The following is a 110,762-nucleotide window of genomic DNA, read 5'->3' as shown; positions in this document are numbered from 1 at the left end:
CTCGGCTGGTGGCTGCTCCACCACGTGACGCACCTCCTCAGGGACCACCACACCCGCGCCCGGCCCTACCGGGACGACGCCCTGCGCTGGGCCCGCGCCGCCGACGCCGAGGTCAACGACGACCTGCCCGACGCCCCCGACAGCGCGATCTCCCCCGAGACGCTCGGCCTCCCCGACGGCCTGCTCGCCGAGCGCTACGCCGAGCTGCTCGACCTCATCGACCCCCCGCCCCACCTGACCCCCTGCGCCGAGCCCCCGTTCACCGGCCCGGAGGCGATGACGGCGCTGGAACGCGAGCTCCTGGCCAGGGCGGTGGCCGCCGAGATCGACGCCAGGGGCACGGCCCCGGGCGGCTGGCGGCGCTGGGCCGAGGCGACGCTCCGCCCCGAGGCGGACTGGCGCGCCGTGCTCGCCCGGCTGGTCCGCAGGGGCCTGGCCCAGGCGGCGGGCCGGGTGGACTACAGCTACCGCCGCCCGTCCAGGCGTGCCGCCGCCGCGCCGTCGATCGTGCTGCCCGCCCTGGTACGCCCGCTCCCCCGCGTCGCCGTCCTGGTCGACACCTCGGGCAGCGTCACCCGTACCGCGCTCGAACAGGCCCTCGCCGAGCTGGACGGGGTGCTGCGCGCCATCGGGCACCGGTGGCTCGACGTGATCTGCTGCGACACCGAGGCGCACCCGCCCCAGCGGGTACGGGCGGCGGCCCAGGTGGAGCTGGCGGGCGGCGGCGGAACGGACCTGCGGCCGGGCTTCGAGGCGGCCTCGCCACGGGCCGACGTGCTCGTCGTGCTCACCGACGGTGACACCCCGTGGCCGGAGCGGCGCCCCCGCCCGTACGTCGTGACCTGCCTGTTCGGGGACCGCCACGCGGCCCCGGCCTGGGCGAGCACGGTCCGCGTACCGCACGGCGGGAGCCCCGGGTGACGGAGTGGGCGGGCTTCACGCAAGGCGAGGTACGCAGGTGGAGAGGGGCCGGGTTCGGCGCCGAGGAGGCGGCGGCGTGGCGGGAGGCGGGCGTGACCGTCCCCGCCGACGCCCGCCTCTGGAGCACCGCCGCCGCCACCCCGCGTACGGTCGTCACCTGGCAGCGGGCCGGCATGACGCCCCGGGACGCGGTGCGCTGGCACGAGCTGGGCGTCGCCCCGCACGACGCCGCCCGCAGGCACCTGGCGGGCGAGCGCCCGCGCCGGGTCCCCTGGCTCGCCCGGCTGGGGACGCCCCGGCCCGCCACGCCCGCCCCCGAGGTCGTGGAGACGCTGCGGCGGCTGTTGCGCGCCGGCGTGCCCGCCGACGTGGCCCGCGCGTACGCCGACGCGGGCTGGGACGGCGCCGCGGCCGAGGAGTGGGCGCGGCGGCGGGTGGACCAGGGGGACGCGCGGCTGTTCAGAGCACTCGGCTTCACGGCGGCCGAGGCGGCCGGAACGGGGCTCCCCGCGGTGGAGGTCATGGCCTCCTGGTGGGGCGCCGTACCGCTGGAGGAGGTGGCGGCCTGGTGCGCGGCCGGGCTGACGCCGGAGGAGGCGGCCCGGCAGCGCGCGTCGGGCGTCACGGCGGAGCAGGCAGCCGTCCTGCGCGCGCTCTCATCATGAGGGCGTGGGTGCGGCGTCCGGTACTCGACCTCACCATGAGCGCATGGGTGCGGCGTTCAGTACTCGACCTCGAACGTGTGCGGCCCGAGCCCGTACCCGTCGCCGGACGGCACCACGTACCCATGCTCGACCAGCTTCGCCAGGCTCTCGCGCACCTCCTCCTCCGCCAGCCCCGACGCCCGCACGATCCCGCCGAGCCGGGCACCGCCACCGGCCCACTCGACGGTCTGGGAGGCGACGGCCTCGTACACGTGGATGTCCCGGTCCGACAGGGCCTGGACATCGTGACCTTCCGTCATGACCGCTGCCTCGCTCCCTCCCTCAGCCGCAGCGGGTCGACCTCGCGGTCGGGGTTGCGGCGGAGGTACTCGGCCTCCAGCTCGTTCGTGCGGGAGGTGTGGTGGTCAAGGGCGTCGTCGGACCCGTGGAAAAAAGTATCGCTCCGGGTCAGGTGCAGCTGCCGCAGCTCGCGTACCAGATCATCATCGCTGAGCTGGGCCGGATCTATTCCCATCGTCGTCATGCGCTCCCCCTACCCCAGGAACCCTCGAACAATATCTGTCACAATTCCTGACATAGAGGCATTGTTTGTAAGAGATCGCCGCCTTACCTTCCCGTTATGGACCTCGAGCTCAGGCACCTCAGGATCGTCCGCGCGGTCGCGGACGCGGGAAGTGTGAGCAAGGCCGCGTCCCTGCTCGGGCTGGCACAACCGGCCCTGACCGCACAGCTCAAGCGCATCGAGAGGGTGCTCGGCGGCGCCCTCTTCGAGCGCGACCGCCACGGCGCCAGGCCCACCCGCCTCGGCGAACTCGTGCTCGCCAGAGCACGCGTCCTTCTCCCCGCAGCCAAAGAACTGCAGGACGAAGCCGTACGTTTCGCTCACACCCCCTCCCCCGGCTTCCGCATCGGCGCCACGAACGGGCCGATACTCGGCGGCCTGGTCGACCGGCTCGCCGCGGAGCGGAAGGTCAGCACCTACACGTCCTGGTCGACGCACGAGCTGAACAGCATGGTCGAGCTCGGCCGCCTCGACTACGTGCTGACCGGAGCCTGCGGCGACTCCGGCACCCCCACCGGCACGCTCGTATGGGAGACGATCAGCCTCGACCCCGTCTTCTGCCTGGTCGGAGAGGACCATCCCGTCGCCAAGGAGAAGGAGGTGGAGCTGGCCGACCTCGCCGGCGAGCAGTGGGCGGTGACGCCGGGCGACGGCTGCTTCGCCGACTGCTTCGCGATGGCGTGCGCGCGGGCCGGGTTCACGCCGGGCACGATCTACGAGACCGACGTGCCGACCTGCACCCACCTCGCGCAGGTCGGGCGGGCCGTCGTACTCTGCCAGGCCACCCACCAGCCCGCCCAGGGGCTGATCATGGTGCCGCTGGCCCGCGCGCCGCTGCGCTGGCGGCAGCTCCTCGGCCGCCACCCCACCGCACCCGAAGCCGCCTGGGTGGTCGGGCAGGCCAAGCAGGCCCACATGGACGCCGTACGCCGGAGCCCGGTCTACTACGACTGGCTGGTACGAAACCCGGGTTACGGCACCGCTCCATAACACGGCGATAGGGGCAAAGTAATACTCCTCCGCGCTTGGAACCGCCGTTACCGTGACGGCACCCCCAGCAGCGAGGAGACACCCATGCTCCGAACCCCGGCGCTGATCGGGATCGCGATCGGCGCGTTACTCGTGACGGCGACCCCGGCCGTCGCCACCGCGAAACCGCCTTCAGGCGTGGTCGACGCCCTGCAGCGCGACCTCGGCATCACGAAGGACCAGGCGATCAACCGCCTGCTCAACGAGGCCCGCGGCAACGCCGCCGCACCCGGCCTGAGCAAGAAGCTCGGCGACCGCTTTGCCGGAATCTGGTACGAAGGCGCGGAAAGCGCGCTCGTCGTGGCCAGCACCTCCGCCGCCGACACGGCCGGCATCACCCGTGCCGGAGCCAGAGCCCGCGTCGTCCCGCGCTCGTTCGCCCAGCTCGTCTCGGTCAAGGAGGGCCTCGACCGGACGGCGCCACCGGCCTCCGTGCACAGCTGGGCCGTCTCCCCGCAGAGCAACTCCGTCGTCGTCCTCACCAGCGACGAGCAGGCCGCCCGCGCCTGGGTCGCGACCAGCGGCATCTCCGACACCGCCGCCGTGACGTTCGAGTCCTCGGCCGAGCGCCCGCGCCTGTTCTACGACATCCGCGGCGGCGACGCGTACTACACCTCGGAGGGCTACCGCTGCTCGGTCGGCTTCGCCGCCAGGCGCGGCACCCAGCTCGGCTTCACCACCGCCGGCCACTGCGGCGGCAACGGCGTCACCACGACGGGCTACAACCGGGTGGCGCAGGGCACGTTCCAGATCTCGTCGTTCCCCGGCAACGACTACGCCTGGGTCGCCACGAACACCAACTGGACCGCGCCCGGCGTGGTCAACGGCTACAGCGCCGGCATCCTCCCCGTCCGCGGCTCGGCCGTCACCCAGCCCCAGGGCTCCATCTGCCGCTCGGGCTCCACCACCCAGTGGCACTGCGGCACCGTCCAGGCCCTGAACTCCACCGTCAACTACCCGGAGGGCACGGTGTCGGGCCTGACACGCACCAACGTGTGCGCGGAAGGCGGCGACTCGGGCGGGTCGTTCATCTCCGGCGACCAGGCCCAGGGCATGACGTCCGGCGGCTCCGGCAACTGCTCGGTGGGCGGCACCACGTACTTCCAGCCCATCGGCGAGATCCTCTCGGCAGGCGGCCTCACCCTCGTCACGGCCGGCGGCACCGACCCGCCGCCGACGGGCTGCGAGGGATACGAGGAGACGCACAGCGGCTCGCTGACCTCGAACCAGAGCGTCTACCAGCCGAACGGCTCCTACTACCAGACGACGGTCTCCGGCACCCACTCGGCCTGCCTCGACGGGCCCGACGGTGGAGACTTCGACGTTTACCTGCAGAGATGGAACGGCTCGTCCTGGGCCGTGGTGGCCCGCGGCGACAGCCCTGACTCCGACGAGACCATCTCCTACAACGGGAGCGCCGGGTATTACCGGTATCGCGTGCATGCGTACAGCGGGTCGGGCGCGTACACACTCGGCCTGAACCGTCCATAGGACGCGCTGCGCTCTCACCGTCCACAGGACACGGCGTGCTCTCACCGTCTCCAGGACGCGCTCAGCTGAACCATCCGTAGAAGACGGCCGGACAACCCAGGCAGCGGGTGCGGGCACACCCCCTCCCCAGCGCCCCACTCGCTGCCGCCCTCTTCTCCCGGACACGCGCGCCCGGAGCACGGTACGAATATGATCGGCTTGGTCTCCAACAACGCCGGCAGGCATGGAATGATGTCGGCGGAGAACTCTCCGTCCGGCCGGGCACCACGACCGGGTCCGATGCTCTAGCCTTAGCTTGCGCGGGGGCTCGGCATGATCCTCTCGTTGCCTGCCGTGCGTCGCACAACTTCATCCAGGGGCGGTAGCTCAGCCGGTCAGAGCATCGGACTCATAATCCGTGGGTCGTGGGTTCAAGTCCCACCCGCCCTACTCTCATCCTCAGGGCTCGACCTGCAGTTCCCTTGATCCCGCCGAATCCGTGGGTCGGTCCGGAGCCACAAGGGAGACCGAAGGGAGACCGCCAGTTTTGGACGCCTCCCCCACGACGACCTTCCGGGGCACCAGAGCGACCGACGCCTCCGCCGCCGCGAGCGCGACTTCCGGCAACACCGTCGTGTAGAGATCCGCCGTGATCGACTGGCTTGAATGCCGCAGCATCGCCGATGCGATCTTCATGTCGTTGCCCGCCGCCAGACTCAGCGTCGCCGCAACATGCCGGAGATCATGAAGCCGGATCGGCGGCAGGCCCGCCGCGAACGTCAGCCGCTCGAAATGCTCGCTCACCCAGTCCGGCGTCAACTCGCGGCCGTCCTCCCGCGTGAAGATCCGGCCCGACTCCACCCACCCCGGGCCCCACGCCAGCTTCTCCTCCAGCTGCCGCACCCGGTGCGCCCGCAGCACGGCCGTCGTCCCCGAGTCGAGCGCCACCGTCCCCTCCGACGAGCGCGTCTTCGGCGACGACTCCTGAACCGTCCGGCCCACGTTGTTCAACTGCTTGGCGATCGCCAGCAGCCGCTCCTCCAGCTCGCCGTCCACCCAGCGGGCGCCGCACGCCTCACCACGGCGCAGCCCCCGGAACGCCACCAGGTGGTACAGCGCGTACAGCCGGTCGGCCACCGCGAAGTCGAGGAACGCGCCGATCTGCGCCGGCGTCCACACCATCACCGGCGACGGCCGCGGCGTTGCCAGCCACACCCGGAACCGCTCCAGCGGCTTCTTCGGCTGCACCGGCGCCGACCGTTCCGCAGCCAGCCGCCGCTCGAACGCCAGCTGGAATGCCTCCACCCGCGGCTTCGTCCACACGAGCCCCTGCGCCTTCTTCCCGGCGTCGAGCTTTACCAGCGCCGCGGCGTTGAACCCGACAAGGTGCTCGCGCTCGGCGTCGGCCAGCACCGTCCGGATGGTCGCCCGCACCCGCTGCTTCGTCACCGGGCCGGTCGGCCGCTTCCCGCGCACGCTTGCCCGCACCTCAGGGTCGTCCGACTCGCGGGCGGCCAGCAGTACCGCGTTCTTCTCATCGATCCGCGTGAACACGGCCTCGACCGTCGGCACGAACATGCGGTCCATCCGCGTCTTCTCCAGCACCTCGCAGATGTGCGTCTCCCAGTGCGAGATGTAGCCGATCAGCGTGGACTCCCGGATGTCCTTCAACCGGCGGCGGCGAGCCACCCAGGACTCCCAGTACTCCCCGAACGTGATCGACTGGAGAGGCTGGCCTGCCCGGTACTTGCGGTGCAGCTCCTCGTAGTCCGGCAGCGGCGCCTGCTTCCTGTGCGCGGCCCGGATCATCTCCAGGATCTCCATCCGCGCCTCATGCCCGTCGGGCCCGGCGTCCGGGATGTCGAGCAAGCGGTGCGCCGCGGCGTAGAACAGCTCCAGGTCCGCCTCGGTGGCGAAGCCGCCCGCCCTGAGGGCGATCCGCTTCCCGTCCGGGCCCGGCGTGACTTCGGACTTGCCGTACCACGACCCATGGTTCGGGTTCCAGGAGTTGTCCTTACGCCGCAGCCGCGGGCACTTGGCGCCCAGCTCGCGTCCGTCCTCGCGGCACTTGCACCGCTTGCCCGTCATCATGGCCGCACACCTCCGGAGATCAGCCGCCGACGCACACCTTCGGCAGCAGCTTCACGTCCACGTTCACGAGTCCATCACAGCCACCGCCGATGCCGACGGGGTTCTTGAGAGTGTCCTTCACGGCATCGCCGAGTTCGGACGGCCTGAGCGGCACGTCCACGTCGACGTCTGCCACGTCCGTATCCACCTTTACGCTGACGCCCGGCTTTGGCGAGCTCGCGATCGGGCGCGGCGACGGCTCCGGCTCCGGCTCGGGCGCCGGGCTGGTCGGTTCGGACGTGGGGGCCGACGCCTGCGGGGCGTCCGGTTCGCGGGTGCTGGGACGTGACGCTGGCCGCGCGCCGCGGGTCCTACCTGACGTCGCGGCGGCACCCGTCTTCGCCGGCTCGGCGGCGGGCTGCTCGGCCACGTCGCCGGCATCGTGGCCGCGTTGAGTCGCCGACGCTCGCGGCTCGCGGCCCTCCGCCGGCGGGTCGCCCGTCGGCCGTGCCTGGCCCTCTGCAGGCGGCTCGGCGGCAGCCGCCTGCAGAAGACGTCTTGTGGACCGCGCTACGCCAGGAGACGGCGACGGGTAGACGTCCGCGACGGTCGCGGACGCAGCCGGCTCGGATCCGGGCGTCCGCATCGCCGTCGGACCCTGCGCCGCGTACCCAGGCGGACGCTGGGGGCGGTCGTCCAGCAGGCCCGGGCCCGACCCGGCGACCATCGTCATCGCGAGGGCGCTACCTGCGACCGCAGTGGCAGGCATCCGCCAGCCGTCACCGAGCTCCCGTAAGCGCTGACCCCACTCGCCGAGCGCGCCCAGATGCAGGAGCACCGCGCGCCGCCGCTCACGCAGCATCCGCTTCCCGGCATCCAGCGCCTTGGCACGCTCCACTCGGGATAACGCCGCGTTGACGATGATGACCGGGTGCCCGCTCTCCTCCCGGATCATGACCGGGATGTCGTCTGGCAGATCCTCCGAAAATTCGATCACCGGACCCACTTACTCCCCCTCCATCTGCTCCTTCAGTTCGTCCACGCGCCTGTCGGCGCGGGTGTAGGCGCGCTTGATGCGCTGCCAGTCCTCGAACTCCTTGACCGGGTTCGGGACGCGCGGCTGGCCGTCCACGACGAGCAGCCATTGCACGCCGTCCGCCTCGACGGCCACCGAGATGTAGTCGTCGGACGCGGTGTGCCAGGCCAGGACGAGCTGCGGTGGCGGCGCCTGCGCAGGGTCCAGCCCGAGCGCGCACTGGTAGGCCTGGATCAGGTGCTGTTGCGCGGCCAGCTCGGCGCGCAGCCGGTCGTTCTCCGCCGCCTGCTCCTGCTCGCGGCGGAACGCCTGCTCCTGCCATGCCTGCAGGGAGGTGAGCCGCCGGACGCGTCCCCGTACGCGCGCGAGAGCCAAGCTCGCTGGAATCTCATCAGGGTGAAGTGCGGACATTTTGAGGCAACACCGCCACGTCAGCGCAGTTTGTTAGACCGTCCCCCCACGCGACGCTCTCTTTTACAGCACGCTCACTCATGCCCCGATACCACGAGTTTGGTGCATCCGTTACCGGACTGTTAGTTCTGTCATATTCCGTGACCGTGTGTCAACCCGCGTGACGGTTTCCGCCGCTATTCGACTGGCCGTCCTGCTGTGCACCCGGGTTCGCCATCCCCCGCAGGGCCTTCAGCAGGGTGACCATGTGGACGCGCTCCCCCTCGGTGAGCTCCGCGATCGCGCGGAGCCCGTCGGCGATCGCGCGCAGGTCCGGGTCGTCGCCTACCAGGGCGGCCAGCGCGTCCGACTTCTTGGCGACCGGGCTGGCGGGCGGTTCGACGAGTTCAGGGTCCCGGTCGGCGAGGATCGCGTCGAACGCGCCGGGCCGCCACCCTAGGGCGTCCTCGACGGCCGCGATGGAGGCGTCTCCGACCTTGCGCCGGGCCCGTTCGATGTCTCCGAGGGTGCGAACACTGAGCCCGCTCGCGGCCGCGAACGCTTCGCGGGTCTTCCATCCGAGCTCCACGCGCCGGCGCACGACGTACTTCGCCAGCCGGGCCAGATCCTCGCCAACCATGACCGCCATGCTGACAGGAATACATAGGAACAATCAAGCAGGCTGACACGACGGCGTAACTCCCGTAACCCCCTCACGCACCTGGCCTAGCAGGTGGATCAGTTACAGGCCGATAACGGATTGCCTGATCTTGCCTATTCTCTCTTGACTTGTATTCCGCAGTATTCCTAGTCTCGCGACATGCGAGAAGGCGAGAACAGGCAAGCTCCGGCGAGACGCACCAAGCAGAACGGGTCCGCCATCAAGGACTTCCGGCTCAAGACCGGCATGAAGCGGCGCGACCTCGCCGAGCGGGCCCGCATCTCGCCCCCGCACATGGCAAACATCGAAAACGAGCACAAGGACGTCTCCTACGAGGTGCTCTACCGGCTGGCCGCCGCCCTGGTGGTGGACATCCGCAGCGTCCTACGCGACCCGCCCTCCTCCCCGCAGGTGCTCGACGACCTCATGTACGAGGAAGCACGGGAGCAGGCGTCATGACCGCGACCGCCGACACCAGCACCCGCAGGAACCGGCGAACCCGGCCGCTCACCACCGAGGAAGTGCTGGCCCTGCCCGTCTCTGTGGACCTGGTCACCGCCGGGCGCGCGTACGGCATCGGCCGCACCAAGAGCCACGAGCTCGCTCGCAAGGGCGAGTTCCCGTGCCGGGTGATCCGCGTCGGCAACGCCTACCGCGTCCCCAAGTCCGCGCTGCTGGAAAGCCTCGGACTCGCCACCCAGCCCTGACCGTTTCGCGGACCCACCCGACGCAACCGGGTGGGCCCGCCCGACCCGCCGTCCCTACACAGCAAGGGAAGCAGACCGTGACCACCATCCTGGCACCTACCCGGACCGACCGGCACCAGGCCGGCCTCCCGCTCACCGACTTCGACGTGCTCGACATCGCCGAGGCCATCCGCAACGCCGTTCGCCACGACTGCACCAGCCTCAACCCGCGCGACCGGCAGGCGATCGCCCTGCTCACCTACGCGCCCGGCTTGCGCGGCATCACCCGCATGCTGCTGGCCAAGCTCGCCAACGGCACCGCCATGCTGCCCATGCCGGACATGCTCGCTGTCCACCTGATGGGCATCTGGGGCGACCACGACCTGCTGCCCGTGCAGCCCGAGGACGTACAAGAGGCGTGGCTGGCCGCGCGTGACGCCGCCGCCCTGCGCCGCGTCGCCGACGGCCGCGCGTGGCCCGAGGACATGTGGATCGTCAGCAGCTTCGCCTCGACGTACAACACGCACGGCCTCTCCGAGGTCGAGCAGACGGCCTGCCAGGACGTGGCCTGGGACGGCACGCTCAACCGCTGCCAGGTCGCGGTGCTGCGGCATCTCGCCGACAGGCTGATCGCGGAGGCGCCCAAGATCACGCCGCCGTGCCAGCACACGGACGAGCGTCCCGACCTCGCGGACGTGCCCCACAGCATCACCGTCGAGCCGATCACGCCCGAGCTGAGGCGCGGCACCGAACTGCCCGACGACGCCACGCTCGTGGTCGTCGAGCGGCACCACGGCCGCCTCGCCAAGATCTGCAACACCACCGACGACCACGCCGCCGCGTACCGCGAGTGGGGCTACGACGTCACCATCGAGGACCTCGCGCGCGGCATCGCGCAGATGTACGGCGCCGTCTACGTCGAGGCTCCGGCGGTGGCCCGGTGACGACCACCACCGACACCGCCAGCGAGTTCCGCGCCACCATCGAGACGTTCGGCGACGAGGTGATCGACGCGCTCACCGCCGCCGGACACCCCATGCGCAACCAGTGGGGCGACGGCTACCGGGTCCACGCCCTCACCGAAGAGGCGGCCCCCGGCCTGCCGGTGCACGTCATCATCGAGGACGTCCGCGAGGGCGCCCTGTACGGCATGGGCGGCTGGCGGCAGATGAACGCCCAGCGGCTCGCCCCGTACGCGGACGCTCTCACCGAGGCCGGGTTCGCCACCACCGAGCTGCGCGAATCTGAGCCGCCCCACGCGCCGCTGGCGCTCGTGGTCGCCCGGGACGACGACACCGCGCAGGCCGCTCTCGCCGTCGCGGTGGAGTCGATGACGCAAGCCCAGGACGGTGGCCGATGATGCAGGACTTGCCTACCGTCCCCGTGGACGCCACCGCGATCCGGCGAGACCACCTCACCCCCCACAACGGCCAGATCGTCAAGGTCAAGGGCTCCTACAAGGCCGGCCCCGGCCGGATCGTGCTCATCTGGGCAGCCACAGACAGCTCGCTCACCATCGGCACCATCGAGGTCGCCGCCACCGACACCGTGCAGTGCGTGCGCGTCGCCGACTGGCTGGCCGCCGTGCGAGAGGCGGCCAGCGCATGAGCAGCCTGCGCCTGAACACCGACGGGCCGCGCAGCGGCGACTACACGGTCAAGGTCGCACACGGGCTCGCCGAGTGCGTGCGTGTGCTCAACCACCACACCATGGACGCCGACGCCCTTCCGCACCCGAGCACCATCCACGACGTCCTCGGTGCGGTGCGCACCGCCGCCTCCGGCCTGGACCAGCTTCTGCGCCAGCTCGACGCACGACTGGGGGCGATGGACCGGACCGGGAACCTGGTCGACGCCAGCGACGACGACCGCGACGCCGTGGCTCTCACCCGGACGTGGACGCACGAGTCGCGGGAGGTGGCGAACCACCTCGCGTACACACTCGACCGGGCGTTCAACGCCTCGTCCAGCCTCTACCTGCGGGACGGAGGCGAGGAATGATGGCTACGCGCACGCCGGACATCGACGTCCACGCCATCCGGCACGGCTACAACATCGCCGACATCGACCAGTTCGCCCGCATGGCCGTGCGCCGCGGCGCACGCTCCGGGGTTGTCCCCGCCAGCGAGCGCTACCACGCGGCATGGTCCGCAGTTGCCGAACACCTCTACACGGCCGACGAGCCGCCGCGCCCCTTCGACCTGATCAACGCCGGGATGCGCGCCATCGCTGACGCTGTCTGGGCCGGGGAACGCTGCCACGGCTGGGACCGGGACGCGCGGGACATCCGTCCCTCATTCGCCACCTTCTGGCTCGGAGTCGGGATACCCAGCCCCAGCCCTGAAGGCCGGATCGTCGATGAGACGGCGCTGTGGCAGATCTGGCCCGAACTGACCGAGGCGCAGCGTGAAGCACTCCTCGCGCTAGCCACGCTCGGCGACTACCAGGCCGGCGCCGCGTCCCTCGGGTTGTCGTACAAGGCGTTCCACTGGCGGGTGCGTGCCGCACGCGAGGCCTTCCTCAGGCTGTGGCACGAGCACGAGGCGCCGTCGCGAATCTGGTCCGCTGACCGCCGCAGGTGGCGGGATGGGCGGCGCGTACAACGACGGCGGCTGGTCGACCACGCGTCGATCAAGCAGGCGCACGCACGAGGTGCCGCGTGAACGCCACCACCGCGCCCGGCCGCAGGGTCACGCCCACCGCCCGGCTCGTACTGCCCGCCACCGCCGACCGCGACGTGTGGCTCGCCGCACGCCGCCACGGCATCGGCAGCTCCGACGTCGCCGACATCCTCGAAGTCGGGTACAAGACCCCGTCCCACGTCTACTACGACAAGATCGGACAGCTCCCGCCCGACGACGACCCCGGCGAGCCCGCGCGGTGGGGCACCCTCCACGAAGAGACGATCGCCCGCGAGTGGGCCAGGCGTAACCGGAGCGTCGTCCGGCGCGTCGGGCTGATCGCCAACGTGGACCGGCCGTGGATGATGTGCACCCTCGACCGGCAGATAGCCGAATGCCCGCTCGCCCGCCACACCAGCCAGCGGTGCGCGTTGGAGGTGAAACACCGCTCGGCATGGGTGGCCAAGAGGTGGCGGCGCGCCGTCCCCGACGACGTGTTCGCGCAGACGCTCCACCAGATCGCCGTCAGCGGCTACGACCACATCCACACCGCCGTACTCATCGGCGGCAACGACTACCGCCAGCACGTCATCAGGCGGCAAGGCAACGAGCAACTCATCGCCGACATCGTCACCGTCGCCGGCCAGATGTGGCAGCGCATCCAAGACCGCACCCCGCCGCCCGCGTCCGGCGACCCCGAACAACTCCTCGACCTGTGGGACCGGCTCCACCCGGACCGGGACGGCACCACCGACCTCGACGGCACCGACGCCCCCGAACTGCTGCTCGCCTACGAGGACGCCCGGCTGCGCGCGTCCGCCGCCGAGAAGGAGAAGAAGGCCCACAAGGCGGCGATGGTCGCGGCGCTCGGGCCGCACCGCATCGGCCGGATCGGCAACGAGTACCTGTACGGCCTCGAAGAGGTCGGCGTCGCGCCCGACGTCGATCTGGAACTGCTGGCCGAGAAGTACCCGGCCGCGTACGCCGAGTGCGTCACCGAGCGCACCACCCTCAAGCTCCACATCCCGAAGGCGAACCGACTCACGGAGCCGCTGTCATGAGCCTCGCCGACAAGGCCGCCGCCCTGGCCCGGCCTGACCAGGCCGGGCAGCCCACCGAGGAAACCGCCGAACGCCCGGCCCCGGCCGCGCCGCCGGAGGAACTGCCCGACGTCGAAGTCGAGGAGCGGGAAGGCGGACCCGAACAGGTGCCCGTCCACGTCGCCTGGACCCGCGTCATGGCCGACGTGCGGAAGATCTCGAAGCGGGACAAGTACGACGGCCGCGACACCAAGTACTGGTTCCGAGGCGTAGACCGCACCGTCAACACGTTCGGGCCCGTCGTGCGCGCCCACGGCGTACTCGTGCTGCCTGTCCACGTCGAAGCCGCACACCGCGACACCAAGACCGCGAAGGGCACCCCCATGCGGGAGTGCACCGTCACCGTCACGTGGATGGTCGTCGGCCCGATGGGCGACACCCTGCCGTCCACGCTCCAGTCGGCCGGCGAGGCGCTCGACACCTCCGACAAGGGCACCGCGAAAGCGCAGAGCGTGGCCCTGCGCGTGCTTCTGCTGACGGCGGCGATGGTGCCGACCGGCGACCCGGACCCGGACGCGGTGCACGTCGAGCGCGGCGAAGCGCCGGTGCGCAAGGCCGCCGACTACGTGGAGGAGATCCACGACCCGCGCACCAGCATCCCGCGCCTCAAGCAGATCAAGTACGAGATCACGCAGTCCCGCCAGGGCGGCGTGCTGGTCACCAACGAGGTCGGAGAAGACGAGCCGATCCTCAACATGATCAACCGCATTGGTCGCGAGCGCGAAGCCGCATCCGGTAGCGCGCCGCTCCCTTCCCAGACGACTTCTCCCCGCGGAGACAACCATGACCACTGACACGATCAACCTGACGCTCACCCCGGCTGCGGTGGCGCTGGCCGCCGCCGACCTGATCGAGGCGCAGGGCAAGGCGGACGACGACTACTACGACGAGACGTTCGGACTGCCGCCCCGCGAGGCGCCGGTGGACGTGCTCGGCGCCATCGCCATCGTGTGCGGCTTCGACCCGCACGCCTGGGAGGACGACCGCGACGCGACCGGCCACTGGCGGCTGGTGCTCGACACCGCCGACATGCTGATCGACTTCCTGGCCCTGTCGCGCGACGACGCGTACGTGGACTCGCTCGGCGCCTGGTCGGACGAGCGCGACGCGGCCACGGTGGTGCGCGAGCTGCGCAACGCCGCGCTGGAGGTGCTGGGCTGATGCGCCAGGACATCGCCGAGCGGTTCGCCCGCGAGACCCGCCTCCACAAGCTGACCGTGCTGCACGACGACGGCCTGTACCGCCACCTCCGCTGTATGGGCAGGCGCGGCCTCTACTGGTTCGACGTCGTCACATGGCCGGGCAGCCTGGCCATCCGGGGCGACCTCAACGCCGCGTACGTGTTCTCGCGTACGACCGACATGTTCGAGTTCTTCCGTGCACGAAGGTCCGACGAGATCAACCCGGACTACTGGGCGGAGAAGCTGCCCGAAGGCCGCCGCTCCGTCCAGACGTACTCCGAGGACCTGCTGCTCGCCGGCATCCGGCAGGCGCTGCGGGACGAGTACGAGGCCTTCCTGCATGACCGGCTCACCGAGCGGGCCAAGCAGCTCGGCCTGCCCGACTTCGACCTCCTGGGCCCGGAGCTGGCCAAGCCGTGCCACCGGCAGACCCGCGACTACATGCGCAGCCTGCGCAAGGCGGTTCACGAGCACTTCTTCGACACCTGGTGGGGCTGCGGCACCTACGACGAGGAGACCGCGCTGCGTGGTCTCGACGAGTTCACCTTCACCTCCGACGACGGCCACAAGTTCGCGTTCACCGACTGGCAGGAGTGGGAGCTGCGCGACTGGGACTGGTCGTTCCTGTGGGCCTGCCACGCGATCGTGTGGGGCATCGCCAAGTACGACCGGGCGAAGGTCGCCTCACGGCAGGCGGTGGCCGCCAATGCGTGAGAACGGGACCTACCTCGTCTGGTCGAACGAGCACCACGCCTACTGGGGCCCCAACAAGTCCGGCTACACCACCAACTGGCTCCAGGCCGGCCGATACAGCGCGGAGGACGCGGCCGACTGCTGCCGCACCCGCACATGGGAGCCGCGCAAGCCGCCGCCTGAGGTGATGATCCTCGCGCCGGACAGCGAGCGGGACACATTCCACATCGCCGAACTGGTCGCCATCCCCGGCCAGCTCCAGGATGCGATCCGGAAGGCGACTCGTGCCGCCATCCGCGAGCGCAGGACCCGGGAGGCGGTGGCCGCGAATGGCTGAGTTCATCCCGCCCAACCTGGAATGCATCAAGCAGCGTCTGTGGACCTTGCGCTGGCTCGCCGGCGCAGGCGCGAACCTCCCCGGCGACCAGGTGTGCGTGCGCGGACAGGACCGGCGCACCCTCGCCTGGCTGATCGGCACCGACCTGCCAGACCTGATCAGCGAGGTGGAACGGCTGCGCTACCGCACCGAAACGGCGGAGGCAAGGGTCGCCGAGGCCGAGCAGGAGCGTGACGCGCTCCGCCAGTCGATCGCCGTACGCACCCCCCAACGCAGCCACCCCGTGCCGGAAGCCGCGAGCGAGCAACCCTCCGGCAACTGCTGGATCCTCACCCGCGCCAACGGCGGCACCTACGCCAGAAACTGGCCCGCCACCACCCACTTCCGGACCGAGGACGAAGCGCTCGCACGGGTCGGCACCGACACCGGCTGGCAGCCGAGCCAGCTCGACCACCCCTGCGTGACCATCACCTGCGGCGGCTGCAACGACACCTTCGACGGCGACGGCACCGCGCACTTCGAAGACCTCGAAGAGGCCCACGTCGCGATCGGCGAGAGCGCCGACTGGAACCGGTGGACGATCCTGCCCGACGGCAACTACCTGTGCCCCACCTGCAACCCCGAAGTGCGTCCCGCGATCGTCGAGGCGGTGGCCAGCAATGTTTGACCTGTCCTCGTTCGCCGCGTTCATCGTCCTCATCGTCGGCAGCAACCTGCTCACCTGGGCGATCACGCGCGGCTACTACCAGAGCTTCTACGGCGTCTTCCAGGCCGCGCTCCGGCGGCTCGTCGAAGCCGCCGGCGACGACGACTGCCGCGACCTCGACCACGCGCTGGCGTACGCCGACGACGTGCTCGACCGGAGGCCGACATGAAGGTCACCCCCGAGTTCGTGATCGCCGTGTCATGCCTCACCGCGATCCTCGCCGTCAACGCCGCCTACGAGATCCGGCGCCGCCGGAAGGCCCGCAAGCAAGCCCGGCTCGAAGCGCTGGAAGTCGCGCTCACCAGGCAGGTGTGGGCCGCCGAGTTCGAGCACGTCCGCCTCACCGTCGAGGGCCAGTTCGCGACGCTCGGCAGCGACGCCGTATGGGCCGGGTTCCTCACCCTCCACCCCGAGCTGAAAGCGGGTGCCCGGTGACCCGCTGCGCCGCCGCCGTCGTGCCCGCACTTCCCTCGGGCACGACGGCGAGCACCACCACCATCTACCCGCGCGCGTGGGCGTGCTGGGCCGCCGGCGTCCTCGGCAGCTTCGCCGCCATCGAGCTCGCCGCCCTGCGCAACGCCCCCGGCCACGGCACCCTCACCGCGCAGCTCCGGCGCAACCGAAGGCTCAGCGCCGCCGCGATCGCCGCGTTCGCCATCTGGGCTGTGGATCACGTCGCCAGGCAAGGAGCCGAGATCAAGGAGGCCGCCTCGTGCTGACCCTCATGGACTGGTTTTGTGGCGCAGGCGGCTCCAGCCAGGGCGCGCACGCCGTGCCCGGAGTCGAAGTCACCCGCGCCGCCAACCACTGGCAGCGCGCCATCGAGAGCCACGCCGCCAACTTCCCCAACACCGACCACTGGCGCGGCGACATCCGCGAAGCCCCCGTCGAGCGGTGGCCCGTCTGCGACATCTTCTGGGCCTCCCCGGAGTGCCCGCAATGGTCGCAGGCCAACGGCAAGCGGCGCGACTTCCACGTCTCCCTGCAGGACTCCCTGTTCGGCGAACAACGAGACGAAGAAGCGGAACGGTCCCGCGCCCTCATGGAGGAAGTCCCCATGTACCTGCGCGGCGTCCAAGAGCGCGGCGGGCTCGTCCTGGCCGGTGTCGTCGAGAACGTGGTCGACGTGGACGCGTGGGACCAGATGCCCCGCTGGCGGCGCGAGATCCGCAAGCTCGGCTACCACGACCGGAAGATCGCCAAGAACAGCATGCACGCCCAGCCGAACGCCACCGGCTGGGCACCGCAGTCGCGCGACCGCTGGTACTACGCCTACTGGCACGAGAGCCTCGGCCGGCACCCCGACTGGGACAAGTGGTTGCGCCCGCTCGCGTACTGCCCCACCTGCGGCGAGTGGGTGAAGGCGATGCAGGTGTTCAAGACCCCCGGCCGGGACATGGGCCGCTACCGGCAGCAGTACGTCTACCGGTGCCCGCGCGCGTCCTGCCGCAACACGGTCGTCGAGCCGTTCGCGCTGCCCGCCATGTACGCCATCGACTGGACGCTGCCCGGCCAGCGGATCGGCGACCGGGACAAGCCGCTCGCCGACAAGACCCTCGCGCGGATCAAGGCGGGCCTGAAGAAGTACGCCCGGCCCATCACGATCGAGGCGGCAGGCAATACGTTCGAGCGCCGTCCCGGCGTGCGCACGTGGCCCGTCGATGAGCCGCTGACCACGCAGACGACCACGGCCACCAAGGCGGTCGCCGTCCCGCCGATGATCGTCCCGGCGGGCGGGACCTGGCGCGACGGCGCGACATCGGTCGACGAGCCGATGCCCACCCGGACCACCCGCGAAAACGACGGCATCGCCGTGCCCCCGTTCATCACCGTCCACCGCGGCGGTGAAGGCGACGTCCGCACCAGCGGCGTCGACGAGACGCTCACCACGGTCACCGCGTCCGGAAACCACCTCGGCGTAGCGGTGCCGCCCTTCCTGGTACCGCTCCGCTCGGGACGTAACCGCAGCCTGCGCGCCGACACCGACCCGCTCGCCACGATCGTCGCCGATGGCGGCAACCACGGCCTGGTCGTGCCGCCTCTGCTTGTGCCCGTCGAAGGCCGGGAAGGCAAGGAAGCCTCACCCGCCGACACGCCCCTGCGCACCCAGACCGCGCGCAACGAGACGGGCCTGGCGTGGCTGCCGTTCGTCGCCGAACTGCGCGGCGGCTCCTCCGACGCCCGCTCTGTCATGCAGGCGCTGGCCACCGTAACCGCGTCCGGAAACCACCACGGGCTCTGCGTCCCGCCCGGGTTCGTCATGCGCAACAACACCCCGCGCGGCGACGCCAGCCAGATGTGCACGCCCTTCAACGAGCCGTTGCGCACCCTCACCACAGCCGGCCACCAGTCGCTCGTCACCTGGGAGACGCTGCTCGTGCCGTACTTCGGCAAGGGCAACGCCCGCCCGGTCGGAGAGCCGATCGGGACGCTCACCACCCGCGACAAGTACGCCGTCGTCAACGGGCTCGACGACATCGACATCGACGACGTGCTGTTCCGGATGCTCGAACCGCACGAGATCGGCCGGGCGATGGCGTTCGCCCCCGACTACGTGGTGCTCGGCAACAAGCGGGAGCGCGTCCGCCAGTACGGCAACGCCGTCACCCCGCCCGTCGCCGAACTCATCGTGAGCGCGCTGGTCGAGGCGATCACCGGCGAGGCACTGGAGCGTGCCGCATGAGCGAGACCCGCTACAGCACCCGCGACCACGACGCCGAATGGGTCCTCCAGCAGGAGCGCTGCAAGAACGACGCCATCGTCCGCAAGCAGAAGCGCACCGGCAAGAAGCGGCGCAGCACCGCCGTCACATCCCCCCGGCGTCTCGCCGTCACCACTCCCGACCAGCGGGCCGCCGCCGCCCAGCGCATGCAGGAAGCGGCCGAACGGCTCGGCGCCCCCGCCGCCGACCTCCAGCTCGTGCTCGACATGCTCGGGCTCGCCAGCGACGACCTCACCACCACCTACACCGCGTCCGGCGAACGCAGACGGTTCGTCGCCGCATGCCCCGCATGCGGGCGGCCCACCATCCAGCTCAAGACGGACCGCACCTTCATCTCCCACCCGCGGGAGAGCAAGCAGCCGCTCAATGACACCACCCGGTGCGCCGGCAGCGGCACGCTCGCGGCCAACCCCACCCCCGCCGCGGCGCCCCCGCCCAAGCGCACCCGAGTAATCCGCTTCTCCAAGAGCGGTAGGCAGCGTGAGGACCCGCTACCGAAGCGCACGGCCTGCCAGGACGCCGACTCCGAGCTGTTCTTTCCGGAGAGCTACGGCGACAAGCACGCCCGGCAGATCGCGAAGGCGAAAGGCGTGTGCGGGCGCTGCGACCTCGCGAAGGCGTGCTTGCGGTACGCGCTCGACCTGGGCCCCGACCTCGATGGCATCTGGGGCGGCACCACACCCAAGGAACGCGACGACCTCCTCCTCATCAGGAAGGCAGCAGCATGACCACGACCACCACCGACCTGTGGGAGCACGTCACCGCCGCCGTCGACTGGCTGAACGCCGCCAACGGCCGCAGCGAGCAGCAGACTGCCCTGCAGATCCTGAAAATCACCGAGGAAGCCGGGGAGGCCGCCGCCGCCTACATCGGGCTGACCGGCCAGAACCCGCGCAAGGGCGTCACCCACACCGTGGAGGACGTCGCTGGCGAGCTGTGCGACATCGTCATCACCGCGCTGGTCGCCCTCGCCGCCGTCACCGGGGACGTGACTGCCGCGCAGGTCGCCGTCGACCGACACCTGGCCAAGCGCGGGCCCCGGCTGGCCGCCGCCATCATCGCCCAGCACGAGAGGGCGTCCGCATGACCATGACATCCAAGATTGAGCTGTCCAGCGACCCCACCTACTGGCTGCGGCCCTGGTATCCGGCCGGTGTCGTGGTGCACACCGGTCAGATCCTCGGCCACCTCGACGCCGAGTGTCCCGAACTCCTGCGCGTCGAGCCCAACCCGCGCGAGGGGGCCGGCTGGCTGGACCCGCGCACTGGCGACGTCTGCCTGCCCTGCCTTCGCGAGAAGGCTCCTGACCTGTACGACGCGCTGTTCTCCGACGAGGAAGACGAGGACGAGGAATGAAGATCACCCTGCCCGCCGACGTGTTCGCCGACGCCGTCGCGTGGACCGCCCGCACCCTGCCCCAGCGGCCCGTCGTACCCATCCTCGCCGGACTCCACCTGAAAGCGGACGCTGACCAGCTCACCGTGTCCGCGTTCGACTACGACATCTCCGCCACCAACACCGTGTCCGCCGACGTCGCCGAGCCCGGCCAGGTCGTCGTCAGCGGGCGCCTCCTGGCCGAAGTCGCCAAGAGCCTGCCCGACCGGCCCGTCGAGCTGGTCCTGTCCGGCAGCGAAGTCGAGATCCGGTGCGGGACCGCCGAGTTCGGGCTCGTCACAATGCCCGTCGAGGACTTCCCCGCGCTACCGGAGCCGCCCGCCGCGCTCGGCCAGGTCGACGCCGCGGCACTGCGCACCGCCCTCGCGCAGGTCGTACCCGCCGCCTCCCCGGATGAGACGCTCATCATGCTCACCGGCGTCCGCATCGACATCGACGACGGCGGCCTCGAACTCGCCGCCACCGACCGGTACCGGATCGCCGCCGCGAAACTGCCGTGGCAGCCCACCGTCGAAGGCGTCTCCGCCGGGATGCTCGTGCCCGCCAAGACGCTCAAGGACGCCGGTAAGGGATTCGCCGACGGGCCCGTCGAGATCGGCGCCGACGACTCCCAATTCGCCCTCACCTCCGGCGGGCGGCAGACCGTCACCCGGCTGCTCGACGCCGAGTACATCGACTACAGGGCCGCCTTCGACGGCGTGGACGTCCCGGTGACGGCCAAGGTGGACGCCGGCCCGCTCGCGGAGGCGATCAAGCGGGTGTCGCTGGTCGCCGAACGGCTGAGCGCCGTCCGGCTCGCCTTCACCCGCGATCAGGTCGAGGTGTCGGCCGGGGGCGGGGACCTCGGCCGCGGCAGCGAGGCCGTGCCGTGCACGCTCGACGGCGCCGATGAGGTGAAGGTGTCGTTCCTGCCCCAGTTCATCGTGGACGGCCTGCACGGAGTCCCGGGCGACGTGGCCACCATCTCGATGCTGGAAGCGCACAAGCCGGTCCTGATCACCGGCGACGACCCGTCCTACCGGTACCTAGCCATGTCGCTGAGGCAGGCATGAGCACGGTCAGCTACGCCGACTTCCTCGCCCGCCGCACCCAACTCGGAGGCGAGCACGGGTTCGCCCCCGAGAGCCTGCCCGACTTCCTGTTCCCGTTCCAGCACGACCTCGTCACCTGGGCACTCCGGCAGGGCCGGGCCGCGCTGTTCGCCGACTGCGGGCTCGGCAAGACGCCGATGCAGCTCGTGTGGGCCGACAGCGTCCGCCAGCACACCAGGCGGCCAGTGCTGGTCGTCACCCCGCTCGCGGTCGCCTACCAGTCCGAGGGCGAAGCGCAGAAGTTCGGCATCGACGCCGCCGTCAGCCGCGACGGCCGCGTGACCGCACCCATCACCATCACCAACTACGACCGGCTGGAGAAGTTCGACCGGGACGACTTCGACGGTGTCGTGTGCGACGAATCGTCGGCGATCAAGGCGTTCGACGGAGCCAGGCGGAAGCTCGTCACCGACTTCATGCGCAAGAAGCCGCACCGGCTGCTGGCCACCGCCACGGCCGCGCCCAACGACTACATCGAGCTCGGCACCAGCTCCGAGGCGCTCGGCCATCTCGGGCACATGGACATGCTCAACCGCTTCTTCGTCAACGACCGGAACACCAGCGCCACCAACCGCTACCGGGGCGAGGCGGCGAAGTGGCGGTTCAAGGGGCACGCCGAGACGCCGTTCTGGCGCTGGGTGTCGTCGTGGGCGCGGGCGCTACGCCGGCCGTCCGACTACGGGTTTGCCGACGACGGGTTCGCCCTGCCCGACCTGGTGCAGCGCGAGCACGTCGTCAAGGCCCGCCGCCCCGCGGAGGGCACCCTGTTCGAGGTGCCGGCCGTCGGCGTGCGGGAGGAGCGCGAGGAGGCGCGGCGCACCATCGGCGAGCGCTGCGAGGCCGCCGCTGCACTGCTGTCCGGCCCGGAGCACGGGATCGCGTGGTGCCAGCTCAACCGCGAGGGTGATCTGCTCACCCGCCTCATCGACGGGGCCGTGCAGATCAAGGGCTCCGACCCGATCGAGGCGAAGGAGGAGGCGCTGGCCGCGTTCTCCCGCGGCGACATCCGCGTCCTGGTCACCAAACCGTCCATCGCCGGATGGGGGCTGAACTGGCAGCACTGCCACCGCATGACGTTCTTCCCCAGCCACTCCTACGAGCAGTACTACCAGGCCGTGCGCCGCTGCTGGCGGTTCGGCCAGACCCAGCCGGTGACCGTGGACATCGTCACCACCGAGGGCGGCGCCCGCGCACTGGCCAACCTGCAGCGCAAGGCCCGAGCGGCCGACGCGATGTTCGACGCGCTCGTGGCGCACATGCGCGACGCCACCACGATCCGCCGCACCACCGACTACCCGCACCCCGTGGAGGTCCCCCAGTGGGCGTCATAGACCAGCAGATCACCGACCGGTACGCGCTCTACCTGGGCGACTGCATGGAGGTCATGCCCGCCTACCCGGACGCGTCCATCCACCTTTCGGCGTACTCGCCGCCGTTCGCCGGGCTGTACACCTACAGCAGCAGCGAGCGCGACCTGTCCAACTGCCTCGACTACGAGGAGTTCTTCCAGCAGTACGAGTTCATCGTCCGCGAGATCGCCCGGCTCACCATGCCCGGCCGGATCAGCGCCGTCCACTGCATGGACATCCCCAAGTCCAACCACGGCCGCGGCGACGCACTCATGGACTTCCCCGGCGACATCATCCGGCTGCACGAGCGGTGCGGCTTCTCCTACGCCGCCCGGTACAGCGTCTGGAAGGAGCCGCTGACCGTCAGGAACAGGACGCTGATGAAGGCCCTCGCCCACCGCACCATCGTGGACGACTCCTCACGCTGCAGCGTCGCCAGCGCGGACTACCTGCTCATCTTCCGCCGCCACGGCGACAACCCCGTCCCCATCGCCCACCCGGTCGGCCTCACCGAGTACGCCGGCGAGCGCCAGCCGCCCGCCGAGCTGCTGCGGTACCGCGGCTGGGAGGGCAAGCAGACCGAGAACCGGTATAGCCACTGGATCTGGCGCCAGTACGCCAGCGCGTTCTGGGACGACGTCCGGCTGGACCGGGTGCTGCCGTTCCGGGAGGCCCGCGATGAAGAGGACGAGAAGCACGTCCACCCGCTCCAGCTCGACGTCATCGACCGCTGCCTGGCCCTGTGGTCCAACCCGGGCGAACGCGTCCTCACCCCGTTCGCCGGGGTCGGGTCGGAGGTGTACTCTGCGGTCCGCGCTGGCCGGTACGGCATCGGGGTCGAGCTGAAGCCGTCCTACTACCGGCAGGCCATCAAGAACCTCGCGGCCGCCGAGCAGGAACGTGCGGACGAGATGCCGATGCTCGACCTCGGTGAGCTGCCGTCATGAGGTGTCACGAGGGAGGCAGCCGAAGTTTCCCGTCGGCGTACGCCTGCAAGAGTTCGCGGATTACGGCGACCAGTGGGCGGCCGTCGGCGTCGGCTCGCGCCTTCGCCGCCGTCCACAGGTCCTTGTGGAGCGGGATGCCCCGCGTCTGCATGCCGTCGGCGCGCTGTCCCGGCACGTCACGCCTCGATGAGATTGCCGTCGCACCAGTGGGCGCAGTCGAGGCAGCACGGGCCGACCTGGTCGCCGATCTGAGCCTGCTGGGTGTTGTCGGTGGGGTTGTCGCAGATGACGCAGGTGCCGGTCATGGCGCCCTCCTCAGTAGGTGTAGCTACACCGTAGGCGGGTGTAGCTACACCGTCAAGAGGGCGGGGCAGATCCGATGAACACGAGACGCCCGATGACCCTCAACGAGGTGCGCAAGCGCGGCCTGTCCTACCGCCGGCTCGACTTCTGGGCCACCAGGGGGTGGATTCGCCCAACGCACGCGGGTGGCTCCGGAAACACCCGCGTCTGGCCGGAGGCGGAACTGCGGATCGCCGATCTCATGCGGCGCCTCACCGCGGCCGGGCTGGCGGCCGACGTCGCCGCGCGGGCCGCCCGGGCGTGCGTGGAGGGCGACCGGCTGCTCGTCACCATCGGCCCCGGCGTGGTGCTCGCGATCGACACCGACCTCTTGGCGGAGGAGGCGCGGCAGCCGTGACGCGCACCGAAACCAAAGGGCGGAAGTGCGACGGCAAGCGCCGCCACAACAGCAAGGCGCGAGCACTCGCCGCCGTCGCCTGGCACGTCGCCCGCGGCGCCGCCCCCGGCGCCCTCACCGCGTACGCCTGCGAGTTCTGCGACGGCTGGCACGTCGGCCACCGGCCCACCAAGGGGCGGAGGCGCAGGACGTGAGCATCCACCAGAAGCCAGCCGCTGAAGATTATCGGCCACCGCCGCATTTCAAAAATATTGCGCCGCGAAATGTCGCCAACAAATGCCGGGACGTCCTTGACAGCTCCGGAGGCTGTGAGCAGGAGCAGCCCCGCCGAAGACCGGGCCCGCTCCAAGCCAGCACCACCCACTAGACCCCTGGAGCAGAGACCGTGGCATGGGCACGCATCGACGACGCATTCGACGACCACCCGAAGGTGCTCGCCCTCCTCGACATGGACGGCGCGGCGGCCGCCATCGGGCTGTGGACGCTGTGCCTCACGTACGCGCACCGCAACACGCGCAGAGCGGGCAAGGTTCCGGGACTGATCCCACCAACGCTGCCGCGCCGGTTCTTCGGCCCGGACGGCAGGGCCATGGCCGCACTGCTCGTAGAGGTCGGGCTGTGGGAAGAAGTCGACGACGGATGGATGATCCACGACTTCGCGGAGTACCTCCCCGGCAAGGAGGTGAGCGCCGCCCGGTCGGCCGCAGGAAAGAAGGGGGCTGCCAAACGGTGGGGTGACAAGAAGCCACCGCCGGATGGCAACCGCATGGCACCGCCAAAGCAAGACGATGGCAACGCCATAGCAAGCGCAAAGCAACCCGATGGCACTTTGCCATCCACTGATGGCACCGAGATAACAAATAGCCACGACCCCATGGCAAACGATGGCTCGCGCGCGGGCGCGCGCCGGGATCGGGTTGATGTACGTACTACGGTGCTCTCTCCCGTACCCAGTCCCGAACCCGTTCCGCCTTCGGCGGGCGCTACCGCGCCGGGCGGCGACACTCCGCCCCGCGACTCCCCGCCCAACGCCGGTGACGTCGTCGCCGCATGGATCGAAGGCGCCCAAGCCGCCAGTGGCGAACGCCCCGCCACCCGACTCATCAGCCAGGTCGGGCGGCAGGCCCGAGAACTCCTCGACGAAGGCAAGAACCCCGCCCGGCTGCTCGAAGCCGCCACTGCAGCGGGCCGGAAGGGGTTCGCCGACCTCGGCCGCGAACTGCTGCGCATGGGCACCACCCCCGGCCAAGACGCGGGCACCGGCGGCCGGTTCGCGGCCGGCAGCGGCTCCCGAGCACCCGTCCCCACCGCCGACGACATCAGAAACGGGCAGGTCATCCTATGAGCACCCCATACGAGCAGTGGCACACCGAGCAAACCCAGCACCGGCTGGCCCGGCTGCGTGCCGCCAGGCCCGCCGCCTACAACGCGCCCGGTCTGCTCCACCCCGACATCGCCGCTTGGGCCGACAAGACGGCCGTCGGCGAGTACGGCAACCTCGTCATCGTCGGCAACATCGGCGTCGGCAAGAGCTGGAGCGTGTGGACACTCGCCGACCGCATGGTCGCCGCCGGATATCGCGGTCGCGTCGAGATCGTTCCCGCCAGGCGGCTGCAGCGGCTCATCACCCCGCCCGTCGACTGGACCGCCCTCGACCGGCTGGCCAAGGCTGGGATGCTCGCCATCGACGACGTCGGCTCGGTGCGGATCGGCGACTGGGACTCCGACCAGATCGGCGCCCTGCTCGACCCGCGGTGGGAGGAGCACCGGCCCACCATCCTCACCAGCAACCAGCTCGACCTGCGGTCCATGGTGGGCGAGCGGGTCGCCTCCCGGATGTCCCACCGCGTCACCATCGTGCAGATGGCGGGCGCCGACCGCCGGAGGACCGCATGACCGCCGACGTGAACGAGCTCGCGGCCGACGGCTGGGCGCCGACGCCGGGCATCGTGGCCGCCGAGATGGCCGTCGTGGGGGCGGCCATCCAGACGCGGGAAACCCTGTGGCTGGGCGCCCTCGACGACATCGCCGAGATCGTCACGCCGGAGGACTTCTACAGCCCGGCCGGGCTCGTCTACGCCGCAGCGCAGGCCCTCGCCGACGACGCCAAGCCGGTGGACCCGGCCGCCGTGTTCGACGCGCTCGCGGTCCGCGGCGACCTGACCCGGCTGGAGCGGCTCGGCGGCGGCGCCTACCTGCACACGCTGATGCAGCACGCCGCGATGGGCGGGGCGTGGACGTACCACGCCCGCCGGGTGGCCGCCGACGCCCGCCGGCGGCGGATCCACCTGGCATGCATGCGCGGCCAGCAGGTGTCCGCGAACGAGGCGTGGGACGACGAAGCCGACCCCGACCTGATCCGCAAGCTGATCGACGAGGCGGCGGTGCGGCCCGGCGACCGGATCGAGTTCGACGTGTCCGGCGAGATGTCGGCGCTGCTGGACGAGCTGGAGAACCCGCCGCCCGCGCCGTCCGGTGTCGTCCCGCCGTTCATCGACCTCGCCCACCTGCTGACTGCGCTCCAGCCCGGGCAGCTCATCGTGGTGGGTGCCCGGCCGTCCGTCGGCAAGAGCACGCTGGCCGTGGATTTCGTACGCAAGGCGGCCATCCGGGACGGTCAGCTCAGCGTGCTGTTCACGCTGGAGATGCGCCGCCGCGAGGTGCTGCAGCGCATGGCATCGGCGGAGTCGGGGGTGGGGTTGCACGCGATCCGCGCCAACCAGGTCGACGACGGGCAACTGGAGCGGCTCGTGGAGGCTGGCACTCGCATCTCCGGCGCGCCGCTCATCGTTGACGACCGCTCGGGCTGCAGTCTGGAGCACGTCCGGGCGACGCTGCGCAGCCTGTCCCGCCAGGGCGGGGCGAAACTGGTGGTGATCGACTACCTGCAGCTGATGAACGCGGCGAAGGCGCAGAACCGCGAGCAGGAGATCGCCCTGCTGAGCCGTGGCTTGAAGCTGCTGGCGGGCGAGTTCGAGGTGCCGATCGTGCTGCTCAGCCAGTTGAACCGGGAAGCGGAGAAGCGCAGCGACAAGCGTCCGCAGCCGTCGGATCTGCGCGAGAGCGGCGCCGTGGAGCAGGACGCGGACGTGATCATCCTGCTGCATCGGGAGGACGCCTACGACGACGAGTCGCCCCGGGCGGGCGAAGCCGACTTGATCGTGGCGAAGAACCGGAACGGCCCCACCGCGAACGTGATCGTCGCGCACCAGCTCCACTACGCCCGGTTCGTGGACATGGCGTGGTCGCCAACGAAGGGGCTGTCATGATCCGAAGCGCTGAGAGTGATTCTGAGGCCCATTCGGAGGGTCGGGCGGTCCCGAGACACCCGGAAGGCCCCGAAAACCCGCCAGCGGCCCGCACGGGCGCGTCTGCGACCATCTCTCCTGAACTTGCCGGACCGATCGGGAGCGAAACGGCGCGCAACGGCGAGACGTCCATTGCCCAGACAAGGCGCGCGGTCGCCCGGCAGATCGCCGACGCCATCCTCGCCGACGTGGATTCCCTGTTCGCGTCGCGCACCCATGCCGACCTGTGGGAGGCCGCGTACCGGGCCGCCCGCATCGCCCTCCAGATCGGAGCCGATCATGCCTGACGCCGCACTCAAAGTGATCGACAGGTTCAGCGGTGAGTGGGAGCCGCTGTCCAACTTCGCCCGCGTCCCCGTCACCATCTACTCCAGCCTGGAAGATCGCGAGATCATGTATCCCACTGCCGAGCACGCCTTCAACGCGGCCAAGACCCTCGACCCGGCAGAGCGGGCGGCGATCCTGGCCGCGTCCACCCCAGGCGAGGCGAAACGGCTCGGCCGCAAGGCGACGCTCCGGCCTGGCTGGGCCACGCACGTCCGATACACGGCGATGCGCATGGTGATCGAGGCCAAGTTCGGGCTCGGCTCCCCGGCCGCCGCCGTGCTGCTCGCCACCGGCACCGCCACGTTGATCGAGGGCAATCGGTGGCATGACCAGCACTGGGGTGACTGCCGCTGCGGCGGCCGGGAGTGCGTAGCGCCTGGGGCGAACTGGCTCGGCCGAATGCTGATGGCGCAGCGCACCGTGCTGCGCGGGGAGGCCCTGTGACGAACGTGTCTGACCCAAACGCAGCCGAGGAACTCCGCGAAGTCATCCGCGAGGCGCACGGCCTGCTCAAGGACCTGCGAGCCGAGCGGCGAGCCATCGAGCAACTGCTCGACGGGATCCCCGCCAAGGTGGACGACCGCATCACGACCGCGCTGGAGGCGGGCCTGAAGGACCTCACCGAGGCGACCGGCAAGGCGATCGACAAGGCCACCGCAAATGTGTTCCACAGGTTCGAGACGCTGGAGGCCATCCTCACCGGCACCGACCGGGCCTCGCAGCGAGCGGGCAGGCCACCGCTGGAGGACCTGCTGCGCAACCACCCCCACGCCAAGGGGCCCGGCCGTGCCTGATCTTGAGCCGTCCGAGGAGATGACCGCCGACGAGTACGAGGCGTGGGTCATCGACCAGCAGAGCCCCGACTACCACGGATGATCCCCATGGCCAGAACCGTTCGCTGCGACCACGCCCAGGCTGTACCAGTCGAATCCGTCGTCACAGGCGAGATCCTCGCCGCGCTCTGCCCGGGCTGTGACCAGCAGCTCCCTGCCGAGTTCCTTGGCTGCCCGCACGACAACGCCATCGACATCACCAACCTCGCCGAGCTGCCCGGCCAGAGGATCTGCAACGACTGCGGCACCACCGGCTGGTACGGCCAGACCGAGAGAGCCGTCTTTCTGCCGCTCGTTGCCAACCCCGCCGCACCAACCCAGGCCGAGATCCTTCGCGGGATTCCTTTGTCCTGGCTGTAGGAGGTCCGAACATGGTCCGCCGCCGCATCGACCCCGCCATCTGCCTCGCCCAGCACAAGCACGACCCCGACCGGCCCCGGCACGCCGCCGATGGCCTCAACCTGTGCCCTGGCTGCCGTACAGGCTTGAGCCGGCATGTCGCCGACCTTCCCGAGCTTCACGCGGACGTACTCGCCCAACTCCCGGCCGGCTCCGACAGTGCGGGCCCGGCCGTCAGCGGCAGCCGCGAGACGCCGCTCCCGTTCAACCCGCGCGCCGGCGACTGGCTCTCCCAGACTCGGCACGACCTCGCCCGGATCACCTCCATCGTGGCCATCGAGCGAGGCCTCATCGGGCCGCCACCGAACGCGGCCGCGCAGTGCGCGTGGCTCGGGCCGCACCTCGACTGGCTCGCTGCCAACCGCGACGCCGGCGCATTCAAGGATGTGCTCGGCGAGCTGGTGGGCAGGGCGTACAGCGTGATCGATCCGGGCCGGTTGCCCGTGTACGTCGGCCCGTGCATTGAGATCCTGGACGACGGGCCATGCGCTGGCGTGCTGTGGGCCACGGTGCGGCTGGACGGCGACCCGCGGCCGAGCGAGATCTACTGCGACGTGTGCGCGCTGGCGTTGAACCCAGCGCAGTGGAACAGATTCGGCAGGCGGTACGCCAAAACGAGACCACGCCTGGCAGGCTGATCATTCCGAGACAACCGGACTGGCGCCTGAGCCGTCACACCCTGTGTGACACCGACCCCATCTCCATCGCCTGTACCGGGAGCCGACGATGTCAACTGGACCGATGTCGTCTCAGCCTTAAGCGATGCCGTCGTCGCCATCGGCACGCTCGGGACACTGCTTCTGATCGTGGTAACAGTGCGTCAGCAAGGTAGGGCTCTTGGCCTGCAAATCGAGCAGCTTCAACATGAGCGTGACGCGCGCGAGGCCGCGCAACGGCAAGCCGAGCAGGAGTCGCGCCAGCGCCAACTTGGCGAAGCTAGGCGAGTGCGAATTTCGACGTACGAGATCGAATACCGGGGCGGCACGATTCCTCTGGTGCACAGCCTGGACACCGCCACAGAGCTGATGCAGGACATCTGGCACAGGCAGGCGGGAAGCGGGGTGGCTGGTGCTGTTGAAGTCAAAAACGGCAGCGACATGGTGGTCAGGAACCTGAGCTTCCACGCCGATAGCCTCCAGCGTCCGCAATACATATACCGAGAGGGAGCAACCGTGCTGATGCAGGCATACGAGCTGGACCGACTGGCCCCGGAAGCAGAGGCCACCTTCATCTGGCCAGACATCAATGAGCAGGCCTTGCACGACGCTGGATTGAAGATGCATTTCTCCGACGAAGACGGGCGACGATGGGCTGTGGACCTTCACGCCCATACCATTCGAATCGATCATCTCGAATGAGTTTCCAACGCTGATGAGGATGCAGCAATCGTGAACGAACCCAGCGGCACTCGCATCACCACTTCGGACGCTGCCCGCATCTACCGCATCCCGGCCCGCACGCTGCAACGCTGGGTCAACGAAGGGCGCCTCACCAGCGAGCGCCGAGGCCGCGCCATCCTCCTGTCGTGCGACGAACTCGACCAGCTCGCCGCCCTGCGCGGCACCGCCCGCTTGCCAGCCACACCACGAATGGCGCATCATCTGGTGTAACTCACCAGACGTGTCTCCTCAGCCACGCACGGCGCTGACACGTCAGGCCACAAGCGGGAAACCAGCCCGGCCAAGCGCCGGGCTTCGTCGTATCCGGCCCACCGGAGGATCGACATGCTGGACGCCGTAATCCTCATCCTGCTCATCCTCGGGTTCGTGGCGTTCGCCCTCGCCACGTTCAACGTCAGCGCCCGGATCAATCTGATGGCGCTTGGCCTGGTGCTGTGGATCCTCACCGTGTTGATCCCCGCACTGGCCAGCCTGTGACTCTCGCGTGCCGGTCAAGCCGCGGTCCCGCTGCCCCGGATGTCAGCGGCTCCACCCTGGCACTGGCCGATGCGGCACCTGCACCACGCAGGACAAGCGGACACGTAGGCCGTACACCAACGCCGAGAAGGAACGCCGGGCCGCGGCCGTCGAGGCGTGGCAAGCCGAGCACGGCGACTGGTGTCCAGGCTGGGGCAGGCCAGGCCACCCGAGTTCGGACCTGACCGCAGACCACATCGAAGCAGTCGCGACAGGCGGGCGAGAAGATGGGCCGCTCGGCGTGCTGTGCAGACCATGCAACGCAGCCAAAGGGGCATCATCGCAGGTCAGCGCTTGATCCACCCCCCGGTACGTTTTCCCTGGTCAGAGAAGTGCTCACGACCCGCGCCCAGCAGGATTTTCGGCGTCTCAGAATCCGGATCTTTTCCCGGGAGGTGGTGGCGATGGCCGCGAACGCGGGTCGTAAGTCGGCGCCGGCCGGGCTGAAGCTGCTGCAAGGCCGCGGCGGTGGCCGGGATTCTGGCGGACGCGAGGTCAAGCCTTCTCCCGGCTTCCGGCGGCTACCTCCGACGAAGCCGGCCGAGCTGAGCCCGGACGCGGCGCTGGTGTGGGACGAGCTCGTGGCGGAGCTGCAGCGGCTGCAGTTGTTGAAGCCGATCGACGGGCTGGCGCTGCAGATGGCGTGTGAGGCGTACGTGCGCTGGCGGGATGCGTCCGAGCAGCTCGCGTCGGAGGGCATGGCCTACACCTCGGACACGGGCCTGCGGAAGCTGAACCCGCTGGTGGGCGTGGTGGAGCGGGCGGCGTCGGAGTTCCGGGCGTGGTGCGCCGAGTTCGGGATGACGCCGGCGGCGGAGAACAAGCTGGCTCCGCCTGAGGGCCACGGCGGTGAGGAGAATCCCTTCGCCGGCTCGGGGTGACCCGGTGGCCGCCCCGAGGCGGACGCGGAAGCCTCCGCAGCAGATGCCGGACGCCGCGGAGCTCGCGCGGCTGAAACTCTCCCCGGAGGTCGCCTGGTATCTGATCGACCGCGGGATCCCGCTCCCGGACTGTCCGCCGCTGTTCAAGACGCCCGAGCCGGGCGAGGTGCTGAAGTCGGCCCGGTTCGACCCGGAACGCGTGGACCGGGTGCTGGCGGCGTTCCGGCAGTTGCGGCACACGCAGGGAGAGTGGGCGGGCCGGCCGCTGAACCCGGACCCGTGGCAGGTGGCCTACATCCTGGCGCCGACGTTCGGCTGGGTGCGCAAGGTCCGCGGGCTCTACGTGCGGGTGGTGCGCACCCTGTACGTGGAGCTGCCTCGCAAGGGCGGGAAGACGACCCTGTGCGGCGGCATCGGCATCTACTTGACGGCCGCGGACGGTGAGGACGGCGCGCAGGTGCTGGCCGCGGCGACGACGAAGGACCAGGCCGGGTACGTCTTCAACCCGATCAAGCAGCTCGCGGAGCACAGCCCGGCGTTGAAGCCGTTCGTGAAGGCCCTCGCCGGGAAGATCATTCACCGGGCGACGAACTCGTACTTCGCGGTGGTCGCGTCGGTGGCGGAGGCGCTGCACGGCGCGAACGTGCACGGCGGCGTGATCGACGAACTGCACGTGCACAAGGACGGCGGCGCGCTGGTCGAGGCCATCATGACCGGGACGGGGTCGCGTCGGCAGCCGCTCATAGTGATCATTACCACGGCTGACGACGGGCGGCCGAACACGATCTACGCGCGGTGGCGGAAGCGCATCGAGGAACTGGCCCGCCGCGTCATCAAGCACGTGTCCACGTACGGCGTCATCTTCGCCGCGGCGGAGTCGGAGGAGCACCTCGCCGAGCTGGGGCTGACTCCGTTCGACGAGGAGACGTGGCGCCGGGCGAACCCGGGGTACGGCGTGTCCCCGTCGAAGGAGTACCTGGAGGACAAGGCGGAGGCGGCCCGCCTCGACCCTGCCGAACTCGCCTCGTTCCTGCGGCTGCACTGCGGGATCCGCACGAAGCAGGTCACCAAGTACATCGCCCTCGCAGACTGGGACTCCACCGCGGGCTTGGTAGACGAGGCGGCGCTGGCCGGCCGGAAGTGCTTCGCCGGGCTGGACCTCAGCAACGTCGAGGACATCACGGCGGTCGCCTACCTGTTCCCGGACGGTGCGGGCGGTTACGACGTGCTGTGGCGGTTCTGGCTGCCGGAGGACCGGCTTCCGGAGCTGAAGAAGCGCACGGCGGGCAACGCCGAAGTGTGGGTGCGGGAGGGCTGGCTGACGCTCACGCCGGGCAACGTGATCGACAACGACGCGGTGCTGCGCCAGCTCGACCTGGACGCCCACAAGTTCCGCGTCGCCACGCTCGGTTACGACCGGTGGGGCGCGACGGATGTGGTGGCCAAGGCCGCCGACCAGGGCCTGACGTGCGTGCCTATCAACCAGGGCGTCGCGTCGCTGAACCACCCGCTGAAGACGCTGCTGCGGCTGACGAAGTCGAAGGCGATCCGGCACGGCGGCAACCCGGTCATGCGCTGGATGATCGACAACCTGGCGACGACGTCGGACTCCGCCGGGAACATCAAGCCGGACAAGGCCAACAGCGGCGACAAGATCGACGGCGTGAGCGCGCTGCTGAACGCGCTGAAAGAAGCCATGGCCGTGCAGGAGGCCGAAGCGCCCCCGCCGGCGACCGCGCCCGCGCAGGCCGTGGGCGATGACCGGCAGTGGTGGCGGCCGACGAGCCGCCTGAACCTGTGAGGTGATCGTGGAACTCAGGATCAGGCTGCCCCGCTTCTCGGCGGGCGCCGTGTCGAACCTGGCCGGCGTGCTGGGCCTGGTAGCCATCGCTCTGGCGGTGGGCGGGCTGACCGGCGTGTGGTGGTGGTCGCTGCTGCTGGGCGGCGTGTTCGCGGTCGGCCTGGCGTACATGGCCGGGATGTCGGCAGAGACCTCCGAGCAGGAGGAGAAGGGGCGGCCTCTGCCGGTGAGGGCGGCTTGAGGTGGGCTCTCGCTGCGAGGAACAGGTGCGGGGGATGTCGCCGGACATTCTTCCGGCACGAGTATGACCTGCAGCGAGACTCGTGTTTCGCGTGCCTTGAGGTGATTCCTCGTCTGCGCCTGTACTTCGCGGGTCGGCTGCGCATCGGGAGATCGTGGTGAGGTCCTGGTTCGCGCCGCCGCGCCGTACGGCCCGCCGGTCGGTGGAGGCGTCCCCGCAGCAGTTGGTGGCCACGGGCGCGACGGGCGCGGGCTGGGATCCGGTCGATGGTGAGGCAGGCTGGCGCCGCGCGGATGGTACGGGCCGCGCCATGCCGGAGTGGACGCTGGAGCGCGCCAGGCAGTTCTCCATTGCCGGGTACAGAAGCAACCCGATGGCCAAAGCGATCATCGACACGTACATCAGCTTCTGCGTCGGCGACGCCGGTGTCAGCTTCCAGGTGACGAACCCGCAGGTCCGGGTGGTCGTCGAGGAGTTCTGGAACGACCCGCGCAACCTGATCGGGCAGGGCCAGGAGCTGGGCCTGCGGTCTTGCCTGCTGCACGGGGAGACGCTGCGCGAGCTGATGGTGGGCCCACGCTCGGGCGTGGTCAGGTATTCACCGCTGGACCCGTCAGCGATCAACGAGGTGCAGCTGTACCGGGGCAACCCGCTGTGGCCGGAGACGGTGGTGATCGGCTCGGGTGACAGCCAGCGGCGGCTGCGGGTCGCGTCGGTGGACGACGCGACAGGCTTGCGGGACGCGCCGCTCGGCGCGGGCGGCGGGGCGGCCACGTCGGGCTGCCTGTTCTGGACGCCGTTCAAGACCGTCGAGACCGACGTCCGGTCGATGCCGTTCCTGACGCCGGTGCTCGACTGGCTGGACAACTACGACACCGTGCTCAGCAACCTGATCGACCGGACGGCGCTCGCCCGGTACCTGGTGTGGGACGTGACCGTCGAGGGCGGCGACGACGCCGTCAACAACTTCATCGCCCAGCGCGGCGGCACGCATGTGCCCCGCTCCGGCACGGTCGAGGTGCACAACCAGTCCGTGAAGTGGGAGGCCAAGACCGCTGAGACGGGCGCTGAAGAGGACAGCGTGGCCGCTCGCAGTGTCCTCACCCTCGTGGCCGGCGGTTCGGGCCTGGCCCGCACGTGGCTGGCCGACCCGGAAGACGCCAACCGCGCGACCAGCCTCACCATGGCGGAGCCGGTGCGCCGGCGCGTGCAGGGCGTGCAGAAGGTGTGGCTCGGCTACCAGACCGAGTTCACGCGGTTCGCGGTCGACCGGGCGGTGGCCGCGGCACGCCTGCCGCGCATGGTGGATGCGACGGACCCGCGCACTGGCCAGAGCTACGAGATCCCGGCCGCGCAGTCCGTGCTGGTGACGGGCCCGGAGATCGCGGCGGCCGACGCGCAGATCACCGCGCAGGTGCTGCTCAACCTGAGTACCGGTCTGGAGAAGCTGCGAGCGATCGGCGCCCTGTCGGCGGAGGCGAGCGCCGTGGCGGCGCGCAAGGCGTGGGAAGACTTCGTCGGCATCCCGTACAACGCCGACCTGGACAGCCCGGAAGCGAACGCCGACGACCTGGCGACGGCGATCGACGACTCGAAGGCCACGCCGTCCCCGCGGCTGGCCGTGGTGAACGGAGATGGGAAATGACGCGTGAAGAGGCGGCCCGGGTGCTCGGAGTGGCCGTGAACGAGGTGTCCGGGGTGCGGCAGACCGAGCACGGCACGGTGGCGTTGATGAGCACCGGCGGCGAGCGGCTGATCACCCCCTCGGACGGGGTGTTCGCGTTCGACGACCACCCGGGCGGCAAGCATCTGCGCCGCTGGCAGGACCCGGAGGAGCCGGAGCGGGACGACGCGACGCCGGATGCCTCGGCGTTGCCGGATCCGGCGCAGCGCGAGGTCCTCACAGCGCCGCCCGCTCCGGCGGTTCCGAGTCTCGCGAACCCGGAACCGGACGACGTCCACGACGAGGTCCCGGACGGGACCGTCGACGATGTGCTCGGCTGGGTGGGCGACGACCCGGACCGCGCTCGCGCCGCGCTGGAGGCGGAGGAGGCGCGGGACAAGCCGCGCAGCACGCTGGTGGCGCGGTTGCGGGAGAAGGCTGGGAGCACGCCGTGACGGGTCCTCACCCGGAAGCGTGCGGCGGTCCCGGCCGGTGCCCGGAATGTTCCCAGGACGCCGCTTCCGGCGCGTTCTACGCCGCGGCGGGGCCGCCGGACGGAACCATGCCGGAGGTCGCCCAGTTGACCTGTCCGAACTGCGGGCACACGTTCGACCCGGGCAGCCTGGGAGTGCGCACCACTGAGTCCGGCGAGGACACGGCAGGGCCCAGCTCCGAGGCGATGATCGACGGTGAGCGCTCCTACGACGACACCCGCGAGCTCGTGCGCAAGGCGCTGCAGGCGCGCGCCAGGGCGGCCTCCGGCATGTCGTACGCGTGGGTGTACATCTCCGACCTGACCAGCTCGCAGGTGGTGTACGCGTCCGGCGATGACGAGCTGTTCCAGTGCTCGTACGAGGTGAACGCCGCCGGCGAGGTGACGCTGGGCGATCCGACCAAGGTGGTGCGCACGTACGCCCCGCTACCGTCCGGTTCGGCTGGTGAGCCTGCCGGTGCCGACCCGGCCCCGGCGGTGGAGTCGGCCGGTGAGGTCGAGCAGCACGATCAGATCGTGGGCCGGGTCATCGAGAACCTGGGCACAGACGCGGGAGGCGTCCGCAAGTTCCGGGTGCGGGTCATCGCCTACGGAGACTCGAAGAACCGCCGTCGCTACCCGGAGAGCGTGTTGCGCGTCGCGGCACCCATGTACGAGGGCGCCAAGTGCTACGACGGCCACCGGGACGAGAAGGAGCTGAAGACCTCCACCACGCGTGGCCTGGTCGGCTACTACCGAGATGTCACCGCCGAGAGCGACGGCCTGTATGCGGACCTGCATTTGTTGCCGTCGGCGGCCCGGTCGGCGGAGGCGCTCGACGCGACGCTCTCTCTGCAGGAGCAGGGGCTGGAGCCGCTGATCGGCGTATCGCACGACGTGTACGCCATGTACAAGCAGATCACGGTCGGCGGGAAGCGCATGCACGAGGCGACCGCGATCACCCGTGTCAACAGCGCCGACCTGGTCGCTGACCCGGCGGCGGGTGGCCGGGCCACGCGCATGGTCGCCGCCGGGGACGAGGGCGGCGAGCCGGGATCACAAGAGTCGGGCACGGAGCCCGCAACCCAGGAGGAGAAGGAGGACGCCGTGCCACCGACGAAGGAGGAGATCCTCGCCGCGCTGCGTGAGGCGAGCAGCGAGGATCTGGCCGCGGTGGGCCTGGCCAAGGCCGCCCCGGCGCAGGAGAACGAGGGCGCCAAGCCGCCGGAGGAGCCGGCCGGGCCGGACCCGGAGCCGGTGAAGACGGTCGAGGCGTCCGGGGAGCCGAAGGGCGGGTTCCTCGGCCGTCTGCTGATCAAGGCGAAGGTGGACGACGCAGGCCTGCCGACGAGTGTGGTCGAGTCGCTGGCGGAAGGGCTGCCGGACCGTATCACCGAGGCGGACGTGGACGCCGCGGTGGCGTCGCTGAAGTCCGCGATGGCCATCATCGAGCGGGCCGACCTGGCGCCGAAGACCGCGACGGTGCAGGTGACGCGCGAGTCCGTCGAGAAGAAGGTCGCCGCGCTGGATGCGTTCTTCGAGAAGCGGTACAGCGAGGGCTACCACAGCTTCAAGCAGGCATACATCGACTTCACCGGCTACCAGCCGCGCGGGTGGGGCGACGACATCAACCGCAAGATCATGCGGGAGTGCATCGGCGACCTGTACGACTCGGGGCACCGGTCGGAGGAGTCGCTGAACACCGCCTCGTGGGCGCAGGTGCTGGGTGACAGCATCACCCGGCGGATGATGGCGATCTACCAGCAGCCGAACCTGCAGTCGTGGCGGCGCATCGTGTCCAGCATCGTGCCGGTGAATGACTTCCGGACGCAGCGGGTGGGCAGGGTCGGCGGTTACGGCCTGCTGCCGATCGTCAACGAGGGCTCCCCGTACCCGCCGCTGGCGTCGCCGCCGGACGAAGAGGCGACCTACGCGATCAACAAGAAGGGCGGGACGGAGGATCTGACCTTCGAGATGATCGCGAATGACGACGTGCGGGCGATCTCCAACATCCCGGCCAAGCTGGGTCGCGCCGCCGCGCAGACCCTGTACCGGTTCGTGTGGGACTTCATCCGGACGAACCCGGTCACCACCTACGACGGCATCCCGCTGTTCCACGCCTCGCACGGCAACACCAGCGCCAGCGCCCTGTCGGAGACGTCGCTGGACGCGGCGCGGGTGGCGATGGCGGAGCAGACGGAGTACGGCAACACCACCGAGCTGCTGGACCTGACGCCGCGCATCCTGGTGGTGCCGCCCGCGCTGGAGTCGGTCGGCTGGAAGCTCGTCACCAGCGCGGTGTCGGTGGGCGGCGCGACGAACGACGCCGAGCAGTCGCGCACGGCGCCGAACATGCATCAGGACATGGAACTCGTCAAGATCCCGTACTTCACGGTGGACGACAACAACTGGTACGCGTTCGCGTCCCCGGACGAGGTGCCGACGATCGAGGTGGGCTTCTACCAGGGTCGGCAGGACCCCGAGCTCTGGACCCAGACGGACCCGAACCAGGGCAGCGTCTTCAACGCCGACAAGATGACCATCAAGATCAGGCACGTCTACAGCGGCACGATCCTGGACCACCGCGGCATGTACGCCGGCCTGCCCGCGTAGCTCCCGCAGCCCGGCCCCGTCCCGGCCGTCACCTCCAGGGCCGGGCCGGGGCCGCTCCACATCGACCACGAGAAGGAAGATCAGATGAAGGTTTCGGAGCTGCGCGGCGATCACGTGTTCAGCATCCCGGTCGCCGGCCAGGCGACCGGGGGCACGGCGGACGAGTTCGTCGCCCTGGTCGCCCCGTTCAACATGACCATCACTGCGGTGAAGTGGGTGCCGACTGCGGCGATCACCGCGAACGGCACCAACTACTTCACGCTGACGCTCAGGAACCGCGGCCAGGCCGGTGCCGGTACGGCGCTGGCGGCGCAGCGGTCGTACGCGTCCGGCAACAGCAGCGCGTTCGTCGGCGAGAACATGGCCCTGTCCGCCACGGCGGCCGACCTGAACGCGGCGGCTGGGGACGTGCTCACCGTCGAGAAGCTCACCACCGGCACCGGCCTGGCCATGCCGGACGGCACCGTGCAGATCTTCGCCCGGGGCAACTGACGTGGGCGGTCTGGCCCACGCGATCCCGCTGACGGGGTCGGATCAGATCGTCGCCGCCGGCGCGGCGGTGCTGGTCGGCTACACGGTCAGAGAGACTGCCGGGGCGGCCGCGGTGGTGCGCATCTACGACCACGAGGCTGCGGCGTCGGGCACGATCCTGGCCGCGGTCGCGCTGGCGGCGAACGAGTCGGTGGACGTGATGTACCCGCGCCCCGCCAGGGCCGTTCGCGGCGTCTTCGTGGACGTCGTGTCCGGTGCCGTCGAGGGCAGCGTGCGGATCGGGTGAGGTGCACATGAGCGACGTGACGCTGGGCCTGGTCATCACGGCGGAGGCCGAAGTGGTCAAGGCCGGGCCGCCTGCCGACGCGGGCGAGCTCGACGAGCATGTCGAGGACGTCGAGCGGCAGGACGGTGAGGAGTAGTGGCCGTCGGACTGCACGCCGCCAACCTGGCCAACGGCTGGCTCAACCTGCTGCGCAACGTCGCATTCACGGCGAAGACGAACGTGTTCGTCAAGCTGCACACCGGCGACCCGGGCAGCGCGGGCACCGCGAACGCGAGCTCGGTGATGTCCCGGCCGGAGGTGACGTTCGCGGCGGCGTCGGGCGGGTCGATGGCGTCGAGTAACACGCCGTCGTGGTCGAACTGGGCAGGCGTGAACGGCGAGGTCGTCAGCCACATCTCCGTGTGGGATTCGGCCACAACCGGGAATTTCCTGTTCTCGGTGGCGCTGGCCTCCTCCAAGACGGTCAACACGGGCGACACCTTGAATTTGACCTCGCTGACGGTGGCGTTGACCCCGATCGCGGCATGACGTAGGGGCTGGCCGTGGCCCTGCCGTCGTTCGTTGCCGCAGGCGCCTATCTGGAGGGCTCGGCGGCCAACGCGCCGGTCGCGATCCCGTCCGGCACGGCGGCGGGCAGGGTCGCGGTCGTGAGCATGTTCATCGACGGGGCGGCCGTCACGGTAACGCCAGCGCCGGGGTTCCAGGCGGCGGAGGGGTCGCCGTCGCAGATCGCGGCGGGTTCGGGCGCTCACAGCCTGCACGTCTTCTGGAAGCGTCTGAGCGGCTCCGAGGCGGGCACGTGGACGTTCTCGTGGGGGACGTCCCGCTACCGTGAGGCGATCGCTTGCCTGTACGACGACGTGGTGGCGTCGGGCGTCCCGTTCGACAGCCCGACGGACACGGCTCAGGATCTGGGTAACTCGACGGCCACGCCGCCGGTCGACGTCACCACGGCGGGCGCGGACAGGCGGCTGGTCTGGGCGGCCACGAACTGGGGCGGCGGCACGTGGACGATCCCGCCGTCCCCGGCCGGGTTCGTCAAGCGCGCTCAGGGCGGAGCCGGAGTCTTCACCGTTTGCGACGCACCGTTCGCGGCGGCCGGGTCCACTGGCGACGTGATCGGCACTTGCACTGGCAACGACAAGCGCTGCGTCTGGCTGGGCGCGCTGATCGGCACCACGTCCGCCGGGGCCACGCACGAGGCGCAGGCGGCCTCGTCCACCACCGCCACCCTGGCGGGCACGGCGGCGGCGACGAAGCCGTCACCGGCGGACGCCGCGGTCACGACTTCGACGTCGGCCGGGACGGCGGCGACCAAGCCCGTCTCAGCCTCCGCGGCGGCGTCCGCCACACTCGCCGCCGTGGCGTCCGTGACGAAGCCCGCGACCGGCGCAGGATCGTTCACAGCGGCGCTGGCCGCGGACTCGGTTGCGTCCAAGCCTGTCGCGGCCTCGCTGCAGATCGCGGCGAGCCTGGCCGCGGACCTGGCGGCGTCGAGCCTGCAAGAGGCACAGGCCACGGCGATCGCCACGGCCGCGCTGGCAGCGGCCGGCCACGTCGACCACCTGGGCGCGGCTGCGATGGCCGCGACCGCCGCGCTATCCGGCGCAGGCGAGGCCGTACGCCCGGCCAGCGCGGCCGTCCTGACGTCGGCGGCCCTCTCGGCGGAGGCGGCGCTCGTCAAGCCGGTGCACGGGCTGCTGGCGGCGGCCATGACCGCGTCGGCGCAGAGCGCGGGCCCGGGCGACGAGCAGATCGGCGGGATGTTCGGCACGGGCGCGGGCCTGCTGCCGGGAGTGGAGTCGTCGGCCCGAGCACAGGTCGGCGTGGACGCATCGATGACGGTGCGGTCAGGTCCGGACTGGTGAGGAGGTGCGTGGGGTGACGACGACGCGGGTGCTGCGCAGCGCCCCGGCCACGCTGGAGCGGAGGTTCTACCTGGGTGAGGAGCCGCAGGAATCGTCCACCACCGTGACGGTGACAGTGACGGACGCGAACGGCGCCGACGTCGCGTCCGGCGACGCCACGCCAGCGGGGACGGGCTACACGTTCGTGCTGCCCGGCCAGGCGCAGCTCGGCTCGTTGACCGCGACCTGGTCCGCCACGATCGCCGGGACCGCGGTGGAGGTGGCCGACTTGGTGGAGGTGGCGGGCGGCTTCTACTTCACCCTCGCCGACGGCCGAGCCTCCGACCCGAGCCTGAAGGACACCGTCAAGTACCCGACTGCACGCCTGGCCGCGGTGCGGCAGGAGGTGGAGGAGGAGTGTGAGGGGATCACGCAGCGGGCGTGGGTGCCCCGCTACCGGCGGGTGCTGCTGGACGGCACGGGAACGCCCGACATGGTGCTGCCGGACGGCGGCGACGAGTGGCGGGCTGGGATCCGGCTGCGCGGTGTGCGTGCTGTCCGCTCGGCGAGCGTGGCCCCGCGCACGGGGCAGCCGCCGGTGGCGTTGTCGGCGGGAGAGCTGGCCGCGCTGGCGGTGATGCGGGACGGCACGCTGCGACGCACCGACGGCCGGGTGTGGACGGAAGGTGTCGGCAACGTCGTTCTGGAGTACGAGTACGGCTCTGACGCTCCGCCCGCGGACCTGCGGAGTGCGGCGCTGCTGCGGTTCCGGTGGCTGGCCACGAAGCCGCACAGTGGCATCCCGGACCGGGCGACGTCGTTCTCGGCCGCTGAGGGTGGCGTGTACGAGCTAGCCACGGCGGGCGCGGACCGGACGGGAATCCCCGAGGTGGACGCCGCGTACCTGCGTTACGGCCGTGGCGGCGGGTCGGGAGGCGGGGACGGCGCCGACGGTGACCGGCCGACGCCGGCGTCCCGGCCGCTGAACTTCGACCCGTCCTGGAACAGCCTCTTCCACGGCGGGCCACGATGATCGCGCGGCAGACGCGCGCCGCGGCGGTGAAGCAGGCGCTGCTGGCCCGGCTCGCCGAGGCCCTCGCTGGGCTGCCCGCGACCGCCCAGGTGCAGGCGTCGTACGCGTTCCCGGGCGACGTCGAGCGGGAGTCCGTCTACCTCGGGTCGTCGCGGTTCGCCCGGCAGCGGCTGGGGCCAGGCTTCGACGAGGAGACGCTCACCGTCAACGTGCACGTCTACGTGCGGCACCCGGGCGGCGCCGTGGAGGAGACCGACGCCCGCGCGGCGGAGATCGGCGGCGTGCTGGAGGGGGCGCTCGCCGCCGACCGGGAGCTGCGCGGCGTGGACGGCGTCATGTTCTCCAGCGTCGAGTCGGGTGAGCTCGACGGCGGGTTCGAGGACGACGCCGCCGTCTCGCTGCTCGACTACGCGCTCACGTTTCGGGCGGCGGTCCGCTGATGGCCCGCACCTCCACGGACGAGCTGCGGCGGCTGATCCGCGACCTGAACGGCCTGCCCGCCGACATGCGGCGGGAACTCCGCCCGGCGATGCGGAAGGCGGGCGAACACGGCCTCGTGCGGGCGCGGGCCAAGGCCGCCTACTCCCAGCGCATCCCGCCCGCGATCCGGCTGTCCACCTCCTTCAGCGCACGCCGTCCAGGCGTAACGCTCGTCGGCGACCTGCGCAAGGCGCCGCACATCCGGGCGCTGGAGAACCTTGGCCAGCCGGGCACGTTCCGCCACCCGGTGCCGCGCGCGCGGCGGTGGGTGAACCAGCGGGCCCGGCCGTCCATGTGGCCGGCGGCGCAGGAGGCGATGGCGCAGATCGACGCGGACATCGGGGCGGCCGTCGAGGTGGCGGCCCGCAAGCACGGCTTCAAATGATCGGAAGGGACCGATGGCATTCAGCTTGCAGGGGTATCTGGAGCTCGCCGCCGAGCTCACGTCACCGCTCGACCTGTCCACCCCGTCGTCGCAGCTGCGCCTGTCGCAGCAGATGAACTTCGCGCAGGGCGCGGGCGCGAACCAGGCCGACATGATCTGGCATGACAAGCGCACCATCGCCGCGTCCGCGACCGACTCGCTGGACCTGGCGGGCGGGTTGGCCGGCCCGTTCGCTGGCGCCAACCTGACGTTCGCCCGGATCAAGTTCCTGTTCGTCCGCGCGGCAGCCGCCAACACCAACAACGTCAACGTCACCCGGCCAGCGTCCAACGGAGTGCCGTGGGCGCTGGCGGCTGGCGACGGCTTCCCGGTCAAGCCGGGCGGCGCCTTCTTCTGGTACGACCCGACCGCGGCCGGGGTGGCGGTCACCGGCGGCACCGGCGACCTGATCGACATGGTGAACAGCGCCGCCGGCACGCCCGTCACGTACGACGTGGTCATCGTCGGCGCGGCCTCGTAGGAAGGGTGGACGCGATGGCTGATCTGGACATGGTGGAGATGACCCACCCGGACGTCGAGGGCACCGTGTCGGTGCCGCGTTCGGCGTTCGAGCACCATCACGTGCGCGCGGGCTGGCGTCTGGCCGACCCTCCCGACAGGCGGGAGGAGGTCCGGCAGGTTCTCCTGGCGGCCGGCGTGGAGCGCGCGGAGGCGGACCGGGTGGTGGCCGCGGCGTACCCGCCTGAGGATCCTCCGACGGACGAGAAGTCCTCCGACGGGGCCCCGGCCGACGCCGGGGCTTCGTCGTCACCGGACACCGACGACCAGCCGCCGCGGCGTCGGCGGGCCAGCAGCAAGGAGGAGGGCGAGTAGATGCCTGCCACGCCGATCGCGACGTTCACGCCGTACTACACCCGCGAGAACATCAAGTGGATCGTGGTGGCCACCGTCGGCAACAAGGCGGCGGTCACCCGGGCTGAGATCAACTCGGGCACGGACATCACGGAGATTGTCAACGACTGGGACGGCTGGGAGACCTCCAGCAACTTCGTGGACATCCCGAACCCGAACCGCCGCTTCACGCCGAAGATCCCCGGTAGCAAGGAGGCGGCCGACTCCAGCCTGACCACCTACCTGAACCGGGCCGGGGTGGACGCCCGGCAGCTTCTGCCGGAGCTGGCCACGGGCTTCATGCTGCGCATGGACGCGCAGGACGTGGCCGGGCGGCTGATGGACGTGTTCCCGTACACCGTCGCCAGTCACAGCAAGCCGTTCGACATGGACGGTGCGGCGATGGTCGTCATCAGCTTCGCAATCACGGACGAGCCCGCGCAGAACGTCGTCATCCCGGCATAGCGCGCATCCCAGTAAGGAGCACCCGTGGATCTGATCTCGAAGGACGCCCTGTGGCAGGTGCGCTGCCCGGAGGAGGATGTGGAGCTGCGCCACCCGGACGGGAGCCTGCTCGGCAGGATGCGGCTGCGCGGCCTGACCGGTGAGCAGGTGAACGAGTGGCAGGACCAGGTGATCGAACAGCGCGGCAACCGGCGCACCCAGTCCAAGCACACCATGGCCCTGCTCATCGTCCGCTCCGCGATCACGGAGGAGGGCCTGCCGTACTTCGAGCCGCGCGACGTGCTGCGCGTCTCCCAGATGCCCGCCTACATCCTCACCCAGCTCACCCCGGTCGCGATGCGCCTGTCCGGCCTGGCGGAGGAGGACGTGAAGGAGCTGGTCGAGGATTTCGGCGACGACCCGAGCGCCAACGGTACTTCCGGCTAGCGCTCGCGTTCGGCATGCCGGTCGAGCAGATGCTGCGCCGGATCAGCGCCCGCGAACTCGCCGAGTGGGAGGCGTACGAGCACCTGTACGGCCCGGTCAGCGTTGAGGCGCGTGTGGACCGGGCCGCTGCGGTGATCGCGGCCCAGCTCGCGAACACGTTCCGCGGCAAGGACACCCGGCCGTTCGAGGTGAAGCACTTCATGCCGCGCTGGGATGTGCGGCCGCTCGACGGAGAGGAGGCTGCGGGTGGCGCTGCTCCGTAACCTGCGGATCGTCCTCGGGATCGACCTCAACGAGTCCGGGCTGAAGAAGGCCGATCGGGCGCTGCGCGACATCGACAAGCGGCTCGGCTCGGTCGGCCGGAAGGCCGCGATGGGCGCCGGCCTGACGGCGCTGGCCGGGTCCGCCACCGCGCTGACCGCCGCCCTGCTGCCCGCGGCCGGCGCGGTGGCGGCGATGCCGGGGGCGCTGGCCGCCGGCCAGGCCGCGGCGGCCACCTTCAAGGTTGGTGTGCTCGGCATGGGCGAGGCCATGACTGCGGTGGCGGAGGGCGACGCCGCGGCGCTGGAGGAGTCGCTGGCCAAGCTGTCCCCAAGCGCGCGGGCGTTCGTCAAGTCGGCGGCCGGGCTGAAGGGCGCCTTCGACCCGATCCAGCGGGCGGTGCAGCAGCGCATGTTCGCCGGGCTGGACCGCGAGATGACGCCGGTGGCCAACAACCTGCTCCCCGAGATCAAGACGGGCATGCTCGGTGTGGCGTCCGGCTTCAACCTGGGCGCCCGGGAGGCGCTGGCGTTCGGGAAGACGCCGATGGCGCGGGGCGCGGCCAACAAGGTGTTCGCCAGCAGTTCCCGCATCATGACGCAGCTCGGCGGCGCCGTACGGCCGGCGCTGGCCGGTGTCACGTCCCTGACGGTGGCGAGCCTGCCGCTCGCCGAGCGGATGGCGTCGTGGGCTGTCAACGGAGTGAAGGCCGCGAGCGCCTTCCTGACGTCCGAGCGCGGCGCGGCCATGCTCGACCGCACGGTGGACCGTGCCGGGGACACGCTTGCCCAGCTTGGCCGGATCGGCCTCAACATCGGGCGGGTCGTGGTGTCCGCGTTCGGGCAGATGGACTCCTCCGGTGACGGGGTGCTCGACACGGTCGAGCGGCTGACCGCGCAGGCGGCCAAGTGGGCCGGCTCCGTCGAGGGGCAGCGCAAGATGGCCGAGATGTTCGCCCTGCTCCGGGATGTGGCCGCCGATGTGGGGGCTGTTCTGCCGCTCGTGGCTGGCCCGCTCGGACTGGTAGCCGACCTTCTCACGTCTCTGCCTGGCCCGATCCGGGACGTGGTGACACAGGGGCTGGCGCTGGCGCTCATCATCGGCCCGCTGGCGGGCAAGCTCGGTGGCGTCGCGTCCGCCGGTCTGCATGTCGCCTCGGGTGTGCAGCGGATGCGGGAGTCGGTGGCGGCGGCGGGCGGCCCGATGGCGGTGCTCGGCACGGCGGCGACCAAGACGCGGACCGCGCTCGGCGCCGCGGCGGGTCTGCTGACCGGCCCGTGGGGGCTCGCCCTGGCCGCGGGCGCGACCGCGCTCGGGTTCTTCGCCACCCGCAACAACCAGGCCGAAGCCCAGGTGGAGGAGCTGACGCGGGCGCTCCAGGAGAACAAGGGCGTGCTCGACGAGCGGGCCATCGCCACGGTGAAGGACGCGCTGCAGACGTCGGGCGCATACAAGGCGGCGGAACGGCTCGGCATCGCGGTGCGGGACGTGACCGACGCGGCCCTCGGGTACGCCCCGGCGCAGGAGCGGGTGAACGCCGTCGTCCAGCGCAACATCCTCGACACGAACACGGCCGGCGACGCCGCCATGGCCATGTCGGTCATCTCGGACGAGAACTCGAACGCGGCCCGGAAGCTGCGGGACGCCCTGTCGGGGCAGAACGAGGTGCTGGGCGACTCGCGGGAGCGGTACCGGCAGATGACGGCCGCGTCGGGCGGCGTGGTGGAGTCGTCGGCGCGGGTGGCCTCCGGCATGGACGGGGTGGGCCGGTCGGCGGACAAGGCGTCGGCCGAGGTGGGTGAGCTGAATGTGCGGCTGGGCCGCTTCCGGTCGCTGACGGCGGACGCGGACACGGCCGCGCTCGACTTCCGCGACAAGATCGACGACCTGACGGGGTCGTTCAAGCGGAACGGCGCCGCGCTGGACAGCCGCACCGGCAAGTTCAACGTGAACACGAAGGCGGGCCGCGACAACCAGCGCGCTGTCATCGACCTCATCAGGGCGGCCGTGGACCACGCCGACAAGCTGGTGAAGGAAGGCCGTTCGGCTGATACGGCGAATCGGGCGCTGCAGCGGCACATCGACAAGCTGCGTAGCGTGCTCCGCCAGTCGGGCCTGTCCCGGGCGGAGATCGACAGGCTGATCCGCCGCTACGTGACCATGCCGGGCGAGATCAACGCGGCGACCGGCCGGATCAAGAACAAGACGGTGACGATCAGGGTCAACGCCGACGGCACCGTGAGCCTGCCGGGCGGCGTCAAGGCGTCCCTGTGGGCCACCGGCGGCGTGCTGCCCGGCTTCACCCCGGGCAGGGACGTGCACACCTTCGTCAGCCCGACCGGCGGCGTCCTGGGCCTGTCCGGCGGTGAGGCCGTGATGCGGCCGGAGTGGACGCGGGCGGTCGGCTCCCGGACGGTCGAGGAGATGAACGCCGCTGCCCGCCGCGGCGGCGTCCCGGCGGTCAAGCGGATGCTCGCGGGTGGTGTCGGCCCGCAGAGGATGGGCGGCGAGGGCGCGTTCTTCGCCGACGGCGGCATCATCTCCAAGCACTCGTTCCACGACTTCGGCAAGATCCCGGGCGCGATGGCCCGCTACAACCGCAAGGTGGGCGAGGTCGCGTGGGCGGCAGCCCAGAAGATCACGAAGAAGCTGAACGAGGTGAGCCTGGGCGGGCCCGGCGTGCAGAAGGCGGCGAAGTGGGCGCGGGCGCAGGCAGGCAAGCCGTACATCTGGGGCGGCGTCGGCCCGCGCGGCTACGACTGCTCGGGCGCCTGGTCTGCGCTGACGAACGTGATCCAAGGCCGGTACCCGCACCGACGCCTGTTCACCACGCACAGCTTCGGCTCCCGCTCCGGGCCCGGCGGCTACGTCCGCAACCGCAAGTCGGCGGTGCGGGTCGGCGTGACGGACGCGGGTGTCGGGCACATGGCGGGCACGATCGGCCGGCTCAACTTCGAGTCGCGCGGCTCCCGCGGCGTCGTCATCGGCGGCGCCGCGCGGGGCGCCGACAACGGCCTGTTCAGCAGGCGGTACGGCCTGGCCAAGTTCGACAACGGCGGCGTGTGGGAGCCCGGCACGTTCGGGTTCAACGGGCTGCGCGAGCCGGAGTACGTGTTCACCAAGCAGCAGATGCAGCAAGGATCCCGGCTCGCGGAGGTGCACATCCACGCCACGATCAACGTGCCGACCTCCTACCACAAGGGCGCGGTCGCGCGGGAGCTGCACGAGCTGCTGACCGACTACCAGCGCGGCTCCGGCGCGAGGTTCCCGAAGTAGATGGCCGAGCCGCTCTACCCGCAGATCGTCGTCGAGTGCATGTTCACCGATCCGACGTGGACGGACATCTCGCCGTGGCTGCGCGGGGTGAGCGTGCAGCGCGGCGCCCGCCGCGCCGATTCGCCGCTGGTCCGCTACGACCCCGGCACCGCAGAGATCATCCTGGACAACCGGGACCGGCGCTTCGACCCGACGCACCTGTCCGGCCCGTACGTCGAAGGGGCGTCCTCCGATTCCGGTGTTCTGCAGTTCACCTGCCAGGTCTCCCAGGACTTCGGCCAGGGCTGGACGATCGACATCAAGAGCGCCACCGGCCAGCAGGCGGAGATCGTCAACGTCAGCTCGAAGGCGACCGGCACCACTGGCTCGTCCACCATCGCCAAACCGGCCGGCACGCTGTCAGGCCACCGCCTGCTGCTCATCCACTTCGCCGACATCGGAGCGGTCGCCGACATCGGCAACCCGACCGGCGGGGCGTCCTGGGGTAGCCCGATCGCGAGCCGATCGGAGGGTGACGGCACCTTGTCGGCGAAGGTGTGGGCCAAGACGGCGGGCGGCTCCGAACCGGCCACGTACGGGATCAGCCAGAACTCCGGCGCCGACGGTGTCGCGTTCGTCGTGGCCGTGCGCAACTGGGACACGTCCTCCTTCGAGATCGTCGCCTCGCAGTCGAACCCGGGCGCGAAGGTGATGAACACCCCGGCGACGACGCCGCACGCCGCCAACGACCTGGAAATCCGGGTCGCGGCCGGGGCGTGGGGCGACGCGTCCGGCGCGACGTGGACGCCGCCGCAGGTGGAGGGCTGGCAGGAGCGCGCCGACACCCAGTCGGGCGGCTTCACGACGGCCAGCCTGGCGGCCAAGCAGTTGACCAGTGTGGGCGGCGGCTCAGCGACCCGGGTCAAGCCGATGCGGCCGATCCGCGTGCGGGCGTCGCTGCCGTTCACGCCGACCACGAACCTGGTCCAGAATCCCAGCTTCGAGCAGGGTCTGACCGGGTGGGCAGGCGCGGCCACCACCGCCGTCGCGCGAGTCCCCGACGTGTCCCGGTTCGGCGGCTACGCGCTCGAACTGCGCCGCCTTGCCGGGAACCCACCGTTCAACCTCTACTCGGCGACGGCGTCCGGCGTGGCCGGTGGGGCGACGACCGGCGAGACCGTCACGATCAGCGCCTACGTCTACATCCCGGCCGCGTCGTTCCCGAAGATCGAAGGCGTGGTGATCGGCGCGGACGGCGTCAGCTTCGAGTTCGTTCCCACGATCGGCCTGGCCGCGGAGAGCTGGTTCCGGGTGTCCCGCACCGCCACGCTCACGGCACCGCTGGACAACATCCAAATCCAGGTGTGGACGGACGACACGCACTCCGACGGGCAGGTGGTCGCCTACGTCGACGCCGTGCAGGCGGAGGAGCGCAGCACGGCCAGCCCGTACTGCGACGGCTCTCAGCCGGCCTGCTCGTGGACGGGCACCCCGCACAACTCCTCTTCCACCCGGCCGTCCAGCTTCACGTTCCCGCTGTTTCAGGGCTTTGTGGACGACTGGCTGGTGGACTTCAAGGGCAACTACGACTCCGAGGTGACGGTGCCGTGCACGGACGGCCTGTCGGTGCTGGCCGACAATGACCGTACGGCGGTGGCCGCGGTCGGCGCCGGCGAGGACTCCGGCGCCCGGGTGGAGCGCATCCTCGACTCCATCGACTGGCCGGCTGCCGACCGGGACATCGCGGTCGGCAACTCCACCCTGCAGGCCACCACGCTGGAGGGCAACGGCCTCGCGGAGTTGCAGCTCGTGGCCGACACGGAGATCGGCGAGCTGTACCAGGACGCGGGCGGCAAGGTGGTGTTCCGCAACCGGCAGGCCCTGCTCACGGAGGACCGCAGCATCACGCCGCAGGCCCGGTTCGGCTCCGGCGGCGCCGCGGCCGGGCGGCTGCCCTACCACCACGTCGACATCGCCTACACCCGCCAGCAGATGGCGAACGTGGTGCGCGCCACCCGGGCCGGCGGGGTCGAGCAGACGGCCAGTGACCAGGACAGCATCGACGAGTATCGGACCCGCACGTTCGAGCCGGGCAGCGAGTTGCTCATGCAGACCGACGCAGAAGCGCAGTCGTGGGCGTCGTGGCTGCTGTACCTGGCCAAGGAGCCGGAGCTGCGGTTCAACGAGATGCTCATCATCTCCGAGGACGACCCGGAGACGCTGTTCCCACAGATCCTCGCCCGCGAGATCGGCGACCGCATCATCGGGGAGCGGCGGCCCGTCGGCGCGACCGAGGACATCGTGCGGGAGGTGTTCATCCGCGGCATCGAGCACACCATGCGCGGCGACCCGAAGAACCAGCCGCGCTGGGAGACCAAGTGGGTGCTGCAGTCGGCTGACAAGGTGGGCAGCTTCCTGACGCTCGGCCACCCCGTCCTGGGCGTGATCGGCGAGAACGGGCTAGCGTACTGATGTCGTTCCGCCAGTTCACCGATGGTGAGGTGCTGTTCGCGGCCGACGTGATGAAGTACTTCGTGCAGCAGGTGCACGCCCGCAAGCTGGCTGACGAGACGGTCACCAACTCCAACGTCTTCAACAGCGACGACCACCTGTTCGTGCCGGTGCTCGCCTCGACGAGGTACTGGGTCGAATTCTTCCTCATCTACGACGCGCCGCAGGCCGCGGACATCAAGATGCAGTGGCTGGTCCCGGCCGGCTCGACGTTCCGGTGGACGCACGGCGGCCTCCACACCGACGCCACCACCACGATCGACCGGGTGTCGCGCTTCTACCGCGACCAGACCCTCGTGGGCACCGCGGCGGGTGGCTCGGCGGGCGGCGGCACCAACACGATCGTCCCGGGCGAGGGCTGGCTGGACGTCGCCGGCACCGCCGGGAACCTGCAGTTGCAGTGGTCGCAGGTGAACGCGAACGCGACCGGCACGATCGTGCGCACCAACTCGCTGCTGATCGCACAGAGGCTGACGGAGTAGCGATGCCCGTCAAGGTGTTCTCCGACGGTGACCGGCCGACCGCGGCCGACTTTAACCGGCATTTCATGCAGCAGGTGCACGCGCTGAAGACGGCGGACGAGTCGGTCGTGTCGTCCACCACCATGCAGGACGATGACCACCTGTTCGTGCCGGTGGACGCGAACACTGTCTACTGGGTGACCGCGCTGATCCTCTACTCGGCTTCGACGGCGGGCGACCTGAAAATCGGCTGGTCCGGGCCGGGCGGCACATCGTTCGAGTGGGTGAGCGACGGGTTCGGCAGCGCATCCTCGGCCTCCGGCGTGGACACGGTGTCGCGCTCCTATCAGACGCTCGGCAACACGCCGGCGCCGGGCGGGAACGGCACCGGCGTGATCGTGTCCTGCATCCCGCGCGGTGTGCTCATCACCGGCGGCAGCGCGGGCACGTTCCGGTTCCGGTTCGCGCAGCTGGCCTCCGACCCGGGCGCGACCACGGTGCGCGCCGAATCCATCCTGATTCTGAGGCGGTTGACCGACTGATGCCGATCAAAACGTTCGGCTCCGGAGAGGTGCCGGACGCGGCCGACCTGAACCGGTACCCGCTGCAGCAGGCGTTCCGGCTGAAAACCGCCGACGAGTCCGTGGCGTCGAGCACGACCTTGCAGGACGACAACCACCTGTTCCTGTCGGTGGCCGCGAACACCGAGTACTGGGTGCAGGCCCACCTCATCTACGAGGGCGCCGCGAACCCGTCCGGCGACCTGCAGCTGGGCTGGTCCTTCCCGTCCGGATCGACGTGGACGTGGGTGTCGGACGCGCTCGGCTCCGGCGTGACCGGCTCGACGGACATCATCTCCCGCACCCGGCAGGTCGGCTCCGGTTCGAGCTCGCCGGGCACCGTCGGCGCCGGCATCCTCGTCATCGCGGTCCCGAAGGGCGTGCTGCGGGTCGGCTCGAACAGCGGCTTCCTGCGGCTGAGGTGGGCCCAGCTCGCCAGCACGGCCACGCCGACGATCGTCAAGACCGGGTCGCTGCTGACGATCCGGCGTCTCACCACGTAGGAGGCCGCACCGTGCCCGACAAGCTGGCCCTGCCCGGCCGGAGGTCCGCCCGCCCCGGCACACCGGATGAGGTGGTCGCGAACGTGCTGCGAGTCGGCGGCCAGGCCAGTGCCCGCCCGCGTCGGCTGTTTCGGCGGGGCCGCCCGGTGGACGTCGGCAGGCAGGCCGACGTGGAGGCGCTGGCCGACGCGCTCGCCGCGGAGAAGGCGGTGCTGGGCCACATCTACAAGCACGGCTTCCCGGCGGCCACGCCGTACGAGGAGGCGATGGACACCGCGCTGGAGGCGGCCCGCGGCCTGGGGCGGCCGCTCAGCGCCGAGATCGTGCAGACGCCGGAGCATGAGGCGGCGGGCGAGTTCCTGGTGAAGGTGCTGCTGGTGACGGACGGCGTGGAACCGGGAGGGCCCCGTCAGTGATCGTGCCGCCCGCGCGGGTCTGCTCCGCCCTGGGAGCGCGGGCGGCACCCGTTCCCACAACGGCGAGGGGGCGATGTGGCCGATGAACCGACCCTTGGCGAGCTGTGGCGCCGCCTGGACGGGGTGATGGCGATGCTCGCCCAGCTCGTGCAACGCACCGAGTACCTGGCGGATCAGCGATTGTCTGAGCGGCGCTTCGCCGAGTTGGAGCGGGATGTGGAGGAGGTGCGCCGCGCCCTCGACAACGCGGTCATCCGGCTGGAGGCCGCCGACGAGAAGCGCGAGGAGAAGCGCGGCAGCAACCTCCGCCAGATCATCTACTCGGGGCTGCTGCCCACCGTGTTCATCCTGCTCACGATCGCCGTACAGGTGTGGCTCGCGCCCAGGGGCGGCTCATGATGGGCACCCACGTGCGCGCGGTGCGCCGGAACTGGCCGCTGTTCGTCGGCGTGGCCGTCGTGGTCTTGCTCGGCGTCTGGGTGTCCGCCCAGATCAGCGGTTTGGGAGAGCGGGTGCGGCAGGCGGAGGAGGACCGGCAGGTCCTTGTCGAGCAGGTCGAGCGGCTGGGCGGCACCCCGCTGGTTTCGCCCTCGCCTGGCCCGCCCGGGGAGCGCGGCCAGCAGGGCATCCCCGGCCCGCCAGGACCTCAAGGGCAGGCCGGGCCGCAGGGCCGCCCGGGACGTGACGGCGCTCAGGGACTGCCGGGCCCGTCAGGTCCGGCAGGCCCAGTTGGTGCGCCCGGCCCGTCGGGGCCCGCCGGCCCGAGCGGGCCACCCGGTGAACGCGGACCTCAAGGAGAGCAAGGCGAGCGGGGCGAGCAAGGACCGCGGGGCGAGCCTGGCCCGCTACCGGAGTCGTGGACGTTTACCTCGCTCGGCGTCGAGTACGTGTGCCGTCCGGTCGAGAACGGCTCGGCCGACTACCGATGTGAACCGACCTGAGGGAACGATCGATGGGCGACTACGTGTGCAGTCTGCTGGCCAACACGCAGACCATCCCCGCCACCGGCGCTGACTACTACCTGGTGCGCTTCCCGTACGGGACTGAGTCGTACGACCCGCACGGCATGCACAACCCGGCCCAGCCGGACGGCGTGACCTCCGCCTACCCCGACCCGCGGTCCGGCCTGATCTGGCCGGCGCACGACGCCTGGGCTGACCTGTACGCCCTCCTGTACTGGGAGGCCGACGACTACACCGAGCTGCGCGACCGCTTCGTCCGCGACCCGCTGTCGTTGTCCACTGGCTACGACTCGACGTGCACGGAGGACCGGGCGATCACGCCGGGCGGCCAGTACATCGCCAAGAGCTGGGCGATCTGGGTGCACCCGGGAACGCCGATCGGGCTGATGGTGAAGCACAACGCGCCCGCCGGCGTGAAGCTCACCCTCGCCGAGTTCAAGCTCGCCTACCGCAGGGAGACACCTTGACCATCATCGAGTCTCGCGCGTCCTGGGACGCCGCCCGGCCGCGCTCGACGACCTACCTCGGCTCGGCCAAGGGCGTGAAAGCCCACTACACGGGCGGCCGGGCGGATCCGCGCACCCTCGACGACCACGACGCCTGCAGGGCGGCCGTGAAGGGCATCCAGCGCGGCCACATGACCGGCAACGGCTGGTCCGACATCGGCTACAGCATGGTCGTCTGCAACCACGACCGGGCGATGATCGGGCGCGGCCCGCACGTGCTCCCGGCCGCGAACGGGCCCGGCCTGAACTCCGGCCACTACGCGATCCTGCTGCTGGTCGGCACCTCAGGCGTGATCGAACCCACCGACGCGATGAAGCGCGCGTTCCACGCCGCCCGTACGTACCTGCGTGAGCACGGCGGCGCGGGCTCCGAGATCAAGGGGCACAGGGACGGCTACGCCACCTCCTGCCCCGGCGGGGCCACCTACGCGTGGGTGCGCGCCGGCGCCCCGCTGCCATCCGCGCCACCGCCCCCGACCCCCGAAGAACCGGAGGAGAGCATGCCCGAGATCGTGAGCCTGGGCCTGGAGGACGAGGTCGTCGTCCCGCCCGGCGCCGACTTCCAGCCGTGGTGGACCGCCGAGTGGAAGGACTCCGCGGGCTCGCACCCGTCCGGCGGACAGAGCATCGCCCCCAACACCGCCACGTGGGTCGACATCGTGGCGTACGTGGCGCTGCGCGGCCTGGCCCCGGACGAGCCGGTCGAGGTGGCCATCACCCGGCACGCCGCCGACGGCACGCTGCAGAACGTCGCGTGGCCGATCGAACGACCCGCGCTGCTGCGCGCCGACGTCGACGGACGTGTCGAGGTCAACCTGGCCGCCCAGTTCGGCCTCGGGCCGGCCAACCGCGCCCGGGTCAACATCCGGCACGCATCGGCCGGTCAGGTGGTGCTGGAGACCGCGTCGGCGTTCAAGGCGCTGCTGCACCGCTCGTAAGCAACCCTCTCTCGCGTGCCCGGCCTGGTGCCGGGCTTTTTCATGCCGTGCGCGACGGCACCCCCACCCTGAGGAGCACCTCATGCGAACCAGACTGCTCGGCGTCCTGGCCGGGCTCGCCCTCCTGCTCGGAGGGCTTGTGACGCCGGCCGACGCCACGCCCACGACCGCCGCGGTGGTCGTCGCCGGCGAGCTGGAGATCCGGAAGGTCGGCTACAACGCGAACGGCACCGACGTGCCGTCGAACGCGTGGAAGGAGTACATCGACCTCACCAACGTGAGCGGCCACGCGGTCAACGTCGAGGGCTGGTCCACGCAGGACACGTGGGCCGACCGGGAGCACGGCGACAACCCGGAGGCGGTCGACTGCAACACGGCGGTGTTCGCGACCGGGTCGGGCGCCAGCCGGTTCCAGCACCTGACGGCGGACAACCCGGACACCACCGAGGTGGAGACCGACGGCGTGTGGCTCCCCGCGGGTGAGCACATCCGCGTCTACACCGGCGGCTCGGTGGACCGCACTGACAACGCCTGGCACACGATCGCGCTCAACAAGAGCGCGTGCGGCTACAAGAGCCACTACCTCGGCAACGTCGAGGACGCCGTGATCCTGAAGGACGCGAGCGGCGCCACGGTGGCCACGAAGTCCTGGTCGTTCGAGAACGGCTACTACCTGAACTAGGGAGCACCTCATGGCCAACCACGTCACAACCACTCGGACCAGCGAGCTGAGCGGCGAGCCTGCACTGGTCGCCGCCACCGTCGCGGCGGGCCTCCAGCTCGTCACCGCATTCTGGATTCCGTTGCCTGAGGCGGCGGTCGCGGGCATCAACGCCGTCGTGCTGGCCGCGGCGGGCGTGTGGATGGCGGTCGCGACCCGCGCCACAGACAACGGCGGCAGCATCAAAGCGGCCGTACTGGGCCTGCTGCAGGCGGGGGTGTCGCTGGCGGTCACGTTCGGTTGGGACGCGTCTCCGTCGCAGACCGCGACGCTGATGACGTTCGTCGGCCTGCTGCTCGGCTTGTTCGTGCGGCAGACGTCGATCCCGGCGTCGGCGGCGGAGCCGAAGCCGGGCCGCGGCGTGCACGCCGGCAGGGATTTCGACAGCCTGTAAGGCACGCTCAAACCCGAACAACCCCCGCCCACCCAGTTCGGGTGGGCGGGGGTTTTCGCCATGTTCAGGAGGGCCTTGGTGGCCGTATGGTGGTGATCGACGCCTGGGGCGCACCGCACCCCTACCCGAATGCCCGGGTAGGGGTGTTGCCCCGATTACACCTGATCTCGGGGCAGGTCGTACAGGGCTCGCGCCCGCTCGCTCACCTCGTCCGGTACGGGCTCGGTGTCCTCGATGTGGCCCACCAGGGCGGCCCGGAGCCGCGCCCCCGCCACGATCTCGTCACCCTCTTGCTGGTCCATCCGCCCATCCTGCCGGTCGGCGACGGTCGTGCGCAGGGGGTTGCCGCAGGTCAAGATGCGAACACGTGAACGAGAGCGCGTATCCTGGACACCATGACGCCCGGCCGTGGGGAAGCGGCCGGGCGTCGTCGTTCAGCGGGTCACGGGATGATTCCGAACTGCTCGAAGCGTACGAGCGCGTCGTGCGCCTCGTCCTCGTCCATGGCCCCCGTCTCCACGGCGTTGTTGATGTCGTCGTAGATCTGGTTGGTGCAGTCTTCGCACCCCCAGCAGGTGGCCGGGTCCTCGTATCCGTCGATCACCTCGGCCGTGCACGGTTCGGCATGGTTCGGGGTTGTGGTCATCGGCCGTTTTCCTCCTTCAAGCGTCGTCTCGCTGCTATAGGGCTGTGGTCATGGGGCCGTCGGTGCGGAGGCCGAACGTGGTGTCGGCCCACAGCTTGAGCCGCGTCTGCCGTGCCACCTCCTCGGGGGACACGCCGGCGGTGCGGTGGGAGCGGCGCAGGATCTTCTCCACGGTCTCCTCCCACCAGAACGAGTGCAACAGGTAGGCGATGATGCCTTCCAGCCCGGTGGTGACCGCGATGTCGGCTTCGGCGCGGTACTCGGCGTGCCAGTCGCGGCTGCGGGAGAGCTGGTTGTGGTCCTCGTACCAGAGCAAGCCTTCGGCCTTCTCTGCCGCGATCTGATGCGGCATGTGGGCGACGTCGGCCTCGGTGAGCCCCAGCTCGGTGGCCAGGGCCGTCATGCGGTCGAGGGCACGGTCCCGATCGTCATTTCTGTGTGTCCGCTCCAGGCATTGGATGTTCAGCGCTTTCTGAGTTAGTGCCATGAATACACCTCGATCATGTGAGTTGTTTGGGGTGGGTGCCCCGACCGTCGTCCTCCTGACGGCCGGGGCTGATATGTGGGCACCCTCGTGGGGTGTGGGCCGGGCGTGGTCGGCCGCGCCGCACAACCAACGCCCGGAGCTCAGTCGTAGCCGGGGCAGTCGCCAGCCTGCTCGCATGCGGTCTCGCATCGGCCGCATCCGTCGCACAGGCTGGCCTGGCACGACTCCAGGTGTGAACCGCAGGTGGGGCACATCACGCACGAGCCGTACGGGACATCTTCGGCGCAGTCGCACCACAGGGTGACCTCGCCGGCCGGGGAGCATTCGGCGTAGGCGGGGCCGACGAAGGCGCCGATGAACCCGCCCTCGTGCTGGTCGAAGCGGAGGGAGTCGAAGTCCTCGCCGAACTGGGCGCACGTGACGGACAGCGCCTCCACCTGCTCCGGGGTCATGCGGAGCTCCGGAGCTTGCTGCGCCGCGCGTCGTCACGCACTCTGGAGCCATGGCGGCATGGCTGGTCACCGAAGATCCGGACCAATTCGTGCGAGTGGACACCATCGCGCACGTGAACCCTCTGGCCGTGTTCCCCGAGGGCGATCCGAGGCAGTGGGAGACCCCGCCGAAGTCCCGGTTCCGCGCCGCTGACCACGCCCAGATCATCGTGTCCACGGTCGGCGGCCAGCAGTTCTGCGCGTTGTCCTGCCCCGGCTACGCAGCTTGGGACGCCGTCACCCAACTGCTGTACGTGCTGGCCGATCTGTGCGGGAAGCATGATCTCGCCTCCGGTCCGGTGTTCGTTTATGGCCCCCGCGGGTCGAGGGCGCGCTGGTCTGGCGATCTGTGGCAGGTGTCGAAGCAGTTGCCGAAGGCCGACTACCCGCCGTCCTGGTGATCCGTTAGGCGTTGTTGAGTTCGTGGATGCGCGCGATCGCGTCATCCATCTGGGTCCAGGTGCACTCCTCGCCGGCCACGTCCTCGTCGGGCTTCCACACCTGGTCGGTGACGGTGAGCACGAGATCGGTGTCGGCGTACGACACGATGAAACCGTCGCCCGGCCACGTGCTGACCGGCGTGAAGTGGTACTGCTCGCCATCGATGGTCATGGTGGTGGGCTGGGAGAGGTGCGCCATTTCGATCATCTCCTGTCCGGGTCGGGTGGGTTGTGTTGGTGTTGCTACGTCGCGTTGAGTTCGTGGATGCGCGCGATCGCCGCGGCCCGGTCCGTCCAGACGCAGTCGTCTTCATCGACGGCGTAGCCGTCCATCCACACCCGGTCGGTGGCGGTGAGGATCACGCTCTCCGACGCGTCCATGACCATGAACTCGCCGTCCGGGTCGTCGCTGAGTGGCGTGAAGACGTACTCCTCGCCGTCGGTGATCACGGTGTCGTCCATGTGGATCTCCTTTCGTCTCCTCATGCACCTCCGCTCTGGGCGGTCCATGCGGGGGTCCTTGTTGCCCACTCGCGGGGCGGAGGTCGAAGGCGGAACTAGGGCGGAAGTGAGGCGGAACTAACTACCTGAACCGACTGAGAGAAAGCGAAGGTTGTCAGGCGGCGGTTCGGGGCCATCCGGAACACCGTCTTGGATCTTCTTCAAGAGATCCCTGCCGTACCGTTCCGTCAGCCCCAGCGCCCGGCCGAGCTCCGCGCCAGTCATCTCCGGGTTCTGTGCAAGCAAGATCCTGGCGCGATCCTCGCTGCTCAGCCCATCCTCGGTATCGCGGCGGGCCGACGGCGCGCTGGCCCTCCGTTGGCCAGACTGCTTGGCCTGCTCGGCGATCTCGCGGCGCACACGCGCCTCCGCCGCGACCTCCGCTCGCTGGACCGCAACCGCCTTTTCAGCCTCCGCACGGGTGCGGAACTCCGCCGCGGCGGCACTGAGACGGGCGGAAATCCGCGTCTCTAGTTCCGCTTCGACTTCCGCTCTCTCTTCCGCCCTGGCGGCCGTGAGTTCCGCCTGGCGGTTCCGCTCGACTTCCGCCTCCAGTTCCGCCTTACGCTGGCTGAGTTCCGCTCCGAGTTCCGCCCGCACTTCGGCCTCCACGAGGGGGCGGAGTCCCGTCTTCGCGGCTTCCGTCTCCGCCGCAGAGGCGGCCGCCTCTGCGGCCTTCCGGGCGAGACTCGCCGCCGTGGTGATCACGTGCAGTGCGATGATCTGGGAGGCGTCGAGGACGAGCGGGATGGCCCACTCCGCCCAGTAGCCGCCGCCGTACGGGCGCATGACGGCCGCCTGGGAGGCGATCGACGTGGCCATGCTGACCCCGAACAGCGTGAGGATCGCCCGCTTGATCCATTCGCCGACCAGCGGGCTGATCAGTCCGTGGGAGAGAAGCGCCGCGAACACGGGCGGCACGATGGCGAAGATGATGCCCAGCACCGGATGGATGCCCACCACCTTCGCGGCGAGCTGCGTTGCCCGCTCGCACAGCACGTCAGAGACCTGGCACGCGTCCCTGACGAGCGCCTGGTCGGCCTTCATCGTCAGGGCGTGCCAAAGGTTCAACGTGATGGACACGGTGGTGCTGAGCAGCAGGATCGACCACCACAGGCGCAGCCCGTGGGGCCTGACCGTTGTCGTCGAGGTGGTCACGTTGATCTCCTTAGCGTCTGAGCAGTTCAGGCGACGATCTCGCCGCTGATGAACCTGCCGCGGTACGGCAGCTTCCGGCCGGCACGGACGTGCCGATAGCACACGGCGTACGTCTCGGTGAGCTCCTCCGGCGCGGCGATCACCCTGTTGAGGGCGCCGATGACGCGGTCCCGGGCCGGACGCAGGAGGTCGAGGGAGGCGTACAAGGCATCGATGTGTTCGACCCGCGTGTTCTCGTTGATCAGCGAGATGCCGACCATGACGGTGTTGGTCAGCTCGTTGATCTGCTTGAGCTTGGTGTGCAGGTCGCATTCCAGGTCGATCAGAGCGCTCACGAACTCGTGGTCGTTCCGCCATGCAGGCCCGCGAGAAGACACCGCCTCTCCCAGCCGGACCATGGCACCGATCACGCACCGGTAGCTGGCCACGTCCATGCCGGACGCGTCACAGCGCGACTTGATGAACAAGGCGTGGGCGGCCTGCTGTTCGGTGTCGGCGGTGGCGATCGCAGTCTTCAAGAGCGACATCAGGGCCTCCTAGTTGTCACGGTCAGTAGTTGTCAGGGAGGCGGCGTATCCCTTCACGGCCGCCCCGGATATCCCTTCATCAGGGCCATGAAGGGGTCGGTATAGGGGCCACACCATGAAGGGGTTGAAGGGATTGAAGGGATAGCGCCACTCCCCAGCAAATCGGCTACGCAACGTCATCACCCCGCCGAACCCAGCGAGTTGCCGGCCCGGTGCCGCGGGACTCCACAACCCCCTCCGACCGGAGCTGGTTCATGTACCGCCACGCGGTCGCCGACGACACCCCGAGCGCCGTCTCAACGTCGCGGGTGGCGATCCCGTCGCCCTCAAGCAGCGTGATCAGCTTGTCTCGGACACCAGCCGGGAGCGGCGAAGCTGCAGGCTGATCTTCCCGCGCTCCCTGACGCTCGCTGCCCGCCTGGCGCATCTGTCGGGCCCGCTCCTGCCCCTCCGGGGTGAGCGGCGGCACGACGAACAGGTGCCGCTGGCGGATCTCGTCGATGGTCTGCGAGCGCTCCGCCGACGACGTCGCCTCCGGCGGGGTGTCGAGCGACTGATCCTCGCCTGCCGCCAGGTCTTCGGCTACCTCGCGCTCCAGATCTTCGGTGACCGCCGCGGACGGCATCTGGCCCGCCTTCAGCGAGGCGTACATCTCGCCAAGGTGCGCGATCGCGCCGCCCTCCAGCGAGTTCGGCAGCCGGCTCGCCACGATGCGGTCGATCTGCTGCAGCCCCGTCTCGGCCGTCTTCCCGGCCGCGAGCGCGAACGTGCGGCCGAGCCGGGCACGGTCCTCGCTCTTGAGCACAGTGGCCGCGACGCCGGCGTGCTGGCCGCCGTACTCGCCCATGTCCGGGACGGCGACACCGATGCGGGTCAGGTCTCCGCTACTGACACCCTTCAAGACGACGTAGTTCGTGATCTGCGTCGAGATGTTGGTGGAGCCGATAGCGCCCTGCGTGTTGCGCTGGTCAGCGATCAGGAGCACGACCGCCTCCGACCGGCCCTTGCTTGCCACGTAGACGAGATCCTCGACGATGCTCATGTCGATGACGCCGTCGTCGGTCTTCGCCAGCGCGCTCAGCTCGTCGATGACGAGCACGAGCATCGGCTGCCGTTCGGTCGGGATGACGTTCGCCGAGTCGCGGTGCTGCGCGCCACGCCAGACGATGAGCTTGCGCGCCATCCGCAGCATCACGCGTGCTCGCTTGCGCTGGTCCCGGCCGCACGCCGACAGGTCAAGGGCGGGTGCCCACCGGCGCATCTCCTGCGCCTTGGACACGTTGATGCCCCACACCACCGTGTTGAACGCGGCGGTGAGCCGCTCCAAGATGTCGTTCAGGGTGACGGACTTGCCGCCGCCGTTGACGGCGACGATGAACGTCTGCTTGCCACCGTCGTCGTCCCACAGTGTGATCGTGAGCGGCTCGCCGGTCTCCGGGTCCATGCCGATCGGCTGCGGCTCCCGGATGTCGGCGACTTCAGGGAGCACGATCTCGCTGTTCGGGTCGAACAGCGGGTGAGGGACGATGGTGGCCCACGGGTCGATCAACTGCACCGAGACGAGGATCTGCCCGGCTGGCAGCCCGGCCGTGCTGATGCGGACGCGCGCCGGCTGCACGTCGAAGTCTTCCGCGACGCGCTCCTCAAGCGCCTTGGTGCCGAACGTGGACGCCCTCTTGCCGGTGCCCTTCGTGTTGATGAGGGCCCGCTCGCCGAGCCGGGTCGGCTCCGACGCGATGACCGCAGCGCCCTCCATACCCCAGCCTGCGAAGTAGCCCTCCCAGGCGATGCGCGGCGACTCCGGCGACACCGTCTCGGGCTGAGGCTCGGCGACGGGCCGCCCGTTGCGCTTCCTGGCCCGGTGGCGGGCCCAGCGGTAGAGGCCGTAGCCAGCACCGAACATGCCGACGTAGACCCAGTTGAGCAGGCGGCCGGCGCCGAGCTCGGCGACGGTGGCCAGCCACGAGCCGCAGGTGAGCGCGGCCAGGGTGACGCCGATCGTGGACGGCATCGACAGACGGTTTACGCCGGCCGCGTACGCGATGATCCCGGCCGGGATGGTGGGCCCTCCGATCGCCCACCATGGCACGTCGAAGCCGTGTAGCAGCAGTCCGCCCGCGTACACGGCGGGACCGCCGAGCAGCGGCAGCCGGTCGGCGGGCGCGTTCTTGAAGTAGTTGAAGCCGCCGACGCACGCCGCCTTCAGCAGTTCGGCGACCCGGTCCCGCTCCTCCTCGTTGGGAACGTCGAGCAGGTCGTCGCCCGGGCCGGCCGTCACGGCGTGCATCTCGTGCGGCTCGTCGGGGCACCGCTTGACGCTGTGGCGGCCGACCATGGCGATCCTCCTTCCTCGATTGCGGGGTGGGGCGGTTAGACGGTGACGTCTCCGGAGAAGAACCTGCCGTTGTGCGGCATCACGGTCCCGTCGGCCACCATCTGCATGACCTCGTGGTAGATGGCGACGAACTGGGCGTGCGCCCGCGCCATCTCGCCGGTCACCTCGACGATGCGCTGCCCGAACGCGTTGAGCCCGGCGACCGAGCGCGGGTCGAGGCCCAGGCTCGACAGGCACGTCTCGTGCAGCGTCTCGTAAGCGTCGGAGTAGCCGCACATGCCGGAGATCTCCTCCGCCATGAAGTTGATCAGGTCGGCATCGCTCTCCGGGTTGAACTCGGCGACCCGGGCGGCGCTGGCCGCCCACGGGCCGGGCGGCGGGACGGCGGGCGAACCGGGCGGGAGCGGCCCGGCTCCCGCACCGACGATGACCCGGTCCTCGGGGCGCGGCCTGCCGTTGGCGGTGGTGGGTACGGTCACGGTGTCCTCCTGTGGGTTGGTGCAGTGTGGGCAGGGAATCTTGTTGACGTCTTCGGGAGTGACCTGCACGTAGGTGCCGTTACCGGTGCACTTGATCGACGTGCAGTAGCCGTCCTCGGCGGCGACCAGCGTCTTGAACGCGACCCAGGCCTCCGGGTCGGTGACCGGCGGGGCGATGCCTTTCAGGTCGCGGAAGATGATGAGCCGGGTCTTGCAGCCGCAGAGGACCTCGCCTGCGTTCTCACCCTCCGGGATGGTCACGGTGTGCTCGGTGCCGCAGCGCCGGCACGTGGTGTCGTGGGTCAGCTCCGGTTCGGCGCTCCCGATCGGGGCGGTCCCGCTGCTGCCGCGGTCGCGCCACCACCTGAAGCGGCGCAGCAGCCGCCACCTCCTCCTGGGCGCAACCGGTGAATCGGGAGCGGTGCTCGCGTCGACATCCCCCTGGGTGACGTTGGCGGGGCCAGGGCCAGGGGTGGGCTCAGCAGAGTCGTCGCGCGCCTGCCGGTCGATGAGCGGCCGGTCGCCCTCACGCTGACCCCAGCGGCGCTCCATCGCCTCGACGACGGCCTGCCCGCGTTGTGCTGCCACGCCGCGGACTCTCTCGCCGACTTCCGCGATCCGCTCGCCGCGGGCCTCTCGCCTTTCCGCCCGTCTCGCTTGGCCGCGCCCCCAGCGCTCCGCCACCACGTCGCGCACCTTGCTCGCGCCGGCGACGGCCCCGCGCCCGACCAGTTCACCGGTCGCCGGCAGCAGTCGGGTCGATTCCACGTTGGCGCCGAGAGCGTTGAGAGCCCTCACCGGCAGCGACGGCTTCGCCTTCTCCGCATCGGTGCGGCTGACGTGCCGCATGAACGTGATCAGGCAGATGACGATGATGATGCCGACGACGACGTGTTCGATCCGCATCAGATCGCCCCCGTCATCCACGACCACGCCTGCGCGCTGAGAGCCTTCGGCCAGGACAGCGATCCGCCGGCGGTGGCCCACATCATCGGGAACATGACGAGCATCCCGTACGTGGTCGGCTTGAGCCCGTTGCCGTCGAACACGTCGATCAGCAGGGCGAAGAACATCAGCACCGCCACGATCGTGATGACCGCCGCGGAGGACACCTCACCGATGCTGAAGTTCCAGGTGCGCAGCCAGTCACCGATGAACGTGGATGCCAGGCCGACGCCGCCGAAGAACATCAGACCGGAGATGATCCGGTACAGCACCGGCGCGGGGATGCCGAGCTTGCGTGCTCGGGTGGTCGTGCCCGCACCGCCCGCCTTGGCCGCGGCGGCAGCGCTCAGGGCAGCTGCACCGCCGCCTCCCTTGATGAGCTTGGCGCGCTTCTTGTAGAGCATGATGCCGAGCGCCAGGCAGAACAGCCCGAACGCGATGGCAGGGGCATCGGTCATCAGATTCCTCCATAGGCGTCGGGGAGCAACGCGGTGCCGAAGAGCTCAGCACCGCCGATCCCGTCGTTCACCCAGACCAGGCCGTACACGTCGTCGGGGTTGGCGACGATGCCAGCCCGTTCGCACAGCTCGGGAAGCATTCCCTCCGCCACACCACCGGCGGCCTCGGAGTCGGCCTCGAAGTACTCGATCACGAACGGCTCGTCAGGGTTGTCGATGTCGTGCAGGTCAACGCGGAAGGCCTCCATCAGGCACCCGCCGCGATGATCAGGGACGTGACGAACAGCCATCCCACGTGCCAGGACTGATCGAGCGCGTAAGCGCCGGTGCCGCACGGCGAGGCCTTCGGGTCACCGAGCTCGTAGAAGTCGGCCTTGCCGAGCTTCGCCGCGAGGTTCCGCAGCGTGTAGCGGCGGTCCGCGTAGTAGTGCGAGAGGGCGTCCACCGACATGCCGACGAACAAGGGCCAAAATGTGATCGGCAGGCCGGTAACGAAGACGAGCCCGTACAGGGCCGCGAACTTGGTCAGCGTCAGCGTCAGCACGTGCCACGCGCACGCGCGCTGGCCGGCCCTGCTGTGCTCGCCCTTCGAGCACGCCTGCCGGTGGGTCTGCACCCAGTGGTCTCCCACCTGGTGGGCGGCGTACAGGGTGACGAACACCGACGAGAACACGACCATCGCGACCGGGCTGAACCCCGACCGGATCGCCTCCATGAGGGTCATCGGAACCCTCCCTCGGATGCCTCGACGACGTGGGCGCCGGGCTCGCTCGCCACAGCGGCGACTCGCAGGCGGCGGTTGAACCATCGGCGCCGCCACTGCCACCACCGCACCCGGTCGATCACCCCAGCGACGTTGCCCAGCGCGTCGTTGACCGTCTCGGCGTGCTCGCGGACGGCGGTCACACCGTTGCCCACGACGTTCGTGTGCGAGCGAACCTCCTCGACCAGGTCACCCATCCAGGTGTCGACCGTCTCCTGGAAGTTGGCCACCTGGAAGGCCACGTTCTGAACCGCCGTCGGGGTGGCGGCCAGCGTTCGCAGCGATGCGGCGATGTCCGCAAGCTCGTCCCGGGCGGCCAGCATGGCGTAGCCCTGGCCGACGATCGCGTCCCGGATCGCCTGCACACCGTTCTCGTAGTCGAGCTGGCTGGAGTTCCCAGTCCACATGGACAGGTGCTCGGGCGTCATCGCCAGCGCGAAGAAGTCGTGTGCCTGCTTGGCCAGGCCCTCGCGGGCGGCCTCGGCCGGCGTGGTGGACGGGTCGATGGTCGTCACCACGCCCCCTCGGGGTCGCAGGTCGACACCGCGGCCTGCTGGCGCAGCTCGCGGCGGAGCCGGAACTGCCACCAGCGGGGGCGCTGCTGGAGCGCGTCAACGATCAAGCCCAGGTCGTGGTCGAGGGTTCCCTCGACCTCGGTGAGCGCGGTCGTCAGCTTGTCCACCTCCCAGTGGAGGGTGGCCACCTGCCGCACCTCGACGCGCAGCGCCGTCAGGTTGGCGTTGATGGCCAGCATGGCGAACACCTTGGCCATCTCCACGTCCCGCATCGCGCTCTCGCGAATGTAAGCACGCGACCCCGGCTCGGGCTTGAGGTCGGCCTTGAGCAGCTTGTCGTCCGCCCTGCCCACCAGTTCCTTCGCCGTGGCGGCGTGGTTGGCGGAGATGACGGCGGCGCCGTCGCTTTCGGCCGGGTACGCGAACGGATCGGTCGTCGTCATCAGTGGAGGCCCTTCTGCTGGGCGAGGTGGTCGGGGGTGAGCCAGTGGGTGTGATCGGGGTCATCCCGCCAGCGGACGGCGGTCATGCCGAGCTCGAAGCTGTGGCCGACGACCTTGTACGGACGGAGTCGCCGGTAGACGGCGACCGCGACCGCGACGTTGATGGCCAGCCAGCCCATGGCGACGACGATCGTCAGCAGCACATCGAGGGGGATCATGCGGCCACCCCCGCCAGCCAGCGCTCCAGGTCGGCCTGCGCGATCGGCCGCTGCTCGGGGAGCGGCACCATCCGGCAGGTGGCGTCCCGGAACGACTCCAGCGGGACACGCTCGGCGTACAGCTCGCGCAGCCCATTCCTGAGCGGCAGCGTGAGCGTCACGTACTCCTGCACGGCGTGAGGCTCGACGTACGCGAACCCCAGCTCGCCGGTCGGCTCCATCAGGCCGTCGATGAGCAGCGCCCGGGCGATGACGACCTCGTGCATCTTGTTGGTGTCGTGGTCGGGGATGAGGATGGTGACCGCGTACGGGTCGTCGCGGCGGAAGATGATGGACGCCGTGTACGGCTGGTCGTCGTGCCGGGAGGGGTCCCACAGGATGAGCGGGCGACGCAGGATGGTCTTCACCGGGTCACCACCTCGGCCGACGGGACCACGTCGCAGCGCGCGAGCGCGACCTGGGCGAGCCCGACCAGGCAGAGCTGCTCGAACTCGTCCGGGGTCAGCTCGGCGTCCGGGTCGTGGGTGAGCGTGAGCAGCGTGCCGCCGGTGGGGCCGTGGCTCATGCTGATGTGGCCGAAGCCGCTCCACTGGCCGCCCGGCGTGGCGACGTCGGCGGCGGTGCAGACGCCCTCGACGTGGTCGTGGGTGACGCACCACGGCTGGCAGGCCGTGCGCTGCGCGGGGACGAGCACCGCCGTGCTGGGGGTGCGGGTGTCGGTGGGGGGTGGCATCATGGACCACGTCCTCTTCACTTGACCGGTCAGGAGGACACGCAGGCGGCCCAGAGTCTTGGCGGACGGGGCCGCCTTTCGCGTGTCAATGGAGATCGCCGACATCAGGCGGCCACCTGCGGGCCGGCCTTGGCGATCCAAGCGGCGGCAAAGTCCTCGAAGCACACCGTCGAACCAGCGTCCACTTCGGCGATGAACCCGGTCACGAACGCGCGGGGCATCTCCCACGCTCGCCCGAACTGCGCCCCGGGGAAACGCCGCTCACGCAGGCCCGCGTACAGGTACTCACGGGACCGGCCGAGAAGGTCGGCGGCTTCACGAACGCTGATGAACGGCTTCCGCTCGCAAGCGCATGCCTCGGCGGTCGCGATGCTCTCTACGGCCTGTGCTGACGCCATACGCTCATCATGGGCGCAAGATTCGCATCAAACAAGCATCAGAGCTAGAAATGCGCATCGCAGTAAGTAGGATGTGGCTGCCAGGTTCTGCATCGCAGTAGCGAGGCCCTTCCCTCCGCATCGGAAGGGCCTCGTTGCATCAGCAGACGCATCTTGCGAGCATGAGACCAGCGATGCATAACCCCTAGGAGGGCGAAGTGATGCACTTCGACGAGCTCAACTTCAAGTTCAAGGACAGCGACTCGGTGGGCGGGTCCTGCCCCGCCTTCTACGAGGTGCCGGGCGGCGCCGTGTTCCAGGGCAAGACCCTCGACGCCTCCACCAAGGCCAAGCTGCGCGACCTCGCCTCCGACGAGGACGCCGTCTTCGTCCCCCAGAACATCATCGACCGCATCCGGAACGGCGCATGACCACTGGACGTCGTGAGATCACCTCGGCGGAGTTCGCCGAGGTGATCCATGAGTTCCAGCACACGGCCTTTCGCCTGGAGCAACAGCCTGCCTACGTCGTCAAGGAGGAGGCCGACATCCTTGCCGCCTTCTTGCGCGGTGAGCCTCGCCCGGCAGGCACCGTTCCTGTCCTCCGTCAGTGGTTCGACCAGATCGCCGATCATGTACGGCAGGGCAAGCGCATCGAGCGAGTCCGTATCCAGCGCACCCCGCCGACCGACTACCAGCGCTTCGAACGCGCAATGGACCCTGAGAACATCGCGGCCGGCGAAGTGCTGCACTACCTCACGTGGGAGCGGGCACACGAGATCGACCTGCTGCCCGCGGCGGGACCTGACGACTGGTGGCTGCTGGACTCCTCCAAGCTCGTCATCATGCATTTCGATGGGCACGGCAACCGTGTCGGCGACGAACTAGTGACAGACCCCACGGCAGTCGCGCAGGCGTGCGAGTGGCGGGACCTGGCAGTCCACCACAGCGTCCTGGCAGAGACCTCGACGCGACCGTCTACGTAAGGAAAGACCGTGGAATTCTCTGACTGGCTGACCCGGCCAGAAGGACTCGCGACCCGCCTGAGCCTGCTGAGGGCGAGGGCGGGTCTATCAGGTAGAGACCTTGCTGACGCTCGCGGCTGGCAGCAGTCGAAGGTGTCCCGGATCGAAACTGGGAAGCAGACGCCGAGCCCAGGTGACATCCAGGCGTGGGCCGAAACATGCGGAGCCACCCCAGACGAACTCAACGACCTGCTGCGTCTGCAAAACGAAGCTCGCATCATGCACGCCACGTTCCGGGCCAGGATGCGCGGCGGGCAAGCGAAGGTGCAGTCCACCTACGAAGAGATCGAGCGTAAAGCCGATCTCATCCGATTCTTCGAACTCACGGCGGTTCCCGGCCTGCTACAGGTGCCCGCCTACACGAGGCGCTTGCTGACGGAGATGGTTACCCTCCATGAGCTTGAGATCGACGACGTGGACGCTGCGGTGGCCACGCGAATGCGACGCCAGCAGGCGCTGTACGACACGACCAAGCGATTCGAGTTCCTACTCGCCGAACCGGTGCTTCGCTGGTTGCTCGTCCCGCCGGCCGTTATGCGTACCCAGCTCGACAGGCTCCAGAGCGTGATCGGTTTGGATCACATCCGGTTCGGTGTCCTGCCGTTGGGCCGGGAGCTGGCCGTGACGCCCCAGAACTCTTTCCAGGTGCATGTGGGCGAGGAGACGATCGTCTCGGTCGAGACCTTCGTCGGGGAGTCGTTCTATCGGGGCGATGACGCGCGGAAGTATGCGGACGTCTTGGATCACATGTGGGGTGAGGCCGTCGTTGGCGATGAGGCGCGCGAGCTCATCTTCGCAGCCCAGAAGGCACTCCCCCGATAGCTGAACAAGTGATCACGAGCCCTCGGCGCGGTGTCGCGTCGAGGGATCTTCTTTCCAGGCCGGGTTCACGGGACGGTACCCTGGCAAGAGGCGATCACGTACGCGCCATCCGACTCGTTCCGGCTGATCACCTTGCCGTCCACGGCGATCTCGCACGTGATGCTGCCCGTCTCGCCTTTGCTCTGCGCCGACACGTACACGAACTCACCTGAGTGCATCAGCCACGTCTCCTCGGCCGGCAGCTCGACGTCGGCCACCTGCCTGGTGCCGGACGGCGTCTCCATGGTGAGGTCGGCCAGATACGCGTCACCGTACGCGCGGTAGACGACCGTCTCTGGGTAGACCGTGGCGGGCGTCGGGGTCGGCTCGGGGGTGGCCGGTGCCGTCGTGGCCGGCGCGCATCCGGACATGAGGGCCGTCACTGCGGCGATCGCGAGCAGCGTTCGGGGAGTCGTGGTCACGTCCCTCATACCAGCCGAACGACGGCCCGGGTGTCCATGGGTCGCCCACAGTCCGGGGAGACCGTAGGGAGACCGGCAGTCTTGGACGGTCATGGTCCGGTGCGGTAAACGCGACACGATCTCATGATGCGCCGTGCCACCGACCAGCCATAACGCGATTCGGTGACATCGCCCGACACCCGCCGACACGGAAAACCACGGACTCATAATCCGTGGGTCGTGGGTTCAAGTCCCACCCGCCCTACTCACCAATACCGCGTTCGACCTGGGGTTTCTCGGTTTTCGCCGGCCTCAGATCTCGTTGTTGATCATGGCTGGTTGCTCGGTGGTTGCTCTTGTGTACGGATCGTGTTTCGCGGTAGATCATTTAGACCGCCGTCGTCAGTTCAGACCCTAGAGATGATCACCAGAACATCAAGCCGGAAGATCTGCGCAGCGTCGCTGGTCAACGGGGATTGATGTCCGGTCAAGTCTCGTCCAAGTCGGCCCCTCTCCCCCGTCCGGCCTTTCATGACCAGCAGATATAAGATCCGCTGCTTCTCGCAGGTGATCCTCTTGGCCCGCTTGCCGGGTGGGCTAGGGTTTGATCGGCTGCATCACTTGCAGGCGCTGAGGACAAAACGCAGGTCGCCGAAGAGTCGGCGGGCCTGCTGAGTTCGGTGGTTCAGGTGGCGTCGCCGGTGTAGTTCGGCAGGGTGATCAGCCGGGCGGTCTGGGCGCCTGCGGCTGCGGTCTTGACGAGGGCGGCGGTGGATTCCGCGGCGGCGCGGGCCACTTCCGGGTAGACGTTGGTGTAGGTGTCGCGGGTGAGGGTGGAGGAAACATCCCAAGGGTCTCCTGCGCGACCTGCAGATCGACCCCGGCTACCAGCATCAGGGTGGCCTCGCCGTGGCGGAGATCGTGAAGCCGCACCGGCGGCAACCCCCTTGCAGGGCCAGCTGGTAGAAGTGGTCGATGACCTACTGCGGATGCAGCTAACGGCCGCCCTCGTCGGTGAAGACGAACCCGCTGTCGGTCCAGGGCCTCGCCCGCGGCCAGCCGTTCGGCGGCTTGGCGCTTGCCGTGCGCGCGTAGCGCGGTGACGGTGTCGTCATCCAGCGCGACGGTACGGTCGCTGGCCTCGGTCTCCGGTCTGCCATGCACCGCATCGCAAGCTCGGGATCCACAGATTCCCAGTATGACAGAGTCCTTCCTCCTCAAACGAGCCTTCGTCGCCCTCGCCGCCAACAGCGCCTCGCACCCGAGCGCCTACTCAGCAACGTGCTACAGGACGAGTTCGTCTGCAGCCCGCCGGACATGGTCGAGGTCGACCCCGAGCTTGACCAGCACCTGGGCCGCCGCACTCGCACTATCCTGGACAAGCCCCAGCATGAGATGCTCGGTGCCGATGTAGTCGAGACCGCGCTGCAAGGACTCCTGATTCGACGACTGGAGGGCGTCGCAGGCCGACGGGGTGAACGGAAAGAGTCCCGAAACGGGCTGGCATCGGCCCTGGATCTTCTCAACCTGCCACCGCACGTCTTCAAGGCTGAGGCCTAGATCCCTGAGGACCGTGGCGCCCACGCCCTCACCTTCACGAATCAATCCGAGAAGAAGATGCTCGGTGCCGACGTAGTCGTGGTTCAGCATTCTGGCCTCGTCCCGGGACAGAATGACGACACGCCGCGCCCTGCTGGTCAACTTCTGTAACATGCTGGCACTCCTTGTCGCAAGCAGTTGGGTCAACCGGTGACAGCGGTTCTATTTCTGATATGCCAGGGAGTATCTGACACGTGATCAACGTTTCCGGTTGATCGAAGTTGTAGCGTTCGAAGATGCGAAACGCGCCGCACTTCATCGCTGGGGTGGGAAGGCACCGGCGACGCAAGCTTCCACAAAGTTGCCCTTCGCATGCTCCCTCCATATGTCGGAGGTACTGCCGTCCGGATTGTCGGCGGGCAGGTCGTCGCCGGCTCCGCTGCTGTGATAGGCCTGCCCGCAGCGCGCGGCGTCGATGCGTATGTCACGGGCGCGGAGCTGCTGGTGAGCGTCGGCGCCACGGCGTCCGACCGTTCGCAGGTGGCTCAGGCGTTCTTCCATGGTCATGCCGTAACCATCCGTGGTGATGCCGCAGGCGGCGACGGCCATGGCGATGACGGCCGTGACCGCCGCAACGCTGTCACCTGCACGCCCTGCCGTCGGCCCGTCGGCGCGTTCATGCGAGCCGCCTCGGCGCCGAGAGCGTTCGTCTCGACTTGTCTTCATCCGTTCCCTCGCCGCCACACCAGCGCCATGACAAGCCAATTCTGGAACGTCAGTCTTTCGCGTGTCATCAGCGCAGAACGCAGGACCGGTTGGCGAGGTGCGCAGATCTCAGATGGCAGGTCAGGCTACGAGCTGAGACAGCGGGGACGGGAACGGTGTCGGCGCCCGGTCGACCAGCGCTCCGCGCGGTCGTCCCCGAGCCTGATCGGCCGGAGCTCAACGATCGGCGAGTTCGTGATAGGTATCCCTGACGACCAGCAGACGATCTCGGCGGAAGCGGGGTGGCTCGGCCTCGCGTACCTCCCGGCCCCGTGCCGACCAGAAGGCTTCGGCCGGCACATCGTCCTGCCCCTCCGGGATGAACTTGAGGACTTCCTCCACAGCCGCGCGTGCCATGGACAGCACCCGGCGGGCACTCTCCGGGTCTTCTGGCACGTTGCCGGCGGTGAAGTCGGCGAGCCACAGCCACTCCCCCGCGTCGAGCAGCTGGGACGGCTCCGGGCCGCCGAAGGTCGGCCAGCCACTCGGCATCACCTCGCGCCGGGGCAGCGAGAACAAGTACTCCCGGTCAGAACCGCAACCTTCGCAGACCCCGGAGTAGCACTTGACCAGCGCACCTCCGATGCTCACGACGCCGCTGTCCCATTCGGTCTCCACTGAGCCACACTCGCACGGGTTCAGATCGAGGTACACGAGAGCCTCGTCGCGGGTGCGGGCAACCGGCCAATCCGTCACACGCGCAACCTACAGGCGTTGCGCACCAACCCACTACTGTGCCGCCATGCGGACACCGACGCCGTTCGAGAAGCGGCTTCATCAGGCACAGGGCCGAGGCGACCTGACCGCATGCCTCACACTCCTGCGGTTCGCGGACTTCGCATGCCCGGTCAGTGAGGCCGCGGCCAGGGGCGAGGAGCAGGTCGCCTGGCCGACGGTGACGGGGGCGGACCGGGTCTGGGTGGCGGTGTACACCTCCGCGGAGGCAATGCGCGAGGCCACTGGCGAGGCCATCGGGCATTTCCGGGTTCTCTCGCTGGTCGAGCTCGCGGCCGGCTGGCCTGATCCGGGCTGGGGGCTGGCGATCAATCCAGGGCTGGAACCTTCGTTCCTGCTTGAACCGGGCACGCTCGCTCGGCTTGCGGTGCCCACGCTGGAGCAGGACCTCGCGGCCGAGCCGGACAGTGGCCTCCCGATCGTGCAGAAGCTGCTCACGGTGGCCCAGATCCAGGAACTGCTGGACAGTGAGCGCCCTCGGGTATCGGGTTACTGCCATCACGCGCTGGACGTCGCGCACATCGCCACGCCCGCCGTGCTCGCCGAAGCGCTGCTGCAGGAGGATGCGCTCACCACGGAGGGTACGGTCAACCTGGTGCGCTGGCCGGCGATCGGGTTGGGACTCTATCGAACGCCCTACGGCGGCACCGACGAGAAAGGCCGGGCGGCGGTCGCCGGCTGGGTGATCGAGGAGCCGCCGTTCGTCGGGATGGGCCTTGTGCCGAACGCGGGCCCGGCCATCAGGGAGTACAAGATCGACGGTATCGGACTTCCGCACGGCGCCGAGATCGTGGAGCTGGCGGATGACGGGCAGGAGCGGGTGCGCGCGAGGTATGACGCCGACCATGGCCGCTGGCTGCTGGTGGAGGCGGGGTGAACCGGCAACCGTATCGTGCTCGGTGGGCCGGTGTGGACTTCGAGGCGTCGCCGGACCTCGTCGGCGGCCGTCTGTGGATGCGTCTGTACGGGTCAGCGCCCGCGGACGGCTTCGAGGAGGTGGCGCCCGGGCGGTTCGTGCGCGTGGTACCGGCGACGGAGTGCTCGGCGATCTGGCTGGTGGCAACCGTCTGTGAGTGGCGTGGCGCTCCCTTCCTGGTGATCACCACCCGAGAGACGGAGCTGCTCCTCGAGTACACCGGCGGGGACGCGCACCGGGCCGTGGCGCTCGGCCTGGAGCGGATCGAGCGCGGCGTGTACCGAGCCTGGGTGAAGCGCGGCGAGGCGGAGGCCCTGGGTGAGAAGGCCGTACGGCTCGATCACCACTGAACCGCGCTGGCGATCGTGTTGGACGTGCGTAACATAGGCCGCCATGCAGACCCGAAAGGATCTCTACCAGGCGCACAAGCTGATGACCCAGCGCCTGGGACTGGCGCTGCTCCAGGGCGAGCCGGATCTACCCGAGTCCCCGATGCGGCGGTACAACGTGGCGACGTTCGCAGGCATCCTGGTCATGGTGCTGATCATGGCCGGGTTCGGGATCTGGGGCATGCTCAGCCCTGGAGGAGCCACCAAGCTCAAGGAGCCCGGCCAGCTGCTCATCGAGAAGGAGACCGGCGCCTCCTACGTCTACAACCAGAGCGACGGCAAGCTGCAGCCGGTGGCGAATTACGTCTCTGCGAGACTCCTGCTGGACAACCAGGACATCCAGGTACGCACCGTGTCGGCCGAGTCGCTGGCCGGTTTCGCCCGTGGCCAGAAGGTCGGCATCGCGGGCGCGCCCGACTCACTGCCCAAGCCGGAAAAGATGATCAAAGCGCCGTGGACGGCATGCGTGGTCGAGCAGACGGACGCCGCGGGAGTACGCCGGCCGTACGTCACGCTGCTGGGCGGGATCGACGTCGGCGGCACTCCGGTGGGCGGCGACGCGCTCGTCGTCAACGACGGGCAGCAGAACTGGGTGCTGTGGAACAACTACCGCATGCTCATCGAGAACCTGGGCCGGCTCACCGACCAGACGCCCCGCAAGGTGCCGATTTCCTGGGTCAACGCCATTCCCGCCGGACCGGACCTTGTCGCGCCCGACATCCCGCAGCGCGGCAAACGAGTCGAGGGTCCCGGCGGCTCGCCCGCGCGAGTCGGCCAGGTCTTCACCCTGGCCGCCATCCCAGGAACGCCGGGCCGCTGGTACGTCCTGCTCGCCGACGGCCTGGCGCCCATCAGCCAGACGCAGGCGACGCTCCTGTTGCAGGACCCAGAAACCAAGATCGCCTACGGCACCCGGCGGGTCCATCAGATCGCCGTCGACGCGGCCACGGTCAACGCCACCAAGGCCTCGTCCCAGCGCCTGCTGGGCGGCGGGCTACCGCTCACGATGCCGCGCTTCCGCACCCCGGACGCCTCCACCCCGCTGTGCGCGAAGTACGCCGACACGCTCAAGGGCTCAACCCGGGCACAACTGACGACCGGCGCGACGCTATCCATCCCCAGACCCACCGGCAGCGGCGGCCCCGACCGCGTCGACCAGGTCCTCCTCCCCCCAGGCGGAGCGGCGCTCGCCGGACAGCTCCCCGGAGAAGGGCAAGCCGGCGCGATCAACGAATACTCGCTTATCACCGACGAGGGCAGACGCTACCGGCTGGCCTCCGCCGACGTCGTCGGCATGCTCGGCTACGACGCCGCTCACATGGCGCCGCTGCCCGCACATCTGCTCCGTCTCATCCCGGAAGGACCTCTCCTCGACCCCGCCGCCTCGCGCAAGCCCGTCACCGAGACCCCTTCCGGCCTGTCCTGAACCCATCACGCTTACCGCTCGGCGCAGCAGTTGTTGGCAGGCGACGCAGATGTGTCGTCACCCCTGCCACGTCATCTGACGTTCACGTTACAGTCACCCCCAGCGAGGAGGTGGAAGCCTTGTTGGAGGACGGTGACGTGGCAGGGCTCCAGGCCTATGCCGACGAGCTACGCGAGACCTTCATGCGCATGCAACGCGAGGCGTCCGACCTCAACGCGCGGGCCCAGTCCATCCGGATCACCGAGAAATCCGCCGACGGCCTCGTCTCGGCCACCGTGGGAGTCCGCGGGGAGCTGATCAGGCTGGACCTCGACCCTCGGGTGTTCCGCCGTCCCGACGCCAGAGGGCTGGCGGACGCGATCACCGGAACTGTCCAGCGCGCCGCGGCCAAGGCTCTGGATGAACTGGTCGAGCTGTTCGCGCCGGTGGTGCCGCCCGAACAGCTGCGCGCACATCTGAACGGTGACCTGGAGACAGTGCTCGACCAGCTCTCCAGCGGCATGTCAGGAGAAACGCATCACCGATGACCGCCGATGAGCGCGCGGACCTGCACATCCGCGGACCGATCAACTCCAGTCTCAACCAGTGGGACGCCATGGCGACCGATCTGAGCGCCGCCTGGCCCGGCATCGCGGCACGGATCCGCGCGCTGAACGCCGTTCATCCTCAGGGCGACGGGGCCGACGGCGCCTCCTTCGACAGGCGCTACCTGGCCGGTGGCGGGCCGGAAAGGTTCCTGCGTGACACCGAGGACCTGATCAAGGAGATCTCCGGTTCCGGTCCGCTGCTGCGCGCGACCGTGACCAACACGCTCACCACAGAGCAGGCGATCGAACTCGGCCTCACGAACTTGCCCCGGCAGGCATGACGGCGAGCTGAACCAGTCTCAACCCTCAGGCGGTGCGGCTGCCGTCAAGGTCAGGGCGGGACCGCCGATCCGCCGCCAGGTAGCCGTGTCACGGGACCACTGGACGATCTCCGAGCGGTCGGCTGTGAGGACGTACACCTCCCGCCGGCCGACTAGTACCTCCGCACCCGCCGCACCAATGTCTCGCCAGCCCTGAACGGTAGCCTCATCCCCCGACTCTCCCGAGAAGACCCGTAGCCTGTCGCCTGACGGGTCGGTGGAGTAGAGGCCCGCGGCGCCGCCGTACAACTCGCCGGCCGGGCCTGCCGCGTAGACCCAGGGCAGCACCGGTGTCGGTTGCTGGCCGGGCAGCCACTGGTTGACGACCGTGCGTTCGGGGTTGAGGCCGTAGAGGTCGGTGCCGGTCAGCGCGAACGAGGATCCGGCCGTGCCGACGAATTCCCAATGGCCGGGCTGGCCCAGGTAACGGAAGATCCGGCCGTCGTTCGGATCGGTCGCAAACAGGCCAGGCTCACCTCCGTACAGACGCGCGGCGGGGCCGCCGATCTGTGTCCAGGACGTACCGTGCCCGTCCCACACCCGCACGGCTCTGCGGTCCGTGTCCAGACGGTAGACGCCGGAACCGCTGACCGCGACCTCGCGTCCTGCCTCGCCGATCTCCGACCAGAGGCCGGGACGGCCCTCGTACCTGCGGAGCCGGTTGTCCGTGCCCGCGGCGAACAGGCCGGCGGGGCCGGACCAGAGGCGGGTGGCTCCCTCTCCCACCTTGGTCCACCCGGTCGCGTCCCTGCCGTCCCATCGGAAGACGCCTCCTCCTCCCGGGCCGACGGCGAACACGGTCCCTGCAGGGGCCGCGGCGGTGCCAGGAGAGAGGGGCACACTTGCCGGACCCCGCCCCATAAGCGGTACGAGCAGCGCAAGGACGACGAGGACGGCTCCACCACCGGCGAGCAGTAGCGGCCGGGGACGCCGGCGTCCCGCTGGGGACGCTTCGCCTGCTTGCGCGTCCGTCGCGGCCCGCGCGGCGCGGGAGGATTCAGAAACCTTCGGCTTCTCCGGCGCCGGTGAGGTCGCCGCCGCGGGGGTCGCCGTCGGCGCAGGTGCGCCGAGCGCGGCCGCGTGCAGCCGTGCGGCGGACTCCAGCCGTGCCTGGCGTGTGCGTTCGTCCGCTGTGTGGTCCTCCACCAGCCGGGTGAGCAGCTCGAGCGGGATGATCTTCTGGCCGGAGCGGTACTGACCCCACTGCGTCTTGCCCACGGGGTAGCGGCCGGCGAGCTCACGGACGGTCATGCCGCTGGTGAGCGCCAGCAGGAACTCCGCCAGCGCGTTCGCCTGCTCGGTCCCGCCCCTCGCACGGCCCTGAGGCCTTCCCACTCTGCCGGCCACCACAGTCGCCTCTCTTGTCGCTCTGAAACCGCTGAACAGTGCAGCAGAACGGTTGTCCGCGGACAACGCATTGTCCGCACTTCACCAGCGATTTCATACCGAACTGTTACGGACAACGGCCGCGCCTGCCAGCCTGACAACCACTCGGCCGATCATCGGACGGCACACCGGTGATGACGGCCTGCCCACCCTTGCAGAGGCAGAGGAACGAAAGGCCCCTACCTTGTCAGAACAGGTTCTTGACGATGTACGGGATGGACGACCGACCCCTCGGCCGAAGCCGGTCGGCGGCTCTGGCGCCGCCGGTCGCGCGGCCACGTCCGAGGAGGTCGAGGTGGTGTGCGATCACCCGTACGGGATCTCCTGGATCCACCGGACGGCGGGACGCGGACCTGTGGCCTCCGTGTCCACCGACCTGGTGGCGAAGAAGGATCGTCTCGCGTGGTGGGCGCACATGTCCGCGCACGAGATCGTCCCCACGTCGCTGTCCACCGGGCACGCCCACGATTTTCACGGACGGGCGTACTCGATGGATCTGACGGCGGTGCGGGTGGCCGAGTTCACGATGTCACCACTCAAGGGCCGCCGCACACCGGCCCACATCAGGCGCCACGATCCCGACGGCTACCAGCTCGTGCTGATCCACGACGGCCCGCTCCGGCTGGAGCAGCGGCGTAACGACTCTGTGCTGGATTTCGGCGACATCGCGCTGATCGACACCTCCCAGCCCTTCGTCACCGACTTCGCCGATGTCGGCAAGCTGTCCCGGCTGACACTCATGTACCTGCCCCGGCAGGCACTGCCCCTTCCCCGGGGCAAGGTCGAAGAGCTGCTGGCGCGCAAGCTCCCCGCCCGGACCGGCACGGGAGCCATGCTGGCCCGCTTCCTCACCGGTCTGCGCGAGCATGCCGCCGGATGCCATGCGGCAGAGCTGCCCCGGCTGGGCGCGATCGGAATCGACCTGGTCTCGGCATTCCTCGCCACCCATCTCGCTACAAAGAGCCACCTACCGGCCGAGAGCCATCGCCGCCTCCTGGCCGCACGGATCGACGCCTTCATCGACCAACACCTCGGTGACCCCGAGCTGGGCCCGGCAGCCATCGCCGCGCACCACCACATCTCCGTTCGTTCCCTGCATGTGCTGTTCGAACAGCAGCCGCACACCGTGAGCGCCACCATCCGGCGGCGCCGGCTCGAACGCTGCCACGCCGACCTCGCCGACCCGAGGCTGAGCGACCTGCCCATCGGCGAGATCGCCGTTCGCTGGGGCTTCAGGACCACCGCCGAATTCAGCCGGGCCTTCCGCACGGCCTACGCCATGAGCCCACGCGACCACCGTCGTCAATCGCTGACCGAGAACGGGGCCGTCCTCGCCCTCCACCTGGCCTCCCGCGCCGGTGGACATTGATGGCACTCAGCGCTGAAACAGCGGTAAATGTTGGCACCTGGCGCAGGACGTGTTCGTGTCCCTTCCGGCCAGGTGACGTCGTCGCTATGTTCACCCGCCAGGTGGCGATGGTTCGTTGAAGGACGGTGACGTGGCAAGGCTCCAGGCTTGGGCGCAATCCATCCGGGCGACCGTGTCCGGCGCCCTCACCACCGAGCAGGTGATCGAGCCCGGTACCACGAACCCGCGTCGCCGCCCGTGATGGCGGGCAGAACAGACGTCAACGACGCGCGCAAACCTGCAGGAAGCGCCCACGCCTTCGACGGCGGGATCGCCACCGAGGACGTCGAACCCGTCTGGCAGACCGAGGCGTTGCCCGGATGGGTGGTCCACCATCTGATTCCGCTCCTCACAGCGGGCCAGAGCTGGCCGAAGGGCAGCGAAAGCAAGCTCTGGGAGTTGCGCGTCGAGTACGTCAAGCTGATGAATCTCCTCATCGGGACTCTCGACCCGACCGCGGCGACGGTGCAGACCCTGAACGGCAGCCTCCAGTCACCCGCCAAGCCGGCCATCTTCAAGCGGCTCGCCACGCTGTCCGACGACAAGGTCGGCGTGGTCGCCAAGGCCCAGGAGTCCTTCTCCTACGCGAAGATGGTCGACAACTTCGCTCGGGAGACGCAGTACTCCAAGCTTTCGGTCAACGTCGCGTTCTGGGTCGCGGTGATCGCCGCTTTCATCGCGCTGATCGCCGCCGGCTTCGTCCCGCTCGCCAGCCTGCTGCTGCGCAGCGTTGGAGCGGCCGGGGCGAGCAGGATCGCCCTGATCATGCAGCGCCTGGCGCTGGCGGCGTCGAGGTCGGGCACGGTGGCCAAGAGCGGCCAGATCACCAAGCTCGCTGGAACCGGCGCAGGCGCGGGCAACAAGTTCTTCAACGCGGCGCTGGCCGCTGAGCTGTTCGAGGAGATCTCGGAAGAGGTCTTCATCGACGCCTTCGCCCAGTACCAGCAGATCAAGATGGGCACCCGCGACAGCTGGGACTGGAAGAAGATCAAGGCGGCGGCGATCGGCGCGGGCGCCGGCGCGGTCGCCGGCACCAAGCTCGGCGGGCCGATGTCGCGGTACACCAACAACCTGCCCGGCATCTCCAGGCTGAACAGGATCGCGGGCGACAACCGTGGCGTCCGCAACGCGTTCCTGCGCTTTCCCGGACGCGCGCTGAACACCGGCCTGAACAACATGATCGCCTCACCCGTCGGCAGCGTCGTCGCCAACTACGTCGTCTACGACCAGTTCTCTCTGCCGGGCGAGGAAGGCATGTACGGCGGCTTCCTCGGCGGCGCCGGCCGTACGAACACCATCAGCCCGTTCAACCCCAGCGTCGCGGGCGCGATCGTCAACCCCATGACCTCGCTGAGCGGCGTGCTCGATGACGCGTTGGCGGCACAACAGGGTGGTCCTGGCACTGCGGGGACGCCCGGAGCAGGCCTTGCCGACGGCGGCTCCCCTGTACCGGCCGGCCCTCGACCCGAGCTGGCCGAGGGTACCGCTGCAGCCAACGTGCCTCCACAGCGTCCGGCCTTCGACCTCAGCGGTCCGTCGGCCGGGACGGCCAGGCGGGACAACGCCGCCGCGATCGCCGATCCCGTGGGGTCACAGCCTGAGAAGAGGACTCAGGCCGCGCCGGCGCCGGACCTCACCACACCCAACCCGAACCAGACCAGCCGACCGGCTCCGCAGCAGGAGGAAAAGCCGGACACCCAGAACCAGGCCGAGGACCAGGACACCGCGGACCAGGCGGGGCAGGCGTCCCGGCCTTCCCGGCAGGAAGCCCCGCCCACCGACCAGCAGTCCGCTACCACCGCGGATCGGGCTCCTGGCGACTCCGCGAACAGCAGCCCCGCCGCCCAACAGACGGCCGACACGCCCGAACAGACCGCCGCCCGGGAGCCTGCCGGCACGCAAGAGGCGCCGAACGCCCCACAGCCGACCAGGACCGCAGACCCGGCCAACGCCTCAGAGCCAGCCACTCCTCCCGAACCGCCCGCCACCGCAGAGCCGACGGCTTCCCCGGAGCCGGCCGGAGCGCCGAAAAGCGCCGACGTTCCGCAACCGACCGGGGCGCCGGTCAACCGGGAAGAGGCTCATCAGAACGCGAGCACTCCCGACATCCTCGTCCCGTCCGAGGCGGTCACCACCACCACCGGCACGACCGCACCAGCGGAGCCGCAGTCCACCGCCTCACCCGCGCCCGGCCAGGAGCGGCCGGGCGGCGACCCCGCGCCCGGCCTCGTCACGCGACTCATCCGAACGGCCCGCCAGAGCAGCAGGGGCGTCCATGCCCTCGTGGCCGGCCGCCCCATCAGGAACACCAGGTTCGTCGCCAACGGCCGGGCCCGCGACGTGCCCCCGCTCACCGTGGCAGAGGCCAGAGCGGCGTTCGAGGTCGAGGTGCTCGCCTCCGACCTCGGTGACACGGTCACCGGCCTGCGCTGGACCGGGGCGGGCACGCTGGTGGTCGAGCTCGACGGCCTGCCTGACCAGACGTTCGTCTTCGAGGTGGGCCCGGTCCGCCGGGGGCGGCTCGGCCGCACCGTGCTGCGTGACGGCGGCCTCAACGAGGTACGACTGGCTCCCCGCGTGACCCCCGACCAGGTTGCCAGACTGGTTCTGCACGAGATCGCCGACACGCTCCACGCCAGGAACCATCCTCAGCAGAGCCTGCTCCGCAGGCTGAGCATCCTGCCAGGCACCCAGGACGAGTGCCTGGCGGCCCGCCGGCGCGAGGAGGCGTTCCTGACCCGCAGGATGACCGAGGTGAGCGCTGCCGAACGGGACGTACTCAAGTCGGAGCGCGAGGCGGTACGCAGGATCCTGGACAAGCATGGTCTGCCGTACGCACAGGCCGACGCCCCTCCCGCGAGCCCGTCGCCTGTCCCGCCGTCAGTGGCCGACCAACTCACCCGGTTGCGCGGGCACGAGCAGGCGATCGGCTCTGCCGTGCAGGATCTCGGCCAGGCTCTGGCCGGGCAAATCGACCGGCTCCTGCGGATCGAGATGGACCTCCAGCTGCGAGCCATGTCGACGGCCGGTACCGGCACGGCGCCGTTGCTGCTCGCGGTCTCCCAGGCCAGGGCCGCCTACGAGGCCGCCCAGCAGCTCCTGCACACGGCGACCGGCTCCTCCACACCGGTCACCGCGTTCGCCCGGGCACTGCACACGGCTCACCAGCTGTATCTGCGTTTTGAGGAGCAGTCGCACCAGGTGGGGGCACTTCCCCGGCTGCCGGACTCACCGCCGGGACCGGATCTGCTCCGCCAGCACATCGCCGCGTTACGCGCCGCCGCCGACGATCTCACCAGCGCGGCGCAAACCTCCCCAGGCACCATCGCGGACCAGCACGCGGCGGCGGCCTCGGCCATCAGCGCCGCCAACGTCTACGAGCTGCTGCTCGATCGGATGACCCAGGCGGGGTTCGCCCCGCCGAGCGTGCTCGTCTCGCAACTGCTCCGGCTGGGCGGCACCTACGAGCAGCACTTCCGGCAGGCCACAGCACAGGAGCAGGTGGCGAGTGACCATGGCGCCCAGAACATCAACAAGCTGCACGCTGCACTCCTCGGGCACGTATCCGCACGTCAGGGCACGGTTGCGATGCTGCGCTCCACCATCGAGCAGTTCGATGCGGTTGTCGACGCGCAGCGTCGTGCGGTGCGCGCCTACAACGAGTCGGCGGGTCAGGCGTACGCGCTGGCAGCGGAGGCCATGGCCGACGGCGAACTGGACAGGTCCGACATGTGGCGGACCCTCGCGGCGGATCTAGGTCGCATCGGCGCACGGCAGGAGGTGGCCGAACAGCTGGCGGTCGCCGCCCGCGACGCTCACCAGCAGCTCGCCAATCTGCTGGAACACGCGGTCGACCCCGTCCAGCTCAACGCCCAAGCGGACGCGGCCACCACGGCCCTGCTCGCGTACCAGGAGGAGATCGCCCGGCTCCCGCCGGCAACGCCGCCGAATTTGCTGCCCTCCCCCGCACCGCACTCTGGCACCGCACTGTCGCTGCTCAGGCAGGAGATCGACGACTGGGCGGAGGATCTGCGGACCGCCTGGCGGCACAATGCCGACCTCGGTCTCCAGCACCGGCAGGACGCCATGAAGGCGCGGGCGGACGCGGTCGACGCGTGGAAACTGGCGACCGAGCACGCTGCGGTGCAGGACAGCAGCGCGGCGGAGCGAGTCCGCAAGGCGGAGGCGGAGGCCGAGCTGAAGGCGTCCACCGCGGCAGGCCACACCCAACTGGCCGAGCTGTACCAAGCCGCCGCCGAGGCCGCCAAGCACGCCTTACAAGCCGCCGAGCAGACGCTGGACGCCCTGGACGAGGTGAACACGCCGGACAGCCCGATGACCTCGCAGGTCGAAAGCGCCTTGAACGAGCTGGGAACCCGGGCGGAGGCGTTCGCCACGGCGGACCGGGCGACGCTGCCATCCATGAAGGCGCTGACGGGAGCCCATGTGGCGGGCCCGATCGCCAACCTCGACGCGTTGACCGCGATGGTCAACGACATGCTCGAACAGCAGGGCGTGGCCGCTCTCTTCACCGAGCAGGAGTTGCGGTACGCCATCCGCCAGGCGTTCCGCACCGCGGTCTCGCCGGACGGCATGATCCTGCGCCTGAATACGGCCACAGGCGCGGAGCTGCGGATCCGGCTGAAGCTGGACGACCTCCGAGAAGTCGCACGCCCGAACAGCACGCACTCCGAAACCATGATCGGTCAACTACCTCAGGGCGGCGGCCAGACGTCCACGACCGCCAAGTTCTCACGCGGCTTTTCGTTCGACAAGAACATGATGCCCGTCCTCGGGTGGATGCTGCACGCCTCAGGGGTCCCGGTCCCCGAGGCACTGCTGCGGTTCACCGTACTGAACCTCAAGGCCGCCTGGTCCGACAGCCGCTCCGCCTCCACTTCGGCGCTGGACAACTGGCTGAGGGGCAACGTCGAGGACAACCGCGGCACCGCCACCATGTTCAGCGCCCGGGCGAGCTGGGAGGTGGAACTGCGCACGACGTCCGGCAATCCGGTGACGCGTGTGCTGCCCCCGGCCGGTAACGCCCGCCAGGGCCTGTGGATCTCGCACGCCTACCTGACCGGCCCGCCGGAGAGCCTCATCCAGCTTCCTGAGGCGGAACGGCAGCGCCGTTCCTTCCCCGGGCACGTCGTCACTGGTCTGACCGGCCTGGCGAGGCTGGCGGACCAGGTGATGGAGCAGCTTGAGGGTGTTGGGCTCAGCCCTGTCGCACGCGGCCAGATCATCACCACTCTCACCGAGGATCTGCCGAGTCACCTCGGTGAGGCCGTCAACGATCCTTTGGGCCTGCGCCGGGCCATCACCGTGAACGGCCGGGTCCGAGCCGTGATGACGGTGCGCACCAGGGTGCTGGCCGGAGGTGAGCCCGTTGGTGTCCCCAGCAACAAGCACCACCAGGAGCGACTGCGCAACGGGACCTCCAACCCGGGCCAGAGCCAGTCCGGCAGCCACAACAAGAACGCCGGAGTGGAGGCAGGCGTCAATCTGAACCCCCGCGGCGGGCCCCGGACCGAGATCGGCGCGGACCTGGCGCCGAAGGCCACCACGGGAGTCGAGTCCGGGCGGTCGGCCACCGTGTCCACCAGCGTGAACGGGGTGGCCATTCACCCGAGCGTGCAGCGATGGGCCGGTCACACCCAGGGCTACGAGCTCACCGTGGAGCACACGGTGACGATTCAGGTGCTGGGCAAGGGGTCGAAGACGGTGACCCTCACCTCCGAACCGGGCACCGGCCTGTTCCGCATTCCCGAATCGGACGCCTACCGCTACGGCCTGCCGGTCGACGCCGCCGCGGAGGTCGGGCTCAACCCTGACGGAACGCTTCTGCTCAGGGGCGATCCCGTCCGCCGGAACCCGCCCGGCAGGGTCGGCGCGTTGCCTGTCTGGCTCGGCAGCGATCCAGGACAGACCCGGGGCGCGGGCCCGGCTCTGGTTCAGCAGGTTACCGGCATGGCCTCCGTCCGAGCCCAGGTGGAGGAGTTCCTCCGCGCCCAGGGGGTACTGCCCGAGCTCAAGAACGGAGTGCCCTCCTACTCCAAGTTCCCGCTGGTCAGAGCCAGCCAGATCGCCAACGAGCAATTGGTCGCCGAGCAGTTCTCTGCGGAACGCCTGGAGGCCGGCTACGACCAGGCAGCCCAGGAGGGCCTGTTCATCAACCTGGTCCAGCACCAGGTTGGCCGCGGAGCCCAGCACTACACCCTGCGGATCAAACTCGAGCAGCACTTCGACCAGGTGGCCTACGAAGGCGTGACCGATGCCGAACCGGTGGTGAACCTGGATATCGGCTCCGACACCTACTCATCAACCGTGAATCGCGGTAAGTCATGGAAGGCGCCTGGAACGTTCAGCCCCGAAAGCTCGGATCTCTCCGGGGTCACGGCCTTGAACGCCAAGGGCGGCTACGGCAGGGGCCACCAGCACGCGCACACTACGAGCAGCACCGTCAACCAGGTGAAGCTCGTGGAGGGCAGTGGGCTGACCGCTGTCTTCCGCGTACCGCACACCATCCGGGTCGATCTGCTGACCGGCTCCAACGTCGAGAAGCCGGTGGTGGAGGAGGAGCTGGGTGACGCACGGGTCCTGCTCCCCGCCGACCTGCTGCCTCTCGCGCCGGCGGCGGACGGCCAGCCCCGGCCGGAGAGCCCGCGCCACCCCACCTCGGAACGGGCCATGCGGCTGGCCACCATCGCCCACCTCGACGTCGGCGACATCGCGGCCGCCGCCGCGAATCTGCTCGCCAATCCGCCCGGCCGCGATTCTCCACAGTTCCAGCACCTGTCCGCGTTCTTCAATGTACGAAGCCTGATCAGTCATCCCGAGGTGTTCTCCTCCGGGCACCGCGCCGCGGTGCACACCACGGCTGCACTCCGAGCAGCCCGGCACCAGCCGGTCTCCCTCACCTTGACGCCGGGTGAGTCCCGTTTCCTGTCCGCCGTCGATCTGGTGGTGGGCGACATCAACCTCACGCTCGGTGCTCACGGCAGCTCGGCTCAGGGATCCAGGTCCGTGGGATTCGGGGCTGGAACCGGAGTGCCGCTGCCGGTGCCGGGAGAGCCGGGCTCCGACGAGGGCCTGGCGGGCTCCGGGGCGACGACGACCACGCGGGAGCAGAAGGTCATCGCCGGGCCCGAGCGGCTGGCCATCGACACGGGCAAGCAGTACGCCTTCGCGATGGGCGTCACACCGAACCTGACCGTGGGCTCCGGTGCCGGCGCCAGGACGATCACGCAGGACGACGGCACCGTCGTCTACTTGCTCGCCGAACGGGATGCGCTCGACCTATACGCGAGCGGTGAAGTGGAGCTACCCCTGCACCAGGTGGCCGACGCGGCCGAACGGCTGATGAACGGCAACCTCGACCTGGGCCGCCGGGTGGCGATCAGGTTCATGGACCGTTACCTCCACGATCTGGCCCAGGCGAGAGCGGAGAACGGAAGCTGGCCCACGGTGCCCGGTGTCCCGCTCACCTCGGGGCACGACACGCACCGGGCCCTCGCCCGGCTCCTCGAACTGTTCCCCGACGCCAGGCTGACCGAACTGATGCACCCGGACGTTCCTCCCGGGCAACCGGGAGAGGAGGTAGCCGAGACGCGCGACCGGATGCTGAGCAGTCCCGACTTCTACCAGCGGGTGTGGGACGGCCTGCGAGCCGACGCCCAGCGGCTGGAGAACGGAGATGTTCCGGCCCAGCTGGCGCCCACCTACAGCGACTCCATCGGCATGAGCACGGTCAAGCAGGTCGACCTCCACCCGGCCGACGACCCTGGCGCCGAGGTGGATCTGCTGGAGGAGGTCATGGCGGCTGTCGACGATGTGGCGCCGGGCGCGCTCGACCGCGACCCCGAGCTGCTGCGTGCGCTGACCACCGACTTCTCCCGGCAGACGTGGCTCGGGAAGATCGACAATATGCTCGACCCCGACTGGCCCGGCAGTGCTTACACGGTCAGAGTCCCCGGGAGCGAGGAGACACTTCAGATCACCGTACGGGCCGAGCTCACCGACGATGTGGCGTATCGGGGCGACGTCCACGACTACGGCCAGATCTTCCAGATGTACACGATGCTCGAAGAGAACGCCTCCGAGTCGGCGAGCACGACCGTCACCCCGGACTTCAAGGCGACGGAAACCGCTGAGTCGGCCGCCGCGACCATCGACCGTGGCGGGACTCACGCGGGCGCGAGCAATATGCAGCACACCCGGGTACAGCGCGTCGCGGCCATGGACGGCGCCAAGGCGGAGGTACGCCAGGGCATCAGGCTCTCCATCGAGGTAAGCAGGAGCACGGACTACTGGGTGGCGCCGGGCCTGCCATTGGTTGTCTCCGACCAGGAGGCCGCAGCCCGTTCCGGCTTGCCGCAGAGCGTCATCCGGCACGTAGCCGGCACCATCGACCGGATCATTCCAGCCGGCATGGTCTCGCGCCCGGGCACGGTCCCCGCCCCCGTGCCCGCCGTACCCGACCCCCGGCCCATCCCCGCACCCGAGAACTTCACGGTCGAGACCACACGCGTGACAGGTCTGGCCAAGGCCGTCGAACAGCGGCTGAAGGACACGCTCGATGTCGAGCTCGGCCCCGAGGACTCCCAGGCACTCGCCCGGCTGCTGTCGGGCAACTTCCGCAACGCCCTCTTCGAACGGATGACCGCCAAGGACGGGCACATGGTGATCCAGGTGCCGAAGGGCGACGGAAAGGTGGTGCGCATCCGACTGGGCGCCGTGCTGTCCGAACCGATCGTCATGTCCGCCGGTCGTGAGAACACGGAGATCGGCCAGGTCGACCGCCGGCAGTGGACGACCAGGGCGAGCGCCGACGGCCCCCGGTGGCTCCCGGTAAGCGCGTCCGTCGGGAGCAACGAGGACAACTCCTGGTTCCCGCTCAACTCCCCGTTCGGCATGGCGTTCGGCTACCTTGACCAGACCACCGACGGCTTGACGGTCAGCGGCGGCAACCGCGACGAGACCAGTGTCTTCGAAAAGGCCGACGGCAGCTCGGTCCGGTTCCGGGTCGACTACCACGTCGGCTTCGAGGTCTGGTCGGATCCCGACACCGACCAGACACCCGAGCGCACCGTCGCGGCGCAGCGCATCGCGACGGGCAACGCCGACGTGATCCTCTTCGATGGGGTCATGCAGGCGGTCGAGAAGCAGGCCGAAAGCTTGCCGGCGGTCGCCTCCCCTCACGAGCAGCCGGTGCAGAGCACTCTCGCACGCCCTCGATCGCTGGCCGGACTCCTCGCCGCTGACCATCACGAACTGGCCGCGACCCTCTCCAGCGAGCCGGACAGGATCAACCTCGACGCCGACCTGCCCGGCGCACCGTACGGGCAGCTCAGGCAGGCGCAGCTGGCCTCCCGCGAACTCGGCAGGGACGTGCAGGTCACTGTGCGCCTTCCATCCCGCCGGCCCCTGACCTACATCGCCACGCCCGACGGCCGGCTGCATCCACAAACGCAGGACGGTGACTTCGGGCAACGCTTCGCCGGCCTGCCAACGCTTCTGATCACGATGGCCGAGCAACACCACATCGACCTGCACGCGTTGCACCAGCGGACCAGCGCGGACGCGGAGACGAGCCTGGCCGAGCAGCTACGGCGGGAGCTGAACAGGCGCGCCGTCCTACTACCCGCGGCAACGCCAGGCTGGCCGGTCAACACCACACCCGATGACCGGCCGCCAGGCGGCACGAACGAGGGCAGCGTCACCCACGGCTCTCCGGACCCGGACTCGAATTTCATCCCGGACGGCCGCACCAGCCCCGAGGACCTCACCGAGGCCGAAGCCAGAAGTCTCAGCGAACCGGAACTGATCCCGCAAGACCTCGGCGACGCCGTCACCGCCATCACCTGGCTGTCGGACACCCAGCTGATCGTCCAGCACCAGACCCTTGGCGAACTCCACTTCACCGTGCAAGTCGGCCCTGTCAAAGGCGGCTATCTCGGCGAGACCAGGGTCAGACACACCGCCCAAGACGGCAGCCGTTTCTTCGAGATGACCCTCGCCCCCCGAGTCCATGAAGACCAGGTCGCACGACTCGTCCTCCACGAGATCAGCGACGTCATCCAGCACCAGCTCGAAAAAGCGCACACCCACACACCGGGACGAGCCACCCTCGACGCATGCGTCACCGCCCGCCGCAACGAACTCCGCTTCCTGCAACGCCGGCACCAAGCCGCCCAGGAAGCAGGCAACACCGCACTCGCCGACAGGCTCGCCCAAGAGATCGCGGCAGTCGAACGCGACCTCGCCAAACGCACCGGATCCTCGCAACTAGCGGACAGCATCGACCATCTGATCAATTTCGGGCCGCCAGGCGAGGCCGAGACGCCCGGGAACGCCGGTGACGAGGCGACCCACCCAGCAGAGCTCGCCCACGCCACACGTACGCCCCAGCTCAACATGAACCCGGCCACCTGGCCAGGAGAACAGCTTGCCAACAGCTACGATCCGCGCAAGGTGCCATGGGCTCCCCATTGGGAGCACCTGCGAGACTCAGCCGCGCCCATACCGGTGACTCCCCCGAGCGGGGCAGCCCACCTCGAGGTCCGCAGGTTGCTTGTGCCTTGGCAGGGCTCGATGCGCCCCGTCACCGAATTCACGCTCCAGGTGCTCTATCGCGCCGATCCCGGTGTCGGCCCTGACGAGATCGCCACTGCCCATGCCAGCCTGCTCAACGGCATCGACCTCTACTACAACTATCAGCACGAGCTGCCCGACGGATCCCAGCTACACGTGCGGGTGGAGTTCGTCCCAGCCCCAGATTCGGCCCCGCCAGACAACCTCGTCCTTCTCTGGCCGGGAACCGGTGACCGCGCTGTGGACTTCGCCGACAGACAGCGCTGGTACGGCAATGACGAGGTGATCAGCACACCACTGGAACAGCTCAGGAACTATGCCGAGCGCCCCATGATCCACTACCTGAGCTGGTACGCGCAGCAGGAGCCGATCGTCTTCGCACACGAGGTGATGCATCTGCTCGGCATGTCCGACGAATACGTGAGCAGGTGGGCAGGCGACGATCGGAACCGGCTGGGCGCCAGCGGCGTCCATGCCGACGCCACTCTGCTGGGGTCGGCCCTCCTCTTCTGGTCGGAGCATGATCCGATACTCGACCGGGATGGCCGTGCCGTTGCCGGGATCAGCAGCCTGCGTGATCGCCATGTGGAGCACATCTATGGCCTCGTCCCTGACAGCGCCGTCCAGCCGAAGGTGCCGCTGCACCGCCCGGCCGCCCCGGCGGACGGCGCCGAGTGGACGCATCCTGAGTATCTTCCCAGTGCTTTCCTTCCCCGCGACGTGCGCAGCCTGCTCGACGCGTTCCCGCCAGGAGATCGTCCGCTGCTGGCTCACCTCAGACTCCTCGAACGCATGGCCGGGATCTTCCCCCTCGTGTCACCACTGCTAGCAAAGCATCTCGAGTACACCGACACCCTTGTCAGGACGGCGCAGCAGCTCTACAACGCGGGCCCGGAGTACTCCTTCAGCCTCTCCGACCTTGTCCAGCTGAAGAACTTGTTCGACCTGCTCGGGCCGTTCGAGGTGCCGGATCTTCACCTGCTGCATCAGGAGATCAACTCCTTGCTCCGGCGCCCCGCCTCGACGCCTGTCGGGAACCGCCTCGTCCAGGACCTCGTCACGTTCGCCGCGTCCGTGGAGCCGCAGAGCCGAGAGGCAACCGCTGCGACTCTCCACACGGCCGCCATCAAGGAGCTTCGCCGCTTGGGCAGCGCCTTGCACGAAGCGCTGGATCGGGGCGACGCCGAGGCGGCGAGCGACCTGACACGCGCCATAGAGGCAGCCGCGGAACTGGCACACGTGATAGAGGCCGTGCTGAAGTCCACCGGAGTGAGCTTCGACCAGGAGCACATTCCGTACGCGCATCTGTCCGACACCGTACGCGGCCTGCTCGAGGACTTCCCCCCCGGAAGCCGCCCGCTACTGGATCACGTCAGGCGGCTGCACCGCATGGCCGCGCTGTACCAGGACGTGCCGCAGCTGACCCAGCAGCATCTGGAGCGTACAGACACGTTCGTCCTGATGGCACAGGAGCTCTACAACGCCTCCCACGAGGAACGCTTGGGCACCTACGAGATCGGCAATGTGAAGGTTCTGTCAGACGTGCTGCTGGGGGACGTCATGCCGGACGGTGGCCTGTTGCGCGAGCAGCTCAACCCACTGCTGGGACGCCATCCCTCCGCACCTGCCGATCGTCAGGCGATCGAGAAGCTCGCCTGGTACGCGGGATACGTGGCTCCCCGAACCGGCGAGACAGGGCCCGCGAGGCTACTTGAAGGCATCGCGATCGAGGTTGCGGAGCTGGAGGATGAACTGCTCGATGCGCAGCAGAGCGGCGACACGGCCGAGGCGGAGTCGCTGACGCATCGGATCGAAGCCGCCAGGAACTGGGCACGTGTGATCGAGGCCGCGGCAGAAACCATCACCGGCGAGCCATCAGGAAATGCCGGGGACGAGAGCGGATTCACTCATGGCGCGCCGATCCCCGACTCCGAGTTCGTCGCCGACGGCCGGACCACCTCAAGCGAGCTCACCGAGGCCGAAGCCAGAAGATCCTTCGAAGCGGAGGTGATCTCTGGAGACCTTGGCGACGCTGTCACCGGCATCACCTGGGTATCGGACACCAAGCTGGTCGTCCAGCACACGACACTGGGCGAGCTGCACTTCACCGTTGAGGTCGGCCCGGTCGAAGGCGGCTATCTCGGCAGGACCACCGTCGAAGGAGTCGCCGGGGACGCCGACAACCCGCACGTGATGACCCTCGCCCCGCGGGTCCACGAAGACCAGGTCGCACGACTCGTCCTCCACGAGATCAGCGACGTCATCCAGTACCGGCTCGCAACAGCACACCCGCACCAGCACAAACCGGGAGAGGCCACCCTCGACGAATGCGTCACCGGCCGCCGCAACGAACTCCGCTTCCTGCAACGTAAGCACCAAGCCGCCCTAGCCGCGGGCAACACCACACTTGCCAAGAGACTCGCCGATGAGATCACCGCAGTCGAGCGCGATCTCGCCGAACGCACCCGTCCGGCACAGTCCATCGATGACGTGATCAACGGGATGGACGCCGCGGAACCTGCGCCCCCCGAGGTCCAGGCCGAACCAGAACCGATCGGCGCAAACCTCTCCAAGGTGACCTTGAACGACGACTCCCCCGCCCTGCTCCTGGAACACTCGACCCGCCGGGAACGAGACCTGCACCTGCTGATGGCTCAGCTGGCCGGCCGCCTCGGGCTGATTGCGAACGCCAGAGCATCTGGCGACCGGAACATCTTGATCGACTGGGCACCCACCAGCGACTCTTCGGGCTTCCTTGGCACCCGCGAGGCGGTCTTGACCGGATACCTGGTCGCCGTGGCCGACGCCACGCCGTTCGTCACAGAACCGGCCTTCCACCTGCTCCCGAGCAGCACTCCCATCCTGGAGCTGTTCCTGCGCGAAGACGCCTCCGGCGAACGCACGTGGCTGAGCAACCCACTGTCCCCGCTGGACGTCCAGACGCTGAGGACCATGCTGGAGGACCTGCGCCCGGAGTTCGCCGAGCTGGGCCTGCTGCCCGAGTTCGACCGGATCATGGCACGGCACGAATCCCTGGCCGGAGGTCTGCTCGCCCCGAACGCGGCCGGCGGGCAGAGCGTGGTAACCGCCGCGCCGGGTCAACTCCTGCACCTCGGTCACCTGGACCGGCTCAGGGTCATGGACGAACACCCGCCATCCGCATTGGATATCTGGCCGGCTCCCCAGGGCGAGATCATCAACGCTGCCCACCGTCTCCGCAACAACATCCGGCACGGGGTTCTGGAGAAGCGGGACACGGCACTGGGCCGGGTGCTCACCTTCGCCGACGGGTCACAGGCTCTCCAGATCCCCCTCGCCATGACCGCACAGGTACTCGTCCGCGCACTCGTCAGGCAGGCGCTCGGTCTCGAAGGCCCGGCGGTCCACATCGACGAGGAAACCGGAGGCGTGTGGCGCACTTACGGCAGCAACGACCTGCGGGTGAGCCTGGCCACCGGCATCGCCCAGGTGATCGGCACGTCCGGCCGCGCCACCGAGGTGGTCTTCGTCGACGGCCGGCGGGCGCTGCGCCACGAGTTTCTCAGCCGCGAGGCAGCGGACGATTACGAAGCCAGGCTGGAAGAGGCCCGAGAGGTCGCTGATGGCATGCCAGGCTCCTATCGGTCCACTCCGTTCGTCCTCTTCGAGGAGATCGTGGCCGCTCCGGAGCCCACCGCCGAGGCGCAGGCCCGCCTGGCCACCCGAGCCCTGTACGCCCTGCTGAGCCACGACCGGCCGCTGGACCGCGCGACACTGCGACGGCTGCTCGACGCCAACCCCCTGCTGGTCCAGTTCGGCGAAGCCTTCGACTACGACTTCCGAGCCGGCGCGCCGGTGCTGGCAGCCCGTGACGTCGCCGACCTCACCGCCCGGTTCGAAGCGCTTCGCGGCGTCTTCGACCGGCTGGGCCTCCGTGACCACTACGAACGGATGCTGAACACCCTGAGCAGGTTCACCGGCACCGACGACACCCGGCTGATCCCACTTGCACTCTCCGAGACCCTCGCCACCACCGCGGAGTATCGCGTCCCCGCGTGGCGGCCGCCGTCCGGCCCGGTCCTGCGTGGCCTGCTGCAGAACGACCACCTGGCGCAGGTGCACAGCCGCCTGGTACAGGCAAGAGCACTGCACTGGGCCGACGACACCCGGGAACTGATGGATGTGATCTCCCGTGCCGATGCCGAGCTCGCGGAACTGCCGAGCGCCGGAGGATATGTGTATGCCATCCGGGTACCCCGTCAGCTGATCCGCCACGACATCCGGCCCGGCGAAGGGTTCGCCGCGGACACCCTGCTCGACGGCGTCGACGACGTCGCCCTGCTGGCCGAGACCTCCCACAGCGTCAGAGTGACCATCCTGGCCTCCGGCTACGTGCCGGTCGGCGACCTGTCGGGCAAGTCACATCACGCCGCGTTCAGAGCAGGCACCCTCTTCACCGTGACGGCGATGCTGCACACCGACGACGGCGAGACGCACTACTTCCTCACCCAGAACACGGCTCATCGCGGCACGCAACCCGTGGTCACACCGACGACCGCGCTCACCCCCGACATGGCAGACGCCCTGGCGCCCACTCTGCACGACGCGGTCAGTGACACGCGGGCGGGGGTACACGTCGACAGCGGCCTGGACCACGACACACGCCTCGATCCACGTCCTGCAGGCGGCGCCTTCGTGGTCGAGGGCCGCTACTCCGAGCAGGGAATGATGGTCGGCGGCCGTCCTGTTTCGGCAGAGGTGATCGCGGCGATGCTGCTGAACTCTCCCAGACTGCCGCCCGACGCCGCGATCCTGCTCACCGGCCCTCACGACGGAACCACGACCTTCGCCCAGGACCTCGCCCGGTACACCAACCGGATCGTGCTGGCAGCCGGCGCCCCGTTCGAGACCACTCCGCTGGGCAATCTCTACGTGAGCAATGCCGGCCCGGCACCCGGAGACCTGCAGATGTTCCCGCCGGCCGACACCTCGGCCGCCGCCGCGCAGCAGCTCCGGGCCTGGCTCGCTCCCGCGCTGCCGGCGGCAGGCATGCACCCATCCATTCGTGCTCTGGCCGGCGAGGCGAGCAACAATCATCTGCTGCTCTCCGAGTTGCGTCCTCGCGGATTGGGTTTGCTTCCATGGCATCGGCAGTTGACGGAGACCGAAGAAGAGCTGATGCAGGACGCCTACCGTAGGATCAGCCGGATCCTCGAGGAGGCCGGTGGGCGGGCGCTCCGTCTCGACGAGGTTCGGAGCCTGCTGCCGTACATCAACCCCCTCGACCGCAAGGACAACTGCGCCGAAGTGGCCCTTGCGGTCGACGATATTCTGAGCGGCCGACCCGCCGTGGCTGGACTGATAGGAAACTTGAGTATCCGAACCGCAGGGGTGTACAGCAGTCGCGCCATCCAGCAGATAGGTTCACTCACGGCCACCACGCTTCATGAGGTGGAGGAGCTCATCCGCCGGAACCCGGGATCGCGTGGATTGGTGTCGGTCAGCCGGGCCTTCGGCGCCGGGCACGCCTACAACATTGTCAACATAGACGGCCGGCTATTCTATTTGGACGGTCAATCCAGAAAGCTGGAGTCGGCCAATATGCATGTCATAGGATGCACTGAATATACTGTCTATCGGACGGCGTAGCAGGGCAGGGCTGAAATGATCCACAAAGACGAGGCCGAACGAATCGCCCGCGAGTTCGTCGGCGAACTGCTGCCCGGCGACGGGGAGGAGGCGATCGTCATTAATACCGCCGGAACGATCGAGAAGCCGTACGGATGGCTGTTCGTCTTCACCACGCCCGCATATCTACGCACCGGTGACGCGGCAGACGTTCTGATGGGGGTCGGCCCGCTGTTGGTTCTACGGGAAAGCGGCCGTACCATCGATTTCGCCTCTTATCATTCGCGGGAATCCGCGCTGGAGGCATACGAGAAGGAGTTCTTCGACGAAGACGGATGAGCCGAGTACACGCCTGCGCGCGCCGTAGCGCGGATGCCGGACCCGCCCAGCAGATCTCTGATGCAGGCGCACTCACGGAGCAACCGCGGTGCGCCGCAAAGGCGCGCCCAGCCACAGCGGTTCGGCGCCCTTCTCCGATCAACCGATCTTGTCGGAGACGGCACCATCCGTGTCGGCGCCCCAGACGTCGTCATCCTCGTGGAGCCAGGTGCTGTTCTCCTTGTCCTTCGGCTCGTTCGCGCCCGCTCCTGCTCCGGCTCCGGCCATCGGCAGGAACGGCATGCCGGCGGCAGAGGCAGACCTGGCGTTGCGCCCAAGGCCGGCCGGGCCGGCCATGAGGTTGCCGCCCATGCCCGTCCCCGGCCCGGTACCGACACCCGTGTGAGAGTTGGGCAAGCTGCCGTTCGGCAATGAGGTGACAGCATTCGGATCCCAGGTCACCGGGCGTTGGTAGTCCTGCAAATTGGTGCGCGAGTCCGAAGGGTCTTGGCCTGCCATATCTGGAATTCGGGGGTTTTCAACAGCTAAATTCGGATTGGCGACATTAGGGCCCGCAGAGACCGACTTGCTGCCGTTCGTTCCATCGTTGTTCAGGGGGGCACCAACGGGGTACGTGCCGTCAGGATAGCGGCCGTCAGCGCCAACGCCGCCGTCCACGCCGCCGTCCTCGGAGCCGCGATCGGGGAACGCGCCATCAGGGTCGAACGCGCCAGGTGCATCGATGCCGCCATCGGGAGGGCCGGCAGGCCCGCCGTCGATCGTCGGAGTCACGCCGCCGACGTCGATTCCCGGGCCCTTCAGTTCGCCACCCGGCGGACGGAGGACCGCTGGGTCGACGTGGTACTCGTGGGGATCATCATCCAGCTCGATCTTGGGTGGCGCGTATTGCGGGTCCTTGATATCGGGAAGCGCTTTGTAGACGTAGGTCGGGAACTGCTCATAGGTTTTGGCGAGATCGTTGTTCAGCAGGCGAAGATGCTGACCCGCCAGTTCGTCCTGAGAGCCGTACTCCCACCCCTTGTCCATGGTCTTGTACCATCCGGGGATGCTGTCGTTGTAAGTGTAGGAGTTATTACTCCATGCCGACGAGTTGCTCTGGACGAACTCCTGATGATCGAGCAACCGCTCGCCCAGAGGTATGAGCGGGGTGCCGAACGCCCGGGCCTTCTGCGCGAGCTCACGAATGGTGGCGTGCAAGGTGCGAAGCGCCTGCTGCGCAGTGACCGATGCCGGCCCCTCCCACACCTTCGCCATCTCTACAGCGGCGGACCGCACCACTTCGTTGAACTTCTCGAGTTTTGTGGCGGCGTCCACGTAGGCGGCGCCGGCCTTGCTGACACTCGCTGGGTCGATTCGCAGCAGGAACCTGTCCTTGACCTCGGCGACGCTTCTGCCGTCGTCGTCCACGGAGAACGCGACCGGCCCGTAGGGGCGGATGATGTGCGGCTTGTTCAGTTCCTCAGCCATCGTGTCAGCCCTCGTTCACCATGTTCGTGACCGTGTAGGTGCCCGCGCCTTCTAAGATCAGCTTCAGCGCGACCTCAAGCTTGCCGTTGACCTGCGCGTAAACATCGAGGATCTCGGTGTGCCCCGCCTTGAGCGCCTCAGCGAACGCCCTGCCGCCTGGCCAGTTCTCCACCTGCACAAGCTCCTTGATGAACATCGAAAGATCGGTATGGATCTGGAGGTCGATTAGCGAACCGTGTGGCGCGGCGCTGATACTCCTTGTTCCGCTCGGGCTGAAGCCTGTCAGCTCCGACATTGCTTCCTCCAGGTCCGCGGCAATCTTCCGCAGCGTGTCACCGCTGTACGTCACGGCGTCTCGCTCGGCTACGAGCCCCGGCCAGTTCGGGTCCAGCTGCCAGCCACTGTCCAACTGCGCCACAACTTCCTCCAAGCTTGCAGTGGATCGATGATCGAGGGGACACACGCGCCTGCCGTCCAGAAGCTCGGCCAGTCGCTGCCGTCATCTCGCGGTTCGGAGCACCCGTCTCAGAGCTGGTCGAGGCCGCCGTTCAGCGCCGCATCATCCGCTAGCGGAATGAAGCCGGCCTGCTGGTCGTACTTGAGCCCCGCGCCGGTGAATTCCGGCAGGCCGCCAGATTTCAAGGAGCTGAGTTCGGTCGGGATGGCCGACACCCGGGGGAACAGCTTCCCGGTGGTCTCGGACCTTTGGATGGCCAGGTGCATGAGGTAGCCGAGGGCGGCGACTGTGACACCTTGTTTGAGCAGTATCTGCCTTCCCGCGTTGACCGTGGTCCTCCCGACTTTATGATCGACCACGGAGGCGAGCGGGAAGTAGCGGTTGATGGCGAGCATGGCCAGCGCGAACGTCAGCATCCCTCCGGCAATGACCATGAATGCTTTCGCCCCCATGTAGTACAGTCTCGCACTCTGATCGACCGCCTCCCCCGTAGCGTTTCGTGTGGATTCGAGCGATTTGACAGATTCCATGAATGTGTCGTAGGCCTCATCGAATTTCGCGCGGGCCGCACCTTCCCACTTGCCCTGCTTCTCGAGCTCAGCCTTCAACATGGCAAGGTCATCTTGAAGTTGGTGGAGTTCATGCGTCGATCCGCCGGCATCAAGAGTGCGCCAGGTGTGACCGGACGAGGACATCCCGCCCGGGTTAGAGGTCATGACACCGATCATCAAGACCACATAGTTAGCCCATGGCCTTTTGATGATGAGCGCGGCGCTACCTGCGGTGGCCGCTGCGGCCCCGTAAAGCCATTTGCCGTTCTCGTAGGTGAACAGAGAACTGACAGCTCCCTTGGCCTTGTCGTAGCCGCCTGTAACCGCTGAGCCGACCGCTGCCGCTGGATGCGCACTCAAGGGATCGGCGCCCGCGTGGCCCATATCTCACTCCTTGCCGATGACTTCGGGGGCGATGTCCTCGTCGTCGTCCCACACGCCTTCTTCCTCCGACAACAACGCGGCTTGCTCCCGGTCGCGCTCGTCGGCTCCGTTTCCCGCACCGCTCATGGGCATCATGGGCATCATCGGCATTCCGCTGCCCATGCCGCCAGGAAGGGCGGGACCAGGCGCTCTTACACCGCTGGTCGAGACCACACCGTTGCCCGTCGGCGAACCGAGAGGGACGCCCGTTCGGGTACTCACGTCTGGCGAGTCAGCGCTCGGCACCCCGTTGAGTTGTGGGGTATTGGGGTTGAACGAGGAAAGGTCGGTGGTGTTCCGATTCGGGTTGAGAACGGAATCGATGTCGGGGACCTTCATATCGGGGTTGGCAACGCCGGGCAGGTTGTTTCCGGGCATGTCTGTCTTCGGCAGGTCGACATGAGGTGGGTCCGTGCCCGGCATGTCCGTCTTCGGCAGATCGGTCCCCATCGGATCCGTGTCGGGCAGCTGGGCCTCCGGCAGGGTCGTCTTCGGCACACCGGGCTGGTCCACACTCGCAGGGCCGCCAGTACCCGGACCTTCAATGCCTGGACCTTCAATGCCCGGACCAGTGATGCCCGGACCAGTGATGCCCGGACCGGTGATGCCCGGACCGGTGATGCCCGGACCGGTGATGCCCGGACCGGTGATGCCCGGACCGGTGATGCCCGGACCGGTGATGCCCGGACCGTCAGTGGGGGGGTCCTCAGCCGCCTTGTAGTTGGCGGCGGCATCCTTAAGTGCGCTCTTCCAGCTTTCCAGCGCTTCTCGGCCTCGTGCCAGGGCTGAGGACTGGGCTTCGATCGCCTTGTCATGGGCTGTGGCGACTCCCATGCCGATCACGCCGAAGCTCGGGAACGGGACACCCATCTCACTGGCCTTGCCTTGCAAGCTGCCAAAGAGCCCGGTCGAGCCGTCGATCCGACCACTGACCGCCTCGAGTCCACCCTCCTTGAATGACAGACCGGAGGAAGGGGGCGAGATCTGGGGGGTTACCGGCATGTTGCTGTAGACCGGAAAAACCTGCTGACCTGCAGCCATCGCCTGCTGCTGGCCAGTGCCCGCGGCCTGCTGCTGGCCAGTGGCTGCCCCCGGCTGCTGACTGGGCTGTTGATCGCTCATCCGATGACCGGCTCCGTCACCTCATGGCCGCTGTTCCAGGCCGACCTGTCCTCCGCCAGGTAGGTGTTGCGATCCAGATCGCCGCCCGAGTCTCCCGCCGCGGCGCCGCCTCCCATCATCGGCAGGAACGGCATGCTGGACGCGCCCACCGTGCTCCCCGCACGAACCGTCACGGGGCCCGCGCCGGATACGGGCGAGGCGTTCGGAGACCCGATCACCGATGGGACACCGGGGGGTGCCACCGTCGGGGGTGGAGTCGCGGTTGGGGGAACCGCATGCCCGGGAGTGCCGCCGATGGTGGCCGGAGCCGTGGGCGTCACGGGCTGGTAGGCCGAGGCTTCCGTCCGGGCCGGGTCCGTCTGAGGTGCGGCGTCGCCGAGCTTGGTCGTGGCCTGGGCACCGATCACCGGTGGCGCGGCCTCGGTGTCCGCGCGCTCGCCGGTCGCCTGCCCCGGACTACCAGGCTGTTCCTGATCGCCGGATTGCTCCTGGCCACTGGAACGGTCTTGACCGCCGGACTGTCGGTGTTCACCCGAATCGTCCTCATGGACGGGCCGGTCCTGGCTGGGTGCGCCTCCCGCTTGAGTCACCGGCGTGATGTTGCCTTCGTGACCCGGCCGGTCATCGTCCTGCTCGCCGCCGATGACGCCCTTGCCCGTCCCAGGCGAGTTGCCGACGCTTGCGCTGCCGGTCTCGTCCTGGCCGACATCACCGATGCCGGAGGCGGAGCCTGCGGTGCCGCTTCGACTCCGGTATTCGACTGTCATCGATGCACCTGCCGCCGCCGGGATCGTCACAGCCGGCAGTTCGTAGGTGATGTCGAAGGGGACGGAGACGAGGTGGAGGTCGCGGATCTTCTCGTTGAGCCTTTTCAGTGCCTCCTGCGCCTTGCCGTTCTCCACCTCGGCGATGGCGATCGACTCGATGCCGACCAGATCGACCCGGTAGAAGCGCATGTGGTGGTTGACGATCTCTTGGACTTTCGCGTCGTTCTTGTCCACCGTGATGCCGTCGACCTCAGCGATGGCCACGGGGATGTAACTCGCGTAGGTCTCCAGGCTGCGACCCATCTGCGCGAGTTTCTGCCCGAGCTCGCGGCCTGTGGCGTACATGAGCTCGAGCGCGACGCGGGCCTTGTCGGCGTCCGGGCCTTGCCAGATGGTGAGGATCTTGCCGGCGTGATCCTCGATTCCGACGACTGCGTTGATGACCGCCTCCGCCGCGCCGATGTAGGCGGATCCCGCCCCTTTGATGAGTTCCTGCTGAGACGTCCCCAGCAGCCGGCGTATCTCCGCTTTCGGATGGTTCTCCGTCTGGCCTGTGGGTGCCTGGTCACCCCAGATGGTGAGCGTCTCGCGTTTCGTACCGCTGTCAGCCATGATCAAGCGCTCTCGTTTCGCGCATCCGCCTCGGCGTGGTTGCCGGCACTGGCTTCGATGGCTGCGATGACGTTCTTGTATGCCTTGACGAACTCGGCGTGGACTCGTCCAAGCTTCTGTCCTGCGCTGTCCTTGCCTGCGGTCGCGCCGAAGATCTTGGCGTCCGTCCACTCGCCGAACTGTGTGGAGCCGATCTGGACCTCGGCCAAGGTGGGTCCGGGGATGCCTGTCCTCTCCAAGGACTGCAGATTCTGCGACAGTGCCGTGGCGATCGATCGCATGGTCGAGGGTTCGTGAACCCTCTCGTCGCTCTTGAACTTCTCGGCCGTGTGCGGATCTAGGTGGAGAGGATCGATGTTCGCATCACGATCCGGGTTGCCCATCACTCATCCCTGTAGAAGCGTCGTCTCGGTCACCGCGTCACCGCGGTGACCGAGGAGAAAGTAGCGAACGACGGTGGTCAATCCGTCCAGATGGCGATGTTGCGCCGCTCTGCGGCCTCGTAGTTGCCTCGAGCGACGTCAACGGATCTGGCCGCCTCGAACAGTTGTCTGCCCATCGCCTGCTCATGCGCATTCCACTGGTCCTTCTTGGCGTTAAAGAACTGCTCCGCCGCCCCTTCCCAGCTGGCGCCGAGTTCCCTCTTGATGTCGGCGAACAGATCGTCTGTGGCTTTGTCGAGTTCGCCCACGACCTGCTTGAGGGCGTCGTAGGCCTGCGCCATGCTGCCGAACTTGACGTATGTGTGATCATCGGGAACGGTCACTGCGATCTCCGTTGCGTCGGTCGGCTATTTGTTGTTGATCACTGCGTCGATCCGGCCAGCCCCGTCCCTGGTCAAGGACCCGGACAGTTCCATGTTCTGGTCGGCGGCGTTCCGGTAGACGCCGGCGCCGATGTTGAGCCGGTCATGGATGTCTTCGAGGATCTTGATCACGGCCTTGAACTCAAGATCCCACTGGTCGAGCGCCTTGCTGAACTTCTCGGCCGCGCCGCCCCGCCAGTCCTGGGTGGTCAGATCGCCTTTGATCCTCTGAACCCGTTGACGCATGCCTTCGATGTACTGCGCGGTGTCCTGGCAGTACCCCGCAGCGTTGGTCAGCTGCGTCGGGCTTGCTCCGTACAGTGACACTGGACCTCCAAGCAGACATGGCTTGTTTCATGGGGCGGTCAACCGGTCGACGTGGATGGGTTGGGCTCCCCCGCGAAACAACATCAGTCGCATGTTATTCAGCCGATGCCTCGCTGATCACTGTTTCTGGATTGGCCCGGCATTTTCTGCACCGGTCGCCAACAGAGCCTGCGCTGTGCGCCAACTATCGAAATGGGAGCGCCCCGCGCCCGCTGAAAGGATCGTCGCAGTGAGAAATACCGACGAGCTCGAACTCAGAGCTGCAACTGCTGCCGGATGCGGTTGAGCTCGCCCATCACGTCCTCGTGTGTCCGGTTGTAGGCGGCCTCAGCGGCCTTGATCTGCTTCAGGGCCGCGTCCGGATCGTTGACGAACTTCATGGGGTTGTTCTCGGAGTCGCCGAAGGCCGCGCTCAGTCCCTCCTCCATCTGTTTCTGCAGGTCGCGGGCCGCCTCGTTCACGGCTGCCTTGATGAGCCCGGCGAGCTCCACAGAGGCCATGCGCATGGCCTTGGGGTGTAGGTGCAGCTCCTCGACTCCCAGCTGGCTGCACTCGACGACCACCAGCCCGTTCTCATCCTGTCCCCGGCCGACGTAGGAGTCCAGGTCCTTCTGCAGCTGTTCCATGCGTACGAGTTGTTCGCCGGCGTCCCTGAGCAGCTTGTCGATGTCGATGTTCGCGAAATCTCCGAATTCCTGCACAGCTCTCACTCCTCAGCCGAATCGGGCAAGCAACGTATCAACCCGAAAGCCCGCGCATCCAGGTGTAGATTTCGAGCACTCCGGCCGCGAGTGGGAACAATTCGACGATCAGCAATACGTCCAGGATGTCGCCGGCCCTGCCCCAGAACGGCGATGGATTGCCTGCGGCCAAACTTCTGCCGATGCCCACCATGAGCAGGGACGTCCACAGCACGCAGATCGCCACGGCGAGCACGCCGACAATCCCGCCCTTGGAACCGAAGGTGAACGCCAGCATCGCCAGCCCTGCCATGCCGGAGCCCGCCAGCCAGATCCGCTGGCCACGGCCGGAGAAGACGCGGGCGCGCATGACGAGCGTCAGCGAGAGCGTGCAGGCCATGATGTAAGCGATCAGCCCGTCGTGCAGCACCAGAAGCGCCTGAGCTGCGAGCGCGGCGAGCGCGACGGCGGCGATGAGTCCGGTGGCGTAGCGCTGCGCGATCACCGTGCGCTCCTGGATCGCCACCGCGTCGAGCCGCTGATTGTCGGCGCGCAACTCTTCGGCCGTGGTGGGCATGGCCGGCAGCGGCACCCCGGCCAGCCGGAACGACAGTGCCGGCACCAGCGGGGTGAGGGCCAGCAACACGGCGATGGCCGCGGCCGCCACCCCGGCCGGTGCGGCTCCTGTCACCATGACCACGGCCGCGCCGATCGCACCGCACGACGCGGCGATGGACATGCCGAGAAAGCCGGACAGTCCGTACGCAATCATCATCCCCGCGACGGCCGCGACGAGCGCCGTGCAAGCGAGCGCGGCGAGCAGATGAGGGGCGCCGATCCCGGCGAGGCTCCCGTTGCCTGCGGGAACGAACAGCCCCGCCAGGAAGCCGTACGGCAGGGCCGCATGGCCGAGCAGCGCGCCGGCGGTGGCGTCGCCCAGGGCGCGCGCCACCACGGTGCCCGCGATGACCAGCAGCAACGCGAGCACGGCGAAGACCGTCGTACCGATCAGCGGAGGCAGGCCCGCCATGGCAAGTCCGGCGGCGCCGAGGACGAGCACGCCTGCGGCGCCGGCCGCGGCGAGCGTGCTGGTGTGTGCCGGGGTCCACTTGCCCGTCCCCGCGCGTACACCTGTGGCGACGACGTCGGCAACGTCATCGAAGATCGCGGGCGGCAGGATCGACTCGCGCGGGCGGAGGTAGAGGACCTCGGCGTCGAGCACGCCGAGGGTGCTGAGGCTCTGTTCCAGGTCGAGCGGAGCACCGCCGAGCCGCTGCAGCACCCATCCCGGTGATGAAGCGGCGTCCCCGCCCACTTCACCCAGCATGCGCAGTAACCCTGGCAGGACATGCGGCAGCGGTATGTCGGCCGGCAGCGTCAGATCGACTTTTCGGCTGGGGCCCACGATCGTGACATTGCAGAGCACCGGCAGCGGGAGCGGCATCTGTGCGAGTGCGCCCTGCTGGATCGGCCCTGAGTGTGTCGGTGAGGAGTTCTTCAGGCCTTCTGCCGGAGGCAGAGGCGGCTGCTGAACCATCGATTCCACGGTCCACTCCGTCTCATGAAGATCACGGACAACCCGGAAGATAGCGGGTCACTTCTGATAAGAACGTCGCGTGAGCAAAGTGGTTGTCCGGCGCCCCGAGCGCCGTCCCGGCCCCACGCCACCTCGCGGAGAAGTGATGCTCGAGTCTCCGCCGGAGATTCCCGAGGTCCAGGGCCAAGGCTTCATGTTAGTACTGACGTACCTGCCCATGGTGGCGGGGGCTGCGGCGATGGCGCTCATGTTCACCACGGGCGGCAACTCCAACCCGATCATGTACGTGGCGAGCGGCCTATTCGCCGTCTCCATGGTCGGCATGACCATCAGCCAGATGGGCCGCCAGGCCGGCGAGCGCAAATACCGGCTGAACGGCGCTCGCCGCGACTACTTCCGCTATCTCGGTCAGGTCCGGAGAAGGGCCCAGCGCGCGGCCAAGCAGCAGCGTGAAGCCCTGGAATGGAGCGGCCCTGAGCCGGATTCGCTGTGGTGGATCGCGATGGGCCCCCGCTTGTGGGAGCGCCGTCCTCGCGACGAGGACTTCGGCACGATCCGGCTCGGCACCGGCGTGCAGAAGCTGGCGATCCAGCTTTTTCCTCCGGATTCCAAACCCGTGGAGGACCTGGACGCGCTGTCGGCCGGTGCGCTGCGGAGATTCATGCGGGCCCACTCGACCGTCTCCCGGCTTCCGGTGTCGGTCGCGCTCGCTTCCTTCGCCCGGATCCGGCTCACCGGCGACCTCATGGCGGTCCGCGATCTCGTACGTGCCATGATCGCCCAGCTCACCGTTTTCCACTCCCCCGACGACATGCGGATCATGATCTGTGCCAGCGAGGAACGCATGCCCCACTGGGAGTGGGCCAAATGGCTCCCCCACGCCCTGCACCCTGACGCCTTGGACGCGTCCGGGAACGTCCGCCTGATGGCCGACAATCTCGGCGAGCTGGACCAGCTCGTCGGCAGTGAGCTCAGGGAGCGGCCGAGGTTCCAGCCCGGCTCGCCCGCGGACTCGCTGCCGTACCATGTGGTGATCGTGGACGGCGGGCACATGCCGCACGACTCGCAGCTCGGCAGCGACGCCATTCAGGGCGTGACCGTCATCGATCTGACCGACACCACCGGCGCGGTGGAGGAGAGCAACACGCTGCGGCTGGACCTCCAGGAGGACGGCCTGTACATGGTCAAGCTCGACCACGCCGGCAAGGAGCGCAAGACCCGGCTCGGCACGCCGGACAAGCTCGCATTCGTCTGGATGGAAGGGCTGGCGAGGCAGTTGTCTCCGCTCCGGGCCTCTTCCACGAGCGGCGGCGACGGCGAGGACGTGTTGGCGATCAACACGACGCTCACCGACCTGCTGGGCATCAGCGACCCCCGCAGGGTGGACCCGAACGTTACCTGGCGGCCTCGGGCCGGCCGCAACAGGCTTCGCGTGCCCATCGGACTCGGCGCGGACGGCCGCATGGTCGAGCTCGACATCAAGGAGTCGGCGCAGGGCGGCATGGGTCCGCACGGCCTGCTGATCGGAGCCACCGGCTCCGGCAAGTCGGAGTTGCTTCGCACGCTGGTGCTCGGACTGGCCGTCACACACTCCTCGGAGATCCTCAACTTCGTCCTGGTCGACTTCAAGGGCGGTGCGACCTTCCTCGGCCTGGAGTCCCTTCCGCATGTCTCGGCTGTCATCACCAATCTGGAGGACGAGCTTCCGCTGGTCGACCGCATGCACGACGCGCTGCACGGCGAGATGGTGCGCAGGCAGGAGCTCCTGCGGTCGGCGGGCAACTACGCCTCGTTGCGCGACTACGAGCGTGCCCGGGAGCAGGGCGCCGACCTGCTGCCGCTGCCCACGCTTTTCGTCGTGCTGGACGAGTTCAGCGAGTTGCTGTCGAGCAAGCCCGAGTTCATCGACCTGTTCGTGATGATCGGCCGGCTCGGCCGTTCGCTCGGTGTGCATTTGTTGCTTGCCTCCCAGCGTCTCGACGAGAGCAGACTGCGGGGGCTCGACACGCATCTGTCGTACCGGATCGGCCTGCGTACGTTCTCGGCCATGGAGAGCCGGGCGGTGCTGGGCGTGGCAGACGCCTACGAGCTGCCCTCTACACCGGGCAACGGCTATCTCAAGTTCGAGACCACGAGCATGATCAGGTTCAAGGCGGCGTACGTCTCCGGCGCCTATCAGCCGGACGCCAGGCAGCTGGCGGACGATGGCCAGCCGGCAGCGCGGGAGATCGTCGTGTTCCGGCCGGACCCCACACCGTTGCCCGTTGCCGAGAAGCCCCAGCCGCAGGCGCCGGCAGAGGCGGAGGAGAGCGGGTCGCAGGCCAGCCTGCTCGACATCATGGTCAGCCGGTTGGAAGGACGCGGCCCGGCCGCGCACCGCATCTGGCTGCCGCCGTTGGGAGAGCCTCCTACCCTGGCGCACCTGCTGCCGCCGTTGACGTCGACCCCGGAGCTCGGGCTGTCGATACCGGGCTGGGACGGCAGAGGGCGGTTGCATGCCGTCATCGGCGTCGTCGACAAGCCCTTCGAGCAGCGCCGTGATCCGTACTGGGTCAACCTGTCCGGCGCGGCCGGCCATGTCGGCATCGCGGGCGGCACCCAGAGCGGGAAGAGCACCGTACTGCGCACGCTGATCACCAGCATGGCGCTCCTGCACACTCCCCAGGAGGTGCAGTTCTACTGCCTGGACTTCGGTGGCGGCACGCTGTCGGCGCTGGAGGGTCTTCCACACGTGGGCGGGGTGGCCAACCGGCAGAACGCCGAGAGGGTCCGCCGCACGATCGCCGAGATCTCGACGATCCTGCAGCAGCGGGAGCGGGACTTCGCCGGACGCGGCGTGGACTCGATCGCGACCTACCGCCGGCGGGTCGCGGACGGCAGCATCGAGGGCGACGGCTGGGGCGATGTGTTCTTGGTGGTGGACGGGTGGCTGACCATCCGGCAGGAGCACGAGAGCCTGGAACAGGTGATCACCGATCTGGCGGCGCGTGGGCTCGGCTACGGCATCCATGTCATGGCGGCCACGAACAAGTGGTCGGAGTTCCGGCCGGGCATCCGCGACCTGTTCGGCACCAGGATCGAGCTCAAGCTCGGCGACGCCTACGAGTCCGAGGTGAGTCGCAACGCGTCGCTGGCGGTACCCGAAAGCACGCCGGGACGCGGGCTCACCAGGGACGGCAAGCACTTCCTGTCGGCGCTGCCCCGCATCGACGGGCATCGCAAGGCCGACGATCTCGCCGACGGGCTCGGCTCGCTCGTGGAGGCTGTCAGAAGCTCGTGGCAGGGCCCGGTCGCTCCGCCTGTACGCCTCCTGCCGTCGCTGCTGCCCGCCGCCACCTTGCCGGGCCCCGAGCAGACCGGCAAGAACCGCATCTCGATCGGCATCGACGAGGCGACGCTCTCTCCGGTCGCGCTCGACTTCGAGACCGATCCGCACTTCATCGTCTTCGGCGACACCGGGTGCGGCAAGTCGAACGTGCTGAAGCTGATCATGGAGGGGATCGTCGCGCGCAAGACGCCTAAGGAAGCCAGGATGATCGTCCTGGACTACCGTCGGTCACTGCTGGACACCGCAGTGACCGACCACCGCATCGGCTACGCGGCATCGAGCACGGCTGCCGCCGAACTGGTGGAGGAGGTTCGTTTCGCCCTGCTCAAGCGCCTTCCGCCCGCCGACCTCACCCCTGAACAACTTCGTGCCCGCAGCTGGTGGACTGGCTCCGACCTCTATATCGTCGTGGACGACTACGACCTGGTGTCCACCACCTCCAACAGCCCCTTGCAGTCGCTGGCGGAGCTGCTGCCCCAGGCGCGTGACATCGGACTGCACCTGATCCTGGCCCGCCAGATGGGCGGCGCCAACCGGGCCATGTACGACCATGCGGTGCAGCGGCTCAAGGAGATGGCGAGTCCAGCACTGATCATGTCGGGTGACCGGGAGGAGGGCGTGCTGTTCGGCAAGGTCCGCCCGCAGCAGCTCCCGCCTGGCCGCGGGTTCTTCGTGGATCGGAAGACCGGAGACCGGCTGATCCAGACGGCATTCCTGGAACCGAGGGAAGGATAGTGCGATCTTGATGAGCACCGGAATCGTGGATGTCTCCTACAAGGCACTCGACGAGTGCAGAGTGCGGGTCCGCACGGCGGCCAACGAGTTCAAGCTCGACGACATCGTTGCTGACAGTAAGTCGAAGGTCCCTGACGAGCGGACGGACGCCACGCTCTTCGGCATGCTGAACAACGTCACCGAGCTAACCGGCAAGATGGACGCGGCCTGGGCCGCCATTCGTGCCGAGATCGATGCCGGACGGATCAAGCTGGAGAGCGTGGAGCGGGCGCTCAACGATGTGGAGACCAACCTCCGCACGGCCGCGACGGCTTCCGGCGCATGAACATCCTCACGCCAGTGGACATCTCCGACTTACCGCGGGGTGGGGAGCTGTCGGGCCTGCTCCAGAAGGTGACCGGTCGCCCCCAGGCCATCAGGGACATCGCTTCCGCCTGGCGAGCATGCTCGTTCCGCGCAGCGGACATCACCTCCGCCCTCATCAGGTACGTCAACGACGTGGACCTGAAGTGGGAGGGGGACTCCGCGGACGCCTTCGACCGGCACATACGCCTCTATCCCAAGGCGGGCGAAGAGTTCAACGCGGCAGTGCGTGCCTGCGCGCAGACACTCGACAACATCGCCAACACGATGGAGAGCGCTCATGCCAGCGTCGACGCGCTGTGCAAGGGGGCGATCACCAGCGCGACCGCGCACATCAAGGACTACATGGAGAAGAACGGCACCGACCAGACCACCGCGACGGTCGCGCTGGCGGGGAACGCCAGCATGACCAGCCTGATGAACACCAACATCGACCTGGCCAGAGGGCACGTCAAGACGGCAGAGGATGCGGTCGTGGCCGCCCGGGACACGCTGAGCCGGCATATCAAGGCAGGCGGATCCGGACAGAGCACCAGTTTCGGCTTCTTCACCGGCATTCCGGATCCCGGCGGAGCCGACTTCGATCCAGGCGACAAGAAGGTTATCTGGACCAGGACACCAGTCGACCAGACGCAAGTCGCGAGTGGTGGCGGCGCGGGCGCAGGTGGCGGGACCTCACCCGGTGCGGGCACGCCCGCGCCCAAGGCCGAGGTCGTCGAGTGGATCAAGCAGGCGCTCACCATCATCCGCTCACCCGAGATGGCGGACACCATGCGAGAGCGCGGCATCGACGTCAGCGACCTGGACGCGAACGATCCCAAGGACGTCGAGCGCATCTGGACGATCATTTACCACGAATCCGGCGGCAATCCCAACGCCATCAACAACTGGGACATCAACGCCAAGAACGGCGTGCCCTCCCAGGGGCTGATGCAGACCATCCCGCCGACCTTCAACGCGCATTCCCTGCCCGGCCACGGCAAGATCTTGGACCCGGTGGACAACATCATCGCGGGAGTCCTGTACACCTACAGCCGTTACGGCAACCTTGGCGGCCACCCCGGCATCGCGTCCCTTGAACGAGGTGGCGGCTACCGGCCGTACTAGGAATGTCCTGAAGATCTTGGTGGGCTGGCCAGGTGGGGTTTCGGGATTCAGACTCGGGTCATGATGGGTCGTCGGAGGGTTCCGGCTGGGC

128 protein-coding genes and 1 tRNA gene (1 of these 129 running past the window's edge) are annotated in these 110,762 nt (G+C 69.1%); 87 read left to right on the top strand and 42 right to left on the bottom strand.

The window, feature by feature from the left end:
* Together AB0I79_RS00645 and AB0I79_RS00640 are read left to right on the top strand one after the other, a co-directional pair.
* On the top strand, positions 1-921 hold the 3' portion of the coding sequence (locus tag AB0I79_RS00645; protein ID WP_357865459.1) for a VWA-like domain-containing protein. Its footprint begins 201 nt before the window's first position; the window shows 921 of its 1,122 coding nt (coding positions 202-1,122); its start codon lies beyond the left edge, outside the window; it ends in the stop codon at positions 919-921.
* Positions 918-1,586, top strand: coding sequence for a hypothetical protein (locus AB0I79_RS00640; protein WP_357865456.1), 669 nt, complete (start codon positions 918-920; stop codon positions 1,584-1,586). The genes AB0I79_RS00645 and AB0I79_RS00640 overlap by 4 nt, the downstream gene beginning before the upstream one ends.
* A gap of 56 nt (positions 1,587-1,642) precedes the next feature.
* Here AB0I79_RS00640 and AB0I79_RS00635 read toward each other — a convergent pair whose 3' ends face one another.
* Together AB0I79_RS00635 and AB0I79_RS00630 are read right to left on the bottom strand one after the other, a co-directional pair.
* Entirely contained in the window at positions 1,643-1,885 is a 243-nt protein-coding gene (locus AB0I79_RS00635; RefSeq protein ID WP_357865453.1) for a hypothetical protein, read from the bottom strand.
* Positions 1,882-2,109, bottom strand: a complete 228-nt coding sequence (locus AB0I79_RS00630; RefSeq protein WP_357865450.1) for a DUF6158 family protein — start codon at positions 2,107-2,109, stop codon at positions 1,882-1,884. Before AB0I79_RS00630 ends, AB0I79_RS00635 begins: the two co-directional genes overlap by 4 nt.
* Positions 2,110-2,205: 96 nt before the next feature.
* On the opposite strand from AB0I79_RS00630, the gene AB0I79_RS00625 reads away from it, so the two are divergent.
* From AB0I79_RS00625 to AB0I79_RS00615, 3 genes are all read left to right on the top strand, one after another.
* The gene (locus tag AB0I79_RS00625; RefSeq protein WP_357865447.1) at positions 2,206-3,138 is read left to right on the top strand and encodes a LysR family transcriptional regulator; all 933 of its coding nucleotides are present in this window, start codon (positions 2,206-2,208) and stop codon (positions 3,136-3,138) included.
* 84 nt (positions 3,139-3,222) lie between these two features.
* Positions 3,223-4,668 (top strand): S1 family peptidase, encoded by a 1,446-nt coding sequence (locus AB0I79_RS00620; protein ID WP_357865444.1) that lies wholly within the window; start codon positions 3,223-3,225, stop codon positions 4,666-4,668.
* A gap of 355 nt (positions 4,669-5,023) precedes the next feature.
* Positions 5,024-5,097, top strand: a tRNA-Ile gene (locus AB0I79_RS00615).
* 9 nt (positions 5,098-5,106) lie between these two features.
* Here AB0I79_RS00615 and AB0I79_RS00610 read toward each other — a convergent pair.
* The 4 genes from AB0I79_RS00610 to AB0I79_RS00595 form a co-directional block, all read right to left on the bottom strand.
* Positions 5,107-6,738, bottom strand: coding sequence for a site-specific integrase (locus AB0I79_RS00610; RefSeq protein ID WP_357865441.1), 1,632 nt, complete (start codon positions 6,736-6,738; stop codon positions 5,107-5,109).
* A 19-nt stretch (positions 6,739-6,757) separates the two neighbouring features.
* Positions 6,758-7,723 carry a hypothetical protein gene (locus tag AB0I79_RS00605; RefSeq protein ID WP_357865438.1) on the bottom strand — a complete coding sequence of 322 codons (966 nt, stop codon included), beginning with the start codon at positions 7,721-7,723 and terminating at the stop codon, positions 6,758-6,760.
* A complete protein-coding gene (locus AB0I79_RS00600) occupies positions 7,724-8,128 on the bottom strand; it encodes a hypothetical protein (RefSeq protein ID WP_357865436.1) in 405 nt (134 codons plus the stop codon).
* Positions 8,129-8,315: 187 nt separating this feature from the next.
* Entirely contained in the window at positions 8,316-8,792 is a 477-nt protein-coding gene (locus AB0I79_RS00595) for a helix-turn-helix transcriptional regulator (protein WP_357865433.1), read from the bottom strand.
* Between the two features lie 171 nt (positions 8,793-8,963).
* On the opposite strand from AB0I79_RS00595, the gene AB0I79_RS00590 reads away from it, so the two are divergent.
* The 23 genes from AB0I79_RS00590 (at position 8,964) to AB0I79_RS00480 (ending at position 23,631) form a co-directional block, all read left to right on the top strand.
* Positions 8,964-9,263 (top strand): helix-turn-helix transcriptional regulator, encoded by a 300-nt coding sequence (locus tag AB0I79_RS00590; RefSeq protein ID WP_357865430.1) that lies wholly within the window; start codon positions 8,964-8,966, stop codon positions 9,261-9,263.
* The gene (locus AB0I79_RS00585; RefSeq protein WP_357865427.1) at positions 9,260-9,511 is read left to right on the top strand and encodes a hypothetical protein; all 252 of its coding nucleotides are present in this window, start codon (positions 9,260-9,262) and stop codon (positions 9,509-9,511) included. Before AB0I79_RS00590 ends, AB0I79_RS00585 begins: the two co-directional genes overlap by 4 nt.
* A gap of 77 nt (positions 9,512-9,588) precedes the next feature.
* Positions 9,589-10,434, top strand: coding sequence for a hypothetical protein (locus AB0I79_RS00580; protein ID WP_357865424.1), 846 nt, complete (start codon positions 9,589-9,591; stop codon positions 10,432-10,434).
* On the top strand, positions 10,431-10,850 hold the full coding sequence (locus tag AB0I79_RS00575) for a hypothetical protein (RefSeq protein ID WP_357865422.1): 420 nt from the start codon (positions 10,431-10,433) through the stop codon (positions 10,848-10,850). Before AB0I79_RS00580 ends, AB0I79_RS00575 begins: the two co-directional genes overlap by 4 nt.
* An 8-nt stretch (positions 10,851-10,858) precedes the next feature.
* Entirely contained in the window at positions 10,859-11,098 is a 240-nt protein-coding gene (locus AB0I79_RS00570) for a hypothetical protein (protein ID WP_357865419.1), read from the top strand.
* Positions 11,095-11,490 carry a hypothetical protein gene (locus tag AB0I79_RS00565; protein ID WP_357865417.1) on the top strand — a complete coding sequence of 132 codons (396 nt, stop codon included), beginning with the start codon at positions 11,095-11,097 and terminating at the stop codon, positions 11,488-11,490. Before AB0I79_RS00570 ends, AB0I79_RS00565 begins: the two co-directional genes overlap by 4 nt.
* The gene (locus tag AB0I79_RS00560; RefSeq protein WP_357865414.1) at positions 11,487-12,152 is read left to right on the top strand and encodes a hypothetical protein; all 666 of its coding nucleotides are present in this window, start codon (positions 11,487-11,489) and stop codon (positions 12,150-12,152) included. The genes AB0I79_RS00565 and AB0I79_RS00560 overlap by 4 nt, the downstream gene beginning before the upstream one ends.
* Positions 12,149-13,171 (top strand): YqaJ viral recombinase family protein, encoded by a 1,023-nt coding sequence (locus tag AB0I79_RS00555; RefSeq protein ID WP_357865412.1) that lies wholly within the window; start codon positions 12,149-12,151, stop codon positions 13,169-13,171. Before AB0I79_RS00560 ends, AB0I79_RS00555 begins: the two co-directional genes overlap by 4 nt.
* On the top strand, positions 13,168-14,004 hold the full coding sequence (locus tag AB0I79_RS00550; protein WP_357865409.1) for an ERF family protein: 837 nt from the start codon (positions 13,168-13,170) through the stop codon (positions 14,002-14,004). The genes AB0I79_RS00555 and AB0I79_RS00550 overlap by 4 nt, the downstream gene beginning before the upstream one ends.
* Positions 13,994-14,371 (top strand): hypothetical protein, encoded by a 378-nt coding sequence (locus AB0I79_RS00545; protein WP_357865406.1) that lies wholly within the window; start codon positions 13,994-13,996, stop codon positions 14,369-14,371. Before AB0I79_RS00550 ends, AB0I79_RS00545 begins: the two co-directional genes overlap by 11 nt.
* Positions 14,371-15,105, top strand: coding sequence for a hypothetical protein (locus AB0I79_RS00540; RefSeq protein WP_357865403.1), 735 nt, complete (start codon positions 14,371-14,373; stop codon positions 15,103-15,105). Before AB0I79_RS00545 ends, AB0I79_RS00540 begins: the two co-directional genes overlap by 1 nt.
* The gene (locus tag AB0I79_RS00535; RefSeq protein WP_357865400.1) at positions 15,098-15,421 is read left to right on the top strand and encodes a hypothetical protein; all 324 of its coding nucleotides are present in this window, start codon (positions 15,098-15,100) and stop codon (positions 15,419-15,421) included. The genes AB0I79_RS00540 and AB0I79_RS00535 overlap by 8 nt, the downstream gene beginning before the upstream one ends.
* The gene (locus AB0I79_RS00530) at positions 15,414-16,088 is read left to right on the top strand and encodes a hypothetical protein (protein WP_357865398.1); all 675 of its coding nucleotides are present in this window, start codon (positions 15,414-15,416) and stop codon (positions 16,086-16,088) included. Before AB0I79_RS00535 ends, AB0I79_RS00530 begins: the two co-directional genes overlap by 8 nt.
* The gene (locus tag AB0I79_RS00525) at positions 16,081-16,296 is read left to right on the top strand and encodes a hypothetical protein (protein ID WP_357865395.1); all 216 of its coding nucleotides are present in this window, start codon (positions 16,081-16,083) and stop codon (positions 16,294-16,296) included. The genes AB0I79_RS00530 and AB0I79_RS00525 overlap by 8 nt, the downstream gene beginning before the upstream one ends.
* Positions 16,293-16,562: a hypothetical protein gene (locus tag AB0I79_RS00520; RefSeq protein ID WP_357865392.1), complete on the top strand. Its 270-nt coding sequence runs from the start codon at positions 16,293-16,295 to the stop codon at positions 16,560-16,562. The genes AB0I79_RS00525 and AB0I79_RS00520 overlap by 4 nt, the downstream gene beginning before the upstream one ends.
* On the top strand, positions 16,559-16,846 hold the full coding sequence (locus AB0I79_RS00515) for a hypothetical protein (RefSeq protein ID WP_357865390.1): 288 nt from the start codon (positions 16,559-16,561) through the stop codon (positions 16,844-16,846). Before AB0I79_RS00520 ends, AB0I79_RS00515 begins: the two co-directional genes overlap by 4 nt.
* Before the next feature lie 5 nt (positions 16,847-16,851).
* The gene (locus AB0I79_RS00510; RefSeq protein ID WP_357865388.1) at positions 16,852-18,810 is read left to right on the top strand and encodes a DNA cytosine methyltransferase; all 1,959 of its coding nucleotides are present in this window, start codon (positions 16,852-16,854) and stop codon (positions 18,808-18,810) included.
* On the top strand, positions 18,807-19,577 hold the full coding sequence (locus AB0I79_RS00505) for a WhiB family transcriptional regulator (protein ID WP_357865387.1): 771 nt from the start codon (positions 18,807-18,809) through the stop codon (positions 19,575-19,577). The genes AB0I79_RS00510 and AB0I79_RS00505 overlap by 4 nt, the downstream gene beginning before the upstream one ends.
* Positions 19,574-19,936, top strand: coding sequence for a hypothetical protein (locus tag AB0I79_RS00500; RefSeq protein WP_357865385.1), 363 nt, complete (start codon positions 19,574-19,576; stop codon positions 19,934-19,936). Before AB0I79_RS00505 ends, AB0I79_RS00500 begins: the two co-directional genes overlap by 4 nt.
* Before the next feature lie 2 nt (positions 19,937-19,938).
* A complete protein-coding gene (locus AB0I79_RS00495; RefSeq protein WP_357865383.1) occupies positions 19,939-20,205 on the top strand; it encodes a hypothetical protein in 267 nt (88 codons plus the stop codon).
* Positions 20,202-21,296: a DNA polymerase III subunit beta gene (dnaN, locus tag AB0I79_RS00490; protein WP_357865381.1), complete on the top strand. Its 1,095-nt coding sequence runs from the start codon at positions 20,202-20,204 to the stop codon at positions 21,294-21,296. The genes AB0I79_RS00495 and dnaN overlap by 4 nt, the downstream gene beginning before the upstream one ends.
* A complete protein-coding gene (locus AB0I79_RS00485; protein ID WP_357865379.1) occupies positions 21,293-22,666 on the top strand; it encodes a hypothetical protein in 1,374 nt (457 codons plus the stop codon). The genes dnaN and AB0I79_RS00485 overlap by 4 nt, the downstream gene beginning before the upstream one ends.
* Positions 22,654-23,631, top strand: a complete 978-nt coding sequence (locus AB0I79_RS00480; RefSeq protein ID WP_357865378.1) for a DNA methyltransferase — start codon at positions 22,654-22,656, stop codon at positions 23,629-23,631. Before AB0I79_RS00485 ends, AB0I79_RS00480 begins: the two co-directional genes overlap by 13 nt.
* A 4-nt stretch (positions 23,632-23,635) precedes the next feature.
* On the opposite strand, the gene AB0I79_RS00475 is transcribed toward AB0I79_RS00480, so the two are convergent.
* Positions 23,636-23,806: a hypothetical protein gene (locus AB0I79_RS00475; RefSeq protein ID WP_357865376.1), complete on the bottom strand. Its 171-nt coding sequence runs from the start codon at positions 23,804-23,806 to the stop codon at positions 23,636-23,638.
* A gap of 1 nt (position 23,807) precedes the next feature.
* Positions 23,808-23,936: a hypothetical protein gene (locus AB0I79_RS00470; RefSeq protein ID WP_357865374.1), complete on the bottom strand. Its 129-nt coding sequence runs from the start codon at positions 23,934-23,936 to the stop codon at positions 23,808-23,810.
* Between the two features lie 74 nt (positions 23,937-24,010).
* Between AB0I79_RS00470 and AB0I79_RS00465 the strand changes: the two genes are divergently transcribed.
* From AB0I79_RS00465 to AB0I79_RS00250, 44 genes are all read left to right on the top strand, one after another.
* Positions 24,011-24,331, top strand: coding sequence for a MerR family transcriptional regulator (locus tag AB0I79_RS00465; RefSeq protein WP_357865371.1), 321 nt, complete (start codon positions 24,011-24,013; stop codon positions 24,329-24,331).
* The gene (locus AB0I79_RS00460; RefSeq protein ID WP_357865369.1) at positions 24,328-24,525 is read left to right on the top strand and encodes a hypothetical protein; all 198 of its coding nucleotides are present in this window, start codon (positions 24,328-24,330) and stop codon (positions 24,523-24,525) included. Before AB0I79_RS00465 ends, AB0I79_RS00460 begins: the two co-directional genes overlap by 4 nt.
* 191 nt (positions 24,526-24,716) lie before the next feature.
* Positions 24,717-25,676 (top strand): hypothetical protein, encoded by a 960-nt coding sequence (locus AB0I79_RS00455; RefSeq protein WP_357865367.1) that lies wholly within the window; start codon positions 24,717-24,719, stop codon positions 25,674-25,676.
* Positions 25,673-26,227, top strand: coding sequence for an ATP-binding protein (locus tag AB0I79_RS00450; protein ID WP_357865365.1), 555 nt, complete (start codon positions 25,673-25,675; stop codon positions 26,225-26,227). The genes AB0I79_RS00455 and AB0I79_RS00450 overlap by 4 nt, the downstream gene beginning before the upstream one ends.
* Positions 26,224-27,600: a replicative DNA helicase gene (locus AB0I79_RS00445; protein WP_357865364.1), complete on the top strand. Its 1,377-nt coding sequence runs from the start codon at positions 26,224-26,226 to the stop codon at positions 27,598-27,600. Before AB0I79_RS00450 ends, AB0I79_RS00445 begins: the two co-directional genes overlap by 4 nt.
* Positions 27,597-27,926: a hypothetical protein gene (locus AB0I79_RS00440; RefSeq protein WP_357865361.1), complete on the top strand. Its 330-nt coding sequence runs from the start codon at positions 27,597-27,599 to the stop codon at positions 27,924-27,926. The genes AB0I79_RS00445 and AB0I79_RS00440 overlap by 4 nt, the downstream gene beginning before the upstream one ends.
* Positions 27,919-28,410 (top strand): NADAR family protein, encoded by a 492-nt coding sequence (locus tag AB0I79_RS00435; protein WP_357865359.1) that lies wholly within the window; start codon positions 27,919-27,921, stop codon positions 28,408-28,410. Before AB0I79_RS00440 ends, AB0I79_RS00435 begins: the two co-directional genes overlap by 8 nt.
* A gap of 5 nt (positions 28,411-28,415) precedes the next feature.
* Complete coding sequence (locus tag AB0I79_RS00430; protein ID WP_357865357.1) at positions 28,416-28,760, top strand: hypothetical protein; 345 nt, start codon at positions 28,416-28,418, stop codon at positions 28,758-28,760.
* An 87-nt stretch (positions 28,761-28,847) separates the two neighbouring features.
* The gene (locus tag AB0I79_RS00425) at positions 28,848-29,159 is read left to right on the top strand and encodes a hypothetical protein (protein WP_357865355.1); all 312 of its coding nucleotides are present in this window, start codon (positions 28,848-28,850) and stop codon (positions 29,157-29,159) included.
* Positions 29,160-29,170: 11 nt separating this feature from the next.
* A complete protein-coding gene (locus tag AB0I79_RS00420) occupies positions 29,171-29,836 on the top strand; it encodes a hypothetical protein (protein WP_357865352.1) in 666 nt (221 codons plus the stop codon).
* 45 nt (positions 29,837-29,881) lie between these two features.
* Positions 29,882-30,556, top strand: coding sequence for a hypothetical protein (locus tag AB0I79_RS00415; protein ID WP_357865350.1), 675 nt, complete (start codon positions 29,882-29,884; stop codon positions 30,554-30,556).
* 30 nt (positions 30,557-30,586) lie between these two features.
* Positions 30,587-30,808, top strand: a complete 222-nt coding sequence (locus tag AB0I79_RS00410) for a helix-turn-helix domain-containing protein (protein WP_357865348.1) — start codon at positions 30,587-30,589, stop codon at positions 30,806-30,808.
* A gap of 114 nt (positions 30,809-30,922) precedes the next feature.
* A complete protein-coding gene (locus tag AB0I79_RS00405; protein WP_357865347.1) occupies positions 30,923-31,075 on the top strand; it encodes a hypothetical protein in 153 nt (50 codons plus the stop codon).
* Positions 31,076-31,446: 371 nt separating this feature from the next.
* On the top strand, positions 31,447-31,995 hold the full coding sequence (locus AB0I79_RS00400; protein ID WP_357865345.1) for a phage terminase small subunit P27 family: 549 nt from the start codon (positions 31,447-31,449) through the stop codon (positions 31,993-31,995).
* 43 nt (positions 31,996-32,038) lie between these two features.
* Positions 32,039-33,796 carry a terminase TerL endonuclease subunit gene (locus AB0I79_RS00395; RefSeq protein ID WP_357865343.1) on the top strand — a complete coding sequence of 586 codons (1,758 nt, stop codon included), beginning with the start codon at positions 32,039-32,041 and terminating at the stop codon, positions 33,794-33,796.
* A gap of 7 nt (positions 33,797-33,803) precedes the next feature.
* A complete protein-coding gene (locus AB0I79_RS00390; protein ID WP_357865341.1) occupies positions 33,804-34,037 on the top strand; it encodes a hypothetical protein in 234 nt (77 codons plus the stop codon).
* Between the two features lie 157 nt (positions 34,038-34,194).
* Positions 34,195-35,682: a hypothetical protein gene (locus AB0I79_RS00385; RefSeq protein ID WP_357865339.1), complete on the top strand. Its 1,488-nt coding sequence runs from the start codon at positions 34,195-34,197 to the stop codon at positions 35,680-35,682.
* Positions 35,679-36,155 (top strand): hypothetical protein, encoded by a 477-nt coding sequence (locus AB0I79_RS00380; RefSeq protein WP_357865336.1) that lies wholly within the window; start codon positions 35,679-35,681, stop codon positions 36,153-36,155. The genes AB0I79_RS00385 and AB0I79_RS00380 overlap by 4 nt, the downstream gene beginning before the upstream one ends.
* A complete protein-coding gene (locus AB0I79_RS00375; RefSeq protein WP_357865334.1) occupies positions 36,152-38,785 on the top strand; it encodes a Mu-like prophage major head subunit gpT family protein in 2,634 nt (877 codons plus the stop codon). Before AB0I79_RS00380 ends, AB0I79_RS00375 begins: the two co-directional genes overlap by 4 nt.
* A gap of 84 nt (positions 38,786-38,869) precedes the next feature.
* Entirely contained in the window at positions 38,870-39,277 is a 408-nt protein-coding gene (locus tag AB0I79_RS00370; protein ID WP_357865332.1) for a hypothetical protein, read from the top strand.
* A gap of 1 nt (position 39,278) precedes the next feature.
* On the top strand, positions 39,279-39,563 hold the full coding sequence (locus AB0I79_RS00365) for a hypothetical protein (RefSeq protein WP_357865330.1): 285 nt from the start codon (positions 39,279-39,281) through the stop codon (positions 39,561-39,563).
* Positions 39,564-39,570: 7 nt separating this feature from the next.
* Complete coding sequence (locus AB0I79_RS00360) at positions 39,571-39,699, top strand: hypothetical protein (RefSeq protein ID WP_357865328.1); 129 nt, start codon at positions 39,571-39,573, stop codon at positions 39,697-39,699.
* Complete coding sequence (locus AB0I79_RS00355) at positions 39,699-40,091, top strand: hypothetical protein (RefSeq protein ID WP_357865326.1); 393 nt, start codon at positions 39,699-39,701, stop codon at positions 40,089-40,091. Before AB0I79_RS00360 ends, AB0I79_RS00355 begins: the two co-directional genes overlap by 1 nt.
* A 14-nt stretch (positions 40,092-40,105) precedes the next feature.
* Positions 40,106-41,431 carry a hypothetical protein gene (locus AB0I79_RS00350; protein ID WP_357865323.1) on the top strand — a complete coding sequence of 442 codons (1,326 nt, stop codon included), beginning with the start codon at positions 40,106-40,108 and terminating at the stop codon, positions 41,429-41,431.
* 13 nt (positions 41,432-41,444) lie between these two features.
* Complete coding sequence (locus AB0I79_RS00345) at positions 41,445-42,443, top strand: hypothetical protein (protein WP_357865320.1); 999 nt, start codon at positions 41,445-41,447, stop codon at positions 42,441-42,443.
* Positions 42,440-42,883, top strand: coding sequence for a hypothetical protein (locus AB0I79_RS00340; RefSeq protein WP_357865317.1), 444 nt, complete (start codon positions 42,440-42,442; stop codon positions 42,881-42,883). Before AB0I79_RS00345 ends, AB0I79_RS00340 begins: the two co-directional genes overlap by 4 nt.
* Entirely contained in the window at positions 42,883-43,308 is a 426-nt protein-coding gene (locus tag AB0I79_RS00335; RefSeq protein WP_357865315.1) for an HK97 gp10 family phage protein, read from the top strand. The genes AB0I79_RS00340 and AB0I79_RS00335 overlap by 1 nt, the downstream gene beginning before the upstream one ends.
* 13 nt (positions 43,309-43,321) lie before the next feature.
* A complete protein-coding gene (locus AB0I79_RS00330; RefSeq protein WP_357865313.1) occupies positions 43,322-43,828 on the top strand; it encodes a hypothetical protein in 507 nt (168 codons plus the stop codon).
* A gap of 14 nt (positions 43,829-43,842) precedes the next feature.
* Complete coding sequence (locus AB0I79_RS00325) at positions 43,843-44,181, top strand: hypothetical protein (RefSeq protein WP_357865310.1); 339 nt, start codon at positions 43,843-43,845, stop codon at positions 44,179-44,181.
* Positions 44,182-44,664, top strand: coding sequence for a hypothetical protein (locus AB0I79_RS00320; protein WP_357865307.1), 483 nt, complete (start codon positions 44,182-44,184; stop codon positions 44,662-44,664).
* Between the two features lie 24 nt (positions 44,665-44,688).
* Complete coding sequence (locus tag AB0I79_RS00315) at positions 44,689-45,090, top strand: hypothetical protein (RefSeq protein ID WP_357865305.1); 402 nt, start codon at positions 44,689-44,691, stop codon at positions 45,088-45,090.
* Positions 45,091-45,104: 14 nt separating this feature from the next.
* Positions 45,105-45,353, top strand: a complete 249-nt coding sequence (locus AB0I79_RS00310) for a hypothetical protein (protein ID WP_357865302.1) — start codon at positions 45,105-45,107, stop codon at positions 45,351-45,353.
* Positions 45,337-48,627 carry a hypothetical protein gene (locus AB0I79_RS00305; protein ID WP_357865300.1) on the top strand — a complete coding sequence of 1,097 codons (3,291 nt, stop codon included), beginning with the start codon at positions 45,337-45,339 and terminating at the stop codon, positions 48,625-48,627. Before AB0I79_RS00310 ends, AB0I79_RS00305 begins: the two co-directional genes overlap by 17 nt.
* A complete protein-coding gene (locus AB0I79_RS00300; RefSeq protein ID WP_357865297.1) occupies positions 48,628-51,078 on the top strand; it encodes a hypothetical protein in 2,451 nt (816 codons plus the stop codon).
* On the top strand, positions 51,078-51,599 hold the full coding sequence (locus tag AB0I79_RS00295; RefSeq protein WP_357865295.1) for a hypothetical protein: 522 nt from the start codon (positions 51,078-51,080) through the stop codon (positions 51,597-51,599). The genes AB0I79_RS00300 and AB0I79_RS00295 overlap by 1 nt, the downstream gene beginning before the upstream one ends.
* A 2-nt stretch (positions 51,600-51,601) precedes the next feature.
* Complete coding sequence (locus AB0I79_RS00290; RefSeq protein WP_357865292.1) at positions 51,602-52,120, top strand: hypothetical protein; 519 nt, start codon at positions 51,602-51,604, stop codon at positions 52,118-52,120.
* A complete protein-coding gene (locus AB0I79_RS00285; RefSeq protein ID WP_357865289.1) occupies positions 52,120-52,641 on the top strand; it encodes a hypothetical protein in 522 nt (173 codons plus the stop codon). The genes AB0I79_RS00290 and AB0I79_RS00285 overlap by 1 nt, the downstream gene beginning before the upstream one ends.
* An 11-nt stretch (positions 52,642-52,652) precedes the next feature.
* A complete protein-coding gene (locus AB0I79_RS00280) occupies positions 52,653-53,057 on the top strand; it encodes a hypothetical protein (protein WP_357865287.1) in 405 nt (134 codons plus the stop codon).
* A gap of 75 nt (positions 53,058-53,132) precedes the next feature.
* A complete protein-coding gene (locus AB0I79_RS00275) occupies positions 53,133-53,456 on the top strand; it encodes a hypothetical protein (RefSeq protein ID WP_357865284.1) in 324 nt (107 codons plus the stop codon).
* On the top strand, positions 53,453-53,998 hold the full coding sequence (locus AB0I79_RS00270) for a hypothetical protein (RefSeq protein WP_357865281.1): 546 nt from the start codon (positions 53,453-53,455) through the stop codon (positions 53,996-53,998). The genes AB0I79_RS00275 and AB0I79_RS00270 overlap by 4 nt, the downstream gene beginning before the upstream one ends.
* A gap of 11 nt (positions 53,999-54,009) precedes the next feature.
* Complete coding sequence (locus tag AB0I79_RS00265; protein ID WP_357865278.1) at positions 54,010-54,486, top strand: hypothetical protein; 477 nt, start codon at positions 54,010-54,012, stop codon at positions 54,484-54,486.
* Positions 54,483-55,463 carry a peptidoglycan recognition family protein gene (locus AB0I79_RS00260; protein ID WP_357865276.1) on the top strand — a complete coding sequence of 327 codons (981 nt, stop codon included), beginning with the start codon at positions 54,483-54,485 and terminating at the stop codon, positions 55,461-55,463. Before AB0I79_RS00265 ends, AB0I79_RS00260 begins: the two co-directional genes overlap by 4 nt.
* An 82-nt stretch (positions 55,464-55,545) precedes the next feature.
* Complete coding sequence (locus AB0I79_RS00255) at positions 55,546-56,145, top strand: lamin tail domain-containing protein (RefSeq protein ID WP_357865273.1); 600 nt, start codon at positions 55,546-55,548, stop codon at positions 56,143-56,145.
* 10 nt (positions 56,146-56,155) lie between these two features.
* Positions 56,156-56,578, top strand: a complete 423-nt coding sequence (locus AB0I79_RS00250; protein WP_357865272.1) for a hypothetical protein — start codon at positions 56,156-56,158, stop codon at positions 56,576-56,578.
* Between the two features lie 155 nt (positions 56,579-56,733).
* On the opposite strand, the gene AB0I79_RS00245 is transcribed toward AB0I79_RS00250, so the two are convergent.
* The 4 genes from AB0I79_RS00245 to AB0I79_RS00230 form a co-directional block, all read right to left on the bottom strand.
* Positions 56,734-56,880 carry a hypothetical protein gene (locus AB0I79_RS00245; protein WP_357865269.1) on the bottom strand — a complete coding sequence of 49 codons (147 nt, stop codon included), beginning with the start codon at positions 56,878-56,880 and terminating at the stop codon, positions 56,734-56,736.
* A gap of 140 nt (positions 56,881-57,020) precedes the next feature.
* Entirely contained in the window at positions 57,021-57,224 is a 204-nt protein-coding gene (locus tag AB0I79_RS00240; RefSeq protein ID WP_357865266.1) for a hypothetical protein, read from the bottom strand.
* 34 nt (positions 57,225-57,258) lie between these two features.
* On the bottom strand, positions 57,259-57,627 hold the full coding sequence (locus AB0I79_RS00235; RefSeq protein ID WP_357865263.1) for a hypothetical protein: 369 nt from the start codon (positions 57,625-57,627) through the stop codon (positions 57,259-57,261).
* A 224-nt stretch (positions 57,628-57,851) separates the two neighbouring features.
* Positions 57,852-58,163, bottom strand: coding sequence for a hypothetical protein (locus AB0I79_RS00230; protein ID WP_357865261.1), 312 nt, complete (start codon positions 58,161-58,163; stop codon positions 57,852-57,854).
* A 50-nt stretch (positions 58,164-58,213) separates the two neighbouring features.
* On the opposite strand from AB0I79_RS00230, the gene AB0I79_RS00225 reads away from it, so the two are divergent.
* Positions 58,214-58,603, top strand: coding sequence for a hypothetical protein (locus tag AB0I79_RS00225; RefSeq protein ID WP_357865258.1), 390 nt, complete (start codon positions 58,214-58,216; stop codon positions 58,601-58,603).
* Positions 58,604-58,607: 4 nt separating this feature from the next.
* Here the strand turns inward: AB0I79_RS00225 and AB0I79_RS00220 are convergent, their stop codons facing one another.
* The 15 genes from AB0I79_RS00220 to AB0I79_RS00150 form a co-directional block, all read right to left on the bottom strand.
* Positions 58,608-58,850, bottom strand: a complete 243-nt coding sequence (locus tag AB0I79_RS00220) for a hypothetical protein (RefSeq protein WP_357865256.1) — start codon at positions 58,848-58,850, stop codon at positions 58,608-58,610.
* 35 nt (positions 58,851-58,885) lie between these two features.
* A complete protein-coding gene (locus tag AB0I79_RS00215) occupies positions 58,886-59,104 on the bottom strand; it encodes a hypothetical protein (RefSeq protein ID WP_357865254.1) in 219 nt (72 codons plus the stop codon).
* Positions 59,105-59,221: 117 nt separating this feature from the next.
* Complete coding sequence (locus AB0I79_RS00210) at positions 59,222-60,301, bottom strand: hypothetical protein (RefSeq protein WP_357865251.1); 1,080 nt, start codon at positions 60,299-60,301, stop codon at positions 59,222-59,224.
* A gap of 26 nt (positions 60,302-60,327) precedes the next feature.
* Complete coding sequence (locus tag AB0I79_RS00205; RefSeq protein WP_357865248.1) at positions 60,328-60,828, bottom strand: hypothetical protein; 501 nt, start codon at positions 60,826-60,828, stop codon at positions 60,328-60,330.
* A 166-nt stretch (positions 60,829-60,994) separates the two neighbouring features.
* Entirely contained in the window at positions 60,995-63,163 is a 2,169-nt protein-coding gene (locus AB0I79_RS00200; RefSeq protein WP_357865246.1) for a hypothetical protein, read from the bottom strand.
* Positions 63,164-63,198: 35 nt separating this feature from the next.
* On the bottom strand, positions 63,199-64,548 hold the full coding sequence (locus AB0I79_RS00195; protein ID WP_357865243.1) for a hypothetical protein: 1,350 nt from the start codon (positions 64,546-64,548) through the stop codon (positions 63,199-63,201).
* Positions 64,548-65,045, bottom strand: a complete 498-nt coding sequence (locus tag AB0I79_RS00190) for a hypothetical protein (protein WP_357865240.1) — start codon at positions 65,043-65,045, stop codon at positions 64,548-64,550. Before AB0I79_RS00190 ends, AB0I79_RS00195 begins: the two co-directional genes overlap by 1 nt.
* Positions 65,045-65,293 (bottom strand): hypothetical protein, encoded by a 249-nt coding sequence (locus AB0I79_RS00185; RefSeq protein ID WP_357865237.1) that lies wholly within the window; start codon positions 65,291-65,293, stop codon positions 65,045-65,047. The genes AB0I79_RS00190 and AB0I79_RS00185 overlap by 1 nt, the downstream gene beginning before the upstream one ends.
* Positions 65,293-65,769 (bottom strand): DUF3307 domain-containing protein, encoded by a 477-nt coding sequence (locus tag AB0I79_RS00180; RefSeq protein WP_357865235.1) that lies wholly within the window; start codon positions 65,767-65,769, stop codon positions 65,293-65,295. Before AB0I79_RS00180 ends, AB0I79_RS00185 begins: the two co-directional genes overlap by 1 nt.
* A complete protein-coding gene (locus tag AB0I79_RS00175) occupies positions 65,766-66,323 on the bottom strand; it encodes a hypothetical protein (RefSeq protein ID WP_357865232.1) in 558 nt (185 codons plus the stop codon). The genes AB0I79_RS00180 and AB0I79_RS00175 overlap by 4 nt, the downstream gene beginning before the upstream one ends.
* The gene (locus tag AB0I79_RS00170; protein ID WP_357865230.1) at positions 66,320-66,766 is read right to left on the bottom strand and encodes a hypothetical protein; all 447 of its coding nucleotides are present in this window, start codon (positions 66,764-66,766) and stop codon (positions 66,320-66,322) included. Before AB0I79_RS00170 ends, AB0I79_RS00175 begins: the two co-directional genes overlap by 4 nt.
* The gene (locus AB0I79_RS00165; protein WP_357865227.1) at positions 66,766-66,984 is read right to left on the bottom strand and encodes a hypothetical protein; all 219 of its coding nucleotides are present in this window, start codon (positions 66,982-66,984) and stop codon (positions 66,766-66,768) included. Before AB0I79_RS00165 ends, AB0I79_RS00170 begins: the two co-directional genes overlap by 1 nt.
* A complete protein-coding gene (locus tag AB0I79_RS00160) occupies positions 66,981-67,391 on the bottom strand; it encodes an SsgA family sporulation/cell division regulator (protein WP_357865224.1) in 411 nt (136 codons plus the stop codon). Before AB0I79_RS00160 ends, AB0I79_RS00165 begins: the two co-directional genes overlap by 4 nt.
* The gene (locus AB0I79_RS00155; RefSeq protein WP_357865221.1) at positions 67,388-67,720 is read right to left on the bottom strand and encodes a hypothetical protein; all 333 of its coding nucleotides are present in this window, start codon (positions 67,718-67,720) and stop codon (positions 67,388-67,390) included. The genes AB0I79_RS00160 and AB0I79_RS00155 overlap by 4 nt, the downstream gene beginning before the upstream one ends.
* A gap of 101 nt (positions 67,721-67,821) precedes the next feature.
* Entirely contained in the window at positions 67,822-68,115 is a 294-nt protein-coding gene (locus tag AB0I79_RS00150) for an excisionase family DNA-binding protein (RefSeq protein ID WP_357865219.1), read from the bottom strand.
* 200 nt (positions 68,116-68,315) lie between these two features.
* On the opposite strand from AB0I79_RS00150, the gene AB0I79_RS00145 reads away from it, so the two are divergent.
* From AB0I79_RS00145 to AB0I79_RS00135, 3 genes are read left to right on the top strand one after another with little or no spacing between them, the layout of a single operon-like run.
* Complete coding sequence (locus tag AB0I79_RS00145) at positions 68,316-68,525, top strand: hypothetical protein (RefSeq protein ID WP_357865216.1); 210 nt, start codon at positions 68,316-68,318, stop codon at positions 68,523-68,525.
* Complete coding sequence (locus AB0I79_RS00140; protein WP_357865213.1) at positions 68,522-69,079, top strand: DUF6879 family protein; 558 nt, start codon at positions 68,522-68,524, stop codon at positions 69,077-69,079. Before AB0I79_RS00145 ends, AB0I79_RS00140 begins: the two co-directional genes overlap by 4 nt.
* A gap of 9 nt (positions 69,080-69,088) precedes the next feature.
* The gene (locus AB0I79_RS00135; RefSeq protein WP_357865211.1) at positions 69,089-69,940 is read left to right on the top strand and encodes a helix-turn-helix transcriptional regulator; all 852 of its coding nucleotides are present in this window, start codon (positions 69,089-69,091) and stop codon (positions 69,938-69,940) included.
* Positions 69,941-70,005: 65 nt separating this feature from the next.
* Here AB0I79_RS00135 and AB0I79_RS00130 read toward each other — a convergent pair whose 3' ends face one another.
* The 4 genes from AB0I79_RS00130 to AB0I79_RS00115 form a co-directional block, all read right to left on the bottom strand.
* Positions 70,006-70,401 (bottom strand): MmpS family transport accessory protein, encoded by a 396-nt coding sequence (locus AB0I79_RS00130; RefSeq protein ID WP_357865207.1) that lies wholly within the window; start codon positions 70,399-70,401, stop codon positions 70,006-70,008.
* Positions 70,402-71,664: 1,263 nt separating this feature from the next.
* Positions 71,665-72,093, bottom strand: coding sequence for a Clp protease N-terminal domain-containing protein (locus AB0I79_RS00125; RefSeq protein ID WP_357865205.1), 429 nt, complete (start codon positions 72,091-72,093; stop codon positions 71,665-71,667).
* Positions 72,094-72,234: 141 nt separating this feature from the next.
* Entirely contained in the window at positions 72,235-72,528 is a 294-nt protein-coding gene (locus AB0I79_RS00120; protein WP_357865203.1) for a hypothetical protein, read from the bottom strand.
* Positions 72,529-72,861: 333 nt separating this feature from the next.
* Positions 72,862-73,380 (bottom strand): hypothetical protein, encoded by a 519-nt coding sequence (locus AB0I79_RS00115; RefSeq protein WP_357865200.1) that lies wholly within the window; start codon positions 73,378-73,380, stop codon positions 72,862-72,864.
* Positions 73,381-73,426: 46 nt separating this feature from the next.
* Here AB0I79_RS00115 and AB0I79_RS00110 point away from each other — a divergent pair, with 46 nt between their 5' ends.
* The 5 genes from AB0I79_RS00110 (at position 73,427) to AB0I79_RS00090 (ending at position 77,018) form a co-directional block, all read left to right on the top strand.
* A complete protein-coding gene (locus AB0I79_RS00110; RefSeq protein WP_357865197.1) occupies positions 73,427-74,296 on the top strand; it encodes an SseB family protein in 870 nt (289 codons plus the stop codon).
* Between the two features lie 32 nt (positions 74,297-74,328).
* Positions 74,329-74,685: a hypothetical protein gene (locus AB0I79_RS00105; RefSeq protein WP_357865194.1), complete on the top strand. Its 357-nt coding sequence runs from the start codon at positions 74,329-74,331 to the stop codon at positions 74,683-74,685.
* A gap of 43 nt (positions 74,686-74,728) precedes the next feature.
* Positions 74,729-76,150 (top strand): type VII secretion protein EccB, encoded by a 1,422-nt coding sequence (eccB, locus tag AB0I79_RS00100; RefSeq protein WP_357865192.1) that lies wholly within the window; start codon positions 74,729-74,731, stop codon positions 76,148-76,150.
* 110 nt (positions 76,151-76,260) lie between these two features.
* Positions 76,261-76,677: a YbaB/EbfC family nucleoid-associated protein gene (locus tag AB0I79_RS00095; RefSeq protein ID WP_357865189.1), complete on the top strand. Its 417-nt coding sequence runs from the start codon at positions 76,261-76,263 to the stop codon at positions 76,675-76,677.
* Entirely contained in the window at positions 76,674-77,018 is a 345-nt protein-coding gene (locus AB0I79_RS00090; RefSeq protein WP_357865186.1) for a hypothetical protein, read from the top strand. Before AB0I79_RS00095 ends, AB0I79_RS00090 begins: the two co-directional genes overlap by 4 nt.
* An 18-nt stretch (positions 77,019-77,036) precedes the next feature.
* Here AB0I79_RS00090 and AB0I79_RS00085 read toward each other — a convergent pair whose 3' ends face one another.
* A complete protein-coding gene (locus AB0I79_RS00085) occupies positions 77,037-78,392 on the bottom strand; it encodes a hypothetical protein (protein ID WP_357865183.1) in 1,356 nt (451 codons plus the stop codon).
* Positions 78,393-78,456: 64 nt separating this feature from the next.
* Here AB0I79_RS00085 and AB0I79_RS00080 point away from each other — a divergent pair, with 64 nt between their 5' ends.
* The 3 genes from AB0I79_RS00080 to AB0I79_RS00070 all read left to right on the top strand — a co-directional run bounded on the left by AB0I79_RS00080 (position 78,457) and on the right by AB0I79_RS00070 (position 96,390).
* The gene (locus AB0I79_RS00080; RefSeq protein WP_357865180.1) at positions 78,457-79,812 is read left to right on the top strand and encodes a helix-turn-helix domain-containing protein; all 1,356 of its coding nucleotides are present in this window, start codon (positions 78,457-78,459) and stop codon (positions 79,810-79,812) included.
* Positions 79,813-80,052: 240 nt separating this feature from the next.
* Positions 80,053-96,072: a toxin glutamine deamidase domain-containing protein gene (locus AB0I79_RS00075; RefSeq protein WP_357865178.1), complete on the top strand. Its 16,020-nt coding sequence runs from the start codon at positions 80,053-80,055 to the stop codon at positions 96,070-96,072.
* Positions 96,073-96,087: 15 nt separating this feature from the next.
* Positions 96,088-96,390 carry a YrhB domain-containing protein gene (locus tag AB0I79_RS00070; protein ID WP_357865175.1) on the top strand — a complete coding sequence of 101 codons (303 nt, stop codon included), beginning with the start codon at positions 96,088-96,090 and terminating at the stop codon, positions 96,388-96,390.
* Positions 96,391-96,528: 138 nt separating this feature from the next.
* On the opposite strand, the gene AB0I79_RS00065 is transcribed toward AB0I79_RS00070, so the two are convergent.
* The 10 genes from AB0I79_RS00065 to eccD all read right to left on the bottom strand — a co-directional run bounded on the left by AB0I79_RS00065 (position 96,529) and on the right by eccD (position 105,138).
* Positions 96,529-97,857, bottom strand: a complete 1,329-nt coding sequence (locus tag AB0I79_RS00065; RefSeq protein WP_357865172.1) for a hypothetical protein — start codon at positions 97,855-97,857, stop codon at positions 96,529-96,531.
* A 4-nt stretch (positions 97,858-97,861) separates the two neighbouring features.
* Positions 97,862-98,275, bottom strand: coding sequence for a hypothetical protein (locus AB0I79_RS00060; RefSeq protein WP_357865170.1), 414 nt, complete (start codon positions 98,273-98,275; stop codon positions 97,862-97,864).
* A gap of 107 nt (positions 98,276-98,382) precedes the next feature.
* A complete protein-coding gene (locus AB0I79_RS00055) occupies positions 98,383-99,249 on the bottom strand; it encodes a WXG100 family type VII secretion target (RefSeq protein WP_357865167.1) in 867 nt (288 codons plus the stop codon).
* A 3-nt stretch (positions 99,250-99,252) separates the two neighbouring features.
* Positions 99,253-100,410: a hypothetical protein gene (locus AB0I79_RS00050; RefSeq protein ID WP_357865165.1), complete on the bottom strand. Its 1,158-nt coding sequence runs from the start codon at positions 100,408-100,410 to the stop codon at positions 99,253-99,255.
* Complete coding sequence (locus tag AB0I79_RS00045; protein ID WP_357865162.1) at positions 100,407-101,795, bottom strand: hypothetical protein; 1,389 nt, start codon at positions 101,793-101,795, stop codon at positions 100,407-100,409. Before AB0I79_RS00045 ends, AB0I79_RS00050 begins: the two co-directional genes overlap by 4 nt.
* Positions 101,792-102,172, bottom strand: coding sequence for a hypothetical protein (locus AB0I79_RS00040; protein ID WP_357865160.1), 381 nt, complete (start codon positions 102,170-102,172; stop codon positions 101,792-101,794). Before AB0I79_RS00040 ends, AB0I79_RS00045 begins: the two co-directional genes overlap by 4 nt.
* Before the next feature lie 77 nt (positions 102,173-102,249).
* The gene (locus AB0I79_RS00035) at positions 102,250-102,555 is read right to left on the bottom strand and encodes a WXG100 family type VII secretion target (RefSeq protein WP_357865157.1); all 306 of its coding nucleotides are present in this window, start codon (positions 102,553-102,555) and stop codon (positions 102,250-102,252) included.
* A gap of 24 nt (positions 102,556-102,579) precedes the next feature.
* Positions 102,580-102,921 carry a WXG100 family type VII secretion target gene (locus tag AB0I79_RS00030; protein ID WP_357865154.1) on the bottom strand — a complete coding sequence of 114 codons (342 nt, stop codon included), beginning with the start codon at positions 102,919-102,921 and terminating at the stop codon, positions 102,580-102,582.
* Positions 102,922-103,175: 254 nt separating this feature from the next.
* Positions 103,176-103,622, bottom strand: coding sequence for a YbaB/EbfC family nucleoid-associated protein (locus AB0I79_RS00025; RefSeq protein ID WP_357865151.1), 447 nt, complete (start codon positions 103,620-103,622; stop codon positions 103,176-103,178).
* A gap of 37 nt (positions 103,623-103,659) precedes the next feature.
* The gene (gene eccD, locus AB0I79_RS00020; protein ID WP_357867030.1) at positions 103,660-105,138 is read right to left on the bottom strand and encodes a type VII secretion integral membrane protein EccD; all 1,479 of its coding nucleotides are present in this window, start codon (positions 105,136-105,138) and stop codon (positions 103,660-103,662) included.
* Positions 105,139-105,283: 145 nt separating this feature from the next.
* On the opposite strand from eccD, the gene eccCa reads away from it, so the two are divergent.
* Genes eccCa through AB0I79_RS00005 form a run of 3 tightly spaced genes read left to right on the top strand, consistent with a single transcriptional unit; the run spans position 105,284 to position 110,671 of the window.
* A complete protein-coding gene (eccCa, locus tag AB0I79_RS00015) occupies positions 105,284-109,201 on the top strand; it encodes a type VII secretion protein EccCa (RefSeq protein WP_357865150.1) in 3,918 nt (1,305 codons plus the stop codon).
* A 10-nt stretch (positions 109,202-109,211) separates the two neighbouring features.
* Positions 109,212-109,526, top strand: a complete 315-nt coding sequence (locus tag AB0I79_RS00010; RefSeq protein WP_357865147.1) for a hypothetical protein — start codon at positions 109,212-109,214, stop codon at positions 109,524-109,526.
* The gene (locus AB0I79_RS00005) at positions 109,523-110,671 is read left to right on the top strand and encodes a transglycosylase SLT domain-containing protein (protein ID WP_357865144.1); all 1,149 of its coding nucleotides are present in this window, start codon (positions 109,523-109,525) and stop codon (positions 110,669-110,671) included. Before AB0I79_RS00010 ends, AB0I79_RS00005 begins: the two co-directional genes overlap by 4 nt.
* Positions 110,672-110,762 lie beyond the last annotated feature (91 nt).

Source organism: Nonomuraea sp. NPDC050202 (assembly GCF_040656115.1).
In the GTDB taxonomy this organism is placed as follows: Bacteria; Actinomycetota; Actinomycetes; order Streptosporangiales; family Streptosporangiaceae; genus Nonomuraea.
Note: the sequence above shows the minus strand (reverse complement) of the source record. Positions and strands in the feature narration are given on the sequence as shown.

Excerpts from the sequence above, each read along its gene's own strand:
- AB0I79_RS00330 (WP_357865313.1), top strand. The coding sequence starts at position 43,322 with ATGGCATTCAGCTTGCAGGGGTATCTGGAGCTCGCCGCCGAGCTCACG.
- AB0I79_RS00635 (WP_357865453.1), bottom strand. The coding sequence starts at position 1,885 with ATGACGGAAGGTCACGATGTCCAGGCCCTGTCGGACCGGGACATCCAC.
- AB0I79_RS00550 (WP_357865409.1), top strand. The coding sequence starts at position 13,168 with ATGAGCCTCGCCGACAAGGCCGCCGCCCTGGCCCGGCCTGACCAGGCC.
- AB0I79_RS00625 (WP_357865447.1), top strand. The coding sequence starts at position 2,206 with ATGGACCTCGAGCTCAGGCACCTCAGGATCGTCCGCGCGGTCGCGGAC.
- AB0I79_RS00170 (WP_357865230.1), bottom strand. The coding sequence starts at position 66,766 with ATGACGACGACCGATCCGTTCGCGTACCCGGCCGAAAGCGACGGCGCC.
- AB0I79_RS00590 (WP_357865430.1), top strand. The coding sequence starts at position 8,964 with ATGCGAGAAGGCGAGAACAGGCAAGCTCCGGCGAGACGCACCAAGCAG.
- AB0I79_RS00320 (WP_357865307.1), top strand. The coding sequence starts at position 44,182 with ATGCCTGCCACGCCGATCGCGACGTTCACGCCGTACTACACCCGCGAG.
- AB0I79_RS00145 (WP_357865216.1), top strand. The coding sequence starts at position 68,316 with ATGCACTTCGACGAGCTCAACTTCAAGTTCAAGGACAGCGACTCGGTG.
- AB0I79_RS00255 (WP_357865273.1), top strand. The coding sequence starts at position 55,546 with ATGCGAACCAGACTGCTCGGCGTCCTGGCCGGGCTCGCCCTCCTGCTC.
- AB0I79_RS00065 (WP_357865172.1), bottom strand. The coding sequence starts at position 97,857 with ATGGCTGAGGAACTGAACAAGCCGCACATCATCCGCCCCTACGGGCCG.
- dnaN (WP_357865381.1), top strand. The coding sequence starts at position 20,202 with ATGAAGATCACCCTGCCCGCCGACGTGTTCGCCGACGCCGTCGCGTGG.
- AB0I79_RS00595 (WP_357865433.1), bottom strand. The coding sequence starts at position 8,792 with ATGGCGGTCATGGTTGGCGAGGATCTGGCCCGGCTGGCGAAGTACGTC.
- AB0I79_RS00225 (WP_357865258.1), top strand. The coding sequence starts at position 58,214 with ATGGCGGCATGGCTGGTCACCGAAGATCCGGACCAATTCGTGCGAGTG.
- AB0I79_RS00250 (WP_357865272.1), top strand. The coding sequence starts at position 56,156 with ATGGCCAACCACGTCACAACCACTCGGACCAGCGAGCTGAGCGGCGAG.
- AB0I79_RS00270 (WP_357865281.1), top strand. The coding sequence starts at position 53,453 with ATGATGGGCACCCACGTGCGCGCGGTGCGCCGGAACTGGCCGCTGTTC.
- AB0I79_RS00165 (WP_357865227.1), bottom strand. The coding sequence starts at position 66,984 with ATGATCCCCCTCGATGTGCTGCTGACGATCGTCGTCGCCATGGGCTGG.
- AB0I79_RS00540 (WP_357865403.1), top strand. The coding sequence starts at position 14,371 with ATGCGCCAGGACATCGCCGAGCGGTTCGCCCGCGAGACCCGCCTCCAC.
- AB0I79_RS00370 (WP_357865332.1), top strand. The coding sequence starts at position 38,870 with ATGAAGGTTTCGGAGCTGCGCGGCGATCACGTGTTCAGCATCCCGGTC.
- AB0I79_RS00220 (WP_357865256.1), bottom strand. The coding sequence starts at position 58,850 with ATGATCGAAATGGCGCACCTCTCCCAGCCCACCACCATGACCATCGAT.
- AB0I79_RS00485 (WP_357865379.1), top strand. The coding sequence starts at position 21,293 with ATGAGCACGGTCAGCTACGCCGACTTCCTCGCCCGCCGCACCCAACTC.
- AB0I79_RS00440 (WP_357865361.1), top strand. The coding sequence starts at position 27,597 with ATGATCCGAAGCGCTGAGAGTGATTCTGAGGCCCATTCGGAGGGTCGG.
- AB0I79_RS00120 (WP_357865203.1), bottom strand. The coding sequence starts at position 72,528 with ATGGCCGTCGCCGCCTGCGGCATCACCACGGATGGTTACGGCATGACC.
- AB0I79_RS00040 (WP_357865160.1), bottom strand. The coding sequence starts at position 102,172 with ATGGGCAACCCGGATCGTGATGCGAACATCGATCCTCTCCACCTAGAT.
- AB0I79_RS00055 (WP_357865167.1), bottom strand. The coding sequence starts at position 99,249 with ATGGGCCACGCGGGCGCCGATCCCTTGAGTGCGCATCCAGCGGCAGCG.
- AB0I79_RS00565 (WP_357865417.1), top strand. The coding sequence starts at position 11,095 with ATGAGCAGCCTGCGCCTGAACACCGACGGGCCGCGCAGCGGCGACTAC.
- AB0I79_RS00360 (WP_357865328.1), top strand. The coding sequence starts at position 39,571 with ATGAGCGACGTGACGCTGGGCCTGGTCATCACGGCGGAGGCCGAAGTG.
- AB0I79_RS00300 (WP_357865297.1), top strand. The coding sequence starts at position 48,628 with ATGGCCGAGCCGCTCTACCCGCAGATCGTCGTCGAGTGCATGTTCACC.
- AB0I79_RS00150 (WP_357865219.1), bottom strand. The coding sequence starts at position 68,115 with ATGGCGTCAGCACAGGCCGTAGAGAGCATCGCGACCGCCGAGGCATGC.
- AB0I79_RS00295 (WP_357865295.1), top strand. The coding sequence starts at position 51,078 with ATGTCGTTCCGCCAGTTCACCGATGGTGAGGTGCTGTTCGCGGCCGAC.
- AB0I79_RS00200 (WP_357865246.1), bottom strand. The coding sequence starts at position 63,163 with ATGGTCGGCCGCCACAGCGTCAAGCGGTGCCCCGACGAGCCGCACGAG.
- eccCa (WP_357865150.1), top strand. The coding sequence starts at position 105,284 with ATGCTCGAGTCTCCGCCGGAGATTCCCGAGGTCCAGGGCCAAGGCTTC.
- AB0I79_RS00110 (WP_357865197.1), top strand. The coding sequence starts at position 73,427 with ATGCGGACACCGACGCCGTTCGAGAAGCGGCTTCATCAGGCACAGGGC.
- AB0I79_RS00285 (WP_357865289.1), top strand. The coding sequence starts at position 52,120 with ATGCCGATCAAAACGTTCGGCTCCGGAGAGGTGCCGGACGCGGCCGAC.
- AB0I79_RS00325 (WP_357865310.1), top strand. The coding sequence starts at position 43,843 with ATGGCTGATCTGGACATGGTGGAGATGACCCACCCGGACGTCGAGGGC.
- eccB (WP_357865192.1), top strand. The coding sequence starts at position 74,729 with ATGCAGACCCGAAAGGATCTCTACCAGGCGCACAAGCTGATGACCCAG.
- AB0I79_RS00245 (WP_357865269.1), bottom strand. The coding sequence starts at position 56,880 with ATGGACCAGCAAGAGGGTGACGAGATCGTGGCGGGGGCGCGGCTCCGG.
- AB0I79_RS00545 (WP_357865406.1), top strand. The coding sequence starts at position 13,994 with ATGACCACTGACACGATCAACCTGACGCTCACCCCGGCTGCGGTGGCG.
- AB0I79_RS00125 (WP_357865205.1), bottom strand. The coding sequence starts at position 72,093 with ATGTTACAGAAGTTGACCAGCAGGGCGCGGCGTGTCGTCATTCTGTCC.
- AB0I79_RS00525 (WP_357865395.1), top strand. The coding sequence starts at position 16,081 with ATGTTTGACCTGTCCTCGTTCGCCGCGTTCATCGTCCTCATCGTCGGC.
- AB0I79_RS00630 (WP_357865450.1), bottom strand. The coding sequence starts at position 2,109 with ATGACGACGATGGGAATAGATCCGGCCCAGCTCAGCGATGATGATCTG.
- AB0I79_RS00465 (WP_357865371.1), top strand. The coding sequence starts at position 24,011 with ATGAACACGAGACGCCCGATGACCCTCAACGAGGTGCGCAAGCGCGGC.
- AB0I79_RS00140 (WP_357865213.1), top strand. The coding sequence starts at position 68,522 with ATGACCACTGGACGTCGTGAGATCACCTCGGCGGAGTTCGCCGAGGTG.
- AB0I79_RS00310 (WP_357865302.1), top strand. The coding sequence starts at position 45,105 with ATGCCGGTCGAGCAGATGCTGCGCCGGATCAGCGCCCGCGAACTCGCC.
- AB0I79_RS00075 (WP_357865178.1), top strand. The coding sequence starts at position 80,053 with ATGGCGGGCAGAACAGACGTCAACGACGCGCGCAAACCTGCAGGAAGC.
- eccD (WP_357867030.1), bottom strand. The coding sequence starts at position 105,138 with ATGGTTCAGCAGCCGCCTCTGCCTCCGGCAGAAGGCCTGAAGAACTCC.
- AB0I79_RS00610 (WP_357865441.1), bottom strand. The coding sequence starts at position 6,738 with ATGATGACGGGCAAGCGGTGCAAGTGCCGCGAGGACGGACGCGAGCTG.
- AB0I79_RS00560 (WP_357865414.1), top strand. The coding sequence starts at position 11,487 with ATGATGGCTACGCGCACGCCGGACATCGACGTCCACGCCATCCGGCAC.
- AB0I79_RS00190 (WP_357865240.1), bottom strand. The coding sequence starts at position 65,045 with ATGACCGATGCCCCTGCCATCGCGTTCGGGCTGTTCTGCCTGGCGCTC.
- AB0I79_RS00520 (WP_357865392.1), top strand. The coding sequence starts at position 16,293 with ATGAAGGTCACCCCCGAGTTCGTGATCGCCGTGTCATGCCTCACCGCG.
- AB0I79_RS00155 (WP_357865221.1), bottom strand. The coding sequence starts at position 67,720 with ATGATGCCACCCCCCACCGACACCCGCACCCCCAGCACGGCGGTGCTC.
- AB0I79_RS00340 (WP_357865317.1), top strand. The coding sequence starts at position 42,440 with ATGATCGCGCGGCAGACGCGCGCCGCGGCGGTGAAGCAGGCGCTGCTG.
- AB0I79_RS00470 (WP_357865374.1), bottom strand. The coding sequence starts at position 23,936 with ATGACCGGCACCTGCGTCATCTGCGACAACCCCACCGACAACACCCAG.
- AB0I79_RS00420 (WP_357865352.1), top strand. The coding sequence starts at position 29,171 with ATGGTCCGCCGCCGCATCGACCCCGCCATCTGCCTCGCCCAGCACAAG.
- AB0I79_RS00180 (WP_357865235.1), bottom strand. The coding sequence starts at position 65,769 with ATGACCCTCATGGAGGCGATCCGGTCGGGGTTCAGCCCGGTCGCGATG.
- AB0I79_RS00380 (WP_357865336.1), top strand. The coding sequence starts at position 35,679 with ATGACGCGTGAAGAGGCGGCCCGGGTGCTCGGAGTGGCCGTGAACGAG.
- AB0I79_RS00235 (WP_357865263.1), bottom strand. The coding sequence starts at position 57,627 with ATGACGGCCCTGGCCACCGAGCTGGGGCTCACCGAGGCCGACGTCGCC.
- AB0I79_RS00500 (WP_357865385.1), top strand. The coding sequence starts at position 19,574 with ATGACCACGACCACCACCGACCTGTGGGAGCACGTCACCGCCGCCGTC.
- AB0I79_RS00090 (WP_357865186.1), top strand. The coding sequence starts at position 76,674 with ATGACCGCCGATGAGCGCGCGGACCTGCACATCCGCGGACCGATCAAC.
- AB0I79_RS00195 (WP_357865243.1), bottom strand. The coding sequence starts at position 64,548 with ATGCGGATCGAACACGTCGTCGTCGGCATCATCATCGTCATCTGCCTG.
- AB0I79_RS00050 (WP_357865165.1), bottom strand. The coding sequence starts at position 100,410 with ATGAGCGATCAACAGCCCAGTCAGCAGCCGGGGGCAGCCACTGGCCAG.
- AB0I79_RS00405 (WP_357865347.1), top strand. The coding sequence starts at position 30,923 with ATGCTGGACGCCGTAATCCTCATCCTGCTCATCCTCGGGTTCGTGGCG.
- AB0I79_RS00070 (WP_357865175.1), top strand. The coding sequence starts at position 96,088 with ATGATCCACAAAGACGAGGCCGAACGAATCGCCCGCGAGTTCGTCGGC.
- AB0I79_RS00435 (WP_357865359.1), top strand. The coding sequence starts at position 27,919 with ATGCCTGACGCCGCACTCAAAGTGATCGACAGGTTCAGCGGTGAGTGG.
- AB0I79_RS00530 (WP_357865398.1), top strand. The coding sequence starts at position 15,414 with ATGGCTGAGTTCATCCCGCCCAACCTGGAATGCATCAAGCAGCGTCTG.
- AB0I79_RS00265 (WP_357865278.1), top strand. The coding sequence starts at position 54,010 with ATGGGCGACTACGTGTGCAGTCTGCTGGCCAACACGCAGACCATCCCC.
- AB0I79_RS00240 (WP_357865266.1), bottom strand. The coding sequence starts at position 57,224 with ATGACCACAACCCCGAACCATGCCGAACCGTGCACGGCCGAGGTGATC.
- AB0I79_RS00005 (WP_357865144.1), top strand. The coding sequence starts at position 109,523 with ATGAACATCCTCACGCCAGTGGACATCTCCGACTTACCGCGGGGTGGG.
- AB0I79_RS00505 (WP_357865387.1), top strand. The coding sequence starts at position 18,807 with ATGAGCGAGACCCGCTACAGCACCCGCGACCACGACGCCGAATGGGTC.
- AB0I79_RS00495 (WP_357865383.1), top strand. The coding sequence starts at position 19,939 with ATGACATCCAAGATTGAGCTGTCCAGCGACCCCACCTACTGGCTGCGG.
- AB0I79_RS00290 (WP_357865292.1), top strand. The coding sequence starts at position 51,602 with ATGCCCGTCAAGGTGTTCTCCGACGGTGACCGGCCGACCGCGGCCGAC.
- AB0I79_RS00185 (WP_357865237.1), bottom strand. The coding sequence starts at position 65,293 with ATGGAGGCCTTCCGCGTTGACCTGCACGACATCGACAACCCTGACGAG.
- AB0I79_RS00585 (WP_357865427.1), top strand. The coding sequence starts at position 9,260 with ATGACCGCGACCGCCGACACCAGCACCCGCAGGAACCGGCGAACCCGG.
- AB0I79_RS00510 (WP_357865388.1), top strand. The coding sequence starts at position 16,852 with ATGGACTGGTTTTGTGGCGCAGGCGGCTCCAGCCAGGGCGCGCACGCC.
- AB0I79_RS00010 (WP_357865147.1), top strand. The coding sequence starts at position 109,212 with ATGAGCACCGGAATCGTGGATGTCTCCTACAAGGCACTCGACGAGTGC.
- AB0I79_RS00535 (WP_357865400.1), top strand. The coding sequence starts at position 15,098 with ATGCGTGAGAACGGGACCTACCTCGTCTGGTCGAACGAGCACCACGCC.
- AB0I79_RS00395 (WP_357865343.1), top strand. The coding sequence starts at position 32,039 with ATGCCGGACGCCGCGGAGCTCGCGCGGCTGAAACTCTCCCCGGAGGTC.
- AB0I79_RS00620 (WP_357865444.1), top strand. The coding sequence starts at position 3,223 with ATGCTCCGAACCCCGGCGCTGATCGGGATCGCGATCGGCGCGTTACTC.
- AB0I79_RS00230 (WP_357865261.1), bottom strand. The coding sequence starts at position 58,163 with ATGACCCCGGAGCAGGTGGAGGCGCTGTCCGTCACGTGCGCCCAGTTC.
- AB0I79_RS00425 (WP_357865355.1), top strand. The coding sequence starts at position 28,848 with ATGGCCAGAACCGTTCGCTGCGACCACGCCCAGGCTGTACCAGTCGAA.
- AB0I79_RS00450 (WP_357865365.1), top strand. The coding sequence starts at position 25,673 with ATGAGCACCCCATACGAGCAGTGGCACACCGAGCAAACCCAGCACCGG.
- AB0I79_RS00215 (WP_357865254.1), bottom strand. The coding sequence starts at position 59,104 with ATGGACGACACCGTGATCACCGACGGCGAGGAGTACGTCTTCACGCCA.
- AB0I79_RS00335 (WP_357865315.1), top strand. The coding sequence starts at position 42,883 with ATGGCCCGCACCTCCACGGACGAGCTGCGGCGGCTGATCCGCGACCTG.
- AB0I79_RS00445 (WP_357865364.1), top strand. The coding sequence starts at position 26,224 with ATGACCGCCGACGTGAACGAGCTCGCGGCCGACGGCTGGGCGCCGACG.
- AB0I79_RS00205 (WP_357865248.1), bottom strand. The coding sequence starts at position 60,828 with ATGTCGCTCTTGAAGACTGCGATCGCCACCGCCGACACCGAACAGCAG.